Raw genomic sequence first — 114219 nt, forward strand, 5'->3', positions numbered from 1 at the left:
GTCCCTCTGTCTTCCGGAGAGAGTCGGCTCAGGTGGCCTCGTCGTCGAACGGGGGACGCTCCCCCGCGACGAAGGGTGTCGTCTCCGGCTTCTCCCGGGCGGCCAGAGCCGCCGCACCCGCCGCGCGCATCGTCGCGGTCGGGGTGTCGTCGAGCAGAGCCTCGCGGATGATGCGACGCGGGTCGTACTGACGCGGATCGAGCTTCTTCCAGTCAACGTCGTCGAACTCGGGGCCCATCTCATCGCGCATGCGCGACCGCGCGCCCTGCATGGTCTCTTTCGCGCGTTTGGTGAACTTCGCCAGCGCCTCGGCGTAGCGGGGCAGGCGCTCCGGTCCGATGAGGACCGCCGCGATCACGCCGATCAGCATGAGCTTCTCGATCGTGAGCCCGAAGAACATGCCTCCAGATTACCGGCCGCGCCTGGGGGTCCCGCACCGATCGGCCGTCTAGCCTGAACGAGGAGGTCCACGTGAGCGGTCAACAGGCGAACGAGCGGTTCGTGCAGGAGTCGACGGTCGAGCCCGAGCACATCGCTCGCGCACGGGCGCACGCTCTCGAACTGGGTGCTGCGCCCATCAGTGCGGCGGTCGGTGCGCAGGCGGCTGTCCTCGCGGCGGCATCCCGAGCCCTCAACATCGTCGAGGTCGGAACCGGCGGCGGTGTCTCCGGCCTCTGGCTGCTCCACGGTTCACCGCGCGCGACCCTCACGACGATCGACAACGAACCCGAGCATCTCGGGGCCGCGAGGTCCGCGTTCATCGACGCGCGCGTCCCCGCCGCTCGTGCGCGCTTCATCACCGGTCGGGCATCCGATGTCCTCCCGCGCATGAACGAGGCGTCTTACGACATCGTGTTCATCGACGCCGATCCCGAGGGTGTCATCGAATACGTCGAGCATGGGTTGCGACTGGTTCGCGCCGGCGGCACGGTCCTCATCCCCCGCGTGCTTGCGAACGGCGCGGTGGCCGACCCGGTGCGGCGCGACGCCGTGACGACGGCCTACCGCTCGCTCATCCAAGAGGTGCAGACCTCGCCGGCCGTCATCGGGGCCCTGTCGACCACCGGTGAGGGCCTCCTGCAGTTGACGACGCGCCCGACCGACGTCTGAGCGTCGGGGCGCGGCCTCGCGTTCGACGGATCCTTCACCGGTCTCGAGCCCATGCGACAGCCCCCGCGGTTCACCGGCATTCCCGCGCACGCGCGGACTCAACGACCCACGACGATCGGGTCAGTCGGAGCACGGATCGTCCGCCGAAACCGCGCAGCCCCTCGCCCCGGAAGACACGGAAGGCCGACCCCGAGGGGCCGGCCTTCACACGTTGACGGTCGTCAGGCGGTGACGACGCCCCCGAGGACGTCGTAAAGTTCTTTCGCCTCGGCATCGTTCACGGAGACGACGAGTCGTCCACCCCCCTCGAGCGGCACCCGCACGATGATCAACCGACCCTCCTTCACGGCCTCCATCGGTCCGTCACCGGTACGCGGCTTCATGGCTGCCATCGCGGCCCCCTTCTCATGATTGCTCTCCGACTAGTTTAGTCGGTCACCGGCGCAACCCGCCGTCAAAGGTCGTCACCGGACGTCGCGAGGTCACGGAATCTGCCAATACGTGTTCCCGAGGGCGTACATGTTGTAGATCCACCACCACTGTCCGACCAGGGCGAGGGCGAGCATTCCGAGACGCCACGGCAACGATCGCGGCACCGCAAGGGCACCGAAGAGGGGCGACGCCGGCACGAGCAACCGGAAGACGCTGGACTGCGGGAAGAACACCAGCAGGAGGTAGACGAGGTAACTCGCCGACCAGAGGCGCACCTCGATCCCGAGCTTCTTCACCTGCGGCAGCAGAAGCAGACCCGCCGCGAGAGCGACGACCAGCAGGAAGAGGAAGATGTAGCCCATCTCGGGGCCGAGACCCCACTGCGTGAACCAGAAGCCCGCGGCCTTGACCCACCCGTCGACCGGCACGAACCCGCTCTCACCGCCCAGCCAATTGCGCCGCCAGGCGAGCTCGGTGGCGAGGTAGGCACCCGGATCGCCGGTCACGACAGCGGCCACCCACTGCCAGGAGAACCCCACGAGGGTGGCCAGAGCGCCCAACGACACGATGTGCACCACGTCACGCGTGGGCAGCGCCTCGCTGCGTCGGCGGGCGAAACGATGGATGCCGTAGAGCCCGAGGAAGAGCGCGAAGGCCAGGATGCCGGGGCGGGTGAAGCCCATGGCCGGCACCAGGAGGTACAACCAGCCCCACCGTCGCCGCTGGACGCATCGGATCGACAGGAACAGCAAGAAGAGGAAGAGCGTCTCGGCGTACCCGACCTGGAACAGCGCGGCGAGCGGGCCGCACGAGAAGAGCACGACCGCCCACATCGCGGCATCCCCTCCGATGCGCTCCCGCAGCATTGCGTGCAGAACGACGCACGCCCCATAGCCCGCCACGAGCGAGACCACGACGGCGCCCGCGCCCCACGACCCGAGGAAGAATCCGAGACCGGCCGAGAGATAGGCGTACAGCGGCATGAACGCCCAGGCGTTCTCGGCGATGTGACCGGCTTCGGCGAGCGGCAGCTGTGACGGGTACCCCGATACCGCTACCGTCCAATACCACTGTGCATCCCAGCCGATGGCGAGATCCGACAGCGAGGGGGCGATCCCGAATCGGGATCCCTCGGTCGACAACGACGCCGCGAACAGGAAGAACGCCGTCGTGATCAGACGTGCGATCACGTAGACGATGGCGATCCGCGCCGCGACGGGAAGCCGCGTCCATGCGTTCGCGGTGGTGGTGATGGCGGCTGGAGCGGTCACGACGCGCTCAGCCAGGCGCGGAGCCCGCGTTCGACCGCGTCGATCTGCGCGACGGGGACGCGTTCCTCATCGTGGTGCGCGAGGTGCGGGTCGCCGGGACCGTAGTTCACCGCCGGGATGCCGAGCGCCGAGAATCGCGCCACGTCGGTCCAGCCGTACTTGGGTGTGGGCGTCGCGCCGACGGCATCCACGAATTCCTTCGCCAGGGGCGCGTCGAGCCCCGGGCGCGCTCCCTCGGCGATGTCGACGATGTCGACCTCGAAACCGGTGAACACATCTCGGACGACGCGTGCGGCGCCCTCGGCGTCGCGGCTGGGAGCGAAGCGGTAATTCACTTCGACCTCGCAGGCGTCGGGGATGACGTTGCCCGCGACACCGCCCGAGATGCGCACGGCATTGAGTCCTTCGCGGTAGACGAGTCCCTCGACCTCGATCTCGCGGGCCCGGTACTCGGCCAGGCGGGCGAGGATCGGGGCGGCCTTGTGGATCGCGTTCTCGCCGATCCAGGAACGGGCACTGTGCGCACGCACGCCGTCGGTACGGATGAGGGCGCGGAGCGTGCCGTTGCAGCCCCCCTCGACCTCGCCATTGCTGGGCTCGCCGAGGATCGCGAAGTCGCCCACGAACAGGTCGGGGCGGTTGCGCGACAGACGCCCGAGACCGTTGAGCGTGGAGTCGACCTCTTCGTGGTCGTACCACATCCACGTGATGTCGACCGCGGGGTCGGTGAGCTCCGCGGCGAGCTTGAGCTGCACCGCGACGCCGGCCTTCATGTCGACGGTGCCGCGCCCCCAGAGGAACGCCTGTCCGTCGATCTCCCGGTCTTCGACGGGCAGGTTGCGGTTGATCGGGACCGTGTCGATGTGCCCGGCGATGACCACGCGTCGGCTGCGGCCGAGCGAGGTGCGCGCAACGATCGTGTCGCCGTCGCGAATGACCTCGAGGTGGTCGTAGGCGGAGACGGCGGCCTCGATGGCATCCGCGAGAGGAGTCTCGTCATCGGACACGCTGGGGATGTCGCAGATCACCCGGGTCAGGTCGACGGACGAGGCGGTGAGGTCGAGCACGGGCATGCCCCCGATCATTTCACACGCGCCCGCGCCGGTAACCTGAGGGTGTGAGCAACGAACGACGCATCAGCGCTGCCGGCCTCTCCACGCGGACCCTCGACGGAACGGTGCTCGACGCCTGGTTCCCGCGGCCGGTCCTCGGCTCCTCCCCCGACCTGGATGCCGAGAAGGCGGCGCTCGAAGCCTCCGCCGGCCCCGACGAACGACGCGCTGTCGTCGTCGAGACGGTGGCGCTGACCATCGACGCGGATGCTGCGCCCGCCTCCACCGTCGACGCCTATCTGCGTCTGCACGCGCTGTCGCACCTACTCGTGCGTCCGAACGAGATCAACCTCGATGGCATCTTCGGCCACCTCCCCAACGTCGCGTGGACGAACGCCGGTCCTGTGCACCCCGACGATGCGGCGCGCCTCCTTCCGCTGCTGAAACGCCACAGCATCGAGGTGCAGGGTCTCGACAAGTTCCCCCGTCTGACCGACTATGTCCTGCCCGTGGGCGTACGCATCGCCGACGCGTCCCGCGTGCGCCTGGGCGCGCACCTCTCCCCCGGAACGACGGTGATGCACGAGGGCTTCGTCAACTTCAACGCCGGCACCCTCGGTTCCTCGATGGTCGAGGGCCGTGTGTCGCAGGGCGTCGTCATCGGCGACGGGACCGACATCGGCGGCGGCGCATCAATCATGGGCACGCTGTCGGGCGGCGGCACCCACCGTGTCTCGATCGGTGCGCGGACGCTCCTCGGCGCGAACGCGGGCATCGGTATCTCGCTCGGCGACGACTGCGTTGTAGAGGCGGGACTCTACGTCACCGCCGGCACCAAGGTGAAGATCGGTGACGACACGCTCAAGGCCGGTGAGCTGTCGGGCCGCGACGGCATCCTGTTCCGTCGCAACTCCCTGACCGGCGCCGTCGAGGCATCGGCGCGCGCCGGTGTCGGCGTCACGCTGAACGAGGCGCTGCACGCCTGACGGCGCCGCACCCCCTCCGAGAAACGCCTTCCGCGCGAAGAAACGCCCCGTCTCGGCGTTTCTTCGCGTGGGAGGCGTTTCTCGCGGACAACGTGCTGAGGTCAGTCGCGCAGGCGCACCGACAGGCAGGTGACGCAGCCCTCGAGCTTCTCGAACTCGCTGATGGCGACCGTGACGACCTCGAGCCCGCGGTCGCGATGCGACGCGGCCGTCAGCGGGGCATCCGCCGACATCAGCACCGTGCGCTCGTCGAGCACGACCACCGCGGTCCCGTGCTCCTCCGCAACCGCCGCGAAGACGGGGAACAGCGCGGGGTCGTCGACGAGCGACTCGAACCCGATCACGGTGCCGTCCGGCAGCGCGGTCACACCCGACTTCAGGTGCAGCACCTTGGTCACGGGGATCTCTCGCACCTCCCAGCCGCGCGGCTCGACGATCTCGCGCAATTGCGCGATGCCCGCGGCATTCGACCGCGACGAAGCGCCCACGTAGACCGTGCGACCGACCTTGAGCACGTCTCCGCCGTCGAGCGTCCCGGGCGCCACTATCTCGGCGGTCTCGATTCCGGATGCCACGACACCGGCGCGCACCGTCTCGGCCTCGCCGCGGCGCGAAGCGGCGCCGGCTCGGCACAGCACGGCGAGGTCGCCGAACATCACCACGGCATCCTCCACGAACACCCCGTCGGGCTGGTCGTCGGCGGGGGCCATCTCCACGACGTCCCAGCCGAGCCCACGGAAGGCGTCGACGTAGGCGTTCCACTGCGTGAGCGCGAGCTCGGCGTCGACGGGGACCCGATCGAGGTGGGTGAGCTCGCCGTCGGCGAGCAGCGGCGAGGGACGACGAACGAGCAAACGCGGCATGCCCCGACCCTACTGCGCCGCCTCCCCGGCATCGGCCCGGCTGCTCGGCATCCACCCGATCGACCGTTCCGAGCCGCGCGCAATCGCCCCTCTCCCTCGCATAAGCGCGATTCCTGCGCAGAAACGCGCCGGCGGAGTGTTCATGGTGCGGAATCGTGTTTACGCGCGACCCCGGTCCCGCCCACGACGCCAAGCCCCGCTCCTCGGGTGGAGGGACGCGAAACGCCCCGCCCCTCGCGTGGAGGGACGGGGCGTCGTGGCGCGGCGTGTCAGCCGATGCCGGGGTAGTTGCGCTCGGCGGCACCCGTGTACAACTGCTGCGGGCGGCCGATCTTGGTCTGCGGGTCGGTGATGGCCTCCCGCCACTGAGCGAGCCAGCCGGGGAGGCGACCGATGGCGAACAGCACCGTGAACATCCGCGTCGGGAAACCCATCGCCTTGTAGATCACGCCGGTGTAGAAGTCGACATTCGGGTACAGACGACGCTCCTTGAAGTAGTCGTCTTCGAGAGCGATCTGCTCGAGCTCCTTGGCGAGGTCGAGGAGCGGGTCACTGACGCCGAGGGCTTCGAGCACCTCGTCGGCGGCCTCTTTGACGAGCTTCGCGCGCGGGTCGTAGTTCTTGTATACGCGGTGACCGAAGCCCATGAGCTTGACGCCCGCTTCTTTGTTCTTCACGCGCTCGACGAAACGCTCGACGCTCTCGCCGGAGTCGCGCATACGGCCGAGCATCTGCAGCACGGCCTCGTTCGCGCCGCCGTGCAGGGGCCCCGAAAGGGCCTGGATGCCGGCGGAGATCGACGCGAACTGGTTGGCACCGGTCGAGCCCACCAGGCGGACGGTCGAGGTGGAGGCGTTCTGCTCGTGGTCCTCGTGCAGCATCAGCAGCAGATCGAGGGCCTTCGTCATGACGGGATTGATCTCGTACGGCTCGCTCATGACGCCGAAATTGAGTTTGAGGAAGTTGTCGACGAAGCCCATCGAGTTATCGGGGTAAAGGAACGCCTGCCCGATGCTCTTCTTGTGCGCGTACGCCGCGATCACCGGAAGCTTGGCGAGCATGCGGACGGTGTTGAGCTCGACGTGCTCGGGGTTGTGCGGGTCGGACTCCGACTCGTAGTACGTCGACAGAGCAGCCGTCGCCGCCGACAGCACCGACATGGGGTGCGCGGTCGGCGGGAGCGACGAGAACAAGCTCTTCAGGTCTTCGTGCAGCAGGGTGTGACGGCGGATGCGCTCGTCGAACGACGCGAGCTCGGACGCCGAAGGGAGCTCGCCGTAGATGAGCAGCCACGCCACCTCGAGGTAGGTGCTGTTCTTCGCGAGCTGCTCGATCGGGTAGCCGCGGTAACGCAGGATGCCCTGGTCGCCGTCGATGTAGGTGATGTCGGACTTCGTCGAGGCGGTGTTGACGAACCCGTAGTCGAGCGCCGTATGACCGGTCTGCTTGGTCAGCGACGCCATGTCGATGCTCGGTACCCCATCGGTACCTCGCAGGACCGGGAATTCGGCGGTGGTACCCCCCACCGTGAGGGTGGCCTTGTCGTGCTGCGTACCCGCGTCGCTCACCGCGCCTCCTTGCGATTTCTGGTCGCCCGTGTGGTCGATAGCGGGGTCCGAGGTTCCCGCGTCACGTCGACCAATGGATGCCACGGGTGTGTCATCCGGGTCGGCACGCGCACGGATGGTGACCCGGGCACAGTGCTTTTACAGCCTAGTAGTCACGCTGACGTACAGACGACACCGCCAAAGGATGCCCCCATCGAATGGAGGGATCCTCCTGCGCACGTCGCGCCGCGCGCGGGTGACTCCGCATCACCGGGACGCGCCGACGCGACGCCGCTACGCCCGGAGCCGCTCCGCCGCCGCGGCGATCCGCTCGTCGGTCGCCGTCAGCGAGAACCGCACGTGGTTCGGGTAGTGCTCGCCGTAGAAGTGTCCCGGACCGACCAGGATGCCGAGTTCAGCCAGGCGCTCCACGCTGTCCCACGCGTCGCGCCCCTCGGTCGCCCACAGGTACAGCCCACCCTCGCTGTGATCGATCGTGAAACCGGCTGCCTCGACCGCGGGCTTCAGCACCGCGCGGCGGCGGGCGTACAGCTCGCGCTGTGCGGCCACGTGCGCGTCGTCGCCGAGGGCGACGGTCATCGCCCGTTGCACGGGAGCCGGCGGCATGAGACCGAGGTGCTTCCGGCCGGTCAGCAGCCGCGCCACGAGCACCGGGTCTCCGGCGAGGAACGCCGCGCGATACCCGGCGAGATTGGACTGCTTGCTGAGCGAGTACACCGACAGCACATCGGTCAGATCGTCGCCCACGACGGCGGGGTCGAGCACGCTGGGCACGCGCTCGGTGTCCCACGGTGCGTCCCACCCGAGCTCGGCATAGCACTCGTCTGATGCCAGGACGGCGCCGATCGCGCGCGCCCGCGTCACGGCATCCTGAAGCTCATCGACCGAGAGCACCCGGCCGTCGGGATTGCCGGGCGAGTTGATCCACACGAGCTTGGTGTGAGCGGGCCACTCGGCCGGGTCATCGGATGCCACGGCCTCGGCACCCACGAGACGGGCACCGACCTCGTACGTCGGGTACGCGGCGCGGGGGTGCACGACGACGTCACCGGGACCGAGGTTCAGCAGGAGGGGCAGCAGCGCCACGAGCTCTTTGGAGCCGACCGTGGGGAGAACGTTCGCGGCCTCGAGACCGGGAACGCCGCGGCGACGGTGGTACCACTCGGCGATCGCCTCGCGAAGCGCCGGTGTACCGGCGGTCTGCGGGTACGAGTGCGCGTCGGTCGCGTCGGCCAGTGCCTCAGCGATGACGGCAGGAGTGGGATCGACGGGCGAGCCGATCGACAGGTCGACGATGCCGTCGAGGTGACGTCGAGCGCGCTCCGCGTAGGGGGCGACGGCGTCCCAGGGGTAGTCGGCGAGGTCGGCGACGCCCACGGCTCAGTGGCTCTGCGGGGGCAGCTGCGAGATGACGGGGTGATCCTTCGCGATCACGCCGACCTTGGCGGCTCCACCGGGCGAGCCGATGTCATCGAAGAACTCGACGTTGGCCTTGTAGTAGTCGGACCACTCTTCGGGCAGGTCGTCTTCGTAGTAGATCGCCTCGACGGGGCAGACCGGCTCGCATGCACCGCAGTCGACGCATTCGTCGGGGTGGATGTAGAGCGATCGTTCACCCTCGTAGATGCAGTCGACGGGGCACTCGTCGATGCAGGCGCGGTCCTTGACATCGACACACGGGAGGGCGATCACGTAAGTCACCCGCTCAGTCTAATCGCGCCGGGGAACCCGGCCCCGCAGCGAGGCCGGGTACCTAGGATTCGGCGGGGCGTTGAGCGGCGCGGAGCCGCGAGAAGTCGGGCCACATCGCCACGAGCACCATGAGTGCCGGACCCACGACCGTCCAGACCAGCGGAACCCACTCGGTTCCGGCCGTCGGAGCCGCGACGATCGCGGAGCCCCCGGGACCCACCTGAGAGAAGAGGTAGGTGGCCGCGGTGATCCCGAGGCCCCCCGCGAGGGCGTTGACCCGATCACCGGTGAGGGTGCGAAGCGCGACCAGCAGCGCGGCGCTTCCGACGGTCGCCAGGATCAGGCCGACCGGGACCGGCCCGACGAGGAACGCCTGGCCGACCGTTCCCGCCGTGCCGTAGAACGCGCCGATCAGGAAGGCGACGGCCCACCCGACGATCCGCAGAATGGATGAGCTCACCGCGTCAGTCTAGGAGCGGGCGTCGATGGTGAGGCTGGGAACAGCAATCATCCGGTGACGGCGTCCATCCACCGAGCAGCTGTCCGCGCGCTCATACCGCCCACCCCCACAGCCGCAGAAGCGCCGCCGTCACCGCCGCACCCGCGACGACGACGAGGAACGGCGCTCGCGCCCACAGCAGCAGCGCAGCCACCGCCACGGCGGGGAGTCGCGCATCCACGACGATCGCCGCACCCGCAGCGACGGTCTGCACCATCACGAGCGCGGCCAGCAGCGCCACGGTGAGCAGGTCGGCGATCCGGGCGGGACCTGGGGCGTCGAGCCACCGTGCGGGCAGCAGATACCCCACCGCCTTCAGCGCGACGCAGATGATGGATGCCACGAGCACCGCGGTCCACAGGGTCATGGCATCCCCTTCTCTTCCGGCGTCGCACCGGGGGGTGTCGACGGGCGACGCGGATCGAACAGTCCCACCGCCACGGCCACCCCGGCGGCGGCGATGACGGGGATGCCGGGCATGAGCCACGGCGTGAGGAGCGCGGCGACGACAGCGGCACCGGCGGCGACGGCCCAGGGTTGCCGCCCGCGCAGTCGCGGCCAGAGCAGCGCGAGGAACGCCGCCGCCGCGGCGGCGTCGAGGCCGTAGGTGCGCGGGTCGCCCAGCACATCGCCCAGCAGCGCGCCGATGAGCGTCGACACGTTCCACCCCAGCCAGATGGCGATGCCGGTGACCCAGAAGCCGGCTTGGCGAGCACGCGGGGTGTCCTGCGACAGTCCCACCGCGACCGACTCGTCGATGGTGAACTGCGTCGCGGCGGCCTTGCGCCAGAACCCGCCCGCGACGATGGGGGCCATGCGCATCGCGTAGGCGGCGTTGCGCACGCCGAGCAGGGCGGACGACGCGATCGCCGCCGGAGCCGCGGCGAGCCCACCGGCCGCGATGACGCCGACGAAGGCGAACTGCGACCCGCCGGTGAACATCAGCAGGCTCAGGACGCAGGTCTGCCAGACATCGAGCCCTGATGCCACCGACAGCGCGCCGAACGAGACGCCGTAGGCGCTGGTCGCGAGGGCGACGGCGAGGCCCTGTCGCGATGCCACACCCTCGGGTGTTCGGTGAAACGAACGCATGGACATCATCGTGAACGACGCTGGGTTGTTCGTCAAGTCGAACGAACGGCAAGCATAATGAACACATGACGGATCTCGGCGACCGTATCGCGACGACCCTTCGACGCGAGCGTGAGAGGCGCGACCTCAGCGTGTCGGAGCTCGCCCGACGCGCCGGCGTCGCGAAGGCGACGGTGTCCCAGCTCGAGAACGACGGTGGGAACCCCAGCGTCGAGACGCTGTGGGCTCTTGCCTCCGCTCTCGAGGTGCCGTTCGCGATCCTCGTCGACGAGGGGGTGCGCTCCCCCACCCTGATCCGCGCGGGTGAGGCGACCACGGCCGTGCCGTCGTCGGCATCCGACTATCTCGCCGTGCTGCTGTCGGCCAGCCCCCCGCACGCGCGGCGCGACATCTACCTGCTGAGCGCCGAACCGGGTTCACCACGTCTCTCGGACCCGCACCCCCGGGGCACGGTGGAGCACCTCGTGATGGTCACCGGCCGCGGCCGAGTGGGCCCCGTCGACGAGCCGTACGAACTCTCGCCGGGCGACTACCTGTCGTATCCGGGCGACGCCCCGCACGTCTTCGAGGCGCTCACACCCGGCATGAGCGCGGTGTGCGTGGTCGAGTCGCACTGACCCGCAATCCGCGCGCAATCCGCCGACCCCGCTGTCGAGTGTCCAAAACACTCCGCGTCGACGGGTCCGCACGCGGCGTTTCTCGGACACTGAGCGCTGCTCGGAGGCGGAACGGGTCGACGGGGGCGAGGAGGCGGGCTATCGTGCCGGGCATGTCCCGCATCTTCGGCGTCGCGTTCTCGGCCGTCTACCCGCTCTACATCACGAAGGTCGAGCGCAAGGGACGTACCAAAGACGAGTTGGATGCCGTGATCCGCTGGGTCACGGGCTTCGACGATGAGCAGCTCGCCCGTCACGCGGGCGGCACGACGACGTTCCGCGAGTTCTTCGACGAAGCGACGCTCAATCCCCGCGCCGACCTGATCACGGGTGTCATCTGCGGCATCCGGGTCGAGGAGATCGAGGATCCCCTGATGTACCGCATCCGGGTGCTCGACAAGCTCGTCGACGAACTGGCGAAGGGACGGCCGCTCGCGAAGGTGCTGCGCGCCGACGCGCACAGCGCCCACACCACCCGTTGAGTGTCTAGAACACGCCGCGTCGACGGCTGAGTCACGGCGTGTCGTGGACACTCAACTGTGGTGGGCGGCACGCGGAGACGGAACGGCCCCGCGCAGCGCGAGCTGAGCGGGGCCGTTCCAGAGGGAGCGACGCTTACGCGTTGGCATCCTGACGCTTCAGACGCGAGGCGGAGCGGCCGCGCTCGGTCGCGTCGAGCACGACCTTGCGGATACGAACGGCCTCGGGAGTGACCTCGACGCATTCGTCGTCGCGGGCGAACTCGAGGCTCTCTTCCAGCGTCAGCAGGCGCGGGGGCGTCATCGACTCGAAGGTGTCGGAGCTGGCCGCACGCATGTTCGTCAGCTTCTTCTCTTTGGTGATGTTGACGTCCATGTCGTCGGCGCGCGAGTTCTCGCCGATGACCATGCCTTCGTAGACCTCCTGCGTGGGCTGCACGAAGAAGCTCATACGCTCCTGCAGGGCGATCATCGCGAACGGGGTGACGACACCCATGCGGTCAGCGACGATCGAGCCGTTCTGACGGGTCGAGATGTGGCCCGCCCACGGCTCGTAGCCGTGCGAGATCGCGTTGGCGATACCGGTGCCGCGCGTGGTGGTGAGGAACTCGGTGCGGAAGCCGATGAGACCGCGCGAGGGCACGACGAATTCCATGCGCACCCAGCCGGTGCCGTGGTTCGTCATGTTCTCCATACGACCCTTGCGGCCGGCGAGCAGCTGCGTGATCGCGCCGAGGTACTCCTCGGGGGAATCGATGGTCAGGTGCTCGAACGGCTCGTAGGTCTTGCCGTCGACCTTCTTCGTGACCACCTGGGGCTTGCCCACGGTGAGCTCGAAGCCCTCACGCCGCATGTTCTCGACGAGGATGGCGAGGGCGAGCTCTCCGCGGCCCTGAACCTCCCACGCGTCGGGGCGTCCGATGTCGACGACCTTGAGCGAGACGTTACCGATGAGCTCGCGGTCGAGGCGGTCCTTGACCATGCGCGCGGTGAGCTTGTGGCCCTTGACCTTGCCCATGAGGGGCGAGGTGTTGGTACCGATGGTCATCGAGATGGCCGGATCGTCGACCGTGATGGCCTTGAGCGGACGCACGTCTTCGGGGTCGGCGATGGTCTCGCCGATCGTGATGTCGGGGAAGCCGGCGATGGCTACGATGTCGCCGGGGCCGGCGTCGTCGGCCGGGTAGCGCTCGAGCGCACGGGTCTTGAGCAGCTCGGTGATGCGGGCATTGCTGGTGGTGCCGTCGGCGCGCACCCAGGCCACCGTCTGACCCTTCTTCAGCGTGCCGTTGAACACGCGCAGCAACGCGAGGCGGCCGAGGAAGGGGCTCGAGTCGAGGTTGGTGACCCACGCCTGCAGCGGCGCTTCGTCGTCGTACGACGGTGCCGGGACATGCTCGAGGATCGCGCCGAAGAGCGGCTCGAGGTCGTCGTTGTCGGGCAGCGAGCCGTCGGCCGGACGGTTCAGCGACGCAGCTCCCGCGCGGCCGGACGCGTAGACCACGGGCACGTCGAGCAGGGCGTCGACGTCGAGGTCGGGCACGTCGTCGACGAGGTCGGACGCCAGGCCCAGCAGCAGGTCGTGCGCCTCTTCTTCGACCTCGGCGATACGCGCGTCGGGGCGATCGGTCTTGTTGACCAGCAGGATGACGGGGAGTTTGGCCTCGAGGGCCTTGCGCAGCACGAAGCGCGTCTGGGGCAGCGGGCCCTCGGACGCGTCGACCAGCAGCACGACACCGTCGACCATCGACAGGCCGCGCTCGACCTCGCCACCGAAGTCGGCGTGACCGGGGGTGTCGATGACGTTGATCGTCACGGGGACGTCGCTGTGAACGCCCTTGTAGGTGATCGCCGTGTTCTTGGCGAGGATCGTGATGCCTTTTTCACGCTCGAGGTCGTTCGAGTCCATCGCGCGCTCCTCGACGTGCGCGTGGTCACCGAACGAGCCGGTCTGGCGGAGCATGGCGTCGACGAGGGTCGTCTTGCCGTGGTCGACGTGCGCGACGATCGCGACGTTGCGGAGGTCAGGACGAAGGGCGTGCGCCATGGAGGGTCTCCAGGAAAATTCGGGGTGGCGCCCGGAATCGGGCCTGCCCAGTCTACCGGGCGCCCACGACACTCCCGGCAGGTGACGTTCAGGAATGGCCCGGGCACCCGGAAGGGCCGGAATCCCGCCCCCTCCACACGAGCCTGCGATCGCGAACGGGGAGGCGAATCCGCGCATCGCCCGAACGACCCGACGAACGAGAAGGGGCGGCGTCCGCGCGGGCGCCGCCCCTTCTCGGCACCGATCAGGATGCCGGAGTGTTCTTCAGCAGCTCGTGACGCAACTCGCGGCGGGCCGCCTGCACCTCGACGTCGGGAACGGGGATGGCCGCGATGAGACGCTGCGTGTACGGCTCCTTCGGCGCGCGCAGGATCTCGTCGCGGGTGCCCTGTTCAGCGATCTTCCCGCGGTTGAGCACGACGATGCGGTCGGCCATGGCATCCACCACGGCGAGGTCGTGACTGATGAACAGGCAGGCGAAGCGGTGTTCTTTCTGCAGCTCGCTCAGCAGTTCGAGCACGCGAGCCTGCACCGACACGTCGAGGGCGCTGGTCGGTTCGTCAGCCACGAGCAGACGCGGCTGCAGCGACAGGGCGCGGGCGATGCCGACGCGCTGCTTCTGACCACCCGAGAGCTCGTGCGGGTAGCGGTTGCGGTAGCTCCGCGGCAGGCGCACCTCGTCGAGGAGCTTCTCGACCCGGGCATCGAGCGCTGCGCCCTTGGCCTCGCCCGCCAGGAACAGCGGCTCGCCGATGGACTCCCCGATCGGCAGCCGAGGGTTGAGCGACGACGACGGGTCCTGGAACACGATGCCCACGCGGCGACGCAGCGACTTGATCAGCTTGCGCGATCCGCTCGAGATGTCGACGCCGTCGACGACGAGCCGGCCGTCGGCGATGGGCTGGAGGCCGATCGCGGCGCGCCCGATGGTCGACTTGCCCGAGCCCGACTCCCCCACGAGGCCGACGATCTCGCCCTCGGCGATCCCCAGCGTGACGTCGTCGACGGCGCGGAACGCGGCGACCCGGCCCTTCTTGCCGTACTCGATGGAGACGTTCTCGAGCTGCAACACGGGATGCGCGATCTCGGGGGCGGCGGCGGCCAGGGCGAGGGCCTCGGTGCGCGCCGGACCTTCGGCGACCGCCGTGGCCAGGGCCTCCACCAGGTCGACCGATGACTCGCCCTCCAGCGTCTCGCCCAGGCGCGGCACCGAGGCCAGCAGCTCCTTGGTGTAGGCGTCCTTCGGCGACCCGAGGACCTGAGCTGCCGGGCCCTGCTCGACGATGTCGCCCGCCTTCATCACGACGATCCAGTCGGCGAGGTCGGCCACCACTCCCATGTCGTGCGTGATGAGCAGCACGGCGGAATCGAGACGATCGCGGAGGTCGCGGATGAGGTCGAGGATCTCCGCCTGCACCGTGACATCGAGCGCGGTGGTCGGCTCATCGGCGATCAGCAGGGCGGGCTCCAGGCTGATCGACTGCGCGATCATCGCGCGCTGACGCTGTCCGCCGGAGAGCTGGTGCGGGTACGACGCGAACGCCTTCGCCGGGTCGGGCAGCCCCACCATCTCGAGCAGTTCGAGCGCTCGCGCCTTGGCCTGCGTCGGGGCGATGGTGGTGTGGGCGCGGAGCGCCTCGATGATCTGCGAACCGACGGTGAGCACCGGGTTCAGGGCCGTCATGGGCTCCTGGAAGATCGCCGCGACCTCGGGACCGCGCAGCTGCCGCATCTGCGCGGTCGACAGCCCGGTCACCTCGCGACCGTTCACCTTGATGCTGCCGGTGACGCGACTGTTGCGCGGCAGGAGGTCGAGCACGGCCATCGAGCTGACGCTCTTGCCCGAGCCGGACTCGCCCACCACCGCGACGACCTGGCCGCGGGCGATCGAGTAGGTCAGGTGCTTCGCCGCGGGGACCCACACGTCGTCGACGGCGAAGTCGACGCTGACATCGGCCATCTCCAGGGCGGGGATGCCGGACTTCTCGGTCGTGCTCATGAGATTGTCCTCTCGTTCCCGCCGAGCGGGAGGGAGTGATCGGGGAATGGAAGAATCGGGGGATGCCACGCCAGACGTTCCGTTCGACGTTCACCCGGGTCCTGTGCGGGATCGTGTGGGCGATCATCGCCGTCGTGGCGATCGGCCTGCTCGTGACCCCCGCCGCCACCGACGCCCCGGCTCTGGTCATCGTGGGCGCACTGGGGGCGGCGGCCCTGGTGGGCGGCATCCTGTGGTCGCCCTCGGTGTCGGTCGACGACGAGGGAGTCCAGGTCGACAACATCGCCCTGCGCTACCGCGTGCCGTGGTCTGCGCTCGTGCACGTCGACACCCGCTACGCGCTGCAGCTGCACACCCCGCACCGACGCATCAGCGTCACCGCCGCACCGTCGCCCGGCGCGGCCGGCTCGCTGCGCGCCGCGCGGGCCCATCGCCGGAGCGAGAGCGCGTCGACGCCGCAGGTACGTCCCGGCGATCTGCCGAACACCGATTCCGGCCGCGCGGCCGAAATGGTGCGCACCCGCTGGTACGCGCTCCGCGACGCCGGGCGCATCGAAGCGGGTAAGGCCGAACAGACCCCCGTCGCCGTCGCCGCACGCGTCGACAACGTGGTGCTGCTCCTCGTCGGCGCAGCCGGCGTCATCGCGGCGATCGCCCTCGCGTGAGGGCCACGCGGAGACGGTCGTCATGACGACGGTGTCTCCGGATGCACCCGGGCCTGCGTGCTCGCCGGAGCCGTGACGGACGAGCCGGCCTGCTCCTTGGTGCGACGCAGCGAGAAGCGCTTCTGACGAGGGTCGAACGCGTCGCGAAGGCCGTCGCCGACGAAGTTGACGAGCACGGCCAGCAGCACGATGAACACGGCCGGCCACCAGAACAGCCACGGACGAGTCGAGAACGCCGACTGGTTGTCGGAGATGATCAGACCCAGCGACACGTCGGGCGCACGCACACCGAGCTGCAGGTAGCTCAGCGCGGTCTCGAGGAGGATCGCGGATGCCGCGAGCAGCGTCGCCGCGACGATGACCACGCCGATGGCGTTGGGCAGGATGTGCTTGAAGATGATTCGGGCGTCGCTGGCTCCGGCCACGCGGGCCGCTTCGACGAACTCGCGCTCACGCAGCGAGAGGAACTCGGCTCGAACGAGGCGCGCGATCGTCGTCCACGAGATCATGGCGAGGAAGAACGCGAGCGGCACGACGCCCAGACCACCCGTCGCGCGACCGACGACGGCACCGATGACGATGATCGGGATGACGATGAAGACGTCGGTGATGCGCATGAGCACGGCATCCACCCACCCGCGGTAGTAGCCGGCGAGGGCGCCGATCACGGTACCGACGGTCGTACCTACGACGCTAATGACCAGCATGACCAGGATCGAGTTCTGGATGCCGCGCATCGTCATGGCGAAGTAGTCGATGCCGATGCGGTCCTGCCCGAACGGGTGGTCGCCCCACACGAAGGGGAACACCGACAGGGTGGGTGCCCCGCTGTTGCTCTGCGGGTTCAGCGTCGTGAAGTCGTACTTCCACCAACCGGGGATCGGACCGAGCCCGATCGCCGAGATGGAAACGGCCGCCAACAGGAGGAACAGGATGCCGGACACGACGGCGACCTTGTTTGCGAGGAAACGTCGCAGGACGAGTCGTCCCTGACTGACGCCGACGGTGTTGCGCTCGTCTGCGGGAGCCGGAGCATCCACGTTCGCGGGCTCGGGGAGCATCTGGGTCATGGGGAGACCTCCGGGAATCGGACGGCGGCGATCATGCGACGACTCGCACGCGGGGGTCGAGCGCCGCGTAGGCGAGATCGGCCAGGAAGTTGAACACGATGGCGGTGATGGCGATGACGATGAAGTAGCCCATCACCGGGTTGACGTCCACGCGCTGGATCGAGGTCACGAACAGCTGACCCATGCCGGGGATGGCGAACACCCTCTCCGTGATCACGGCACCACCCAGCAGAGCTCCCACGTCGGTGGCGATCAGCGTCACGATGGGGATCAGCATATTGCGGAGACCGTGACGCATGACCACGGTGCGCTCAGGCAGACCCTTCGCACGCGCCGTGCGGATGAAGTCCTGGTTCATCACCTCGAGCATGCCCGCACGGGCATACCGGGTGTAGCCCGCGAACGAGATCAGCAGCAGCGAGATCGTCGGCAGCAGCAGGTGTGTGAACGTGTCGATGCCGCTGATCCACATGTCGCCGCTGAACCCGGGAGTCGCCGCGCCGACCGTTGCGATCGGGCGACCGTTGATGCGGGGGTTGTTGACGTAGGCGGGCCACGACTGCATATAGCGGTCGAGCACGACGAGAGCGAACGAGAAGAAGGCGACGATCGCGCCGATGCGCGCCGTCATCCCGCGGTCGGGCGCACCGACGAGGTACCCGGTGATGAGACCCACCGCGACGGCCGCGACGATCAGGATGATGATCGTGGGGACCGTGGAGATGTCGAACAGTCCCTGCAGGACGTAGTAGGCGATGTAGGAGATCACACCGTTGCCGGCCGCGACGATCAACGCACGACGGTTCGACAGGCCCGAGATGAGGGCAGTGGTGATGACGACCACTCCACCGATCAGCAGGAGCAGACCCACCGGACCGAAGCCGGGGTTACGGAACCAGTCGGTGATGTTGAAGTAGACCAGCAGGGCGATCGTCGCGGCGGCGGCGGTGCCGGCGACGATCGCACGTCGGCGCGCCGAGCCGCCGATCATGGCCTGCCAGATCACCGCCGACACGACGGCGAGCAGCACGATCAGCCAGATCGGGATCGATGTCGCCGACTCGAGGAAGCTGTTGAACCCGAGGGCCAGGAACTCCTTCAGGAGGACCGCGACGAGGAACGACGGCAGAGAGAACAGGAAGAAGCTCAGCAGGGTGATGCCGAAGTCGAACCCGCTGTACTGGCGGAGGGCCGATACGACGCCGACGACAATTCCGAGCACGATGGCCAGCACGAACGACGCCGTCACGAGCTGGAGAGTGGAGCCCACCGCAGTGGGAAGGATGTCGAGCACGGGGGCGTTGCTGATCGTGAGACCGAGGTCGCACGTACCGGCGAACGGGATGAGGCAGCCGGCGGCACCGCCGAGCCACAGGAAGTAGCGCAAGGGGGCGGGGACGCTGAGGTCGAGCGCGGCGACGCGCGCGGCGATCAGCTGATCGCGGTTGGCGGCGGTGCTGTCGCGGAGGTCCTGGAGCGGGTCGCCGGAGTTGGCGGCGAGCACGTACATGATGAACGACGCGGCCAAGAGAACCAGGATCGAGACGGCGATGCGCCTGAGAATGAATCCGACCATCGCGGGAGGTCTTCTTTCGATCGGGTGACGGGCGCCGAAAAGGCGCCCTGGACAGAATAGTCGCGGGCATGGCGAAACGGCGCTGCACGCACGCGAAGTGAGGCGCCGGAGCCGAGCGACTCCGGCGCCTCACATGGACTCAACGGGTCATCAACCCGCCAGCGTCCACTCCTGCGCGTTCCACACGATGCCGGTCTGGCCGCCGAAGTAATCGACACCCGTCACCGAACCGTTGTCGGCGAACAGACCGGGCGACTGGAAGAGCGGAAGACCGTAGAAGTCCTTCGCCGTCGCCGTGTCGATCTGCACCTTGATGTCAGCGAGCTCGGTGGGGTCGACCGTCACCTGGCTCTCGTCGACGAGGGTGTCGACGGCGCTGTTGCTGTAGTTGTTGTAGTTTCCGCCGCCGGCGGTCTTGAAGATCTGCGGGAGTGCGGCGTTACCGGCACCGGGCGAGACCCACCCGAAGATCGAGGCGTCGTAGCTGCCGCTGCCCAGCAGCGAGCTCCAGTCGGGCGAGCCCGCGTCTTCGATCACGAAACCGGCCTGCTGCGCCGACTGCTGAATGGCGCGGAAGCTGTCGACACGGTTCGGGTTGTTGGTGTTGTAAAGGATGCGCACCGTCGGGGTCGCACCGTTCAGCAGAGCCGTGGCACCCGCGATGTCGGGCTCCGTGAAGGCGTCGTAGCCACTGGCCGCGACAGCGGTGGTGTACTGGTCGCCCTCGGTGGGGAGGAAGATCTGCGAGTTGAGAACCTCGGCGTCGGGGTTGACGGGCGTGACGATCGACTCGAGGATCTGCTGGCGCGGGATCGTCTTGAGGAAGGCCTCACGCACGTTCGCGTCGGCGAAGACCCCGCCGAAGCTCAGGTCGACGTGGTCGTAGGCGAGCTGGTTGCCCGAGTGGACCGTGGCGTTCGCGTTCTCGAGAGCCGTCAGCGTGTCGGCCGAGGCCTGCGGCTGGATCGCCTGCACCTCACCGTTCTGAAGAGCCGTGACCTGCGCGTTCGAGTCACCAATGAAGCGGATGATCAGCTGGTCGTACGAGGGCGACATCTCGCCCTTGTAGTTGGGGTTCTTGCCCAGCGTGATGCTCTGCTCGGGCGTGAAGTCGGTCACGATGAACGGACCGCTCGCAACGAGCAGGCTCTCATCGGTCGGCATGGCGGTGACGTCGTAGCCGGTGTTCCAGAAGTCCGCGGCGGCCTTGAGGGTCTCGTTCGGCGCGACGGGAGCAGCGGTGTCGCCCTTGGGGAGCGTGTTGAGCAACTCGATGAAGTCGGCTTCGGAGACGCCGGCCTTCTCGGCGAGCACATGGGCGGGCTTGCCGATGGGGTTGACGAGCTCGTAGTCGACGTAAGGGGTCGAGTAGGTCAGCGTCATCGACATGTTGTCGTCGCCGATCTCGGGGAACGCCGTGGTGTCGAGGCCCGCGGTGCTGCCGGCGAGGCTGAAGTACTGGGTGCCGCCGTTGGTGACGTCACCGGTCGCCGGGTCGAGGATCGCGTCGTTGTAGTAGCCCGAGTTGATGGCCCAGTTGACGAGCATGTCGTCGGCGTTGATGGGCTCGCCATCCGACCAGGTCAGTCCCTCGTTGATGGTGTACTTCACCGTCAGCGGGTCTTCGGAGAGCGTCTCGTAGGTGCCGAAGTCGGTGTTGTCGAGGACCGAGAAGTCCTTGTCGAGGCGCTGGAAGCCGCCGAGTCCGAGGCCGCCGCTCACTCCGGTGAGGTAGCCCACCATGCCGTTGGTGTCGAGGTTGGCCTCGGGGGTGTCTCCGTTGAACGAGGTGAACGCGTTCGTCGTGGCGATCGTGATCGTGCCACCCGTGTTCGTTTCGCCCTCGGGCGTGGCTGTGGTGGTGCATCCGGCGAGTGCCAGAGCCGCGACCGCGACTCCTGCTCCCGCCGTGAGGGCGCGTGCGCGCCGGGTCTTTTCAGACACTTTGCCTCCAGTGCAAGGTTGACGAGCACCCCACCGAGCAGACAGCCGGGGGGAGCCGTGGATACCGAAACGATAGGTACATGTCACCTGATGGTCAAAACATTTAGATGTTTCGTTACAGACCTTTAACCTCCGGCGTGCTCATCCGAGCATTTTGACAATCCCACGGGTCGTCGCTGCCCGCCCGCCCTTTCCCCGCAGGGGCGCTCATCGGCATCCCATAGGTGTGTCCCGATCGCGCGGTGTTGAATGTCTCCCATGTCCCGGAATCCCTCGGCCACGCGCCCCGGTACGGCTGACCTGTCGATGTCGACAGAGACGATCGGCCCCTTCCCCCCACCCATCGAGCGCTCCGACGCCTACGCGCGCACGAGGCTGGCGTGGGAGGTCGTCCTCGTCCTCCTGATCAGCGTCGGCCAGTCCGCGATCTACTCGGTGGTGTCTTTCGTGCGGGCGGCCACGCGCGCGCCCATCTCTCAGCAGCAGACGCAGCTGAATCCGTCGCGCAGTGCCGAGCCGCTGTGGGACGCGATCTATCAGTTCCTCGACATCTTCTTCTCGCTGGCCCTCGTCGCCGTCGCGATCTATCTGCTGTGGGAACCGGCCGGCAACGCCCTGCGGCGCATCGGTCTCGACTTCCGCCGGTTCGGGTCCGACGTGCTCCGCGGGCTCGCGCTCGTCCTGCTGATCGGCGTACCCGGTATCGGGGTCTACGCCATCGGCCGCGCGATCGGTCAGAGCATCGCGGTCGTCCCCGCGCCCCTCGACTCGTCGTGGTGGGTAATCGCGCTGCTCGTGCTCGCGGCGCTCCGCGCCGGCCTCACCGAGGAGGTCATCTTCCTCGGGTACCTCTTCGACCGGCTGCGCCGCCTGGGCTGGTCGTGGACGGGAGTGATCGTCTCGACCTCGCTGCTGCGAGGGAGCTACCACCTGTACCAGGGATGGCCGTCAGCGCTCGGAAACGTCGTCATGGGATTGGTGTTCGGCTGGTGCTACAAGCGATGGGGGCGGGTCATGCCGCTGGTCGTGGCGCACACCGTCATCGACATCATTGCCTTCGTCGGCTACCCGCTCGCGGCCGCCTGGTGGCCGGGGATCTTCGCCCCGCCTGCGACTCCGACACCCTGAACGCCTCCAGCCACTGTTTACTGCGGGGGCGCGGACCAGGTCCAGAACGCCGGCGGCACACCGTCGGGTTCGGAGGTGTAGTCCACTCCCCCAACTCCGGCGGCAGACACGACGGCACCCGTGCGCTCGAACAGCGGCACGCCGGCGAACGCGGCGAACAGCGAGCGGTCGATCTCCTTGGCCTCGGCGAGGATGTCCACCGGATCGGTGTGCACGGTCAGCTCGGCGAAGAGCTCGTCGGTGTTCGGGCCGTCCACGCCTTCGGCGATGCGATCACGCGCCGACCGGTAGAGGCTTTCGTCCTCGCCGACCCACGAGAGGGTGGCATCCGCGGTGTCGTCCGCCGTGGCGGCACGCACGGCGATGCCTGCCCGCGCCCCCATCGACACAAGCCGCGGGAAGACCTGCGACGACAGCTCGTCGGTCGCGTCGTAGGCCACGCGCAGGACGGCGGCGCGATCGCCGAGCGCATTGCGCGCGGCATCCGCATCACTGCCCGTACCGGGCGCGCCGTTGCCCGAGACGAGGTCGTTGTACAGCTGGCCGGTCGCCGACGACGACAGGAACGACTGCAGCGGCTGCGCGTCGGGACGCATCGGACCGAGCACGTCACGCACGATCGAGGAGCGGTCGATGGCCAGCGTCATCGCTTGACGCAGATCGGATGCCGTCTCTTCGGCGAACCGCAGGTGCAGGGTCTGGGTGGTGGGGCCGATCTGCACCTGGTAGCCCGCATCGGTGAGCGTCTCGCGCTCCGCCACGTCGATCTCGCCGACGTTGGCGATGTCGACGACCCCCGCTTCGAGCGCGGAGAGCTGCGCCGCCCGATCGGGGAAGAAGCGCACGCTGAGACTCTCAAGGCCGGGGAAGTGCGCACCCTGGTAGCTGTCGCGTCGGGCGAGGGTCAGCGTGTCGGCTGTCGACTCCGTCACCGTCCAGGGACCGGCGGAGACGACACTGGCCGGGTCGACCGCGGTGCCGGCGGGCACGTCGAAGCCGGTGTTCCAGGCCTGCGCCGCGGCCGCCAGCACCGGGTTCGGTGCGGCCGGAGCCTGCGGGTCGCCCTCGGGGACGGTGAGGATCGCCGTGAGCAGATCCTCTACGCTCACACCCGCGCGTTCGGCGACGACGTGTACCGGTCGGTCGAGCAGCCACTGCCGGTTCCAGTCCGCGAACGGTTCGTCGTACGTGAGGGTGAGCGTGTCGTCTGACCGGTCGATGCTGGGCCGCGCGGTCCGCGCGTTCGGGTCGGCGGGCATCGCGGTGTCGAAGTACCTCGTGCCCGAGACGATCTGACCGGCGTCGTCGTAGGTGGCGTCGTCAAAGAAGTGCGAGGTGACGGCCCAGCCGAACAAGAGGTCGTCGAGGCTGACGGGCGTGCCGTCGGACCAGACGCGATCGTCGAACAGTTCGTAGCTGACCTTCAGCGGGTCGCCCTGCACCCGGGTGATGCGGCCGAAACCGTCGTTGGGGACCACCTGCAGGTCGCCGTCGAGCGACCCGAGCTTCTCGTCGAGGAGGGATGCCACGGCCCGGTTGGCGGGGGTGTCTCCCGCGGCGCTGGCGGCGTTGAGGCTGGTGAGCGAGCCGACGACGCCCACCGTCAGGGTGGTGGGCGGTGTTTCCTGCTCGGTCTCGGGCGCGGGCTCCGGAGCCGAGCACCCGGCGAGGACGATCCCCACGGCGGCGAGGAGGGCGATCACGCGTCCCGGGCCACCGCGTCGTCGGGTCGGTCGAAGTTCCTCGTTCACGCCGTGATGCACACCGGGAACCTTACTAAATGCCCGCTGTGCGAATCCGGGGTGGGTGGGGGCGGACGTGGAGGACCTCCCCTCTCGGCTCCGCCGCACGGGTTCTCGGCGACCGCCCCGAGGAACGGTCGCCGAGAACCCCGCTGTCAGGCGAACGCCTCCGGCGGCGGGCACGAGCACACCAGGTTGCGGTCGCCGTACGCCTGGTCGATGCGTCGCACCGGCGGCCAGTATTTGCCGCGGATCAGCGAACGCACGGGATATACGGCCGTCTCGCGCGAGTACGGATGGTCCCACTCGCCCACCACGACCGTCTCGGCGGTGTGCGGGGCATTCACGAGCGGGTTATCCTCGGCGGGCCACTCCCCCGCGGCGACGGCGAGCGCCTCGTGCTTGATCGCGATCATGGCATCCACGAACCGATCGAGTTCGGCGAGGTCCTCGCTCTCGGTCGGCTCGACCATGAGGGTGCCGGCGACGGGGAACGACATCGTCGGAGCGTGGAATCCGTAGTCGATGAGGCGCTTGGCCACGTCGTCGACGGTGACGCCGGTCTGTTCCTTGAGCGGACGCAGGTCGAGGATGCACTCGTGCGCGACCAGCCCGCCCTCCCCCGCGTAGAGCACCGGGTAGTGCTCCCGCAGGCGGGTGGCGATGTAGTTCGCCGACAATACCGCGGCGGCCGTGGCCCGTCGGAGTCCCTCGGCGCCCATCATGCGCACGTACGCCCACGAGATCGGGAGGATGCCGGCGGAGCCGTGGGGCGCCGCCGACACGGGGCCGCCGTCGAACGTGCCCCCGGCGTGGTCGGCGCGCTGCGAGAAGGGGTGCGACGGGAGGTGGGGCGCGAGGTGCGCCTTCGCGGCGACCGGGCCGACGCCGGGTCCGCCGCCGCCGTGCGGGATTGCGAACGTCTTGTGGAGGTTCAGGTGCGACACGTCTCCGCCCAGGTCGCCGAAGCGGGCGAAGCCGAGAAGCGCGTTGAGGTTCGCCCCGTCGACGTAGACCTGACCGCCGGCGTCGTGGACGGCCTGCGTGATCTCCAGCACGTCGTGCTCGTACACCCCGTGCGTCGAGGGGTACGTGATCATCAGGGCCGACAGCTCGGCGGCGTGCTGTGCGATCTTGGCGCGCAGGTCGCCGAGGTCGACGTTGCCGGCCTCGTCGCAGGCGACGACGACGACCTTCATGCCGGCGAGGATCGCGGAAGCGGCGTTGGTGCCGTGCGCCGACGAGGGGATGAGGCACACCGCGCGCTCGGTGTCGCCGTTCGCGAGGTGATAGCCACGGATCGCGAGCAGACCCGCGAGCTCGCCCTGCGAGCCGGCGTTGGGCTGAAGCGACACAGCGTCGTAGCCGGTGACCTCGGCGAGCCACCGTTCGAGCTGGTCGATCATCTCGAGGTAGCCGTGCACGTCGGCCTCGGGGGCGAAGGGGTGCACGCGTGAGAACTCCGGCCACGACACAGCCGCCATCTCGGTGGCGGCGTTCAACTTCATCGTGCACGAGCCCAGCGGGATCATGCCGCGGTCGAGCGCGTAGTCGCGGTCGGCGAGCGACTTGAGGTAGCGCATCATCGCCGTCTCGCTGCGATGCGTGTGGAAGACGGGGTGGGTGAGGTACTCGTCGTCGCGGTGCAGCGAGTCGTCGACGCCGCGCAAGGCGATCCCCTCGGGCAGCTCCTCAGTCGCGAGGCCGAACGCATCGAGGACGGCCGAGATGTCGGCATCCGTCGTGGTCTCATCCACCGACACGCCCACGGTCGCGTCGTCGACCCACAGCAACTGGTATCCGCGCTCCCGGGCGCGGTCGACCACGTCTTGCGCGCGTCCGGGGACGTGCACGCGAACGGTGTCGAAGAACGCATCGGATGCCAGCGTCAGATCGTACGAGCGGAGGGCGGATGCCAGGGCGTCGGCCCTCCGCGCGACCCGCGTCGCGATGCTCTTGAGCCCCTGCGGGCCGTGGTAAACCGCGTACATCGCCGCCATGACAGCGAGCAGCACCTGGGCCGTGCAGATGTTCGAGGTCGCCTTCTCGCGCCGGATGTGCTGCTCGCGCGTCTGCAGCGACAGGCGGTAGGCGGGGGCGCCGACGGCATCCTGGGACACGCCCACGAGACGCCCCGGGAGCTGGCGCTCGAGACCGGCGCGCACGGCCATGTACCCGGCGTGCGGACCGCCGAAGCCGAGCGGCACACCGAAGCGTTGCGTGGTACCCACCGCGACGTCGGCGCCGAGAGCGCCGGGCGAGCGCAGCAGGGTCAGGGCCAGCAGATCGGCGGCGGCCACGACGAGACCGCCCGCGGCGTGGACGGCGTCGGCGACGGCCGAGAAGTCCCACACGCGCCCGGTGGCGCCGGGGTACTGCACGAAGGCTCCGAACGCCTCAGGGAGCTCGCCGTCGAACGAGGTCTCGTGGATGAGGATGCCGACGGCCGCGGCGCGGTGGTGCAGCAGCGCCTTCGTCTGCGGCAGGGCGTCGATGTCGACGAGGAAGACGCCGGTCTTGGCCTTCGACGCGCGCCGGGCGACGAGCATGCCCTCTACGACGGCGGTGGATTCGTCGAGCATGGACGCGTTGGCCGTGGCGAGCCCCGTCAGGTCGGTGACCATCGTCTGGAAGTTGATGAGCGCCTCGAGACGTCCCTGCGAGATCTCGGGCTGATACGGCGTATAAGCGGTGTACCACGAAGGGTTCTCGAGGACGTTCCGCGCGATCACCGACGGGGTGAAGGTGTCGTAGTAGCCCAGGCCGATCAGCGGGCGCGCCGAGCGATTCGCGTTCGCGAGTTCGCGGAGTTCCGCGAGGGCCTCGGCCTCGGTGGCCGCGGGCGGGATCGAACTGGTCGCGCGAGGTTGGACGTGGATGGATGCCGGGACGGCGGTCTCGACGAGCGCCTCGACGCTGTCATACCCGACGACCTCGAGCATGCGGGCCTCGGCGTCGGCGTCGATGCCGATGTGGCGATCGACGAACCCTTCGACACGCTCAGGGACCGTCTGAGGGACGGCATGCGTCCGGGGAGGAAGAAGGGTGCTCATGCGGTGAGGCCCTCGTAGGCGGCGCGGTCGAGGAGGTCGCCGGGCAGCTCGCCCTCGACGCGGATCTTGATGAGCCAGCCCCCGGCGAAGGGTTCGGCGTTCACGAGAGAGGGGTCGTCGACCACGGCGTCGTTCACCTCGACGACGGTGCCGGTCAGGGGTGCGTAGAGCTCGCCGACCGATTTGGTCGATTCGATCTCGCCGCAGACGTCGCCGGCCGAGACCGCGGATTCGGCGCCGGGCAGCTCGACGAAGACGACGTCGCCGAGCTTGTCGGCGGCGAAGTCGGTGATGCCGACGGTCGCGATGTCCCCCTCGAGGGAGATCCACTCGTGCTCGGACGTGTAGCTGAGGGCGGTGAGGTCGGTCATGCGTTTCTCCGATAGAAGGGAAGGGCGGTGACGATGGCGGGGATGCGGGTTCCGCGCACGTCGATGGTCAGTTCGGTTCCGGGTTCGGATGCCGCGGGGGCGACGAACGCCATCGCGACCGGGTGACCGAGGGTGGGGCTGAGGGCGCCGCTGGTGATCTCGCCGACGCTGTCGTCGCCACGCAGCACCGCGTAGCCGGCGCGACCGGCGCGACGACCTTCCGAGACCAGCCCCACCAGCACGGGCGCATCGGTGGGTCCGGATGAGAGGCCGTCTTTTCCGACGAACGCCTCCTTGTCGACGGCGACGACCCGACCGAGGCCGGCCTGGGCGGGAACGATGTCGCGGGAGAGCTCGTGTCCGTACAGCGGCATGCCCGCTTCGAGCCGAAGAGTGTCGCGCGCGGCGAGACCGCACGGCACGAGACCCTTCTCGGCGCCCGCGGCGAGCGCGGCGTCCCACAGGGCACCGGCCTGGGCGGTGGGGATGAGCAGCTCGTAGCCGTCCTCCCCGGTGTACCCGGTGCGGGCGACGAAGAGCGGCGCACCCTCGAACGTCCCGTCGGTCCACGCGTAGTAGCCGAGTTCGTCGAGCGCCGTACCGGTGATCTCGACCCCCGGCGTGGAGCTCAGGATGCCGCGCGCCTCGGGGCCCTGGAGGGCGACGAGGGCGAACTGGTCGGTGACGTCTTCGACCCGCGGGATAGCCCCACCGGATACAACGGCGTAGTCGGTTCCCTCGAGCGGGCCGTCGATGAATGCTTGCACCGCGGACCACGTGGCACGGGCGCCGTCTAACGCCGCGGCGACGGCATCCCGGTTTCCCGCATTCGCGATCACCAGGAAGTAGTCCTCGCCGGTGCGGTAGACGATCACGTCGTCGATGATTCCGCCGTCGTCGGCGAGCACGAAGGAGTACTTCGCTTTGCCGATACGCATCGTGGAGATCCGGCCCGCGAGCACGAAGTCGAGGAAGGCGGCAGCACGTTCGCCTTGCACCCAGAACTCTGCCATGTGCGAGATGTCGAACAGGCCGGCGGCCGTGCGGACGGCGTGGTGCTCGGCGAGGTCGGAGGTGTAGCGCACGGGCATGTTCCAGCCACCGAAGTCGGTGAACGAGGCGCCGAGGGCCTCGTGCCGATCGTGTAGCGGCGACGTGCGCGGTGGAGCGGGGGTGTTGATCATGAGTTCTGCCGTTCGCGATGACGGACAGACGCCGGTCAGCGCCTGAAGAACTCCCCCTCTGTCATGGGCCTGAGAGTTTCGCCCGCGGCGTCGTACGAGACGCGGGCTTTCACCGTCGGCGGATCCGGCGCAGTGCACCCGGATCACTTTCCAGAGTGGCCCGATCGACGCGGTACGCGTACCTGAGAGATTGGCGGGGAGGCTTGCTCCTTCGGTGCCCGGCTGCGTGCGCCGGAGCTCTCCCGCATCGATCATGGGGCCGGTGTGGACTTGTGGGGTCAGCTTATCGGAGTGGGGTGCGGGGTACAGCCCCGGTGATGTCCGGAAGTGAGTGAGGTCGTGCGCTCAATACGTGTCGCCACGCCAGATGTCCTCGGGGAGGCGGATACACGGAGAAAATGACGACACATGGACCTCTTCGCGACCAGGGTCGTATCGGACGATCCAAGACGAGAGATGGAGACCCGAGATCTCCACGATCGAGTCCCCGTCGCTGTCCCATCTGGCAATGGCCATGTCCTCTGCGTCCGTGTACCGCTGTTCTATGGGATCGAGTAGTCGCTGCGCCGAAGCGCCAGCCTGCACACGGACGGTGAGTCCGCCCGCCCACTGTTCGCCGCCGTCTCGCGAGCAGGCGAGGAAAGATCCCGTCTCGTTCTGATGAATGGCGACAACAAGATCGTCCGGTAGTGCTTCGGCGATATCACGCTCGACTGACTGAGTGCGAACTTTGGCTTCCGGCAATGCCAGATCCGGATCGATGTCGTTCCCTCCCAGAGCGCATCCGGAGAGAGTCGCCAGGAGAAACGCCACTACAGGAATGAACCGACTGACCTTCACTTCTTGTCCTCCAAAAGTGCATCGCGAATGTCGTCCAGCGCGAGACGGTTCTCTGGTCGGCTAGACACGATTAGCTGGTGGTTCTCGAACGGAGCGGAGGAGACCTTCAGGGATGGGCCGTCTGGATCCAAAAACGGAGCAAGCTCGCCGCCGAGGGGGATCGAGTAATCGCCCGGCCGGTCGTAGATGCGTATCTCGAAGCCAGGCACCACATCAGGATTCCGACCATCCCCCACCCACCCCAGATCTTGCGCCATCGACAGGAAGTCGGTGTAGCTCCAGTGGAAGTACGTCGTGTGCGGACGCGCACTCCACCCTTCCGGAACCCACGCCCCGGCGAAAGAGTGCACCGAGTCGTAGTGCGTACCGGCAAGCTCCGAACTCGTCACCGGAACGAGCCCCCAACTGTAGCCAGCCCCGATCTGGCGCGCGGCGGCGATATCGGAGTCGGTCCGCATCTCGGTCACGAATCGTGTGAGATCTTCGCCCGCCGGGAGAGCCCGAGCCTGATCGTTGGCCTCGTCTATCCCGACCGACTGGTCAGCAAGACCCGCACGCTCGTCGTCGCCGGGAAAGTCGGTGCCCTTCCAGACGAAAGCAACGACCCGCTCGTCCTGTTCGGTCATCCAGAGTGCGAGGTCCTGGGCCTCACCCCCATAGAAGCTCCGCACCGACGTGAACGTCCCCGGCACGTACGTCAGCACCCGCTGTGTTCCTGGACCCGGCGTCCCGATCATCTCGGCGATGCGGTTCTCCTCCGGTTGGTAGAGCACAAGCTGCACGTCTCCGGCCACGATGCGGTCCAGGTAGCCGCGTTCGGCGGTGAGGCGGTCGAGCGCACTCTGCCGCTCCGCTCGCAAGGTCGCCATCGCGCCCTCCTTCAAGAGCGATTCGTAATGCGCGATGTCCCTGTCGACGAGCACGATCCGATCACGCGCCACGACGCGGTTCGCCGCGACGCGGGCAAGCGGCGGCACGCCTCCGAGCGCCCCCATCGCCTCGGGAGCTCCATTGATCAGCGCCGTCTGCCGCCCGGGCGGCAGCGCGTCCCACCAGGCCTTCACCGTCTCCGGTGCGGGGGGACGCCGACGGAGCCGCTCCACCCAGTCGGGATGATCGGCGAGGATCTGCCTCATCCGTCCGGCTCCGCCTCGGGCGATCTCGACCAGCGGTGCGAGCATCGTCTCGACGGCTACCGCTTCGGTACGCATCTGCCGGGTGATCCGCGGTCCGATCGGCGGCGATCCCGCTCCGGTCGCCGCGAGGGGCAGCGGGGGCGGCTCGGCGATCCCGGCGAGGTCGCGGCACGTGTCGTCGATGACGGCGGCGACGTCGGACCGCAGGCGGGAGATGGCCGACTCGACGTCGGCGTGACCTGGCGCCGGGCCCCCCGTCGCCAGAGCGGTTGCAGCAGCTTCGTCGACGAGCAGAGAACGCCTCCATTCGAGAATCGCGAGCGCGTCGGCGAGTTCACCCAGCACCGCACCCACTCGCGCAAATGCCTCACTCGTCTGCCTCCCGCCCGCCGACAGGCTGTTCATCCTCTCCGTGAGCTCCGCGGCCTCGGGAGCGTCATAGAGCGCAGCCAGGTCACGCCACTCCGAGACGACCTCGTAGGCCGTCGATGCGACCGCGGCCGCGCGATCGCGCAGGCGATGGGCAGCATGCTCCAGCTCGTCGGAGCGAGCGGGTAGGGACGGTACGTCCACGCTCTGTTGACTCACGAGACCGTCCAGCGTCCGTGCCCGCGCGAATCAGCGGCGCGATCGGTGTCGACGGCCATTGCGGCATCCGCTCGGCAGTATTCGACGACAGCGCGCTCAGCAGCCCACAGAACCGCTCCCCCGTGCTCCGCCAGCGCCGTCGCGCGCTCCACCCAGGGGTCTACCGCTCTAGCGAAGGCGCGAGCAAGATCCGGCGCGAGAGCCACGGCATCCCGCATGTCGTCCGCGACGAACATCACGCCGAAAACAACCTCGGCGAGGGAGTCGAGACGCCGTGCCGTCCGCGCCGCCAGGTCGAGGAAGCCGTTCACGTCGATCGCGTATCGGTCAGCCATGCGGCGACCTTAGAGAAATGCGTCCGACGGCCTCGAAAGTTCTCCACAGGCTGCGCGGGGTGAACCCTCGTGCCGTCCGCGCCCCGGCCACGCGGCTCAGGCCCACATCGCTGAGCGCGCGGCGGCCGCGCTCAGTCCCCGCGGCTGTCCCCGCCGTCCGGTTCACCGGGCAGACCGGGCAGACGCACTCCCATTGCGGGGCGCTCGGCTGCCGGGTTCAGCCCCGCGTGCAGCTCCCGGATGCCACCGGCACCGTCAGCGCGTCGATCTGCGCCATGACCGGCCCGAGCTCGACCGGCGTCATGGCGTACCCGACGTTGTCGTCGGTGTCGGAGCGGGCGAACACGATCCCGCCGACCTCACCACCCGTGGTGAGAAGCGGTCCGCCGGAGTTGCCGGGGCGGACGATCGCGGCGAGCGCGTAGATGTCGCGCGGCGACGATGACCCGTCGTAGATGTCGGGGACGGGAACCGTTCCCTCCGATAGCACCTGGGCGCTGCCTGAGGTGAAGGGTCCTCCACCGGGGTATCCCTGCACCACGGCCGAAGAGCCGACGTCGAGCGTCGATACGACCGGGAGGGCCGCGGCATCCAGACCATCGACGGCGACCACGGCGATGTCGTCGATGGGGTCGAAGTACACGACGCGTCCTTCGCGGGCAGGGCGTCCGGGAAGCTCCACGACCGGGGTGTCGACACCGGCGACCACGTGGGCATTCGTCATCATGCGGTCGGCGGCCACGACGAACCCCGACCCGCTCGATGTCACACCGCACGCGTACGCGGTGCCCGAGATGCGGGCGACCGACTGCGCCGCCTGAGTCAGGGCCGGATCGTCGAGCGCGACCGCGGGGGCGCTCGGCACGGGGCCGATCTGGATGAGCTGCCCCAGGCGAGGGATGCCCTCGGCGAAGACGGTCCCGCGAAGCTCGGCGAGCGCGCCGCGTACCGGCGCCGGAGTCAGGTCGTCGATCGTTCGCACGACGGTCGAGGAACCGAGCGCTGCCGACACGACCGGCACCCCCACCGGCGTCAGCGACCCGGCGGCGAACGAGATGGCGAGCGCCGCGGCGGCGACGTTTACCACTCCACCGAGGAGACGTTCGGGCACCCGGAGCTTGATGCGATCGGCACCTCGACGGATGAAGCCGCCCACGGCGGTGCCGAGACCCGACCCGATGAGCAGGAGCAGGATGCCGGCGAGGATCATCGCCGGCCCGCGCCAGGACGGCGAGGTGACCCACTGCCCCACGAACGGCGTCGCCCAGTACGCGGCCACGGCGCCGACGGCGAGACCGGCGAAGAAGCCGATGGTCGCGAGGAATCCCCGTGCCAGGCCCGTGATGAGCGCGATCACCAGCAGGGCGATCAGAACGATGTCGATGATCGGCATCCGACCTCCCCAATCCGACTTCTACGCTAGGCCGCGCGTCTGAGAGAACCCTTTCGACGCGACCGGGGCTAGTGAAGTCCCCGACTCCGACGCCGCGTCGGGCTGACGCTCGGGCTTGGGGCGGGTTTGGCAAGTTGGGGCCGGGCGGATCGCGCCCCGAACGCGCGAATAGCGCCCCACACGCGGGGAAGCCCCCGCGTACCCCGCCGACCCCGCCCCGTCGAGGTCCGGGGCGCGATTCGTGCAGTGGGGCGGACGTCCCCCGCCCCGGTGCACATATCGTGCCCCGACCGCCCACCCCAGCTCGCAGGCCCTCCATCCCGCTGCAGTTCGGGGCACATTCTGGGTACGGGGGCGGACGCCACCCGCCCCAATGTGCAGGTCGCGCCCCACCCGCCCGCGCCACCCCACAACCCGCCCGCCCCGCTCAGACCGCCCAGGGCCCCACCCCCGACTCCCACGCTGCAACGCTGATTCGCCCTTCGGGTCGAGATGACACTAAGATCGGACGCGGAGATATGGTCACCATGACAAGAACCCCCGCCCCCGAGACCCGTGATGCCGACGTGCGCGTCGCGGTGTCGACCGTGATCTTCAGCGTGCGCCGCGACGAGCACGACGAACCGGTGCTCTCACTCCCCCTCGTCCGCCGCACCCGCGACCCCTTCGCCGGCAGGTGGGCGCTGCCCGGCGGCTGGCTCGACGCGGCCGAGGGGCTCGACGTCGCGGCATCCCGAACCCTTGCTGAGACCACCGGACTGACGCCGAGCTATCTCGAGCAGCTCTACGCCTTCGGAGCCGTCGACCGCTCTCCCACGCGCGTCGTGTCGATCGTCTACTGGGCGCTGCTGCGCTCAGACGAAGTCGACGCACAGGTCGCCGCTCACGCGCGGGGCGGAGACGCCCCCGAGAACGTCGAGTGGTTCGACGCCACCGACCTGCCGCCCCTGGCCTTCGACCACGACGACATCGTCGAGTACACGCTGTGGCGCCTGCGCAACAAGGTCGGCTACAGCCGCATCGCACACGGTCTGCTGCCCGACGAGTTCACGCTGGCCGACCTCCGCGAGGTCAACGAGACGATCCTCGGCAAGCGTCTCGACCCGGCGAACTTCCGCCGCCAGGTCGACACGTCCGACACCCTCATCCCCACCGAGCGCTTCCGCACCGGAAGCCACCGCCCCGCCCGTCTGTACCGCTACAACCGCGATGTGGAGCTCGCCGACCGCGGCCCGCTCCCCACCCGTCACTGATCGGAACGCCCATGGCCGCCACACACCTCACCCTGCAGCCCCGCCCCGCGATCGACCCGAGCGTCGATCACGCGATCCAGGCGATCGTCTCCGGCGCGTCGATCGACGCCACGTGCACCACCGACCTCGCCGTCGGCCCGTGGGACTTCGACACGCGCCCCGGGTACGGCCCCGGCTCGTCGATGGGCGACGTCATCCCCACGGGTGCGCCGCGCCAGGGAGAGCTGCCGCAGCGGTACCGCGACGCGTCCGACGACGAGCTCCATGCGCGGATCCGTGCGGCGAAACAGACGCTCGGCGACCGCGTCGTCGTGCTCGGGCACTTCTACCAGCGCGAAGAGGTGGTGCGGCACGCCGATTACGTCGGCGACTCGTTCCAGCTCGCCAATGCGGCACTCGAGCACCCCGAGGCCGAGGCGATCGTCTTCTGCGGCGTGCACTTCATGGCAGAGACCGCCGACCTGCTGTCGACATCCGAGCAGGCCGTCATCCTGCCGAACCTCGCCGCCGGGTGCTCGATGGCCGACATGGCCGACATCGATCAGGTGGAGGAGTGCTGGGAGCAGCTCGAAGACGTGCTCGGCGACCTCGACACCCCGGATGCCGACGGCCTCGTACCCGTCATCCCGGTGACGTACATGAACTCCTCCGCCGCCATCAAAGGCTTCGTGGGCCGACACGGCGGCATCGTCTGCACCTCCTCCAACGCCCGGACGGTGCTCGAGTGGGCGTTCGCGCGCGGGCGTCGCGTGCTGTTCTTCCCCGACCAGCACTTGGGCCGCAACACCGCCAAGGCGATGGGCGTGCCGCTCGAGCAGATGCCGATGTGGAACCCGCGAAAGGCCCTCGGCGGCTCGACCGCCGAGCAGGTGCAGGACAGCCGCGTCATCCTCTGGCACGGATTCTGCTCGGTGCACCGCCGGTTCACCGTCGACCAGATCGATAAGGCGCGTGCCGAGCACCCCGGCGTCCGCGTGATCGTGCACCCCGAGTGCCCCATGGACGTGGTGGATGCCGCTGACGAAGCGGGGTCCACCGACCTCATCCGCAAGGCGATCGCCTCAGCGATCGAACCCACGACCTTCGCGATCGGCACCGAGGTCAACCTCGTGCAGCGCCTGGCGGCCCAGTACCCGCAGCACGAGATCTTCTGCCTCGACCCCGTGGTCTGCCCCTGCTCGACGATGTACCGTATCCACCCCGGCTACCTCGCATGGGTCCTGGAGTCGCTCGTCGCGGGCGAGATCGTCAACCGCATCACGGTCCCGGGCGACGTCGCCGCCCCCGCCACGCTCGCCCTCGAACGCATGCTCGCGGCCAAGCCCAGCGGTGCGGTGAAATGACCGCCGTCGTCGTGGTGGGCAGCGGCATCGCCGGCCTCACGGCGGCGTTGCACGCGGCGGAGAACGGATGCCGCGTCACGATCGTGACGAAGGGCGAGCTGTCCGAGACGAACACGCGCTGGGCGCAGGGCGGCGTGGCCGCCGTCACCCACCCCGCCGACAGTGTCGCCTCGCACGCGGCCGACACGCGAACCGCCGGCGCGGGTCTGAACGATCCCGCCGCGGTGGACGTGCTGGTCGGTGAGGGCCCCGCGCTCATCGCCGAACTCGTGGCGCGCGGCGTCGACTTCGACCGCACGCCCGACGGCGACTTCGCCCGCGGGCTCGAGGCGGCGCACGCGATGCCGCGGGTGCTGCACGCCGGCGGTGACGCGACCGGGGCAGAGATCCAGGCGGCGCTCGGCGCCGCCGTACGTTCCGCCGGACTAGGTGTGCGCGAGCAGGCGCTGTTGCGCGACCTCGTGCTGCGCGGCGGGCGCGTCGTCGGCGTCGAGCTCGACGGCGGCGAGCGCATCGACGCCGACGCGGTGATCCTCGCGACGGGCGGCGCGGGCCAGCTCTACGCGCACACCACCAACCCTCTCGGCGCGACCGGCGACGGAATAGCGGCCGCCCTGCGCGCGGGGGCTGAGGTCGCCGACCTCGAGTTCGTGCAGTTCCACCCCACGGCCCTCGCCGCGGGCGCGCCCTTCCTCGTCTCCGAGGCCGTGCGCGGGGAGGGCGCGACCCTCATCGACGATGCCGGACGCCGCTTCTGCTTCGACGCCCACCCCGACGGCGAGCTCGCGCCGCGCGATGTCGTCGCCCGTGCGAACGCCCGCGCGATGGCCGCCCAGAACGGCCGCCCGGTGCGTCTGGATGCCACGGCGCTGGGAGCCGAGCGTCTCGCGCAGCGCTTCCCCACCATCGACGCCGCCGTGCGCGAGCGGGGTCTGGACTGGGCCGTGGATCCGATACCGGTCACCCCCGCGGCGCACTACCTGATGGGCGGCATCGTGACCGACCTCGACGGGCGCACGACGGTACCGGGGCTGTACGCGGTGGGCGAGGCGGCCCGCACGGGCGTGCACGGTGCGAACCGCCTGGCATCCAATTCGCTGCTCGAGGGGGCCGTTTTCGGTGCACGCGCGGGGGATGCCGTGGCTCGGGGCCTCGAGTGGCCGGCTCCTCCGCCAGCGGGGCCCGAAGCCGCCGGGCCGCCGCCGAAGCCGCGCCCGTCCGCGGGTGCCCCGCCCTTCTCGCGCACCGAGCTGCAGCGGGTGATGTGGGCAGAGGCCGGCCTCGTCCGCGCCGCCGCCGGTCTGGAACGTGCGGCCGGCATCCTCGCCGCGTGGAGCGCCGACCCCTCTCCGCGGTCGGTCGAAGACGCCAATCTGCTCCTCGTCGCCCGCCACGTCGTCGCCGCCGCCCGGGCGCGCACCGGATCGGTCGGGGCGCACTACCGGTCGGATGCCCCGGATGCCGGGATCCCGGTCCTCCTCGCCACGGGTGACACGACGATGAGGGAGGCAGCCCGCGCCGTGGGTGCGACCGGCGCGGCCGTCTCGACGCCCCACCGCGCCCGCTCGTCCGCCGCCGCGCGCGACGACGCGGCATCCGCTCCCCTCACCCAGGAGGTCCTCGCATGCTGACCCGTACCGCCATCGATCGCGTCGTCTCGGCCGCCCTCGAAGAAGATGCACCCTGGGGCGACCTCACCAGCGACACGCTCATCCCCGCCGATGCGACCGCGCGAGCAGCGCTCGTCGCGCGCGTCGACGGGGTCTTCTCCGGCGCCGCCGTGTTCGCTGCGGCCTTCACGCTCACCGATTCGTCCGTCGTGATCGAGCAGCGGGTCGCCGACGGGCAGCACTTCTCGTCGGGCGACACGCTCGCGGTGGTCACCGGTCCCGCGCGAGCGGTGCTGACCGCCGAGCGGATCGGTCTCAACTTCGTGCAGCGCATGTCGGGGATCGCAACGCTGACCAGCCGGTACGTGGCCGAGGTCGCGCACACGGGCGCCCGCATCGTCGACACCCGCAAGACCACTCCGGGCCTGCGTGCGATCGAGCGTCAGGCGGTACGCGACGGCGGCGGCCACAACCATCGCTTCTCACTCTCGGACGCCGTGATGGCGAAAGACAACCACCTCGCCGTGCTGACGGCGAACGGGATGTCGGTGACACAGGCTCTCGAGAGCGCGATCGCCCGGCTCCCGCACACCACGCACGTCGAGGTGGAGGTGGATCGTCTCGACCAGATCGACGCGGTGCTCGCCGCGGGCGTGGGCACGATCATGCTCGACAACTTCTCGCTCGACGACCTGCGGGTGGGGGTCGCCCGCATCGCCGGAGCCGCCCAGATCGAAGCCTCGGGCGGAGTGACCCTCGAAACCGTGCGCGCGATCGCCGAGACCGGGGTCGACGTCATCTCGGTCGGCGCCCTCACCCACTCGGCTCCGTCTCTGGATCTGGGTCTGGACATCCGCATCGAGACGGCGTGACGCTCTACCTCGACAACGCCGCGACCACCCCCGTGCGCCCGGAGGTGCTCGAGGCGATGGCTCCCTACCTCACGCGGTTCTTCGGCAACCCGTCGAGCCAGCACGAGGTGGGCGGGGCCGCGGCGTCCGCGCTCGACGATGCCCGCCGCCGCGTCGCCGCCGTGCTCGGCATGCGCGCCGGCGATGTCATGTTCACCTCCGGCGGCACCGAGTCGAACAACGCCGCGATCAAGGGCCTCGTTCTGGGATCCGGGCGCCGACACCTCGTCACGACCGCGATCGAGCACGAATCGGTGCTCGCCTCGGCCGATTACCTCGCGCGCCTGCACGGGGTCGAGGTCACCCACGCGCCGGTCGACGCGACGGGCATCCTCACGCCCGAGGTCCTGGACGCAGCGCTCCGCGATGATACGGCGTTGGTCAGCATCGGTTACGCCAACAACGAGGTCGGCACGATCCAGGATGCCGCCGCCCTCACGGCCGTCGCCCACGCCCGCGGCGTGCCGCTGCACCTCGACGCCGTCCAAGCCGCCGGGTGGCTGCCCCTCGCCGGGCTCGGAGCGGATGCCGTGACCGTGGCCGGTCACAAGATCGCGGCCCCCAAGGGCACCGGCATCCTGGCCGTCCGGGGCCGGCTGCCGTTCGAGCCGCTCCTGCACGGCGGCGGACAGGAGCGCGGGCGCCGCTCGGGCACTCCCGACGTCGCCGGAGCGGTGGCCATCGCCCGAGCGCTCGAACTCGCGGAGGCGGAGCGTCTCGACGAGGTCGCGAGGCTGTCGGCTCTCCGCGACGCCTTCATCGCCCGGGTGCTCGCCCTCGTTCCCGGCGCCCGGCTGACCGGACACCCCGCCCGGCGGTTGCCGGGTACGGCGAGTTTCGTCTTCCCGGGCACCAACGGCGAGACGGTGCTGCTCGAGCTCGAGCGCCGCGGGATCGTCTCCTCCAGCGGATCCGCGTGCGCCGCCGGCAGCGACGAGGCCTCGCACGTGCTCACGGCGCTCGGCGTTGCACACGACGACGCACGGACCGCCGTGCGCTTCACTCTGCCGCACGCGCTCACGACATCCTTGGAAGCGGTGGCCGATGCGGTCGCCGATGCTGTTTCGGCCATAGGATCGCGCGGGTGAGCTCCCGCGCCGTCACCGTCATCGTTCCCGGCTTCGACGTCGCCGCGTACGCCGCGGAGGCGCTCGACTCCCTGCGCGCGCAGACCCACGATCACTGGACCGCCGTCCTGGTCGACGATGCCTCCACCGACGACACGACCCGCATCTTCGCCGACGCCGCCGCCACCGACCCGCGGTTCCGTTTCGTCCGACACGACCGGCAGCGCGGCCTCGGCGCTGCGCGCAACACCGGACTCACCCTCGTCGACACCCCGTACACGGCATTCCTCGACGCTGACGACCGGATGCTGCCCGACGCGCTGACGCGCCTCACCGACACCCTCGAACGCACGGGCAGCGATTTCGTCGTGGGCGCATACGTTCGTCTGCGACCGGATGCCGAGGGCCACGGCTACACGGCCGGCGACGTGCAGCCGTGGGTCGCCGCGGCCACCGACCCGACGCGGGAGGGGACGACCCTCGCGGCCCATCCCGCGGCATCCGGGAACATCGTCGCGTGGTCGAAGGTCAGCCGCACGGTCTTCTGGCGCACGCACGACCTGCGTTTCCCCGAGGGGCGCTACTACGAGGATCAAGTGCTCGCGCAGCGCATGTACACGCTCGCCGAGACGTTCGACGTGATGCCCGATGTGGTCGTCGAGTGGCGGCAGCGCCGTGACGGCGGCTCGATCACCCAGCGCCTCGGCGAGCTCGACGTGCTGCGCGATTACCTCGACGCACTCGGCGAGGGCATCGCCCTGCTCCGGGCAGCCGGGGCCGACGCGGCGGTGCGGGAACGCGCGTCGCTCATCCGTACGCTCGACCTTCCCCCGCTGCTGCGCATCGGCGAGACGCACGCCGACCCGGCGTACCGGGTGGCGCTGGAGGCGTTCGTGGAGACGCTGCCGGCCTGAGCCGGCCCGGCAGGCGAGGCGGGAGAGCCCATCGGAGCCACTGTCATCCGCACGCCCAGACCCTCCACGGGCTCGGTGTCGTCGCTCTGCGCCAGGATGCTGCCGGCGCAAGCGAGGCGACCGAGCCCGACTCAGCCTCGTGCCCGTGCCAGTCGGGCGCTAGGCCGGCGGCTCATCGGCGCGGCGGGCGGGCAGCGCGGCGTGTGCGAGACCCGCTGCATCCTGCTGCTCCTCCGCGAGCACGAAAGAGGCGGCGAGTTGCTCGGCCGCGAGGCTCGCGTAGAGGCCGCCCGCGGCGAGCAACTCGCTGTGCGTGCCCGACTCGACGATGCGTCCGGCGTCGACGACGTGGATGCGGTCGGCACCGATCACCGTCGACAGTCGGTGCGCGATCGACAGCGTCGTGCGTCCGTGCGAGGCGGTCTCGAGAGCTTCCTGCACGATGCGTTCCGACACGGTGTCGAGGGCGCTCGTCGCCTCGTCGAGCAGGAGCACCGGCGGGTCCTTCAGCAGCACGCGCGCGATGGCGATGCGCTGCTTCTCGCCGCCCGACAGGCGGTACCCGCGCTCACCGACGACGGTGTCGTAGCCAGCCTCGAACGACGCGATCACGTGGTGGATGTTCGCGGCGCGGCAGGCGGCCACGATCTCGTCGTCGGTCGCATCCGGTCGCGCATAGCGCAGGTTCTCGCGCACGGTGGCGTGGAAGAGATATGTCTCTTGCGAAACGATGCCGATCTCGTCGACGATCGAAGCACGGTCGAGGGTACGCACGTCGGCGCCCGAGAACATCACCGCGCCGCCGGACGCCTCGTACATGCGCGGCGTCAGGTAGAGGATGGTCGTCTTACCCGCGCCCGACGGCCCGACGAACGCGACGTGCTGCCCGGGCTCGACCGTGAACGACACCGCGTCGAGCGTGGGACGCGTGTGCGCCGGAGCGTCGGGATAGCGGAACTCCACATCACGGAACTCGATGCGGCCCAGCGGTCCGGGTGCCGCCGACACGGGGGGCGCGTCGGGCACATCGACGATCGCCGGCTTCAGGTCGAGGTACTCGAAGATGCGGGCGAACAGCGCCGACGAAGTCTGCACGTCGAGCGCGACGCGCATGAGCCCCAAGAGCGGCATGAGCAGGCGCGCCTGCACCGTGGTGAAGGCGACGATCGTACCCGCAGTGATCGCCCCGGCACCCCCGCCGATGAGGTAGCCGGAGACAAGGTAGATGATCGCCGGCACGCTCGACATGATCACCTGGACGACGGCGAAGAAGCCCTGACCGCTCATCGCCCGACGCACCTGCAGATGCACCTGGTTGTCGTTCTCGGCATCGAAACGCGCCGATTCGGTCCGCTGGCGGTTGAAGGACTTCGACAGCAGGATTCCCGACACACTCAGCGTCTCTTGCGTGATGGCCGAGAGCTCCGACAGGCTCTCTTGCGTCTCGCCCGCGATGCGCGCCCGCACCTGGCCGACCCGCCGCTGCACGAAGATCAGGAACGGCATGAGGGCGACGGCGATCAAGGTCAGCCGCCAGTCGATCAGGATCATCGCGACCAGCGATGCGATCACGGTCACGGCGTTGCCCAGGATGCTGGTGACGGTGTTCGTGAGAACGCCCGAGACACCGCCGACGTCGTTCTGGAGACGCGATTGGATGACACCCGTCTTCGTGCGCGTGAAGAAGCCGAGCTCCATCGACTGGAGGTGGTCGAACAGACGCGTGCGCAGATCACCCGTGACGCGGTTGCCCACCGTGGCCGTGAGCCAGGTCTGCCCGACGTTCAGCCCGGCCGAGAGCAGGAAGAGCACGATCATCACGCTGACGAGCTCTGCCAGCAACCCGAGGTCGGGGCTCGATCCATCGACCGGGAACAGCGCGTCGTCGAAGATCCGCTGCACGAGCAGCGGCGGGATGACGGCCACAGCGGCGCCCACCACGACGAGAACGGCGGTGAAGGCGATCCGCCACCGGTAGGGCCGGAACAGCTCGACGACGCGGCGGCCCAGGTCGGCGACGCGCGGCGCCTGGGCGTTCCGACGGCGCTGCATGTCGGCGTCGACGCCGCGGAACATGCTTCCGCCCACACCACCCGGGTTCATGCGGGCCAGCCTACGTCCGACCGCCGACACCGGCTCCGCCTGACCGATGTCGGAGGTGCCCGCTAGACTCGGGCCTCGCCCTATGCGGCATCCCTCCCCCAGGTTTTTCTCTCGACGTCGGAATATCTCGGCGTCCGGCTCCGTTGTCGCTCATCGCAGTCACCCCCGTGGCGCCACGAAGCCCCCGTACGAATAGGACCTCGTCATGGCCGCCACCGGCACCGTATCCTCCGCTCCGCCTCAGACTTCCTCGGGCGTCACGGCCGAGCAGAGCCGCGTCATCTGGCTGCTGCTCACCGCCGCCTTCGTCGCGATCCTGAACGAGACGACGATGAACGTCGCGATTCCGTTCCTGATCCGCGACCTCGGCATCACCGCCGTCGCCGCCCAGTGGCTGACCACCGCGTTCATGCTGACTATGGCCGTCGTCATCCCGATCACCGGATTCCTTCTCCAGCGCTTCACCACGCGCCAAGTGTTCGTCACCGCGATGTCGCTGTTCTCGGCGGGCACCCTGGTCGCCTTCCTCGCCCCCGGATTCGAAGTGCTCGTCGTGGCCCGCGTCATCCAGGCATCCGGTACCGCGATCATGATGCCGCTGCTGATGACGACGATCATGACGATCGTGCCGCCCGCCCAGCGCGGCCGCATGATGGGTCGCGTCAGCATCGTCATGGCACTCGCGCCCGCCATCGGCCCGACCATGTCGGGACTCGTCCTCCAGTCGCTGGGCTGGCACTGGATCTTCGGCATCGTGCTGCCCATCGCCCTCGTGGCGCTCTTCGTCGGTGCGCGGTGGATCCACAATCTCGGCGAGACCCGCAACGCCCCCATCGACGTGACCAGCGTCATCCTCTCGGCGTTCGGCTTCGGTGGTCTCGTGTTCGGCCTCAGCCAGATCGGCGGCGGACACGGCGGTGACGCCGGAGCCGCCGATGCGTCGGTCATCACCCTGGTCGTGTCGCTGGCCATCGGCATCATCGGCCTCGCCTCGTTCGTCTGGCGACAGTTGCGTCTGCAGCGCACCGACTCGGCGCTGCTCGACCTGCGTGTCTTCCGCTCCCGCAACTTCACCCTGTCGGTGGCCCAGTTGGGCGTGATGTCACTGGCCTTCTTCGGCGCGATCACGCTGTTGCCGCTGTACCTGCAGACGGTTCTCGAGAAAACACCGCTCGAGACCGGACTCGCCGTGCTGCCGGGTTCGCTCGCGATGGGTCTCGCCGGCCCCGTGATCGGCCGTATCTACGACCGGTTCGGCACGCAGATCCTGCTGGTCCCCGGCGCGATCATCGTCAGCGCGACCCTGTGGTTCTACACGACCCTCGGAACCGACACGTCGTTCCCGCTCCTCATCGTCGTGCAGACGGTGATGATGCTCGGTCTCGCCCTGTCGTTCACGCCGCTGTTCACGGCGTCCCTCGGCTCGCTCGAGCCCCGGTTCTATTCGTACGGTTCGGCCATCGTCGGCACCGTGCAGCAGGTCGCAGGAGCTGCGGGCATCGCACTGCTCGTCACGATCATGTCGTCGGTGTCGGCCTCGACGGGCACGGGACTCGAAGCGGATGCCGCCGGCACGCGCATGGCGTTCCTGATCGCGGCGATCATCTCGCTGCCGCTCATCGTCGGCGCGTTCCTCATCCGCAAGCCCGCCGACCAGCTCGAGGGGGCAGCACCGCTGACGCACTGACGCGGGCGGCGCGGAAGCTCACCGCCGGCGCACTGACGCGTGCGACATGGGAGAACCATCGCCGGCGCTCTCACGCGGGCGGCACGGGGTCGTCCAGACGCGGCCGACGCGGCGTCATCGCAGCCTGACGTAACGCCTCGGGCCGGCCGGTCCCGTCCGCGGTTTCACGGTTCAGCGACCGCCTTCAGATCCGTCACGGCCCAGGCGACGCAACGGCAGCACCAAGCGTCCCCGAACCGCGAGTAGCGCGCGCAACGGTGATGTACTGGTGCAAGAGCAGACCCCGACCGGTCAGACCCGGATCAAGATGCCGCGAGCGAAAGGCTCAAAGCGAGCAGGAACCGCCGCCGCAGCACTGCGATGCGGGCCGCGCGGCGTCGTCCGCCTCCTCGGCGGGAGCGTTCAGCAGCGTGATCAGCGGCTTCTCAGCGGGCTTCGCGTCAGACATCGTGTCACCGGACATGCGCCCCATGCTACGCCCGTGCGCGAGCGACGGGGCCGCGTGCGCCGTCGGCGCATCTGGGCCGCGCACGACGGCGCCGCGTCGACCATCCGCACCTCGGACGCCGCCGCTCTGCTCGCGACGGCGCAGCGCCGACCATCCGCACCTCGGACGCGCCCCACCGCGCGCGACGGGTCGCCTTGGCGGGCTCACGTCTCAGACGCCCCCGGAGCGCGACGGGATTACCCTCCTCGCCCGGCATCCGCAACCCCCGCCTCGGGTGCGACGCCCATTCCTAGCGTGGCAACGACCCCCGATCGAGAAAGAGAGAGTCGAACCATGACCGATCTCAGCGGCAAGCGCATCGCCTTCCTGGCCACAGACGGATTCGAAGACAGCGAGCTCACCAGCCCGTGGGAGGCCGTGACCTCCGCCGGCGCCGAAGCCGTGCTGGTCTCGCCGAACGAGGGCAGCATCAGCGGCGAGAAGGGCCACGAGCAGAAGGTCGACCTCGCGGTGTCGGGCGCGTCGGCCGGCGACTTCGATGCCCTGGTCCTGCCCGGAGGCGTGCAGAACGCCGACGACATCCGCATCGTCAAGGATGCCGTGTCGTTCACCCGCGACTTCTTCGATCAGCACAAGCCCGTCGCGGTCATCTGCCACGGAGGGTGGATCCTGACCGAGGCCGACGTGCTCGAGGGCCGCACGCTCACGAGCTACCCGACACTGCAGACCGACCTGCGTAACGCCGGTGCGACGTGGGTCGATGAAGAGGTGCACGTCGATCAGGGGCTCGTGTCGAGCCGCAACCCCGATGACCTGCCCGCCTTCAACGCGAAGCTCGTCGAAGAGGTCGCCGAGGGTAAGCACTCCGGCCAGACGGCCTGATCAGGCGACAGACGAGGGGCTCCGGACCGCGGTCCGGAGCCCCTCGTCTGTAGGGATCAGTCGGTGCCCTGGCAGGACGGACACCACTGCCCGCCGCCCTTCGTGCCGGGGATGTCGTCGACGACGCCCCCGCAGTCCGGACACGGCTCACCGGTACGCCCGTGCACCCGCATCGCCGCGACCTTCGCCGCCTTCTGCTCGGCGATCGGCACGCCCCGGCGGGCGATCACCGCGGCGGTCATCGTGTCGTGCAACGCGCTCCACAGCCGTGTGATCTCGTCGTCCGTCAGGGCTGCCGCGTGAGCCGACGGCGACAGCCGTGCGGCGAAGAGGATTTCGTCTGAGTACGCATTGCCGATCCCGGCGAGCGTCTCCTGCTCCTGCAGCAGGGCCTTCAGCTGCTTGCGCCGACCGCCGAGCGCCTCGGCCAGCATCGCTCGAGAATAGGCGGGATCCGCGGCATCCGGACCGAGCTTGGCGACCGAGGGAACGTCGTCCGCGGCATCCACCACGTGGAGCTGCACCGACAGCCAGTCCCCCGCGTCTGTGACGCCCAGGACGGCGTCGTCGAACATCAGGCGAGCGATGACCGCCGCGACCGGCGCGTCGTCCGGCCGCTCCGCGACCGCCCCCTCGTCCCACGTCGCCCACCCCGCCCGCCCGAAGCCGAGGCCGAGGTGCACGCCCTCGAAGTCGATGTCGAGGTGCTTGCCGTGTCGGGTCACACCGCTGACGTCGCGACCGATCAGCTCGTCGAGCGGGCGCCCGCGGGTCTTCAGCGCCCGGCCCTCGACGAGTTCGACACCGGTCGTGGTGCGTCGGAGGAGGCGCTCGCGCAGGAACGACGCGAGCGCCTCGACCTCAGGAGCTTCGGGCACGGTGCGCGGCCCTCAGGCCCCCGGCTGGGGTGCGGTCGGCTCTGCCGGCGGCACGGTGGGTGCGGGGTACGTCTTCTCCGCGGACGCCGCGGGACGGCGCGTCGATTCTGCGAACGCGTCGGCCACCACGCGGCCCTGGATGATCTGCGTCAGGTCGATGCCGGTCGCCGCACGCACGGCCTCGAACGACGCCCGGAGGCCCGTGGCCGATTCGGTCGCCAGGTGCCCGCTGGCTCCCTCGCCGCCGAGGACGGTGATGTTGCCGACCCGGTCGTAGCCCTTCGCGAATTCGGTCATCATCGGCACCAGCGCCTCGAGCGCGCGCTGCGCCAGCAGGGCCTCCTGGTTATGCGACAGCGCCTCCGCCTCAGCGCGGATGGCTTCGGCGCGGGCCTCACCGGCCAGGCGCACGGCCTGCGCGTCGGCTTCGGCGCGCACGCGCACGGCAGCCGCTTCCTGCTCGGCGATCGCGGCGCGCGCCTGCGCCGCCTTGATCTGCGAGTACGACTCGGCGTCAGCATCTTTCTGACGCTGATACAGGTCGGCATCCGCGACGCGGGAGACCTCGGACTCCAGGCGGGCCTGCGTGTTCTGCGCCTCCTGCTGCAGGACGGCCTGCCGACGCTCGGCTCGTGTCAGCGCCTCCGCCTGCTCGGCCTCGGCGTTGGCGCGACCGACCTCGGCCTTGGCCGCAGCGCTGTTCTTGTCGAGCGCGGTCTGCTCGATGAGGTTGGCCTCGTCGGTCGCGATCTGTCGCGCGCGGATCTCACGCACGGCGTTGATGCGGGCGACCTCGGCCTCGCGCTTGACACGCTCGACCTCGGTCGCACCGAGCGCCGAGATGTAGCCGTTCAGGTCGGTGATGCCCTGGATCTGGAAAGAGTCGAGGATGAGGCCCTGCGAAGAGAGGTCCTGCTTGATGCCTTCGGCGATCTGGTCCGACAGGCGCTGGCGGTCGCGCATGAGTTCTTCGACGGTCAATGTCGCCACCACTCCGCGCAGCGCACCCTCGAGCTGCTCCGTGGTGAACTGCTCGATCGCCTTGTCTTGCGAGGCGAAGCGCTCCGCCGCACGGCGCACGGACTCGGGGTCCGAGCCGATCTTGACCAGGGCGACGCCACTGACGTTGACCGTGACGCCGGTGGACGACTGCGCGGTCGGCTCCATCTTGATCTGGCGGGCTCGCAGCGAGATCATCTCGCCGCGCTGCGTCAGCGGGTTGACGATCGCTCCGCCGCCCGTGATGACCGTGATGCGCGAGGAGTTGCCGTCGGAGCTCTTCTGCCGCTTACCGACGATGACCAGGGCCTCGTCGGCCTTCGCGACGCGATACCAGCCGCGGACGACCAGGGCGAGGACGGCCATGACGACCACCGCGACCACCACGACGATGGCCACGATGACTCCGACGGCTCCCAATGCGGCGAGTTCCATGCTTCTCCTTCGATGGGCGCTGCCGAGGCGGCGCGGGGAATTCCTTCCAACCTAACGGGGGCCTGTGCGGGCGTGTCCACCCTTTCCGCGCACGATCGCGTCGCACCGGGGTGGGGAGGAGCGTACCGTTGGGGGGAGGCGGCCCGAACCGCCGAAGAAGGGTCCCCACATGAAGATCGTCTCGTCGCAGGACTGGCGCGATGCCATCCGCTTCGACGCCCCCGTCCTGGTCGCCGACGTCGTTCCGGGCGAGGCCACTCGCTGCGTCGCCTGCGGCACCGATGGCCCGCTCTACGAGCGCACCGAACTCTGGGCGGTCAAGCACCGCCACCCCAAGCACCACGACGGGTTCGTCCGCTTCTACTGCGAAGCGCACAAGCCGGCCGCGCCCCCTCCGCCGCCGGTCGCCCCCGTCACCGCCGCCCGCACCCGGGCAGCCGCCGCCCCGCGCGCGGAGCGCCGGAGCGCGAGCCCGAGGCCGACGCTCATCACCGACCGCCCCACGCGTACTATGTGCCCCGATTGCTTCGTCGAGGTGTCCGTCGGAGGCGACTGCGGCATGTGCGGTGCACAGGTCGTCTGACGCCCCGCACGCATGACAGAACCGCCCCGGGATTCACCCGGGGCGGTTCTGTCGTCATCGAGCGTCAGCGAGCGGAGATGGTCCACCCCGCCTCGTGAGACGCGCCCGGATCGAGCGAGACGACGCCGGTGTCGAAGTCGTAGACGTCGTCGTTGAAGGCGTCGGGCGCGCAGGTCATCGGCTCCACCGCGAGGCCGGCGCGGTGTCCGGGCGTGCCGGGGCCGGCGGGCAGGTCGGCCGTGTGGATCTGAACCCAGGGGCATTCCCCGGCCCAGCTCATCGCCACGCCCGTGCCCGCGGGGTCCGTGACGACCACGGTCGTCCGGCCGTCGGCATCCCGGATCAGCCCCGTGTACGCGTGGTCGATCTCGACCGCACCGAGGACGCGGTCCTCGCGGAAGTCGAACCGGTCGGCGTCGACGGTCACGGATGCCAGGGCCACCGGCGACAGACGGTCCGGCGTCACCTCGAGCACGGTGTCGGCCGGGAGGGTGAGGTTCCATTCATCCAGGGTCGCGGGGCCGGCGACGAGGTACGGGTGCGGTCCGGTCCCCCACGGTGCGGGAGTGTCCGACAGGTTCGTCGCGCGGACCGTCTGCGTGAGGCCGGCGGCATCCAAGCGGTACGTCGTCGACACCACCAGCCACCACGGGTACCCCGCCTGCGCGGTGATCGTCGCGCTCAGTGTGACGGCGCTGTCCGAGGCGTCGGTGACGTTCCAGTCCGCCCACGACAGCAACCCGTGCAGGGCGTGAGCGCGGTCGGGCTCGGTGAGGGGGAGCTGGTGCTCGACACCGTCGAAATGATGGATGCCGTCGACCACGCGGTTGGGCCACGGCGCCAGCGTGGTTCCGCGGTAGGCGGGACGCAGCTCGTCGGCGTCGAACGGCACGACGAGGTCGCGACCCTCATGTGTCAATGAGCGGAGCGAGGCGCCGACGCTGGCAATGGCGGCTTCGTAGCCGTGAGCGCGGAGGACGACGGGGGTGCCCGAGACGAGCGTAGGGGTCTCGGTGGGAACGGCAGTGGTCATGTCGCCATTATCGTGGTCGCACCGTGGGAGCCACGGCATCCCGGGCCGTCACGTCGGTCGGGTCGGTCACGCAAGATCTTCCTGCCGCCATCACGGCATGCCGTGTCGTCAGCCGCGCGTGGTCGCGGCCGCACGGAGTCGCCGTGTCGTTCGTCCGGTGCGGAGTGCCCGAGAACGACGAATGCCCCGACCGTGACGATCGGGGCATTCGGGGAGGGCGCTTATTTGAAGGCGTCCTTGACGTTCTCGCCGGCCTTCTTGACGTTGGCCTTGCTCTGGTCGCCCTGACCCTCGGCTTCGAGACGCTCGTTGTCGGTCGCCTTGCCGAAAGCTTCTTTCGCCTTGCCGGCGATGTCTTCAGCGGCGTTCTTGATCTTGTCGTCGAGTCCCATGGCGGCTCCTCCCGTGTGGTCCTCGGGTATTTCCCGATGGCAATCACGGTAGGTCTCCTCTCTCCAAGCGGTGGGGGGCTTGAAATTCGTCTCGGCGTGAGGCAATGCCCCGGGTTAGATTCGAGAGGTGCGCGCCTGCCCATCCCGCTTCCTGCTCACCTCCGAGGCTGAGACGTGAGTACCCTCGCCGATTTCCACAGCCTCCTCGACGATGCCCCTCGCGAACCCCAGCGCAATGGCCGTGCCGGCCGCATCGCGCTGATCGTCTTCCTCGTCATCACCTTCGTGGTTCTCGGCGGTAGCGGCGGATACGTCTGGTGGGCTTCGTCGGCCGCTCTTCCCGCACCGACCGTCACGTCGCAGACGCCGATCGCGTCCGCGGGGCCGGCGGCATCCCTCGCCCTGCCCGCCGACGGCGAGATGCTGATGAGCGTCGAGGGAGGCGCAGAGTATCTGGGACCGGATGCCGCGGGGGCCTTCGCCTCGTCGGGCGGCAACGACGCGCGGCCCATTGCGAGCATCGCGAAGCTCGTCACCGCCCTCGTCGTACTCGACGCCCACCCGCTCGACGGGCCGGGCGATCCCGGTCCGACGATCGCGTTCACCGAGGCCGACACCGACCTCTACGACCAGTTCTACGTGCAGGATGCGGTCATCGCATCGATGCCCGACGGGCTGACGATGTCGCTGCACGACTCGCTCGCAACCATGCTGATTCCCTCGGCCGCGAACTACGCCGTCGCCACCGCCCGCTGGGCGTTCGGCTCCGAGGGGGCGTATGTGCAGGCGGCTCGGTCGTGGCTGAGCGCTAACGGCTTGAACGACACGCGGATCGTGGATTCCACCGGGATCGACGAGCGCAACACGAGCACGCCCAGCGACCTCGTGGCCCTCGGCCGCATCGCCGCGGCGAACCCCGTCGTCGCCGCGATCGTCCGAACGCCGTCGATCACCGTCCGTGGGCCCGGGACCGTCACCAACACCAACGACCTGCTCGGCACCCTCGGAGTCTCGGGCATGAAGACCGGCAATCTGGGCGACGGGACGTTCAATCTCCTTTTCACGTCCACCCTCGACGTCGGTATCGGCGCCCCCCTGAGCATCACGGGTGTGCGCATGAGCGGTGCGACCCACGACAGCACCGATGAAGACGTCGCGCTCTTGCTGCAGAGCCTGAAGTACGGGTTCCACGACCTGACCCTGGGGACCGCCGGCGACGACATCGGCACGATCTCCACGCCCTGGGGCTCTCGTGCGTCCCTCGTGCTCGCCGAGAACGCGGCGCTCCGCACCTGGTCGGACACACCCGTGACGGTGAACCTCGACACCAGAACGCCGCAGAATTACGCCTACGGCGAGGTCGTGGGAACCGTGACCTGGACGGCCGGCCCGCAGACGACGGCATCCGAGGTCGAGATCAAGGGCGCGATCGAGGAACCGACCCTGTGGTGGCGTCTGACCCACCCGACCGAACTGGGCTGACGCACCCCACGGTCAGAGGGTCACACCGCCGGCAGCTCCGCGTGAGCGACGACGGCGTCGCCCGTGTCGCGCAGTTCCATTCGCGCCGCGTCGCCGCGCAGGACCGCCGCGTTCATGCGGCAGACGATGGGGACGGCTGAACCGAGCACCTCCCCCGCGGTGAACTCGGTGCCGTCCTCGCCGACGAAGACGAGCTCGTACGTCGCTCCCACGTCGAGTCCCGACGCCTCCAGGTACGCTTCGGTGCCCCACGTGTGGGCGACGACCTCCGCCGAGACATCGATGCCGCCGACGTCGTCGCGCACCTCGATCTGCTCCACGGCGCCGAGGGTGCCCGGCGGGCCCGACGGCGCGGGTGCACGGAACGCGCCGGCACCGTTCGCACCGATCGCCAGACCTGCGGCGAGGCACGCCGCGCCCACGAGCGGCGCGACCCACCGGCGCGGACGCCGCGCGACGGCGACCACCGGCGCCGATCCGACCGCCGTTGTATCGCCGCGGTCGAGCGAGGTCCCGATCCGCTCGAACAGGTCGCCCGCATCGCGGGGGGTGGTCCATCCGAGATCGCCCTGGCGCAGCCGCCCGGCGACCTCTTCGAGCGCGGTGAACTCGTCGGCACGCGCCCGGTCGGAACGTCGGAGCCCCTCGAACTCCACCGACTCGGCGGGGGTCAGTTCTCCGGCCAGCGCGGCGGCCACCAATTCGGCCCAGCGGTCATCGGGAGTGCGCATCGGGCTCCTCCATCTCTTCGAGGTGCGCCCGGAGGGCGCGGAGTGCGTGAAAGGTTCGGGTGCGCCAGGTCGCAACGGGGACGCCCGTGGCATCGGACAGCTCCTGGTACGTGCGCCCGTGAAGGTGGATCGCCACGACGGCCGTGCGGTGCGCCTCCGTGAGCACCGACAGCGCCTCGAGCATCCGCAGCCGTTCGAGAGGATCGATGGCCTCCGCAGCCCGACTCTCGAGCTCCGCGTGGTCGCCGATCAGGGGCAGGCGGGCGCGGGCGCGGAGGGCGTCCACGATCACGTTCCGGGCGATCGAGAACAGCCAGGTGCGCTCGGAGGCCTCTCGTGGATCGAATCGCTCCCTGGCTCGCCACGCCCGCAGGAACGTCTCCTGCACGCAGTCCTCTGCGAGAGGACGGTCGCGGAGCGCGTTCACGGCGTACCCGAGCAGCGCGCTGCCGTTGTCGTCGAACGCGCGGCGGAGATCGAATCCCGCCCCCGCCTTGCGTCGTCGAGACGCGTCCATGCGCCTCTCCCTGCTCCGTTCGGCGGACTCCGTCATGCGCGCCGTCCTCTCCGAGGCTAACGGTCGCCCCGACGGCGACCTGCGAGGTATACGTCGCCGACGGACTCTGCGTTCATCGCGGAGCAATTCGCCGCGGCGATGAACGTTCGGCCGCTTCCTCTCGTACACGCCCTCAACCGGACGCTCCGCGTCCCGATCGAAAGGCACGACGATGACGAAGAAGACGTACGCCCGCCCGTTGACGATCGGCGCCCTGGCCGGTGTCGCCCTGCTGGCCGTGGGATCCCCCGCCTTCGCCGACACCGAGGTCGACGAACCGTCGCAGTTCACGAGCGCATTCACCGTGATGGCGACGCCGGACCAGGTGATCAACAACGACGGGGTGGCGACACCGGGGCAGAGCGGTGCGACCGGCACGTTCACGTTCCGCATCAACTCCGACCAGGAGATCATCTGCTACGACATCCGCCTCGAGGGGGTCAGCGGCGACTACCAGAGCCCGGCGAAGACGGCGACGCACATCCATGAGGCCGCCGTCGGCAAGCCCGGCCCGCCGCGCATCGCCTTCCCCAACCCCGCACCCGTCGGCGACGGCCCGCGCACCTCGGCGGGATGCCTGCAGGGGCCCTTCACCACCGGCGTCGTCGCCAACGGTGCCGACACCGGGACGAACTTCTCGCTCAAGCAGATCGAGGCGAACCCCGCCGGCTTCACCGGCGACTCCCACACCGTCGACTTCGCGGCCGGAGTAATCCGCGGCCAGCTGACGTCCATCCCCGTCGGCGGGGTCGACACCGGCGCCGGTGGAGCGGCGACGAGTGAGTTCTCCGGCTGGGGACTCGCCGCCACGGCCGGCGGGCTCGGCCTCGTCGCCGCCACCGCCTTGATCGTCCAACGCCGCCGCGCGGCCGCGGCCGAGTGATCGACGCGCGGCGCGGTGCGCGTCGGCAGGCCCCGCTGGGGTGGCCGGCGCGCACCGCGTGCGTGCTCGCGCTGGTCGCCGTGCTGAGCTGCGCGGGGTGCAGCGCGGCGCCGCAGTCGGCCTCCCCCACACCTCTCCCGTCGGCTCCGACGTCCGTCGCGTCCCCGACCACGCCGATCACGCCGCCCGACGTGGACGCGCCGGCCACGCCCGCACCCGTCGCCCCCGCACGTGTCGTCATCCCGACCCTCGCGCTCGACGAGCCACTGATCGAACTGGGGATCGCCGACGACGGGGGCATGGAGGTTCCGGTCGACTACGAGGAGGTCGGATGGTTCTCCGGCGGCGGGCGCCCCGGCGGAAACGGACCCACCGTCATCGCCGCCCACGTCGATTCGCCCACAGGCCCCGCGGTGTTCCAGAATCTGGAGGACCTCGCGGTGGGAGACGTGGTCGAGGTGTACGGCGCCGACGGCGTGGTGCACGTCTACCGCGTCACCGAGACCGCCGACTATCCGAAGTCGGCCTTTCCCACCGCCCGTGTCTTCGGAGCCACCGCCCGTGACGAGTTGCGGCTCATTACCTGCGGCGGCGTCTTCGACCGGGATGCCGGTTCGTACGTCGACAACCGGGTGGTCTACGCCGTGCCGGCGTGATCACCCAGCGCGGGAACCCGGTGTCGGGGTAGCCTCCTCGACATGTCGCAGCACGAGCCCAGAAGATCTCCCGCCGGCCATGCGATGTTCCTCGTCATCTTCGCCGCGCTGTTCGCGGGTGGGCTCGTCGTGACGTTCCTCGCCGCGCCGCTGCTCGCCCTCACCCCGCTGCAATGGGTCGTCGCGCTCGTTCTCACGGTCGTTACGGGAGCCGCGACCGCGTGGGAGGTTCGATGCCTGGTCGCGGCGCTCAGGCATTCGAAACGCTCTCGCCCGAGCTGAACGGAGTGCCGACGACCGCTCGATCACGGAGCATCGACGAAGCACTCTGCCGTTCCCGCCCGCCCCGTCTGGGATGAACCACCGCACGCAGCCGGGTGCGACGCTGTCGCTCCTCAAGGCGTGGTCGACGAGCCGCCGACGGACGAAGGCCGTCCACGTGAGCCCCCGAGCCCGCTCGTCCCAACGATGGCGTCCGTCAGTTGTTGAAGCGGAACTCCACCACGTCGCCGTCCTGCATGACGTACTCCTTGCCCTCGAGGCGGGCCTTGCCCTTCGATCGGGCCTCGGCGACCGAGCCGAGCTCGACGAGGTCGGCGAACGAGATGACCTCGGCTTTGATGAAGCCCTTCTCGAAGTCCGTGTGGATGACACCGGCCGCCTGCGGAGCCTTCGCGCCCTGCGGGATCGTCCACGCGCGCGCTTCCTTCGGTCCCGCGGTGAGGTAGGTCTGCAGGCCGAGCGTGTCGAAGCCGATGCGGGCGAGCTGGTCGAGGCCGGACTCGTCCTGACCGGTGGATGCCAGCAGCTCAGCGGCATCCTCGGGGTCGAGGTCGATCAGTTCGGACTCGATCTTGGCATCCAGGAAGACGGCCTTCGCGGGCGCGACGAGCGCCGACAGTTCGTCTTTGCGAGCGGGGTCGGTGAGCACGGCCTCGTCGACGTTGAAGACGAAGATGAAGGGCTTCGCGGTCAGCAGACCCAGCTCGCGGATCGGCGAGAGGTCGATTTTGGATGCCGAGAGCAGCACGCCGCGCTGGAGGGCGTCCTGCGCGGCCTTGGCTGCGTCGAGCACCGAGGGGTCGAGTTTCTTGCCCTTGACCTCTTTCTCGTACCGCGTGATCGCCTTCTCGAGCGTCTGCAGGTCGGCGAGCTGGAGCTCGGCGTTGATGGTCTCCATGTCGCCGGCGGGGTTGACCTTGCCGTCGACATGGACCACGTCGTCGTCGGCGAATCCGCGGACGACCTGGGCGATGGCATCCGCCTCACGGATGTTCGCGAGGAACTGGTTGCCGAGGCCCTCACCTTCGCTGGCTCCGCGCACGATGCCGGCGATGTCGACGAACGACACCGCGGCCGGCACGAGACGCTCGCTGCTGAACACGTCGGCGAGCTTCTGCAGCCGCGCATCGGGAAGGTTCACGACCCCGACGTTGGGCTCGATCGTGGCGAACGGGTAGTTCGCGGCGAGCACCGAGTTCTTGGTCAGGGCGTTGAAGAGGGTCGACTTGCCGACGTTGGGAAGGCCGACGATTCCGATGGTAAGAGCCACGGGAGTCCAGGTTACCCGGCCGCCGCCCGCTCAACGTCCTTGGCTCCTCTCGCCGACGCGTTGAGCACCGGGACGCAACGTCGCCGACGCGATCAGTGTCGTCGCGCGCGGAACGCGTGCGTGACGTTCGGCAATGCGACCGCCCCTCCGTCGGCCAGGTCGGGGAGGGATGCCACAACCACCTCGACCGCCGCGTCGACGCATGCGCGCGTCTCGGGGTCGGCTCGTCCGCGCTCCCCCGCACCCGACCGCACCTCGGATGCCGCCGACCCCGGCGCGCCTCACCCCTTCGACGCGGCGGCGGGTCAGGGTGGATCCGTGGCATTGGACTTCACCGCGATCGACTTCGAAACGGCGAACTCCAGCGGCGCGTCCGCGTGCGCGGTCGGCCTCGCCCGAGTGCGGGGCGGCCGGGTGGTCGCGACCGCCGCCTGGTTGATCAAGCCCCCGGCCGGACACGACGACTTCGCCCCCATCAACGTTGGCATCCACGGCATCCAGCCCGCCCACGTGGTGAACGCGCCGTCGTGGAGCGATCAGCTCGCACGCCTCACCGCCTTCGCCGGCGCCGACGTCCTGGTTGCGCACAACGCCGGCTTCGACATGTCGGTGCTGCGTCGGGCCTGCGCCGCGACGGGCGACGAGTGCCCGCCCTACCGCTACCTCTGCAGCGTGCAGATGTCACGCAAGACGTACGCGCTCGCCTCGTATCGCCTTCCGCTCGTCGCCGCCGAGGCCGGATGCTCCCCCTTCGCGCACCATGACGCGCTCGCCGACGCCGTCGCCTGCGCCGAGATCACCATCGACTGCGCGCGCCGCGCGGGCGTCGACGACGTGCACGCCCTGGCCGCGCACCTCGGCGTGCGGGTCTCGCAGATCACGGTCGAAGCGGTCGAACGCGCCGTCGCCTGAGCACCACCGGCGGCGTCTCTCCGGCGATGTCGGAGGTCTGGTGCATGCTCGGAACATGGATGCCAGCGCCCTCCTCTTCGTGATCCTCGCCCTCGCCCTCGGCGTCGCCGCCGGGTGGTTCGTGGGGTCGTCGCGGGCCTCCGCGCGGGCCGCGATCGAACAGCAGGCGTTGGGCTCGCGGGCCGCCGCCGCCGAGACGGCACGTGTGGGTGTACAGGCCCAACTCGACCATCAGGTCGCGTTGTACCGAGAGCTGGTCGGGCAATCCCGCGCCGACCAAGCCGCACGAGAGGAACGCGAGCGTCGCGAACAGACAGTCCTGCGTGCGCTCGACCCGGTGCGCGACACGCTCGACGCGATGCAGCGCAAGGTCGACGGCCTCGAGCGCGACCGAGTCGAGCAGTACTCCGCGCTCGGCGAGCAGCTGCGGCTCTCGCGCGAGGCCGACGAAGCACTCCGCGCCACCACCGAGTCCCTCGCCTCCGCGATGCGTTCCGGCACGACCCGCGGCGTCTGGGGCGAGACGCAGTTGCGGCGGGTCGTCGAGGCGGCCGGTCTCACCCGTTACGTCGACTTCGACCTGCAGGCGACGATCTCCAGCGACGCCGGCGCGGGTCGCCCCGACATGGTGGTGCGCCTCCCGGGTGGCAAGGCCCTCGCGGTGGATGCGAAGGTCCCCCTCGACGCGTACCTGCAGGCGAGCGCCATCGCCGTCACGGCCGCCGGTGACGAAGGAGCGCGGCGCGCGGCTCTCCTGACGAAGCACGCACGCGCCGTGCGCGCCCACGTCGACGCGCTCGCCCGGAAGGCCTACTGGGCCGGGCTGACGACGAGCCCCGAATTCGTCGTCTGCTTCCTACCGAGCGAGTCGTTGCTGGCGTCCGCGCTCGACGAAGATCCCGCCCTGCTCGACTACGCCTTCGCGCGTCGGGTGGCCCTCGCCTCTCCCGTCAACCTCTGGGCGGTGCTGAAGACCGTCGCCTTCACGTGGACGCAGCAAGACGTCTCAGACGAGGCGCGCACCCTCTTCGCCCTCGGCACCGAGTTGTACGACCGGGTGGGCGTCCTCGCGAGCCACGCGAGCGACCTCCGCCGCGCCATCGAGCGCACGGTCGATAGCTACAACAAGTTCGCAGGGTCGCTCGAGACACGGGTGCTGGTCACCGCACGCAAGTTCCCCGGTATCGATGAGACCAAGCTCGACGTGGTCGCGGCTCCCGGCGCCGTCGACTCCGTGCCCAGACGGTGGACGGCACCCGAGATGCTCGACCTGGAGTCCGATCCACGACAGTCGTCCATCGCGCGGACGGATGAAGACGCTTCATCGCCGCGGCTCTCGGGAGCCGACCTCGGTGATGTGCGCGAGAGGGCGGGGCTGGCCGCCGATGACGCCTGAACGGTGTGTCGGTGAGCCCGCGGCTCAGGCGCCGCCGGGCACCCAACTGAGCAGGCTGATGACGGCGGCGGAGACGCCGACGAAGGCGCCGACCATCCACCAGGCGCTCACTTCGTGGCCCTCGGCGCGGCGCACGCGCAGCAGTACGTCGGGTCGGCGTGCCGGGTCGACGGCGCTGGCGATGACCGCCTGGGCACCTGTCTGAGGTGCGGTCTGGTTCGTCGGAGCTGTAGTCACGGACGATCCCCCTTCGGGTCTCGGAAGAACACAGCGTCACCGTTGACACCTCTACCGATTGTGCCAGAGTCCTCCTGAGAGACCGGTCACGCTTGCGTCACGACACGCCCGACTGCACCTGCGCGGACCATCTGCGCGCCGCACGGCTGCCCCCTGCACGTCGAAACGGCACCCCGCCGACGAGACGGTTGCAGCATGCAGCCGTCATGTCAGCGAGATGCCGTCTCGCGAGATGCACCACTCAGCCCAGGAGGGCCGGCGTCACAGCCACTTTGACGTCAGGTGTTCCGACGTGATGCGGCGCAGGGTCCCCGACGCCCCACGCAGAACGACGCTTTCGGTGTAAAGGAAGTCGCCCTCGCGGCGCACGCCCGCAACGAGCTGACCATCGGTCACGCCAGTGGCGACGAAGATCGTGTTCTTGCCCTTCACCAGACCGTCGGCCTCGTACACCTCGCCGTCGATCAAAAGTCCGGCATCCCGGCCCTTCTCCTTCTCGTCGTCGGTGCGAGGTGCGAGCACTCCCTGGATGTGACCGCCGAGCGCCTTGATCGCGCAGGCGGTCACGATCCCCTCGGGGCTGCCGCCGATGCCGACGCACATGTCGGTGCGGGCGTTGTGACGGGCCGCGTTGATGCCGCCGGCCACGTCGCCGTCGCTCATCAGACGGGTGCCGGCGCCGGCCTCGCGGATGTCGGCGATGAGCTGCTCGTGCCGCGGGCGGTTCAGCACCGAGACGACGAGCTCGTCGACGGGCTTGCCGAGGGCCTTCGCGAGAAGGCGGATGTTCTCACCGATCGGCAGGCGGATGTCGACGACACCCACTCCCGCGGGACCGGTCACGAGCTTGTCCATGTAGAAGACGCTCGAAGCCTCCAGCATGGTGCCCTGGTCGGACACCGCGATCACCGAGAGGGCGTTCTGGCGACCGGCGGCGGTCAGCGAGGTACCGTCGATCGGATCCACGGCCACGTCGCACTGGGGGCCGCGGCCGCTGCCCACGCGCTCCCCGTTGTAGAGCATGGGCGCGTTGTCCTTCTCGCCCTCGCCGATGACGATCGTGCCGTCGAAGTTGACGGTGCTGAAGAAGGCGCGCATCGCGTCGACCGCGGCACCGTCAGCGGCTTCCTTGTCGCCCCGCCCGATGAAGGGGACGGCGCGGATGGATGCCGCTTCCGTCGCCCTCACCAACTCCAGAGCCAGGTTGCGGTCGGGGTGCAAAGGGCTCATGTCGGCAGTCAGGCTCACCATGGGGCCACTGTATCCAGCAAAGCGATGACAATCGCGGGATTTCACCAGTCCCGAGGCGAAGGAATGGCGCTTCTTAACGATTCCGCAGAAGTGGCCGGTTCCTGTCGCGTGCGCCATGTCACGATCCGACGCCTTCGCTAGGCTGACGGTGTCCCGACAACACCAAGGAGCACCTCCATGCCCGTCGCTACCCCTGAGCAGTACGCCGACATGCTCGACCGCGCCAAGGCCGGCAGCTTCGCGTACCCCGCGATCAACGTCTCGAGCTCGCAGACCATCAACTCGGTGCTTCAGGGCCTGACCGAGGCCGGCTCCGACGGCATCCTCCAGGTCACCACCGGTGGCGCCGATTACTTCGCCGGCCACACCGTCAAGGCCCGCGCCACCGGCGCCCTGGCCTTCGCCCGGTACGTCACCGAGGTCGCCAAGAACTACCCGATCACCGTGGCGCTGCACACCGATCACTGCCCCAAAGACGCCCTGCCCGGCTTCGTCCTCCCCCTTCTCGAGGCCTCTGAAGAAGAGGTGAAGGCCGGCCGCAACCCGATCTTCCAGTCGCACATGTGGGACGGCTCGGCCGTTCCCCTCGACGAGAACATCGACATCGCGGCCGACCTCCTCCCCCGCATGAAGAACATCAACGCCATCCTCGAGATCGAGGTCGGCGTCGTCGGCGGCGAAGAAGACGGCGTTCAGCACGAGGGTTCGAACGACGCCCTGTACACCACGGTCGCCGACGTCACCAAGGCCGTCGAGCGCCTCGGCCTCGGCGAGAACGGCCGCTACATCTCGGCCCTCACCTTCGGCAACGTGCACGGCGTGTACAAGCCCGGCGGTGTGAAGCTCCGCCCCGAGCTGCTCGGCGAGATCCAGGAAGGCATCGCCGCGCACTTCGGCACCGGACCCAAGCCCCTCGACCTCGTGTTCCACGGCGGCAGCGGCTCGACCGATGACGAGATCGCCCTCGCCGTCGCCAACGGCGTCGTCAAGATGAACATCGACACCGACACCCAGTACGCCTTCACGCGCTCGATCGCCGGTTACATGTTCTCGAACTACGAGGGCGTGCTGAAGCTCGACGGCGAGGTCGGCAACAAGAAGCAGTACGACCCCCGCGCCTGGGGCAAGGTCGCCGAGTCCGCGATGGCCGTGCGCGTGGTCGAGGCCACCAAGCAGCTCGGCTCGTACGGCCAGTCGAAGAGCTGACACACCCGCTCGAGCGAACGCCCCGGTCTCCGTACCGGGGCGTTCGTCGTTTTCGGATGCCGCGGCCCGAGCCTGAGCCGCGACACGCGCCCGCCGTGCGCAACGGCGGGTCGGCTCGGCGACACGCTGATGACACGCCACCGCGAACGGCGTGTCACCGAAATTCCCCGCCGTTGTGCGCGCAACCCGCCCCGGGCGACCGGATCACGCCACAGTGAACGGCGTGTCATCGAGACACCGGCCGACGTGCAGGCACCCCGCCTCGAGCCACCGGATGCCGAGACCCGGCGTCTCAGCTCCGGTACACCTCGATCACCGTCGGCGCGCCCTCGGGTACCGACAGCACCTCGATGGCATCCCCCGCCCGGACGTCGCCTGCCCGGCGCACGCGCAGGTACGCGCCGAGTCGCCCCTCGTCGGAGAAGCGCTTCACCCACCCGCGCGCCGCGGAGCCGCCGACCCACCGCGCGAACGTCGCGCACGGGGTGCGGGGCATCGTCACCTCCACCTCGACGGTGTCGCCGATGCGCCAGATCTCGCCGATGCGGGCGCCGTTGACGTCGAGCCCCTCGACGCGGAGGTTCTCTCCGAACCACCCGGAGGGGAGATCTCGGTCGAGCTCTCGCTCCCAGAACTCCGCGTCCTCGTGGGCGTAGGCGTACACCGCCTTGTCGGGACCGCCGTGATGCTTCCGGCTCGCCTGCACGTCGGCGCGGACGCCCAGCTTTCCGACGCGAACGTCGCCCTCGATCGGGCGCTTGTCGATGGCGGTGACGCCGACGGATCCGGCATCCGGATGCAGGGTGTGGACGGCGCAGACGGCGACGAGACGGGGCATGCGACGATGCTAGAACGTCGCCGCAGCGCTTCCCGACTGCGCGGCGGAGCGCCGCGGGCCTCGTCGGCGCCGCGCCGATTCGCCTCGAGCGTCCACGCGATGGCCGATCCCGCTCCGCGGGCCCGACTCACGGCGTGTCGAACGTCCGCCGCATCACGACGCGGTCGCCGTCGACCGTGCGGATCTCGACCGCGTCGATGTCCGCTGCGGCGAGGTCGGTGCCGGCGCTCAGCTCAGTCGTCGATCCCGGGCCGGCGCGCCACGTCGACAGCACACTCGTCGACCCCGCATCGTCGGTGATCGCGAGGGCGTAGGGCCAGCCGCCGGGCGGGGCGTCGAGCACCTGCCCGGTGTACTGGCACACGAGGTCGATGCGCGTGCCCCAGGGCACAGAGGTGAGCTTGACCGACGCTTCGAGGGGCGCTCCCCCGATGTCGTCGAGCGCGTAGACCGCCCCCGACGGTTGCACTGCACCGGTCACCGCGATGACGCTCGGCACGGCGATCGCGACCAGCGCGACGGATGCCGCCAGCGTCCACGCCGTGATGCGGCGGGCGCGCCGACGACGCGCCGTTCGCACGAAGCGGCCCCGCAACGACGGATGGGGCTCCGAGATCGGCACCGGGCCGGTCGACTCGCCCACGGCGCGCGCCCGCTCGACGGACAGCCGCGACAGCAGCCCGGCGGTCGGCGCGAGTTCGGCGACGGCCGCCCTGCACTCGGCGCACGCAGCGAGGTGCGCTTCGAACTCAGCTCGATCGGCGGCGCTCAGGGCTCCAAGGACGTAGGCGCCGTCCGAGGCGGACAGGCGCTCGTGATCGGCGGTCATCGGGTCACCCCTCTTTCCTGCAGCGCGAGCCGCAGCGCCCGCACGGCGTAGTGCAGACGCGACTTCACGGTTCCGGCGGGTATGCCGAGCTCCTCGGCCGCCTGGGCGACGCTGCGCCCGCCGTAATAGGCGCTGACGATGACGGCGCGGTGGTCGGGAGTGAGGGTGGCCAGTGCCTCCTCGACGAGCAGGGCGTCGAACATGGCATCCGTATCGTCGTCACGCACCCGTTCGGGCAGTTCGTCGACGGGCAGTTCATGACGGCGCCGGGCGCTGCGCGCCTCGTCGATGACGATGTTGCGGGCGACGGTATACATCCACGACCGCAACGACGAGGGGTCGTCGGTCATCACCCGCGGCGTGCGCCATGCGCGCAGAAGGGTCTCCTGCACCACGTCGTCGGCGCCGGAGTGATCGCCGGTCAGGCTGACGACGTACCGCCACACGGGGACGGCGTGCGCGTCGTACAGCGCCGTCAGCTGCGCGTGCTCGTCCCGCACCACGGCATCCCCTCTCCCCGTCTCGAGAAACCCTCTCGAGTGAACACGGGATGCCGGCTCACGCGGTTCAGTTCGGGACGCTGCCGATGATGGCGGTCATGAACTGCTGATCGCCGACCAGGGCGAGGGTGACGCACACACCGGCGATCAGTGCGGTGGCGACGAAGCCCGCGATGGGGATCCAGAACGCGATGCGACCTCGCCTCAACCGGCGCCAGGTGAGCAGGGCGGTGAGCAGCCATCCGATGCCGTAGACGAGGGCTGCGGCCGCGCCCCAGACGTATCCCGCCTGCAGGTTCGTGTAGGCGGCGTCGACGCCGAGCACGGCGGCGGCCGACTCGGCGTAGCGCGGGAAGTCGAGCAGCTGCACGATGGTCGACACCGTGGAGACGAGCCCGTAGGCCAGCAGACCACCCGTGATGACGCGGTCCCAGAGCGGTCCGCGCAGAGCGCCCGGTCGTGGGCCGGCCGCGGGTGCGGGCGTCGGCGCGGGCTGCTCGGGCTGCGGGGCCACACCGGCGTCGAGCGCCTCGGTCACCTCGGGTCGCTGAATGCGCGCGCGCTGCTCTTCGGGGGTGGCGTACTCGCCGTACTGCGGGCGCGGCCGGACCTCGGGGTTCTCCGACGACCCGTCGCTCACGCGCTGCTCCGACCGCCGAGCGCGCGGCTGTCGCGCTGGCCGTTGGCATCCTGACGCAGCTCTTTGGGGAGGGAGAAGATGAGGTCTTCCTCGGCGGTGCGCACCTCTTCAACGTCGCGGTACCCCGCACCGGCGAGTTCTTCGAGCACCTCGGTGACGAGCACCTCGGGAACCGAGGCGCCGCTGGTGACGCCGACGGTCTGGACGCCCTCGAGCCACTCCTGCTTGACCTCGTCGACGTAGTCGACGCGGTAAGCCGCCTTCGCGCCGTACTCGAGCGCGACCTCGACGAGGCGGACGCTGTTGGAGGAGTTCGCGGAGCCCACCACGATCACGAGATCCGCACCGACGGCGACCTTCTTGATCGCGACCTGGCGGTTCTGCGTGGCGTAGCAGATGTCGTCGGAGGGCGGATCCTGCAGCTGCGGGAAGCGCTCGCGCAGGCGACGAACGGTCTCCATCGTCTCGTCGACCGACAGGGTGGTCTGCGACAGCCACACGACCTTCGACGGATCGCGCACCTCGATCTCGTCGGCGTGCTCGGGCGAGTTCACGACGGTGACGTGCTCGGGGGCCTCGCCGGCCGTCCCCTCGACCTCTTCGTGGCCCTCGTGGCCGATCAGCAGGATCTCGAAATCGTCGCGCGCGAAGCGCACCGCCTCGCGGTGCACCTTCGTCACGAGCGGGCACGTGGCGTCGATCGCCTGGAGTCCGCGCTCGGATGCCGCCGACACGACGGCGGGCGACACACCGTGGGCGCTGAAGACGACGTGCGAGCCTGCGGGCACCTCGTCGACCTCCTCGACGAAGACGGCGCCCTTCTTCTCGAGCTCGGTGACGACGTGGATGTTGTGCACGATCTGCTTGCGCACATAGACCGGGGCGCCGTATCGCTCGAGCGCCTTCTCGACGGCGATGACCGCGCGATCGACGCCCGCGCAGTATCCACGGGGTGCGGCGAGCAGCACCTTCTTCTGTCCGACGACGGGGATATCCTGGAGCCGCCCGCGTCGACCCGGGATGCGGGGAACGGGCAGGTGCACGGCAGGTGAGCTCACCCCGCGATTCTACCGGGGTGCCCCTGGACGCCGGCCGAACCTCCCCACCGCGACCCGCATGGATACGATGAGCCCTTCCCCGTCCGAGACCCTCCCGCCTCCTGCGCCTCCTGCCGCCGGCCCGCATCCGAGCGAGTGACATGACCTCCTTCCACCCCGAGACCGTCGCAGGGCAGGCGCCGCCCCCCGACAGCGTGCACCCGCGCGACTCCCGCACCGACGCCCCCACCTCGGTCTCCCGCCTGAACGACACGATCCGCGGCTTCATCGAGCGCTGGGGGTCGGTATGGGTCGAGGGCGAGATCACCTCCTTCAACCGCCGCGGTGGCAACGTGTTCGGGCGCATGAAAGACCTGGGAACCGAATCGACCGTCGCGTTCCGCATCTGGTCGAGCACGCTGAACCGTCTGCCCAAAGACCTCAAGGTGGGCGACCACGTCGTCGCGTGCGTCAAGGCCGACTACTTCCCCCGCACCGGCGACTTCTCGTTCTCGATCTCGGCGATGCGTCACGTGGGCCTCGGCGAGCAGCTCGAGCGCCTCGAGGCCCTTCGTGTGCAGTTGCGGTCGGAGGGCCTGTTCGACCCGGTCCGCAAGAAGAAGCTGCCCTTTCTCCCCCACTGCATCGGCCTCATCACGGGCGAGAACTCGGATGCCGAGAAAGACGTTCACCGCAACGCCGAGCTGCGCTGGCCGCGGGTGCGCTTCCGCACGAAGCACGCGGCCGTCCAGGGTGAGCGATGCGTACCCGAGACGATCGCGGCGCTCAAGGCACTGGATGCCGACCCCGACGTCGACGTGATCGTGATCGCGCGCGGCGGCGGCGATCCTCAGACGCTGCTCGGCTTCAGCGACGAGCGGCTGATTCGCGCGGTGGCCTCGGCATCCACTCCGATCGTCAGCGCCATCGGCCACGAGAACGACCGCCCCCTGCTCGACGACGTCGCCGACGTCCGCGCCTCGACGCCCACCGACGCCGCCAAGCGGGTCGTCCCCGACGTCAGCGAGCAGCGGGCGCTGGTGGCGCAACTGCGCGCACGGCTGACGGGACGCCTCACGCAGCGTGTGCTGCACGACATCGCCCAGCTCGAGCAGATCCGCTCGCGCCCGGCGCTGCGCGCGCCCCACTCGATGCTCACCTCGCGGGCCCAGGAGCTGTGGATGCTGTCGAATCGCGGTCGCGACATCGTCGACCGCCGCATCGAGGGCGAACGGCGTCGCACGAACGAGCTCGGCGCGGGGCTCCGCGCGCTCTCGCCCCTCGCGACGCTGGCCCGCGGGTACGCGATCGCGCAACTCCCCGACGGTTCGGTGCTGCGTGACGCGGCCGACGCGCCGGTCGGGACCGCTCTGCGCGTGACGGTCGAACAGGGCAGCGTCGCCGCCCGATCGGAGGGGACCGTCCCCGACGCCGTCGCGCACGACGCGGCGAGCGCGGATGGATCCGACGAGCCGCAGACGGACGCCGCGGATCGCGCCGATTCCCCGGCGACCGCGGATCGACCCCTCGATGCCGAGGCAACCGGCGACGGGGTGTCGCTGGGTCCCGCCTAGAATGGATGCCATGACCGCGACGACCCCCGGCTCCGCCGCCGACGTCGCGTCCCTCTCGTTCGAGCAGGCTCGCGACGAGCTCGTGCGCGTCGTCGCCGAGCTCGAGCAGGGCGCACCGACACTCGAAGAGTCGTTGGCCCTCTGGGAGCGCGGCGAGAAGCTGTACGCCCGGTGCGAAGAGTGGCTGCTCGGGGCGAAACGCCGACTCGACGCCGCCCGCGGCGAAGGAGACGAGTGATGGCCCGCGTCGTCGCGCACCTCGGTCGCCCCGAGACCCCGCAAGAGACAGCCGACCGCAAGGCGGAGTCCTCGCGTCGGTACCGCTCGAGCAAGACGTTTCGCAATCTCATCGCGGCGCTGCTCGTCATCATCGCGGTCGTCGTCGTCGTCGTCGCCGCGGTCCCCCGGGGCGAGCCGGCGCCGCGGCCCGCGCCCGACGTGCCGGCCCTGGCCGCTGATCTCGAAGCCGAGCGCGGGCGCCCCGTGCTGTCGCCCTCGCTGGGTGAGGGGTGGCGTGTGAACCAGGCCACCGTCGAGGGCGTCGGGGGAACCGAGGCGTGGACCATGGTCTACGTCCGCTCCGGCGAGACGGGCTTCCTCCGTGTCGCTCAGGGGTTCGACGCCGACGAGGCGTGGGTCGGACAGGTGCTCGACGGCACCCGCAGCACCGAGACCACCGAGATCGACGGCATCACCTGGAACGTCTACCGGCCCGCCAACCCGTCGGGCACGGGGAACATCGATTACGCCCTGGCCACACCGGCCGGCCCCGACCACGTGCTCGTCTACGGCGACGCAGCCCCGGAGACGGCGGCTCTGGCGGCCGCATCCGTCACCGAGCAGGTCGAGAAGTTGAGAGAGGTTCCGTGAGCGAGCGCATGACCCCCCATCAGGTGTGGCAGCAGATGGTGGAGGGAAACCAGCGATTCATCGCGGGCGCCCCCGCCCACCCCCGGCAAGACGTGGAGCGTCGCACCGAGCTCGCCAGCTCGCAGCACCCGACCGCGGCGCTGTTCGGCTGCTCCGACTCGCGTCTGGCCGCCGAGATCATCTTCGACGAGGGGCTCGGCGATCTGTTCGTCGTGCGCAACGCCGGCCAGGTCATCTCGGATTCGGTCATCGGCAGCCTCGAGTACGCCGTCGGGGTGCTCGAGGTGCCGCTCATCGTCGTCCTCGCGCACGACGCCTGTGGCGCCGTGGGGGCCGCGATCGACAGCACCGGCCTCGATGCCCCGACCCTGCCGGCCTACATCTGGCGTCAGATCGCCCCCATCGTGCCGGCGGTTCGCCGCGTGCAGCGCGCGAGTGCGGTTGACGGACGCCTTCCCGAGCACGTCGACCCCGAGCAGGTCGGCCGCGAGCACCTGCGCCACACCGTGGCCGAGTTGCTGCGCGCATCCGAACTCATCAGCGAGGCGGTGGCCGAGGGCCGTACCGCCGTCGTGGGCGCCAACTACCGTCTCGACGAGGGAGAAGCGTTCCCCGTCGTCATCGTGGGCGATGTGGTCGACGAGCGCGTCGAAGCCGCCCGCAGCTGAGAACTACCGAACACCGATCTGGAGGAACGACGACGTGACCGACATCGAGTACCGCATCGAACACGACACCATGGGTGAAGTGCGGGTGCCCAAGGACGCCCTCTACGCCGCGCAGACGCAGCGCGCCGTCGAGAACTTCCCCATCTCCGGGTCCGGGCTCGAATCGACGCAGATCGCCGCCCTCGCGCGCATCAAGAAGGCCGCCGCGCTCGCCAACAAAGAGCTCGGCACCCTCGACGGGCGGATCGCGGATGCCATCGCCCAGGCCGCCGACGAGGTCGTCACCGGTCGCCACGACGCGCAGTTCCCCGTCGACACCTACCAGACCGGCAGCGGCACCTCGTCGAACATGAACATGAACGAGGTGCTCGCGACACTGGCGACCGGCATCCTCGGTTCGACCGTTCACCCCAATGACCACGTGAACGCCTCGCAGTCCTCCAACGACGTGTTCCCCACCTCGGTGCACATCGCCGTCACCCAGGCCCTCATCACCGATCTCATCCCCGCTCTCGAGCACCTCTCGGTGGCGCTCGAGACCAAGGCCCAGGCGTGGAAGGGCATCGTGAAGTCGGGTCGCACCCACCTCATGGACGCCACCCCCGTCACCCTCGGCCAGGAGTTCGGCGGCTACGCCCGCCAGATGCGCCTGGGTGCCGAGCGCGTGCAGGCGGTGCTCCCCCGCGTCGGCGAGGTGCCCCTCGGCGGCACCGCGGTCGGCACCGGCATCAACACGCCCCTCGGCTTTCCGCAGAAGGTCATCGAGCTGCTCGCGGCCGAGACCGGGTTGCCCATCACCGAGGCGAAGGACCACTTCGAAGCGCAGGCCAACCGCGACGGTCTGGTCGAAGCGTCCGGCGCACTCCGCACCATCGCCGTGTCGCTGACCAAGATCAACAACGACATCCGCTGGATGGGATCGGGACCGAACACCGGCCTCGGCGAGTTGCACATCCCCGACCTGCAGCCCGGATCCTCGATCATGCCCGGCAAGGTCAACCCGGTCGTGCCCGAGGCCACCCTCATGGTCTGCGCGCGGGTCATCGGCAACGACGCGACCGTCGCGTGGGCCGGCGCCTCGGGCTCGTTCGAGCTCAACGTCGCCATCCCCGTCATGGGCACGGCGCTGCTGGAGTCGATCCGCCTGCTCTCGAACGCCATGCGCGTGCTCGCCGACAAGACCATCGACGGCCTCGAGGCCAACGTGGCCCGCGCCGAGGCCTTCGCCGGTATGTCGCCCTCGATCGTCACGCCGCTGAACAAGGTCATCGGTTACGAGGCCGCTGCCAAGATCGCCAAGCATTCCGTCGCCAAGGGCATCACCGTTCGTGAGGCCGTCGTCGATCTCGGCTACGTCGAACGGGGCGAGATCACCGAAGAGGTGCTCGACGCCAAACTCGACCTGCTGTCGATGACGCACCCCGGCTGAGCATCCCACGCACGTCCACGACGCCGAGGCGCGCCATAATCGGAGGATGAGCCCCGCGACGAGACCCGTCTCGACGCGTGTGCGACTTCTCGGCGCGATCCTCGGCGTCGTGCTGCTCGGCATGATCCTCGCCGGTGGCGTCACGTTCCTCGTGCAGAGCGATCGCGTGATCGCCAACGCCGAGCGTCAGCTCGACGGGTTCGTCTCGACGGTGTCGACGAGCGGTCAGGATGCCGCCGACCTCGTCGCCGCGGCCATTCCGGGCCGCACCGATGGCACGCTCGCCCTCGCCGACGCGCAGGTGCTCGCCGCGACGCCTTCACCCCCGGGCCTGCGTCTGGCCGACGACGCCGAGCTCGTGGCATCCATCGCCGGGGTCGTGGCCGAGGGGCGCCTCACGGGACGCCTCGACAGCAATCAGGGCCCCCTCCTCTACGCCGCGGTGCCCGCACGCGGCGGCACCGTCGTGCAGGTCATCTCGATCGATCAGCGGATGGAGCTCGTCACCCTCTCCACCACCACCTACGGCATCACGGCGCTGGCGGTGCTGATCCTCATCGGCATCGCGGGGTACTTCGTCACCGGCCGCCTGTTCTCGCCGTTGCGGCGTCTGCGTGCGACCGCCGACGCGATCACGATCGACGACCTGGGCACGCGCCTGCGCGCGCGCGGCAACGACGAGATCTCCGATCTCACCACCTCGGTCAACTCCATGCTCGACCGCCTCGCGATGTCGGTCGATGCGCAGCGCCAACTGCTCGACGACGTGCGGCACGAGCTCAAGACGCCCATCACCATCGTCCGCGGCCACCTCGAGATGATGGATCCCGCCGACCCGCACGACGTCACCGAGACACGCGACCTCGGCATCGCCGAGCTCGACCGCCTTTCTCGCCTCGTCGACGACATCGACGCCCTCGCCGACATCGAGACCGGTGCTCTCTCGGATGCCGTCATCGACGTCGGAGCGCTCACCGACCGCGTCGCGGAACTCGCGGGAGCGATCGCGGGACACACCTGGAGCGTCGAGCGGCGCGCCCGCGCCCGCATCCGCGGCGACGCCGACCGTCTGGTGCAGGCCTGGCTCCAGCTCGCCGACAACGCGGCGAAGTACACCCCCGAGGGCAGTCCCATCGAGATCGGCAGTTCCGTCGATGACAGCACCGCCCACCTGTGGGTGCGCGACCACGGTCCCGGCATCCCCCCGGCCGCCCGCCATCGCGTGTTCCGCCGCTTCGACCGCCTGTCCACCCGGCGGGGTGTCGAAGGTTCGGGCCTCGGCCTCTCGATCGTGGATGCCATCGCCAAGGCGCACGACGGACACTGCGCCGTCGTCGACACCCCCGGCGGCGGCGCCACGGTCGTGCTCCACATCCCCGTAGCCGGTGCGCAGTCGCCGGCCGATCTTCCCACGCCCGTACGCGCGGGCGACGTCGTCATGCAGAGAGAGGCCACCGGATGACCCGCATCCTCATCGCGGAAGACGAGGAGCGCATCTCCTCCTTCGTGGCGAAGGGGCTGGAGTCCGCGGGCTACCAGACGCTGATCGTCGACGACGGCGCTGATGCGCTCGACACCGCGCTCGCCGGTGAGGTCGACCTGGTGCTGCTCGATGTGGGGCTGCCCTCGCTCGACGGTTTCGAGGTGCTGCGGAGCCTCCGCGGCCAGGGATCGACGATCCCGGTCATCATGCTCACCGCGCGCACCAGCACGCGCGACACGGTCGACGGTCTCGACGCCGGGGCGAATGACTACGTCGCGAAACCCTTCAAGTTCGACGAGCTGCTCGCCCGCGTGCGCTCGCGCTTGCGCGAGCCGGTCACGGTGGGCTCGATGACGATCGGCCACGGCGACGTCTCGCTCGACATCCTCGCCCGGCGCGCGACGGTCGCCGGTCGCGAGATCGACCTCAGTGCGCGCGAGTTCGCCCTCGCCGAGGAGTTCCTCCGCCACGCCGGGCAGGTGCTCAGCCGCGAGCAACTGCTCAGCCGCGTCTGGGGGATGGACTTCGACCCGTCATCCAACGTGGTCGACGTCTACGTGCGCTATCTGCGCGCGAAGGTCGGGTCGGGTCATATCGTCACGGTGCGAGGAGCCGGTTACCGCTGGGAGTGAGTCGCGGTGCGGCAGCGCCGTCAACCCCGAAAACCCCCGGCGGGGGGCACCGGGGGTTCTGGAGAGACGCGTCCGGTGGTCTTCCGGCTCACCCGAAGAGCGGTGACCTGCGCGTGACGTGTTCTCTTGTTTCCATGGGGGAACCGCCGAAGCGGTGACGAAGTCTCCTTCGTCGACGTGTTCTACTCTGGCCGGTTTTCGTGAGAGAGGGGGGAGCCGAAGATGAGAAAGCTCTCATCTGCGTGGATCGCCGCCTTCTCGGCGAGGGGCCGGGATGCCATGGCATCCCGGCCCCTCGCTACATCCGGTCCTACGACAGCTCGCCGGCCTCCAGCAGCTCGGTCACCAGAGCCGCGATCGCGGAGCGCTCGGACCGCGTCAGGGTGACGTGGCCGAAGAGGCCGTGACCCTTCAGCGTCTCGATGACCGATGCGACACCGTCATGACGCCCGACGCGCAGGTTGTCGCGCTGACCGACGTCGTGGGTCAGCACCACGCGGGAGTTCTGCCCGATGCGGCTCAGCACGGTCAACAGCACGTTGCGTTCGAGCGACTGCGCCTCGTCGACGATGACGAAGGCGTCGTGCAGCGACCGACCACGGATGTGCGTCAGCGGCAGCACCTCGAGCATGCCCCTCGCGAGCACCTCCTCGAGCACGTTGCCCGAGACGACCGAACCGAGCGTGTCGAAGACCGCCTGGCCCCACGGCCCCATCTTCTCGGCCTGGTCGCCCGGGAGGTAGCCGAGCTCCTGTCCACCGACCGCGAAGAGGGGGCGGAAGACGATGATCTTCTTCTGCTGCTGCCGCTCCAGCACGGCTTCCAGCGCCGCACACAGGGCCAGCGCCGACTTACCGGTGCCGGCTCGTCCGCCGAGCGAGACGATGCCCACCTCGGGGTCGAGCAACAGGTCGAGCGCGATGCGCTGCTCAGCCGACCGGCCGTGCAGTCCGAACGCTTCGCGGTCGCCGCGGACGAGACGGTACTCGCCCTTGCCGGTGACGCGACCGAGGGCGGAGCCGCGCTCGGAGTGGATGACGAGACCGGTGTTGACCGGCATCCCCTTCACCGCGTCGCTGACGGCGACCTCGGTCTCGTAGAGGTCGGCGAGGTCGTCGCCCGACACGTCGATGGAGGAGATGCCCGTCCACCCGGAGTCCATCGCCTGCTCGGCGAGGTATTCCTCGGTGTTCAGGCCGAGGGATGCCGCCTTGACGCGCATCGGCAGGTCCTTCGACACCACGGTCACCTCGGCGCCGTCCTTGGCGATGTTCATCGCCACGGCGAGGATGCGGCTGTCGTTGCCACCCGTGCGCATGCCGGAGGGCAGCACGCTGGGGTCGGTGTTGTTCAGCTCGACGCGGAGCGAGCCGTTGTCGCCGACGGCGACCGGGAAGTCGAGACGGCCGTGCTCGACGCGGAGCTCGTCGAGGTGGCGCAGCGCCTGGCGGGCGAAGTACCCGATCTCGGGGTCGTGACGTTTGCCCTCGAGTTCCATGATCACGACGACGGGGATCACCACCGCGTTCTCGGCGAAGCGGAAGAACGCCCGCGGGTCACTCAGAAGGACGGAGGTGTCCAGGACGTACGTGCGAAGCGCCTGATCGGCCCCCGCTTCGGACTTTGCGCTCTCGACGACGTGACGCTGGTCGTACGGTGCTCGTGTAGCCACAACCCACTCCCGACCCGGGTGTTTCACCCGGTTTTCACGAGTCGACCTGTGGGTCACGAGTCGCAATCCGAAGGCCGACTCGATCGGACTCCGTGTCCGATGCTTCACCGTACGACGCTCCGAGAGTCGCGAGGGTCGTTAACACGCCGCGAATATGACGAGTTCATGAACACCTTGTTCGCGCGGCTCATCGTCCGGAAAGTAGTTCGGCGGATGCCGCTCGTTCCGCCCGCGTGAAGGGCAGACCCTTCGACGTGCCCGGCCTCCGCTGCGCCCTCGCGCCGGTGCCCGTCCACTGGCCACGGGGGGGTGAATGCGTCTCGGCCGTCGGGCCTACTGCCCGAAACGACGATCGCGCGCGCCGAAATCGCGGATGGCTCGCAGGAAGTCGACCTCGCGCAGGTCGGGCCCGAGAGCCTCGACGAAGTAGAACTCCGAGTGCGCGGACTGCCACAAGAGGAAGTCGCTGAGACGTTGTTCTCCGGAGGTGCGGATGACCAGGTCGGGATCGGCCTGACCGCCCGTGTACAGATGCTCGCCGATCTGCTCGGGAGTGAGACTCGCGGCGAGCTCCTCCAACGAGCCACCCGACTCGTCGTGCTTGGCGATGATGGAGCGCACGGCATCCACGATCTCACTGCGGCCCCCGTAGCCGACCGCCAGGTTCACGTGCAGGCCCTTGTGACCGCGCGTGCGTTCGGTGACCTCGTTCAGCACCTCGGCGAGTTCGGGCGGCAGTCCGTGCGCGCGTCCCACGTGCTTCACCCGCCAGTTCGGCTCGTGCGACAGCTCTCGGGCGAGTTCGGCGATGATCTCGAGCAGGTCCTGCAGCTCTTTGCTCTCCCGCTTGACGAGGTTGTCGTTCGACAGCAGGTACAGCGACACCACCTCGATGCCGAGGTCGTCGCACCATCGCAGGAACTCGTGCATCTTCGCTGCGCCGGCGCGGTGGCCGTGGGCGGCACTGTCGTACCCGAGCTGACGCGCCCAGCGACGGTTGCCGTCGATCATCATCGCGACGTGGTGCGGCACGGTCGCCGGCATGCGGCGGCGGAGGCGCGAGATGTACAGACGATAGAGGGGGCCTCGCCCCTCGTTCTTCCACACGCGCGCCACCCGCATACGCTACCGCGTCCGACGGCCGCCACACGGCGGGCTCGGGGTGGCGTCGCCCGGGTGACGGGTGAGCGCCGGCGCCATGTTCCCCCCGGAGCATGGGAGCGGACGTAGTGTCGAGGTGTGACACGTCCGACGCCCGCAGACGGCCCCGAGATGCCCCAGCTCCCCCTCATCGAGGCAGGATCGGTGGGCGCCGCGGTCGAGCTCAAGCCGACGTGGCGCGGGTGGATCCACGCGGGTACGTTCCCCGTCGCTATCGCCGCGGGGATCGTCCTGATCGCGCTCGCGCAGGGCGCCCCCGCCAAGTGGGCATCGGCGGTGTTCATGGCGACCTCCATGCTGCTCTTCGGCAATTCCGCGCTGTACCACCGCTTCCACTGGAAGCCGAAGACTCTGGCGGTGCTCAAGCGCATCGACCACGCGAACATCCTGCTGCTCATCGCGGGCACGTACACGCCGATCGCGGTGCTGGCGCTGCCGACGCCGAAGACCGTGCTGCTGCTGTCGATCGTGTGGGGCGGTGCCGTTCTCGGCATCCTGTTCCGTGTGTTCTGGATCAACGCGCCGCGCTGGCTCTACGTGGCGCTGTACCTGGCACTCGGGTGGGCCGCGGTGATGTACCTCGGCGACCTGCTGGCGGCGAATGTCGCGATGATGCTCCTCGTCGTCGTCGGCGGGCTGCTGTACACCGCCGGCGCGATCATCTACGCGGTGAAGAAGCCCAACCCGTGGCCGGGGCACTTCGGGTTCCACGAGATCTTCCACGTGTGCACGGTGCTGGCGTTCCTCTGCCACTGGACGGCGTGCCTGCTCATCGCACTCCAGCCCGCCTACCACGGCGGCTGAGCGGAAGATCTCCCGCGGCGACCGGAGGACGTGCCTCGCGAGCCGAGGCCGCCGGATGCAACAGACTCGCAGGGTGTGCCACTGATTCGGATGCCGGCGGCATCCTGATCCGAATCCGTTGCCGCGACCCGGATGCGGTGAACGGGCGGTCGCGCCTCCGCGGAGCCCGGTGCGAGTGAGGCCCGCTGCCGGCGCCCCCGAGGTCACGCCTCAGCCACGCCCGGCGGGATCAGCGACGCGGCGGAGCAGGATCGATGTCTTCGTCGTCGGTCTCGCTGGCCGCGGCGGCTGAGCGCGCCTGCTCCTCGGCATCCAACTCGGCGTTCACCTCTTCGCGGTAGCGACCGCGACGGATGCGGCGCAGCATGTCCCAGACGAGGAGGAATACCGCGATCGCGATGAAGGCGATCGCGGCGAAACCGAGCGGGCCGGGTGTGACGATCGACTCATCGGGGGTCACCACCGGTGAGGGCGTGGTCGCGAGGGCGACGATCACGGGGAGCATGGAGTCCTTCGGTGCGGGAGCGCGTAGCCTGGAACTCCAGCCTAAAGCCCGGGGAGACCATGACGACGCAAGACCTGCTCGACGACCGTTACGGGCGCACGCGCTCCCCGCGGCGCCGCCTCCTCGGCTGGTCGATCGTCGCCGTGCTGGCCCTCGGTGCGATCGGCTACCTCGGGTGGACGACCGTGGCCAGCAGCGCCGGGTCGGTCACCGCGACCGACACCGGGTTCTCGGTCACCGACGACCGGTCCGTCTCCGCCACGTTCCAGATCACGGCGCCCATCGGCCAGCCGGTCGCGTGCGCTCTCGAAGCCCGCGACGAAGAGCACGGCACCGTCGGGTGGCGGGTCGTGCAGTACCCGGCATCCGAAGAGCATTCCCGGGCTTTCAGCGAGACGATTCCCACGCTCTCGCTGGCCACGACAGGTTTTGTCAACGCCTGCTGGGTGCCGTAAACTCGCGGAATCACGACGCGCCCCGGCTCGATGCCGGGGCGTTCGACATATGCCCGGCGGTTCCGTGCGACCGCCGCTCGCCTCTCGAAGAAGGAGTACTCGTGTCCAACGACGCTCAGGTGACGTTCCTCACGCAAGACGCCTACGACCGTCTCCACAATGAGCTGGAGCACCTCTCGACCACGGGTCGCGAGGAGATCGCCAAGCGCATCGAGTCGGCGCGCGAAGAGGGCGACCTGAAGGAGAACGGCGGCTACCACGCCGCGAAAGACGAGCAGGGCAAGCAGGAGGCGCGCATCCGCACCCTCCAGCAGCTGTTGAAGGACGCGAAGGTCGGCGAGGCCCCCGAGAGCCACGGTGTCGTGGAGTCGGGCACCGTCGTGACCGCCGTGATCGCCGGCGGTGAAGAGAAGTTCCTGCTCGGCAACCGCGAGATCGCCGCCGACTCCGAGCTCGACGTGTACAGCGAGGCGTCTCCGCTGGGCGCCGCCATCCTCGGCCTCAAAGAGGGCGATAAGGGTTCGTACACCGCGCCGAACGGCAAAGAGATCTCGGTCGAGATCGTCAAGGTCGAGACCTACTCGGGCCAGTAAGCCCCTTTCGCTCGCGAGCCGCTCCCCCGGATGGGTGGGCGGCTCGCGGCGTTCAGAAGTATGGATGCCTCGACGCCGCTTCGGCCCTGCCGCGCCGAGGGCGGCGTTCCGCCGTGCAGCGGCGGCGTCGCCGAGCCACGCGCCGGGGCATCCGATGTGCACCGGGGTGCGCGCCGGCCGCCCCGCTGCACGAAACGCGCCCCGCAGGGCCGACCCCCGCGGCGCGACGACCACGACGCGCCGAGAGATCAGTCGGGGACGACGGTCGCGACGAACCCGGCCTCTTCCAGCGTCGAGATGACGAGCGCACGGTGCTCAGCGCCGCGCGTCTCGACGCTCAGCTGCAGGATGACCTCGCTGATCTGTAGGCCCTGTCCGTGGCGGGTGTGGAGCACCTCGATGACGTTCGCACCGACCCCGGCCAGCAGCTCCGACACTCGCGCGAGCTGCCCGGGACGATCGGGCAGCGGGATGCGCAGCGACATGTACCGCCCGGATGCCGAGAGCCCGTGCGCCACGACGCGCTGGAGCAGCAGCGGGTCGATGTTGCCGCCCGAGAGGATAGTGACCGTCGGGCCGTGCGCCGTGATCTTCCCCGCAAGGATGGCGGCCACACCGACGGCGCCGGCCGGCTCGACGACCTGCTTCGCGCGTTCGAGGAGGACGAGGAGCGCTCGCGCGATGTCGTCCTCCGTGACGGTGACGACCTCGTCGACGTACTGACGGATCAGTTCGAACGGGAGGTCGCCGGGACGGGCGACCGCGATGCCGTCGGCGATGGTCGGGGTGGTCGCGACCTGCATCGGATAGCCCGCGGCCAGCGACGACGGATAGGCGGCGGAGTTGTGCGCCTGCACCCCGATGATGCGCACCTCGCGCCCCTCGGCGGCCGCGCGGGCCTTCACCGCGGCCGCGACACCGGCCGCCAGCCCTCCCCCGCCGATGCCGACGATCACGGTCTCGAGGTCGGGCATGTCTTCGACGAGTTCGAGGCCGAGCGTGCCCTGACCCACGATGATGTCGCGGTGGTCGAAGGGGTGGATCAGCACGGCACCGGTACGCTCGGCGAACTCGGCGGCGAGGCGCAGAGGGGTCTCCACGGTGGCCCCCTCGAGGATCACCTCGGCGCCGTAGCCCTTGGTAGCGAGCAGTTTGGGCACGGGAACGCCCAGCGGCATGAAGATCGTCGCGGCGATGCCGAGCTGCTGCGCGGCCAACGCGACACCCTGGGCGTGATTGCCGGCGGAGGCGGCGACGACGCCGCGGGCGCGCTCCTCCGCCGTGAGGCGGGAGAGACGATAGGTCGCGCCGCGGATCTTGAACGAGCCGGTGCGCTGAAGGTTTTCGAGCTTGAGGTTGACGGGCACGCCGAGCAGCTCGCTGAGGTGCAGTGACTCGTCGAGCGGCGTGCGCGTGATGATGCCGCGCAGAGCCTGCGCGGCATCCTCGAACTCGGCAAGGGTGGGGGTGTCGTTCATGGTCTCCTTGCGCGTTCGCGCGGGACGGTCTGCCAGATGAGATCTCGGGATGCCAGGGCTTCGCCCTCGTGCTGCCAGGCCTTCGACGCGAGGTAGACGGCGACGACGTTGACGAACGCCGCCAGCGGCACGGCGAAGAGGGCACCGGCGATGCCGCCGATCATGGCACCGCCGGCGACGACGAGTACGACGGCCAGCGGGTGCACCTTGACGGCGGAGCCCATGAGGATCGGCTGCAGGATGTGGCTTTCGACCTGCTGCACACCCAGGACGACGATCAGCATGAACAGGGCGATGAGCGGGCCGTTGTAGACCAACGCGATGAACACCGCGAGAGCGCCGGTCGCGACCGCCCCGACGAACGGGATGAACGCGCCGAGGAAGACGAGCACGCCGATCGGGATGGAGAGCGGAACGCCGAGCAGGAAAGCGCCGAGACCGATGCCGACCGCGTCGATGGTCGCGACCAGCAGTTGCGTGCGGGCATAGCTCTTGACCGTGCGCCAGCCGGCACGACCGGCGCCGTCGACGGCGGGGCGGGCGACACGGGGGAAGAGCCGTGTCGTCCAGCGCCAGATGCCGCCGCCGTCGGCGAGCAGGCAGAGCAGGATGAACAGCGTCAGCAGCACCCCCGTGGCAACGTGGCCGAGGGTCGTACCGATGGCGAGGGCGCCGGTCCACAACACCTCCGCCTGCTGCTGGAGGAAGGTGGCGGCCTGCCGCAGACCATCGTCGATCTGCTGAGCGCTGAGGTGGAGCGGCCCGTCGATGAGGTACAGGCGGAATTGCTCGACCGCCTGCGTGGTGCGCTCGCGCACCGACCCGAACTCGCGGGTGATCTGCCATACGGCGAGCCACACGAGTCCCGAGATGATGGCGATCGTCCCCAGCACCGCCACGATGATCGCGAGCCACTTCGGCCAGCGATGGCGCAGCAAGAACGAGAAGCCCGGCCACACCAGCGCCGTCACGAGGATGGCCACGAGAAGCGGGATGACGAGGAGCTTCAGCTGGATGACGAGGAAGACGACGACGGCGAGAGCCGCCGCGATGACGAGCAGGCGCCACGCATAGGCGGTGGCCTGACGCAGCCCGGGCGGGACCGGGGGCTGGAGGTCGCTCGAGACGGTGCGACGCTTGAGGGCGTCGAGGAACGATCCACGCGGTTCGGGATCGGTTCCACTCATTCCGCCAGCCTACCGCCGCCCTCCCGCATCGCTCGCGGGCGATGTCGGTGGTCGGGGATACCGTGAGGGGCATGACGACGACCCTCCGTCGCGCCGACGCGCGTCGCATCGCTCTGGCCGCTCAGGGCTTCGCCCGTCCGCGTCCCACGGCCGTCGGCACGCGCCAGATCACCGCCGCGCTGCGCCGCCTGCTCATCCTGCAGATCGACTCCGTCAACGTCTTCGCCCGCTCGCACTACATGCCGCTGTTCGCCCGTCTCGGCTCGTACGACACCGCGCTGCTCGACAAACTGGCGTTCTCGCGACGGCCGACCTGGGTCGAGTCGTGGGCGCATGTGGCATCCCTCGTCTCGGTCGACGATTGGCCGCTGCTGCAGTTCCGACGCGATGACATGCGCCGCAAATACGGCCACGACGCCTGGGCGGAGGCGAATCAGCCGCTCCTGCAGTGGCTCCGCGACGAGCTGGCCGAGCGCGGGCCGCTGCGGCCGGCCGAGATCGATCACGATGCCCGCAGAGGCACCCGCGGCGCGTGGTGGGGCTGGGACGACGCCAAGAACGGTCTCGAGCGGCTGTGGTTGTTCGGCGATGTGGCGATCGCCGGACGACGCGGGTTCGAACGACGCTACGCCCTGGCATCCGACGTGTTGCCCGCTTCCGCGCTCGAGACGACGGTGCCACGGGCCGAGGCGATCACCGAGCTCGTGCGCCGCGCCGCCGTCGCCTACGGCGTCGCGACGGCGTCCGACCTGGCCGACTATTGGCGTATCCGCGATCGGCCCGCCGTGCTGGCCGGCATTCGCGATCTCGTCGACGCCGGTGAACTGATACCGGTCGAAGTGGAGGGGTGGCGGATCGCGGGTCGTCCCGCCAAGGCATGGTTGCACCGAGACGCCGCCCGCCCGCGAAAGGTCGACGCCGCGGCGATCCTTACGCCCTTCGACCCGGTGGTGTGGTTCCGCGACCGGGCGGAGCGACTGTTCGACTTCGACTACCGCATCGAGATCTACACCCCGGCGCCGCAGCGCCGGTTCGGCTACTACTCGCTGCCGGTGCTCGTCGGCGACGACGTCGTGGGCCGACTCGACCTCAAGGCCGACCGCGCCTCCAGCGCCCTGCGCGTGCAGTCGGCGTGGTGGGAGGCCGGAGCGCCCCCCGATGCCGCCGAGCGCATCGCCGCAGAACTCCTCACGGCCGCGCGCTGGCAGGGTCTCGAGACGGTGACCGTGTCGCGGTGGGGCGACGCAGCAGACGCCGTCGCCGGGGCGCTCGCGGCGGAGCGGCACGAACACCCCGACGGCCGGTCGAACTGAAACGCCCCCTCCGCCGGAGCGGAGGGGGCGTGTTCGGTCAGAACTGCACGCGGGGAGGTTCCGCGATCGCGGCACCGTCGATGACTTCGAAGAACTCGCGTTCGTGGAAGCCGAGCTGGCGTGCGAACAGGTTGTTGGGGAACACCTTGATCTTCGTGTTCAGTTCGCGGACGCCGCCGTTGTAGAACCGGCGCGACGCCTGGATCTTGTCTTCGGTATCGACGATCGAGTGCTGCAGCTGCAGGAAGTTCTGGCTCGCCTGCAGCTGCGGGTACGCCTCGGCCACGGCGAACAGCGACTTCAGCGCCTGCTGCATGTGTCCCTCGGCGATACCGGCCTCGGCGGGGCTCTGCGCCGACAGCGTCTCAGCGCGGGCACGCGTGACGTTCTCGAACACGGCCTTCTCGTGCGCCGCGTACCCCTTCACCGTCTCGATGAGGTTGGGCAACAGGTCGGCGCGCCGCTTGAGCTGCACCGTGATGTCACTCCACGCCTCGTCGACGCGCACGTTCAGCGCGACCAGGGCGTTGTAGGTGGCCCAGAGGTAGATGCCCGCGATCACCAGGATGCCGACGATCACAATGACCGGTACGAGCCACTCCCACATAAGTCCCCACACTTCCGTTCGAGAGATTGCTCTTCAGTGTAACTACGGGGTGGGGCGGGGGCCGGGCGGTGCTGAGGACTCCCAGGGGATCTGGATCGAGTCGACCGCGATGCCGGCGGGCCGGATCGTCGCGTACCCCCGGTGGGACTCGAACCCACACTGAAGCGATTTTAAGTCGCCTGCCTCTGCCATTGGGCTACGGGGGCCCTCTTCCACCGTATCGTGGGGCGGCCTCGCGCCCACCGTCCTGCGGACCGCAACCCCGACACGCCGACCCCGGGTGCCAACACCCGGCGCGTTGCCCACGGCATCCGCTCGACGGCTCGAGCACGTCAGCCCGCGGCATCCGGAAACGACGAGACCCCCGCACCGGAAGGGCGCGGGGGTCTCGGAACGTGAGGTGTTACTTCGCCGCGACGGGCTCGGCCTTCTTCTCGGCCGGAGCGGGCGCGTCTGCGGCGGGAGCTGCCGGACGCGGGCGCGCGGCGAACTCCTCGAACGCGGCGCGGGGCTGCTGGACGGCCTCGAGGTTCACGACCTCACGACCGTGCAGGAAGTTCTGCATCCAGTCGCCGACCACGCGGAACTTGCGCTCCCACGTGGGCATGGCCAGGCCGTGGTAGCCGCGGTGGGCGAACCAGGCGATCAGGCCGGTCAGGGCGATGTTGCCCGACTGGAATGCGCCGTTGTACAGGCCGAGACCCGCAACGGCACCGAGGTTCTTGTGGAAGTACTGCTTGGGCTCCTCGCCCCGCAGGACCGCCACGATGTTCTTCGCCATGAGTTTGCCCTGGCGCACCGCGTGCTGGGCGTTGGGGACGCAGAAGCCACCGACGCCGCCACCCGACAGGTCGGGAACGGCCGAAACGTCACCGGCGGCCCAGGCGCCCTCGACGATGTCTTCGTCGGTGCCGACGCGCAGGTCGGGACGGGTGCGGATGCGGCCGCGCTCCTCGACGGGCAGGTCGCTGCCGCGGACGACCGTGGGGTTGGCCATGACGCCGGCGGTCCAGATGATGAGGTCGGTCGGCAGGTTCTCGCCGGTCGACAGCTCGACGACGCCGTCGACGGCACCCTTGACCTGGGTGTCGAGATGCACGAAGGCACCCTTCTTCGCCAGATCGGCGAGAACCCACTCGCTCGTCTTCTGCGAGACCTCGGGCATGATGCGGCCCATCGCCTCGATGAGGTGGAAGTGCGTGTCGTCGAAAGTCAGAGTCGGGTACTGCTTCAGCAGCGACGAGGCGTAGGCGCGCAGTTCGGCGAACACCTCGATGCCGGCGAAGCCGCCGCCGACGACCACGACGGTCAGCAGACGGTCGCGCTCGGGTCCGGCGGGGAGCACGGACGCCTTGTCGAAGTTCGAGGTGAGGCGGTCACGGATGGCGACGGCCTCCTCGATGGTCTTGAGGCCGATGGCGTTGTCGGCGATGCCGGGGATCGGGAAGGTCCGCGAGACGGCACCGGCGGTCACGACGATCTGGTCGTAGGCCTGCTCGAAGGACTCGTCGCCCGCGATCGGAGTGATCGTGGCGGTCTTGGTCGCGTGCGAGATGCCCGTGATCTTGCCGGCGATGACCGTGGTGCGCTTGAGGTGGCGACGAAGGCCCACCACGACGTGACGAGGCTCGATCTCGCCGGCGGCGACCTCGGGCAGGAACGGCTGGTACGTCATGTACGGCAGCGGGTCGACGAGCGTGACTTCGGCTTCGCCTCGACCGAGGAGCTTCTCGAGCTTCCACGCGGTGTAGAAACCTGCGTAGCCCCCACCGACGATGAGGATTCTGGGCACGGTAGTGGTCACGATGGGAGGGACTCCTCGTTAGTGATGCGGCTCGGCTCGCGGGAGGTGCGTGCCTGTCGGGATCGCCGGGCAGCAGCACTGACGCCGAGCGCAATCATTATAGCGGCCAGCGTGGCAGCGCCGAGCGGCAACGACCCGTAGAGCACGCTATCGCGCGACGGCAGCAGAGGCGAACTCGCCTGCGGCGCCGATTGGACCGGCGGGAGCGGCGGGATGGTGACCGGGCTCGCGCTGGGCTCGGGTGCAGGCTCGGCGTCCGCTCGGCGGTAGAGGCGGATCCATTCCGTGAGGCTTCCCAGCGGGTTCTCGCTCACGGTCGCGACCGGGCTGGACGACACCGCGCCGGCGGCATCCACCAGGCCGTAGCCGTACAGCTTGTCGGGCTTGGTCGACGCACCCGCGGCAGGCTTCGCCGTCTGAATGAGGCGGTTGAGGACGTTGTCGGCGTCGAGTTCGGGGTGCGCGGCGCGCACCAGCGCGGCGATGCCAGCGACGATGGGGGCCGCGCCGCTCGTGCCGTTCCACTGCACCAGGCTGCCGTCGGCGGAGACGCCGATCAGACGCTCACTGGGCGCGGAGAGGCCGATCGTGATGCCCTGCGTCGACGCGCTGTTGCTCGCAGCGCCGCTCGGGTCGACACCGCCCACGGCCAGGACGCCGGGGATCGTGGCGGGCGCGCCCACGCGGTCGGTGCCGCTCCCCCGGTTGCCGGCCGCCACGACGACGACGACGTTCTTGTCGAAGGCGTACTCGAACGCCTCGTCCCAGCTGCGGTCCCAGTCGAGGGTGTTCGTCGTGAGCGAGAGGTTGATGACGGTGGCGCCGTTGTCGACGGCCCATTTCATGGCCTCGGCGATCTGCTCGGTGAACGGCTTCGACGTCGTCGCGCCGAATCCGACCGAGATCGACAACAGCTCGGCCTCGGGAGCGACGCCGATCATGCCGCGGCCATTGCCGGTGCCGCGGGCGGCGGCGAGCGAAGCGACCCAGCTGCCGTGGTTGGCGTCCACCGCGCCGACGGGCGTGCGTCCGTCGCTCGATCCGACGCCCGAGACGTCGACGCCGCCGATGACAGCACCACTGAACTCCGTCGGGCCGCGGCCGATGCCGGTGTCGATGATGGCGATCTTCTGCCCGGCTCCGCGCGTGGTCTTCCACGCCTCGCGGACGCCGTACTGGTCGAGCCAGTACTCTGCCGCGCGCACCGAGTCCGTCGGGTCCTCGGCGACCGGGCCCGCCGGCAGCTGCGGGGCCGCCGTGGACGTCGGCGGGACGGGTGTCGCCGTCGCGCCCGTGAGCACCGCCACAAGGATGACGGATGCCACGGCGGCGGCGACGCGCTTCATCCGCCGGTCCCGGGGCTCTCGCACTGGCAGCGTTCGGGCGACCACGTACCGCGCTCGAGGGCTCGGTCGCCGATGGGGTTCACTCCCGGACCAGCCGCAAGAGCGTGCCCCGCGAGCGCGTGCAGGCACTTCACACGCGTGGGCATGCCGCCGGCCGAGATCCCGGCGATCTCCTCGGGCTCCCCGTAGGCGGCCCGGTCACGGAGATAGGACCGGTGCGCCGCCTCGTACTGCTGCTGCAGCTCTTCGCTCTCGGCGAGCTCGTCGGAGAACTCCTTCATGACGTGCCCGGCTTCGAGTACCGACATCGCGGCGGTCGCGGCCGGGTGGGTGAGGTAGTAGAACGTGGGGAAAGGGCTGCCGTCGTCGAGACGGGGAGAGGTCGCCACCACCGTCGGGTTCCCGCACGCGCATCGAGCGGCGATCCCGATGACTCCGCGGGGAACGCGTCCGAGCTGCGCCTTGAGCACAGCCAGGTCGGCGTCGGATGCGGGAGGAAGAGTCGCGGTAGTCATCGCTCCCAGGGTACCCGGCCCCTCCGGCGCGTGTCGGAAGGCGGGACGGATGCGGTCAGGGTGCGGGAGCGTCGGGCGCGGGCGTCGGATCGGGCACGCCGATCGTGGGCACGGCCACTTGCGCCGCGCCGGACGCGGTGACCGAGCGCACCAGTTGCGCCATCCAGTCGGTACGCGTCTGACCCACGTCTCCGCTGACGTCGTCCTGCTCCTGCGGCGTCGCCGACGCGGGCAGGTCGTTGTCGATGAGGTAGACGACCTCGCCCGGGAAGGTATAGCCGAGGCGCTCACGCGCCTGCGTACGGATGTATGCGGGGTCCGACCATCGGTCGCGCTGCATCTGCAGATCCTCGACCTCGGACTGGCCGATCTTCACCGCGCTCTCGAGCGCCTGGATCTGCTGACGCTGGTCCATGTACGTCCCCACCGTGGGCACGAGCACGAAGGTGCCCAGCACGACCAGACCGAGCATGATGACGACGAAACCCGAGACGCGCACTCGGCCGAGCCAGTCGCGCACGTCCACGCGGCGTTCGGGCGCCGACGGTCGCGGCGGACGATCGGGCCGGGCGCTGGGCGCACGCTTCGGTGTCTTCTTCGCCTTCGGGGCCTCGGATGCCACGGGACGGCGGGGAGGCAGGGTCGGTCGTTCCACGCCCCTCCCTTCGTTTCATGGACTGTCGATCAGGCCGCAGGCGAGTCTACGTCGCCACTTCGAGGCGCTCCGGGGACGCGCCGGGGGCTCGGCATCCGCTCAGACGGGTGACCATGATCGGCCGGGACGCCGGGATCTCGACCGCCGGGTAGCGCCCTCGCGGACCCCGGGAAACAAGAAGGGAGGGGGAGCCCCGCGGCTCCCCCTCCCTCGGATCGAACGATCAGCCCTTGAAACGGGGGAACGCCGAACGGCCCGCGAAGACCGCGGCGTCGCCGAGGTCTTCCTCGATGCGGAGCAGCTGGTTGTACTTCGCGACGCGCTCGCTGCGCGCGGGGGCGCCGGTCTTGATCTGTCCGGCGTTGACCGCGACGGCGAGGTCGGCGATGGTGGTGTCCTCGGTCTCGCCCGAGCGGTGCGACAGCATCGAGGTGTAGCCCGAGCGGGTGGCCAGGTTGATGGCATCCAGGGTCTCGCTCAGCGTGCCGATCTGGTTGACCTTCACGAGCAGCGAGTTGGCGATGCCGAGGTCGATGCCCTTCTGCAGACGCTGGGGGTTGGTGACGAACAGGTCGTCGCCGACGAGCTGCACCTTGGAGCCGATGGCCTCCGTCAGCTTCTTCCATCCGTCCCAGTCGTCCTCTGCGAGCGCGTCCTCGATCGTGACGATCGGGAAGTTCGCGACGAGGTCGGCGAAGTAGTCGACGAGCGTGTCGACGCTCCACTCCTTGCCCTCGACGGTGTACACGCCGTCCTTGAAGAACTCGGTGGCGGCGACGTCGAGGCCGACGGCGATGTCCTGACCCGGGGTGAAGCCGGCCTTCTCGATCGCGCGGATGAGGAAGTCGAGGCCCTCGCGGTTGCTGGGCAGGTCGGGGGCGAAGCCGCCCTCGTCGCCGAGACCCGTGTTGTACCCCGCGGACTTCAGCTCGCCCTTGAGGACGTGGTAGACCTCGGTGCCCCAGCGCAGGGACTCGCTGTAGGTGTCGGCGCCGATGGGCGCGAGGAAGAACTCCTGGAAGTCGATGCCGTTGTCGGCGTGCTCGCCTCCGTTGATGACGTTGAACAGCGGCACGGGCAGCAGGTGCGCGTTGGGGCCGCCGAGGTAGCGGAACAGGGGCAGGTCGGCGCTGTCGGCGGCGGCCTTGGCGACGGCGAGCGAGACGCCGAGGATGGCGTTGGCGCCGGTGCGCGACTTGTTCTCGGTGCCGTCGGTCTCGATCAGGATCTCGTCGATGATGCGCTGCTCGCTGGCTTCGACGCCCTCGATGGCGGGACCGAGCTCGTCGACGACGGCGGCGACGGCCTTCAGCACACCCTTGCCGCTGTAGCGGCTCTTGTCGCCGTCGCGCAGCTCGTAGGCCTCGAACGCGCCGGTGGACGCGCCGGAGGGGACGGCCGCCCGCTGGACGATTCCGTCGTCGAGGAGCACCTCCACCTCGACGGTCGGGTTACCGCGCGAATCCAGGATCTCGCGCGCGTTGACAGCCTCGATAAGTGCCACGAAGGACTCCTCGTTGGTTCTGGGGAAAGAGGGCGGAGCGTCGTCGGTCCGTCGTCGAGTCTAGTGACACGGGGTGACGGCCGTGGGGACGGATGCCGGTCAGCCGTGGATCCGCGGACGCGAGGTGGCGGAACCCGTCGGTTGCGGGCAGGTCCTTCGACCGGCACGGACCTCGCGACCGGGTCAGGGAGCGGCGGTGTCGACGATGATCGCCAGCGCGATGCCGTCCCACCCTTTGCGGTCGAGGGTCTGCAAGGCGGTGGCGTCGAAGCGGGGGTCGGTGCCGAGCATCTCGACGCCGCGGCGCGCGCCCCGGACCTTCGTGTCGGCAGTGTCGGCGTCGGCGACCTCTCCCGCGCGCACGACGTTGTCGAGCACGACGACGGTGCCGCGCCGACCCAGGCGCGCCGCCCAGTCGAGATACAGGGTGTTGGACTCCTTGTCGGCGTCGATGAAGACGAGGTCGAACGGGACGCCGCCCGCAAGGGTCGGCAGCACGTCGGCCCCGCGTCCGATCCGCACCTCGACGCGGTCGGCGACTCCGGCGCGCGCGAGGTTGGCGCGGGCGATCTGCGCGTTGTCCGGTTCGGCCTCGATCGTCACGACGCGGCCGGCGGGGCCGACGGCGCGGGCGAACCAGATCGTGGAGTACCCGCCGAGGGTGCCGATCTCGAGCACCCTCCGCGCCCCGGCGATCCGGGCGAGCAGATGCAGGAACTTCCCGTTGACGGGGGCCACCTCGATCGCCGGGAGACCGGCGTCGTGCTGCGCCCGCAGCGCGGCATCCAGCATCGGATCGTCACCGACGAGGGTGGCCGTGAGGAAGGCGTCGACGTCGTCGTGGGTAGGCACCATCCCACCCTGTCGACGCGGGCAGCGCGGGTCAACGCCCGGGAGGCCCGTGCTGGGCCGAGCGCGCACGGGACGGACCTGGGCAACGTGTCAGCGGGCGTCGGACCTCGCGGCCGCCTCGAGCGCAGCGAGCACCGCCGGCAGCAGCGCCTCGGCCGTGCGTCGGTAACCCAGGGCACTCGGATGGAAGCGGTCGACGCTGAACATCTCGTCGGGGCGCTCGGCGAACACCGGACCCACCGCCCGCGAGAGGGCGACGACGCGACCGCCGGCGCGATGGACGGCGGTGGCCTGCGCGGCAGCCAACTGCCGCGACGACCGCGCAGCGAGCGCCCGAAGAGGCTGCGGGATCGCACGGAGCGTCCCGAGGTCCGGACACGTTCCCACGACCACCGGGATGCCGTCGTCGCGCAGCGCTCGCACGACGTCCTCGAGCTGCTCGGCGGATCGGGATGCCGGGATGCGGTGCGTCACATCGTTGCCGCCGACGACGATCACGGCGGCATCCGCTCGGTACTCCGCCGGAAGAGCGGCGATCTGCCCCGCAAGGGCTGACGTCTCCGACCCCACGACGGCGACGGTGCGCAACCGGACCGGGCGACCGGCCTGCCGCGCGATGCCCTTCGCCAGGCGCGCGCCGAGCGTGTCGCGCCGGTGCCCTGCGCCGAGACCCGCAGCGATGGAGTCCCCGAGCAGCAGGAGCTCGACAGGCTCCCCCGGATGCTTCTTGCGGCGCCAGATCCGGTCGGCATCCAGAGCCTCTTCGCCGAGGGGCTTGCCGATGCGGCGCCGTGCGATCGCCGCCTGTCGGGTGAGCAGGGCGCGGAGCCCCACCGCCGCCGCACTCAGCACGGCGATCGACGACGCGGCCGTCACGGCGAGGGGCCGACGCGGAGACATGCTCCGATGACACTCGCCCGGGGTGAACGCCCGGTGGACGACGCGTGACGCTGCGGCGACGGTGGCCTCCCGGCATCCCGTGGATTCTCGAGCAGTCTCGGGATGCCGGAATCTCGTACGCCCCGCTCAGACCGCGGCGCGTGCGCCTCGTGCGCGCAGCACGACGGCCAGCACGAGCACGGCGACGGCGAGCACGAGGTCGAGGGCGAGCCCCGCGAGGAGCTCCTCTCGGCCGGCCACCCCGCTGAAGCTCACCACCCCGCCGATCACGATCACCCCGAACGACAGCGCGATCTGCTGTGCAGTGCTGAACATGCCTCCGGAGAGCCCGGCCGCCTCCACCGGCACCTCGCGCACGACGAGCTGGGTGAGGGGCGAGAAGATCAGCGCCTGTCCCGCTCCGAGCACCAGCAGGGCCGGCTGCAGCCAGAGGCCGATTCCGCTCCCCCACGCCGCGACGAGGATCGCGGCCATCGCCACGAGCGCGACGATCTGAAGCGCGACCCCGAGCACGAGCGTCGAGTCGCCGAGACGGCTCTGGATGCGGGCCACCGCGAGCGAGACTCCGGCGAAGACCACGGCGAAGGGCAGCAGTGCCATCCCCGCCTCGAAGGAAGTGAGACCCCCGGCCTCGACGGCTCGCGGGAAGACGTACAGCAGCGCGGAGTATCCCGCGAAGAAGAGCCCCGCTGCGATCAGCCCGAGTTGCAGGGGCCGCAGGCGCAGGACGCTGGGCGGCAGCAGGGGGACGCGGCCAGAGCGCTCGACGGCATCCTGGTGCTTCCACATCGACCACAGCGCGCCTGCGGCGACGACGAGCGCTACGGCCACCGGCCATGACCAGTTCCACACGGGTCCGAAGGTCAGCGCGACGGAGGCGGCGAGGATTCCGAGGGCGAGCGCCACGGTCCCGATCAGGTCGATGGCAACGACCTCATGAGCCCGGGAGCTCGGGGCCAGAGGCGCCAGGGCGATCGCCGCGCCGGCGACGAACGCCACCACCACGAACACCGCTCGCCATCCCTCGACGGGGCCGAATGAGAGGGCGGCGAGGGCGCCGCCGGCGACCTGACCGACCGCGGCGCCGATTCCTCCGCTCGCGCCGAACGCGGCGATCGCGCGGGTACGGGCCGGTCCCCGCGAGGTGGCCTGGATGGTCGCGAGCACCTGAGGGGTGCAGAGGGCTGCGCCCACGCCCTGGATCACGCGCGCGACGATGAGGGTGTCGATCGAAGGAGCGAGGGCGCACGCGATGGCCGAGACGAGGAACAGCCCCATCCCGAGGGTGTAGAGGCGGTGGCGGCCGAACCGGTCGCCGAGTCGCCCGCCGAGGATCAGCAGCACGGCGAACGGGATGCCGTAGCCGGCGATGACCAGTTCGAGCGAGATGTCGTCGGCGCCGAAGCGCTCGCGGAGCGTCGGGAGGATCACCGTCACCGCATTGAAGGCGAACGTTCCCACGCCCGGTCCGAGGAGGAATCCCAGATAGCGCCACGTCGGTACGCCTTCGGCGAGGTCGGGGCGGATCGGCACCGGCGCGCTCCCGGTGGCGGGGTGGGCGGAAGTCGTCATGGTGCCAGCATGGAGACCGCGGCATCCTGGTACCAGGAGTGCGCTCATCCTGGTAGTGGGAGCACTCCCCTCAGGCCGCACGCACGCCGAGCCGGCGATCTACGATCGCCGCGAGAGAGAGGGACGCCATGACGCGATCCGATGACGCCCGCGTGGAGTTCGCCGCGTTCCTGCGCAGCCGCCGCGCCCGCCTCCGCCCCGCCGACGTCGGCCTCCCCGAGGGTACGCGTCGCCGCGTGACGGGCCTCCGCCGCGAAGAAGTCGCACAACTCGCCGGCGTCGGACTCACGTGGTACACCTGGCTCGAGCAGGGTCGCCCCATCGCCGCGTCCGCCCAGGTCGTCACCGCCATCGCGCGAGCCCTGCGATTGAGCGATGACGAGCGCGACCACCTCTTCGCCCTCGCCGACCTCCCGGTCCCCGACCGCGAAGCGCGACTCTGCGTCGGGGCGACCCATCTCGACCTGCTCGAGAAGCTCCTGCCGTACCCGGCCGCGGTACAGACCGCGCGCTTCGACATCCGTGCCTACAACCGCGCCTACCGTTACCTCTTCGACGACCTCGACGACATCGCCGCCGAGCGCCGGAACTGCGCCGTGCTGCTGTTCACCGATTCCGATTGGCAGCGGTCGCATGCCGACCTCGATCACGCGCAGCGGCGCATCGCCGCGCGTCTGCGATCGGCGTACGGGCGCCACCATGAAGAACCCGCGTGGCAGCGGTTCATCGCCGATCTCGAAGAGGAGTCCCCGCGGTTCCGGGAGCTGTGGCGCCTCGGCGACGTCGGCGGGGAGCGGAACGCCACCAAGCACCTCGTGCACGCCCGCGTCGGCGAGTTGCACCTCGAGATGTCGAGCCTGTGGATCGACGACGGCCTCGGCTCACGCGTCGTGTGGTTCTCGCCCCGGGATGCCGCGACCGCGGGGCGTCTGGAGCGTCTCACCGCCGAGAGCCCCGAGGAGGCGTTGATCAGCGCGGTGGCGTGAGGGGACCCGTGTCGAGGCTCCGCTCCCTTCGCCGAGCGAGCGGCGGCCTGGCGGATATCGGCCCTCGGATGCTGCCACGCGGGGAGTCGGTGTCGCCGTGAGACGGGCGCACCTCCGCGCGGATCAGGCGAGCGACTTGAACTCGAGCGTGTCGGCGGTCGTCTCGGTGTCGACGGAGGCGAACGACGTGTAGCCGTCGGCCGCGGACCGCTCGAGCAGCGCCTTCATGTTCTTCACCCGCTGCTCGATGCGCACGCGTGCGCCCTCGGCGACGAGGTGCGCCTTCATCGCGAGCAGCGGGGCGAGGGCGACGTCGCGATCGTGCACGAGCACGACCGAGCGCTCTCCCTCGGCGTCGGTGTCGGGCAGCAGGTCGACGATGCGTTCGAAGCCGATCGAGAACCCCACGGCCGGGACCTGCTGGCCGAGGAAGCGACCGATCATGCCGTCGTAGCGTCCTCCGCCGCCGAGCGAGTAGTCGACGCTCGGGTGCGCCAGTTCGAAGATGGTGCCGGTGTAGTAACCCATCCCGCGCACGAGGAACGGGTCGAAAACCAGCGGCGCATCGGCACCTCGGGCGGCGGCGACGGTGTCGCCCAGGGCCACGAGGTGGGTGATGACCTCGTCGGGGATACCGTCGGGAAGGGCCGCACGAATCCCGACCTCGTCGAACGTCGGAGATGCCGCCGGCCGGTCGAGGTAGGCGGAGAGAGCATCGACGGCGCCCTCGTCGGCTCCCCGTCCGCGGAGCTCGGCGACGACGCCCGAGGGCCCGACCTTGTCGAGCTTGTCGATCGTGATCAGAACGCCGGGACGCTCCTCGGGGGCGAAACCGAACACGTCGAGCATCGCGTCGAGCACGCGGCGGTCGTTCACGCGGATCGAGCCGCCCGTGAGCCCCAGAGCGTCGAGCACGTCGAGACTCGCGATCATGAGCTCGGCCTCGGCGCGGGCGGTGGCGTCGCCGATGACGTCGATGTCGCACTGGAGGAACTGGCGGTAGCGCCCCTTCTGCGGACGCTCGGCGCGCCACACCGGCGCCATCTGGATCGCGCGGAACACCGTCGGCAGCTGCGCGCGGTTCGTCGCGTAGAAGCGGGCGAGCGGAACGGTGAGGTCGTAGCGCAGGCCCAGGTCGGCGAGGGCAGCCGGGTCGTCTGCCGCGGCGCGGATGCCCTCGGCATCCATCCCGCGCTTCAGGATGCTGAACGACAGTTTCTCGTTGTCGCCGCCGATACCGGCGTGGAGGCGGTCGTAGTCCTCCATGACGGGGGTCTCGATCTCGTCGAACCCGTGCGCGCGGTACCGCTCGCGGATGACGGCGAGCACGCGCTCGCGACGGGCCTTGTCAGCGGGGAGGAAGTCGCGCATGCCGCGCGGCGGGTTCACAGATGCCACAGTCCCATTGTTCCAGGCCCGGGCGGCAGGTCCGGATGCGGGGGCGGCTGACGCTTGCCTGGCTCGAGGTCGACGGCTGATCGCCCGTCACGCATGCTCGTCGTGCGCCCCCGCGCCGAGGGAGTGATCTCGCGTGAGGACCCGCTCAGCCCGCCGGTGTTCCGGGGTACCGCTCTGCGGTCTGCACCTCGGTGCGCAGCGTGCGGAGGCGCTCGCGCAGGGCGCGTTCGGCATCCCACCCGCGGGTGCGTCCCAGGTGCACCAGCATCAGCAGCGCGTCGCCCAGCTCCGTCTCGGTCTCGGGATCCGCGAGCCGATGCGACGGGGCGGGCACCCCGGTCTGCGCCGCCTTGCCCAGCATCTTCTGCGCCAGCGCCAGCGAGGGCATGTGGTCGCTGACCCCGTCCAGGACGCTCGTGCGCGCACGCTTCTCAGCGGCCTTCGCCGCGTCCCAGTGCACGAGGACCTCTTCGGGAGTGGATGCCACGGCATCCGCGAACACGTGGGGATGACGCCGCACCATCTTCTCGGTGAGGCCACGCGCCACATCGTCGATGTCGAACGGATCGTCGGGATCGCCCGCGGCGATCTCGGCGTGGAACAGCACCTGCCAGAGCAGGTCGCCCAGCTCTTCGCGCAGGTCGGCGCGGGTGCCCGCCTCCACCGCGTCGATCACCTCGGCGCTCTCCTCGACGAGGTAGGGCACGAGGTCGCGATGGTCGATCTGCTGCGTCCACACGCACCGCTCGCGCACGGCGTGCATCGTCTCGGCGGCCTCGCGCAGGGCGTCGACGCTCACGGGATCTCCTTCCGCGACCCGTGGCGCCCGGCATCCACCGGTTCCGCGGGAAACGCTCCCCTGAGTATGCCCCGCCCGCCGCTCCTCCGGTCGAGCCGAGACGGATCCCACGGATCCCCGGACACCGGGGCCTTCCCGCGCGGGACGTCGCGGTGCCCGCGGGCGCAACGTTCCGAGCGGATCTCCGCTGGGCGGCTCGCGGGTTTCTCCCGCTCGACAAGTCTTCGTGCGTCTCGACGCCGACGGGCGCACCCACCCCCGGGCGCAGGAAAAGTTCGCACGACGCTCCGCGCGCGACCTCACATCGGCCATGATGCTGCCCCCAGGCCGGAGAATCTCCGTCACGTGGCGCGCCGCCGAGTCGTCGCGACGGCTTCTCCACACGCTGTCGACCGGTACCACCGCGTCGACGTGTCATCTGCGCGCAACGCGACGCAGATAATCTTGGCCGTGTGCGTGATCTGACCCCGACCGAGGCCATCGACCTCGTGGGCCGCTTCGAAGCCGGCCAAGAGCTCCCCGAACAGATGCGTGCCGACGTGCGCCTGCTCGGATCGTTGCTGGGCCGTGTCCTTCGGGAGAGCGGCTCCCCCGGACTGTACGACGACGTCGAACGACTTCGTACAGCGACGATCCAGGCCTACACCGACGAGACGTCCGCCGCGTTCGAGCGAGCCGCGGCCATCGCCGACGACTTCTCCATCGAGCGGGCCGACGAAGTCGCCCGTGCCTTCACGGCGTACTTCCACCTCGTCAACCTCGTCGAAGAGCATCAGCGCGTGCGCGTCCTGCGCGAGCGCGGTGATCAGCCGTCGCGCAGCGGCATCCCCGACACGATCGCCAGCGCCTTCGAGAGGCTGTCGAGCGAGGTCGGCGAAGAGACCGCCCTCGCGCGACTCCAGGCCCTGCGCTTCCACCCCGTCTTCACGGCGCACCCCACCGAGGCCCGGCGCCGAGCGATCTCGACGAGCATCCGTCGTTTGTCGGAACTCCTCGGCGAACGCGACGCCGCGGGTGAGAACGCGGCCGAGACGCGTCGCACCGAGCGCCGCATGCTGGAGGAGATCGACACGCTCTGGCGCACCGCTCCCCTCCGCCGCGAGAAGCCGTCTCCCGTCGACGAGGTGCGCTCGGTCATGGCCGTGTTCGACGAGACGTTGTACACCGCTGTGCCGCACGTCTATCGCCGAATCGACGACATCCTCCAGGGCGAGAACGCGGGATCCCGCGCGCCTATCGTGAAGCCGTTCGTCCGCGTCGGTTCCTGGGTCGGTGGAGACCGTGACGGCAACCCGTTCGTCACGGCGTCCGTGACCCGCAAGGCCGCCTCGATCGCGAGCGAACACGTGCTCCTCGGCCTGGAGCGCACCGCGCTCCGCGTGGGGCGAGGTCTGACTCTGGATGCCGGCACCACCCCGCCCAGCGACGCCCTCGTCGCTCTGTGGCACCGCCTGCGTGCCGCCGACGAAGATGCTGCGACGGAGATCGCCGAGCGCTCCCCCGAGGAGCCGCACCGCCGGATCCTGCTGCTGCTGGCTCGGAAGATCGCCGCGACCCGCACCCGCAACGCCGACCTGGCGTACCGCGACCCCGAGCACCTGCTCGCCGATCTGCGAACCGTGCAAGAGTCGCTCGTCACCGCCGGCGCCGCGCGGCAGGCCTACGGTGCGCTGCAGAGACTGGTGTGGCAGGTCGAGACGTACGGCTTCCACCTCACCGAGCTCGAGGTCCGCCAGCACTCGGCGGTACACCGCAAGGTGCTCGAAGAGCTTCGCGTCGGCGGTCAGCGCAGCGAATTGACCGACGAGGTGCTTGAGGTCTTCCGCTCCATCGCTTACGTACAAGAGCGCTTCGGACCCCGCGCCTCCGGCCGCTACATCGTCTCGTTCACGCAGTCCGCCGAAGACCTCGCGAACGTGCACGAACTCGCCTCGAACGCGATGGGCCCGGGCGAGGCGCTCCCCGTGCTCGACGTCATCCCGTTGTTCGAGACGTTCGCCGACCTGCAGGCGGCTCCCGGCATCCTCGCCGAGATCGTGACGCACCCCTCGTTCGTCAGCCGACTGGATGCCACCGGCCGTCGCCTCGAGGTCATGCTCGGCTACTCCGACTCGTCGAAAGACGTCGGCCCCGTCGCTGCGAACCTCGCTCTCTACGAGGCTCAGGCGCAGATCTCGACCTGGGCTGCAGCCGAGGGCATCGAGTTGACGCTCTTCCACGGCCGCGGTGGCGCGCTCGGTCGAGGCGGCGGACCCGCCAACTCGGCCATCCTGGCCCAGCCGCCCCACTCGGTCGATGGTCGGTTCAAGCTCACCGAACAGGGCGAGGTGATCTTCGCTCGCTACGGCGACCCCGACATCGCAATGCGCCACATCGACCAGGTCGCGGCTGCGGTGCTCACGGCATCCTCTCCCTCGATCGAGCGGCGCAACCGGGGAGCGGCCGATGCCTTCGCCGACGTCGCTCGCATCATGGACATCGCCTCGCGCGAGCGTTTCTTCGCCCTGGTGAAGGCGCCCGGCTTTGCGCCGTGGTTCGCCACGGTCACTCCGATGGAGGAGCTCGGCCACCTCGCCCTCGGCTCGCGCCCCGCACGCCGAGGTCTGTCAGTGGAGTCGCTCGAAGACCTCCGAGCGATCCCGTGGGTGTTCTCGTGGACGCAGGCGCGCATCAACCTCGCGGGATGGTTCGGTCTCGGCACGGCACTCGACGCCGTCGACGATGAGCAGCGTCTCCGTGAGGCCTACGAGCAGTGGCCGCTGTTCCGCACGATGATCGACAACGTCGCAATGAGCCTGGCGAAGGCCGACGAGCGCATCGCCCGCCGCTACCTCGCGCTCGGCGACCGCGACGACCTCGCTCAGCTCGTCATGGACGAGATGCTGCTCACCCGCTCTTGGGTCGAGCGCATCACCGGCGGCGATCTGCTCGGAAACAAGCCCGTTCTGCAGCGCGCCGTGAAGATGCGCAGCCCCTACGTCGACGCCCTGTCACTGCTGCAGCTGCGGGCGCTCCGCGCCCTGCGCGATGCCTCGCCCGAGTCGGAGATCCCGGATGCCGAGCAGCAGCGCCTCCTGCTGTTGTCGGTGAGTGGCGTGGCTGCGGGTCTGCAGAACACCGGCTGAGCCCAACCCGATCCCGTGACGCGCCGGCGCCCCCAGAACGGGTGACGGCGCGCCACCGTTCCCGCGCGGCGAGGGGCACGACCGTCGGGTCGACGTCTCAGTCCAGTCGGACGTCTGAGGCGTGGCGGGAGAGGCTCCGGCCGTAGCGCTCGGTGAGCTGCACCATCAGGTCAGGCGTCTCGCGGTCGAGCCCGAAGACATAACCCGGGAAGTCGAGCTCCTTCTGCGCAGCCCAGATCTCCTCGTGACGGTCGGGTGGGAGGATGAGCAGCGGATCGCCGACTGCGACCCAGGAGATCGGGACGATGGTCTCGGCGGGCAACACGGTGCGTAGGTGGACGACCGCATTGATGCGGACCTCGCTGCGATCTCCGATCTCGGCTCCGTTGAAGATACGGGTGCCAGTGGCGAGGAAGACCTCGGCGCCGACGTCGGCGCCCGCGACGCTTGCCATCGGACCGATCAGGGTGTGCGGCCCGATGTGCACGGCGTGGGTGGCGCTGGCCCGGATCAGAGCATTCTCCATCACGATGGTGTTCTCCCCCAGCACCACCGGGCTGCCCTCGGCGGTGAGAACAGCGCCGTGCAGGACCTGGCACCCGGCCCCGATGGTCACGTCGCCGCTGATGACGGCTGTGGGCGCCACAACGGCATCCGGATGAATGCGGGGATCGGCCCCGAGGTGACTGAATCGCATGGCCGCGTCCTTCCCATCGATGCGGTCAGCGTAGCGCCGACCCTTCCGTCCGAGCGACCGCGACGTGCACCGGGTACGACGAAGCGCTGGTGCGTGGTCCCCGGTTGGGGGATCACGTACCAGCGCGTGGTGGTGCGTGGGTGGTGAAATGCGAAATGGCCACCCAGCGTTGGGTGGCCATTTCGGCTTAAAGGAAGTCCGGCGGTGTCCTACTCTCCCACAGGGTCCCCCCTGCAGTACCATCGGCGCTGAGAGGCTTAGCTTCCGGGTTCGGAATGTGACCGGGCGTTTCCCTCTCGCTATGGCCGCCGAAACACTATTGATGTTCCGTAAACCAACAACGATATTTCATTGTTGTTGTTCTCGACCGTACATCGAGAACCACTCAGTGGACGCAAGCACCAAAAACGGTGTGTTATCAAGTCATCGGCTTATTAGTACCGGTCAGCTTCACGTATTACTACGCTTCCACATCCGGCCTATCAACCCAGTAGTCTGGCTGGGAGCCTCTCACCCCTAAGGGTATGGAAGTCTCATCTTGAGGCCGGCTTCCCGCTTAGATGCTTTCAGCGGTTATCCATCCCGAACGTAGCTAATCAGCGGTGCTCCTGGCGGAACAACTGACACACCAGAGGTTCGTCCAACCCGGTCCTCTCGTACTAGGGTCAGATCCTCTCAAACTTCCTACGCGCGCAGCGGATAGGGACCGAACTGTCTCACGACGTTCTAAACCCAGCTCGCGTACCGCTTTAATGGGCGAACAGCCCAACCCTTGGGACCTACTCCAGCCCCAGGATGCGACGAGCCGACATCGAGGTGCCAAACCATGCCGTCGATATGGACTCTTGGGCAAGATCAGCCTGTTATCCCCGAGGTACCTTTTATCCGTTGAGCGACAGCGCTTCCACAAGCCACTGCCGGATCACTAGTCCCGACTTTCGTCCCTGCTCGACCTGTCAGTCTCACAGTCAAGCTCCCTTGTGCACTTACACTCGCCACCTGATTGCCAACCAGGTTGAGGGAACCTTTGGGCGCCTCCGTTACATTTTGGGAGGCAACCGCCCCAGTTAAACTACCCACCAGGCACTGTCCCTGAACCGGATCACGGTCCTAAGTTAGATATCCAGAGTGACCAGAGTGGTATTTCAACAATGACTCCACACTCACTGGCGTGAATGCTTCACCGTCTCCCACCTATCCTACACAAGCCACACCGAACACCAATACCAAGCTGTAGTAAAGGTCACGGGGTCTTTCCGTCCTGCTGCGCGTAACGAGCATCTTTACTCGTAATGCAATTTCGCCGAGTTCGCGGTTGAGACAGTTGGGAAGTCGTTACGCCATTCGTGCAGGTCGGAACTTACCCGACAAGGAATTTCGCTACCTTAGGATGGTTATAGTTACCACCGCCGTTTACTGGGGCTTAAATTCTCAGCTTCGCCTTGCGGCTAACCGGTCCTCTTAACCTTCCAGCACCGGGCAGGCGTCAGTCCGTATACATCGTCTTGCGACTTGGCACGGACCTGTGTTTTTAGTAAACAGTCGCTACCCACTAGTCTCTGCGGCCACCACACCCTTTCGGAGCAAGTCCTAATAAGTGGATGGCCCCCCTTCTCCCGAAGTTACGGGGGCATTTTGCCGAGTTCCTTAACCACGATTCTCTCGATCTCCTTGGTATTCTCTACCTGACCACCTGAGTCGGTTTGGGGTACGGGCGGCTTGAACCTCGCGTCGATGCTTTTCTCGGCAGCATAGGATCACCCACTTTTTATCCGCATCGTGTCTCAGCCTTCATGACTCCCGGATTTGCCTAAGAGTCGGCCTACGCACTTGCACCAGGACTACCATCGCCTGGCTTGGGCTACCTTCCTGCGTCACACCTGTTAATACGCTAACCGCACCAGCATGGGGTCGAGCGTTCGCCAAGACGGCTTCACCCCGAAGGGATCCATCCATTCCTGGTTAGGACTCTTAGCACCACTGGATTAGCTTGGGCGGTTCTTCGCCGGTACGGGAATATCAACCCGTTGTCCATCGACTACGCCTGTCGGCCTCGCCTTAGGTCCCGACTTACCCAGGGAAGATTAGCTTGACCCTGGAACCCTTGGTCTTTCGGAGGACGTGTTTCTCACACGTCTTTCGCTACTCATGCCTGCATTCTCACTCGTGTAGCGTCCACGGCTGGGTCACCCCGCCGCTTCACTCGCCACACGACGCTCTCCTACCCATCAACACGGCTGGACCACGAAGGCCTACCAAAAATGTCAATGCCACAACTTCGGTGGCGTGCTTGAGCCCCGTTACATTGTCGGCGCGGAATCACTTGACCAGTGAGCTATTACGCACTCTTTCAAGGGTGGCTGCTTCTAAGCCAACCTCCTGGTTGTCAAAGCAACTCCACATCCTTTCCCACTTAGCACGCGCTTAGGGACCTTAGTTGGTGGTCTGGGTTGTTTCCCTCTCGACTATGAAGCTTATCCCCCACAGTCTCACTGCTGCGCTCTCACTTACCGGCATTCGGAGTTTGGCTGACGTCAGTAACCTTGTAGGGCCCATCGGCCATCCAGTAGCTCTACCTCCGGCAAGAAACACGCAACGCTGCACCTAAATGCATTTCGGAGAGAACCAGCTATCACGAAGTTTGATTGGCCTTTCACCCCTATCCACAGCTCATCCCCTCAGTTTTCAACCTAAGTGGGTTCGGTCCTCCACGACGTCTTACCGTCGCTTCAACCTGGCCATGGATAGATCACTTCGCTTCGGGTCTAGGACACGCGACTGAATCGCCCTATTCAGACTCGCTTTCGCTACGGCTACCCCACTCGGGTTAACCTCGCCACGTATCGCTAACTCGCAGGCTCATTCTTCAAAAGGCACGCTGTCACCCCTACTAAGGAGGCTCCAACGGTTTGTAAGCAAACGGTTTCAGGTACTATTTCACTCCCCTCCCGGGGTACTTTTCACCTTTCCCTCACGGTACTTGTCCGCTATCGGTCATCTGGGAGTATTTAGGCTTATCAGGTGGTCCTGACAGATTCACACGGGATTTCTCGGGCCCCGTGCTACTTGGGATACTTTTCACGCCAAGAACAGGCATTTCGACTACGGGGTTCGCACCCTCTATGACCGGCCGTTCAAAACCGTTCGTCTATACCCTCTTGTCACGTCGACTGCTCGGCAGAACAATCAGAAAAGTCCCACAACCCCCAACGTGCAACACCTGCCGGCTATCACACACGCTAGGTTTAGCCTCTTCCGGTTTCGCTCGCCACTACTCACGGAATCGCTTTTGCTTTCTCTTCCTGTGGGTACTGAGATGTTTCACTTCCCCACGTTCCCTCTACCCGCCCTATATATTCAGGCGGGAGTCACCAGGCACGCACGCGCCCTGGCGGGGTTTCCCCATTCGGACACCCTCGGATCAAAACTCGCTTATCAGTTCCCCGAGGCTTATCGCAGATTGCTACGTCCTTCTTCGGCTCCAGATGCCAAGGCATCCACCGTTTGCTCTTAAAGACTTGAAATCACATGAGTTGAATCGTCAAAAAATTGACTAATGATCTTTAAGATCATCTTCACGACACCATCCCGAAGGATCATGTCGAAGATGCTCGCGTCCACTGTGTAGTTCTCAAAGTACGGGCGGAACCCCCTCCCACCCCACCAACCGGTGAAGCCAAAGAAGGCCCAGAGGAACAGCCACCAACCACCCAGCCCAAAGACTGACGCGATCAGCGCCCGGCCCCTCAGGACCCAACAGCGTGCATGTACCCACCCCTCCGACCCCGAACCGTTCCCACAGCAAGCTGCGTACTAGATCCAAAACCATCAAAATGAGCACCAAGTCAAATGTTCCACCCATGAGCTACCGGCAGACACGAACGGTCTGATCCGGCGCCTGGACACCACCAAGCCGAAGCCCGCTGATGCCAGATGCTCCTTAGAAAGGAGGTGATCCAGCCGCACCTTCCGGTACGGCTACCTTGTTACGACTTAGTCCTAATTACCGATCCCACCTTCGACGGCTCCCTCCACAAGGGTTGGGCCACCGGCTTCAGGTGTTACCGACTTTCATGACTTGACGGGCGGTGTGTACAAGACCCGGGAACGTATTCACCGCAGCGTTGCTGATCTGCGATTACTAGCGACTCCGACTTCATGAGGTCGAGTTGCAGACCTCAATCCGAACTGGGACCGGCTTTTTGGGATTCGCTCCACCTCACGGTATTGCAGCCCTTTGTACCGGCCATTGTAGCATGCGTGAAGCCCAAGACATAAGGGGCATGATGATTTGACGTCATCCCCACCTTCCTCCGAGTTGACCCCGGCAGTATCCCATGAGTTCCCACCATTACGTGCTGGCAACATAGAACGAGGGTTGCGCTCGTTGCGGGACTTAACCCAACATCTCACGACACGAGCTGACGACAACCATGCACCACCTGTTCACCAGTGTCCAAAGAGTCCCGTATTTCTACGGTGTTCTGGTGTATGTCAAGCCTTGGTAAGGTTCTTCGCGTTGCATCGAATTAATCCGCATGCTCCGCCGCTTGTGCGGGTCCCCGTCAATTCCTTTGAGTTTTAGCCTTGCGGCCGTACTCCCCAGGCGGGGAACTTAATGCGTTAGCTGCGTCACGGAAACCGTGGAATGGTCCCCACAACTAGTTCCCAACGTTTACGGGGTGGACTACCAGGGTATCTAAGCCTGTTTGCTCCCCACCCTTTCGCTCCTCAGCGTCAGTTACGGCCCAGAGATCTGCCTTCGCCATCGGTGTTCCTCCTGATATCTGCGCATTCCACCGCTACACCAGGAATTCCAATCTCCCCTACCGCACTCTAGTCTGCCCGTACCCACTGCAGACCCGAGGTTGAGCCTCGGGATTTCACAGCAGACGCGACAAACCGCCTACGAGCTCTTTACGCCCAATAATTCCGGATAACGCTTGCGCCCTACGTATTACCGCGGCTGCTGGCACGTAGTTAGCCGGCGCTTTTTCTGCAGGTACCGTCACTTTCGCTTCTTCCCTGCTAAAAGAGGTTTACAACCCGAAGGCCGTCATCCCTCACGCGGCGTTGCTGCATCAGGCTTCCGCCCATTGTGCAATATTCCCCACTGCTGCCTCCCGTAGGAGTCTGGGCCGTGTCTCAGTCCCAGTGTGGCCGGTCACCCTCTCAGGCCGGCTACCCGTCGACGCCTTGGTGAGCCATTACCTCACCAACAAGCTGATAGGCCGCGAGCCCATCCCAGACCAAAAAATCTTTCCAACCCCCACCATGCGATAGAGGCTCATATCCAGTATTAGACACCGTTTCCAGCGCTTATCCCAGAGTCCAGGGCAGGTTGCTCACGTGTTACTCACCCGTTCGCCACTGATCCACCAAGCAAGCTTGGCTTCACCGTTCGACTTGCATGTGTTAAGCACGCCGCCAGCGTTCATCCTGAGCCAGGATCAAACTCTCCGTAAAAGAAAAAAACCACAACACCGGGAAAACGATGCCGCAGCGAGTTCGAAACTGACCAAAGAGAAAACATCATTACTGACGAATCCATAATGCCAACCCCCGGAAGGGCTGGTCTTTGATCCAAAGGAATTCTCACCAGTCCGAAGACCGACGAGGAATAAAATTGGCATTTGACAAGTGCACGCTGTTGAGTTCTCAAGGAACGGACGCACCCACAGAAACAGTCTTCCGACCAACCCATGAGGCAGTTCACATCAATTGACCAGCCACTCAGCACACAGTTCCGCAGTGGGACCTCACGAAGAGATCGACCTCGGGAACCGGCCGAACGACCAGAACCAAAACCATACACCATTCGGTGAGATCTTGGGCGGTTCACCACGTGAGAGGAAACAGGGGCCCTTCGGCCGCTCCGCTCTCCCCTGTGGGGCGAACAAGGAATAATTTACGCGTGAACCACCACTCCGTCGAATCCACGCCCTCCCCGGGCGTGTCGCGGACCGCGCTGCCGGAATGACGCCGAAGAAAGCGAGCGGGCCCGACCGACACGGAGGTCGATCGGGCCCGCGGAGCGACCGTCCTCCGGGAGGACTCGAGCTCAGGCGTTCGCCGCTTCCGCGGACTTCTCCACGGGCAACGGCCACAGGGCATCCAGGATCTGACGCACCCACGCAATCAGGTTCGCGTCGTCGGCGTCTTGCGGGAGCGGCACCACCATGGCATCCCCGCCCGCGACGAGCTTCGCCTTCGGGTACAGGCGCTGCAGGCGCACGCGCATGGACTCGGCGAGGTGAGCGGGGGCGATGCGCAGGTTCGATCCCATCGCCACCACGTCGGCGAGTCCCGCTTGCGCAGCTCGGCGGCGCAGACGCGCGACCGCGATGAGTCCCTCGACCTCGGCAGGTGGTTCGCCGTATCGGTCTCGGAGCTCCTCGATCACGAGGTCGATGGCGTCGTCCTTCGCGCCAGCCGATGCCGCCGCCGAGAGCTTCTGGTAGGCCTCGAGGCGCAGGCGCTCGCTGTCGATATAGAACTCGGGCAGGCGTGCGTCGACGGGCAACTCCAGCCGCAGTTCGCTGGGGCCGTCGACGTCTTCGCCACGGAAGGTCGACACGGCCTCACCGATCATGCGCAGATACAGGTCGAAACCGACGCCGGCGATGTGCCCGGCCTGCTCTGCGCCCAGCAGGTTGCCGGCCCCGCGCAGCTCGAGGTCTTTCAGCGCCACCTGCATACCGCTGCCGAGTTCGTTGTTGACGGCGATCGTTTCGAGGCGGTCGGCCGCCGTTTCGGAGAGGGGCTTCATCTCGTCGTACAGGAAGTACGCGTAGGCCCTGTCGCGCCCGCGGCCCACGCGACCGCGCAGCTGATGCAGCTGCGACAGGCCGTACTTGTCGGCGCGGTCGATGATGATCGTGTTCGAGTTGGAGATGTCGAGGCCCGTCTCGATGATGGTCGTCGACACGAGCACATCCGCTCGACGCTCCCAGAAGTCGTCGACGACTCGCTCGAGGGCGTGCTCGCCCATCTGTCCGTGAGCGACCACGATCCGCGCCTCGGGGACCAGCTCAGCGAGGTGCGCAGCGACGCGCTGGATCGACGAGACGCGGTTGTGCACGTAGAACACCTGGCCCTCGCGCAGCAGCTCGCGCCGGATCGCCGCGGCGATCTGCTTGTCATTGCGGGGTCCGACGTACGAGAGGATCGGATGCCGATCCTCAGGCGGAGTCGCCAGCGTCGACATCTCACGGATGCCGGTGACCGCCATCTCGAGCGTGCGCGGGATGGGAGTCGCGCTCATCGCGAGGATGTCGACATTCGTCTTGAGCTTCTTCAATGCGTCCTTGTGCTCGACGCCGAAACGCTGCTCCTCGTCGATGATCATCAGCCCGAGGTCTTTGAAGATCACCTTCTCGGTGAGGATGCGGTGAGTACCGATGACCATGTCGACGGTGCCGTCGGTGAGGCCCGCCAGGGTCGCCTTCGCCTCTTTGTCGGACTGGAAGCGCGAGAGCGGACGCACCGTGACGGGGAAACCCGCATACCGCTCGGCGAACGTCTCGAGGTGCTGTTTGACCAACAGTGTCGTCGGCACCAGCATGGCGACCTGCTTGCCCTCCTGGATGGCCTTGAACGCGGCGCGCACGGCGACCTCGGTCTTGCCGAAACCGACGTCTCCCGAGAGGAGCCGATCCATCGGGATCGGCTTCTCCATGTCGGCCTTGACCTCGTCGATCGTCTGCAGCTGATCGAGGGTCTCTGCGAAGGGGAAGGCCTCTTCGAGTTCCCGCTGCCAGGGGGTGTCGGGCCCGAAGGCGTAGCCCTTCGACGCCATGCGCGCCGAATACAGTTTCACCAGCTCGACCGCGATGTCGCGGACCGCCTTGCGCGCGCGGCCCTTGGCCGCCGCCCAGTCGCTCCCGCCCATCTTCGACAGGGTGGGCGCTTCTCCGCCGACGTACTTCGACAGCAGGTCGAGCTGGTCGGTGGGCACGTAGAGCTTGTCGCCCGGGTACCCGCGTTTCGCGGGGGCGTATTCGAGGACCAGGTACTCCTTCGTGGTCTTGACCGCGTTTCGTCCGCCGCTGGAGACCTCGCGCTGCGTGAGCTCGAGGAACTTGCCGATGCCGTGCGTGGCGTGAACGACGACGTCGCCGGGCTTGAGCTGCATCGGATCGACGACGTTGCGCCGCCGCGATGCGAGCTTCTTGACCCCCCGGTTGTCACCGCTGACCGACCGACCGTAGAACTCGGTCTCGGTGATGACGGCGAACTTGGCCTCGGTGAGCTGGAACCCGCGTTCCAACGGTGCACACACCACGTGCGCGACACCGGGCTCGGGGGCCGCGTGGACGTCGTCGACGCGGCGCGCCGCGATGCCGCGCTCGGCGAGCACGTCGCGGGCTCGATCGACCATTCCGGGTCCGGATGCCGTGACCACCACCGACCAGCCGTCGGCGAGCAACTGACCGACGTGCGCCGTGGCTCCCTCGACGTTGCCCTGGAAGGACGGCACCGCGTCGGCCTTGACGCGGTGCGCCGAATCGTCGCCGACGACAAGACCTTCGTCTTCGGCATCCGCGGCGCCCGAGTCGAAGGCGCTGAGCTCCCACCAGACGCCCCCGCGTCCCGTGGCCCTTTCGTGCAGATCGTCGAGCGTCACGAAATCACCGGAGTCGAGGTCGACCGGGGTGTCGGCTCCCGCGGTCGCCGCCGACCACGCGGCCTCGAGGAACTCGCGGTTCGTGTCGCCGAGCGTCGTCGCCCGCGCGAGCGAGCGCTCGGGGTCGACGAGCGCGACGGCGCTGCCCCCGGGCAGGTAGTCGACAAGGGTGATGAGGTCGTCGATCAGCACGGGGATGAGCGACTCCATGCCCTCAGCGGGGATTCCTTCGGCCATCTTCTCGAGCAGTTGCCGAAGACCCGGATAGGCGTCGCGCAGCTCGGCGGCACGGGCGCGCACCTCGGTGCTGAGCAGCAGTTCACGGCTGGGCACAAGCGTGACGTCGGTGACCTCGCCCGGGAGGGATCGCTGATCGGCGACGGAGAACGCACGGATCTGGTCGACCTCATCGCCGAAGAACTCCACGCGGTACGGATGATCGGCCACGGGCGGGAAGACATCGAGGATGCCGCCGCGGACGGCGAACTCGCCGCGCCGCGACACCATGTCGACGCGGTGATAGGCCAGCTCGACCAGCCGCGTCGTCACGGCCTCGAGCTGGTGACCGCGACCGCCGACGACGAGCTGCACCGGCTCGACGTCGCCGAGACCGGGGGCGAGCGGCTGCAGGGCGCTGCGGACGGATGCGGTGACGACCAACGGCACCTCTCCGTCCCACGCAGCGATTCGGCGCAGCACGTCGAGGCGACGGCCGACCGTCTCGGGGCTCGGGCTGAGGCGCTCGTGCGGCAGGGTCTCCCACGCGGGGAAGTGGAGCACGTGGGCGCCGGGGAGGACGGCATCCAATGCCGGACCCAACGACTCGGCACGACGCCCGGTCGGGGCGATCACCAACACCGCGCCGGGCCCGCCCGCCGCACGGCGACGCTCGATCAACCCCGCGATCACGGGTGCGTCGAGGCCGTCGACAAGGGAGAGAGACAAGTCGGCGGATGCCGAGGAAGCGGCCTCACGGTAGGACTCAGCCTGCTCGAGGGCGCGAACGATCCCGGGAACTGTCACTCGAAAGAGTCTACGCGGGGGGTCCGACATCGGGCCGTGTGTGCCCACGACCTTGACCGACGACGTCTCGTAGAGTGACGGCATGAGCAGCCCCGGCGTCCCGAACGGTCCGGTCTTCGCCGCGCCGCACGTCGCTCCGCCGGTCGGGACCCTCCTCGCTCCCCCACCGCCGCGTCGCCGCGCCCGACCCCTTGGCATCTGGGCGCTGCTGGCGTCGATCGTCGCCATCGTCCTGGCATCTGCCGTCGGAGGCTTCGCCGCATTCCGCACCGCCCGGGGTGCGGGGCCGGGGCTCGAGACGCTCACGTCGTCGACCCTCGATTGGCGTGTGCTGTCGCCGGTGCGCGACGTGGTGCTCGTCGGAGAGATCTCGTTCTGGGCGGGGACCGTCGTGGGGGTGACCGCGCTCGTGCTCGGCATCGTCGCCACCACGGTCGGATCGGGACGCGGGGCGGGCATCACGGCCATCGTCCTCTCGGTGCTGGGACCCCTGGTGTTCGGGGGCCTCGTCGCCGTCGGCCTCGTGGCGGGGATCGCGACGATGGCGAGCGGGCTCACCCCGGTGTGACCGGCGTCCTCGGGTGCGATACCGCGCCGAGAAGGGGCGCGTCCAGCCCTTCGGGTCCCCGCCCGGGGCTCGCCTACACTCGCGGCAACGGGCGTCGTGTCCGTCATCCGCCGAGCAGGCGTGTCCTGCCCGTCGACGACCAAGGGAGCAACTCGTGAGCACCACACCGCCGCCGCCGGAGCCGTACAACCCGCCCCCCACGCGCAGCGAGCCGCACGCCGCGCCGGGTGGCTACGCCGCTCCCGCCTATGCGCCCGAGCACCGGGCGCCGGTGTCGAAGAAGCTCGGCATCATCGCATTCGTCGCCTCTGTCCTCGCAGTCCTCGTGGGTGCGATCCTCGCCTTCGTGGCGGGCGTGCAGACCGGGGGCCTCGGTCAGTACGTCGACTCCTCGACCGGTCAGGTCGACCCGGAATCGCTGCCGCCCGGCGCCGAGCAGTCGGCGATCGCGGTGGCCGCGCTGTCTGTCGCGGCATTCGTCGTCTACGGCATCCTGGGTCTCTGGGGCTTCATCCAGGGCATCATCGCCGCGGTGAAGAACCGCGGCCGCGGGTGGGGAATCGCTGCGATCGTCATCGCCGTGCTCGGCGGTATCGTCGTCATCACGGCCCTCGGCGTCGGTGCCGCGGTGGGCGTCGGCTCCATGATGTGACATCGGACCACGTGAAGACCCCGGCCTTTCGAGGCCGGGGTCTTTTCTTCGTGTCGCCGCCAGGGGCGCGCAGAAGGGTGGACCGACGGTGCCGATGCACTGGGTGATGCGTGCCACCCGTCGCGCGGACACCGGTCCCCTCGACGGGCTCAGGGACCCCCATCGCGAGAAAGGTTCGGGCTCGGCTCCCTCGACGGGCGCCGGGGTCTCCGGTCTACCGGGGGCGACGTCAGGCGCGGGGAGCGTGGAATCGCTGCTGCGCCGAGACCAAGCCCTCATCGACGAGCAACTCGACGGCATCCGCGGCATCCGACACGAGGATCGGCAACGTCTGGCGCTCGGTCGAGCCGAAGGGGTCGAGCACCCAGTCGGCGGGATCCTGACGGCCCACGGGGCGACCGATACCCACCCGCACGCGCGGGAAGTCCGCGGTGCCGAGCGCCTTGGCGATGTCGCGCACGCCATTGTGGCCGCCGTGACCGCCGCCGATCTTGAGCTTGATCGTGTCGTAGGGGATATCGAGCTCGTCGTGGACGACGACGACGTGATCCGCCTCGACGCCGTAGAAGCGGGCGAGCCCCGCGACCGGGCCGCCGGAGACGTTCATGAAGCAGTTGAGCTTGGCGAGGACGAGCTTCGCGGACCCCGGCCGGAGCCAGGTTTCGACGACGCGTGCGTTGGCCTTGTGCGCGCGGAACGCCTCGCGCCGGCGGCCGGCGAGCTCGTCCATCACCATCTGTCCGACGTTGTGCCGGGTCGCCTCGTACCGCGGGCCGGGGTTGCCGAGACCGACGATGAGCCAGGTGTCTGCCATGGCATCCATCCTTCCCGAAACGCGAACCGGGTCCGCACGCCATGAGCCGGGCCGCGAGAGCCGCGGAAAAAGAACGAGGGGGCGCGAGTCGCGCCCCCTCGTGATCGGCGGGCCGGAGCCCGCCCGGGATTACTTGTCGTCGCCCTCGGCCTCTTCGGACTGCTCCTCGGCGATCTCTGCGTCGGCCTCGGCGATCTCCTCGTCGGCGGCGAGCGTGTCGAGCGGGACCGAGACGCCCACGATGAGGGTCTCGGGCTCGGTCACGAGCGTGGCGCCCGCGGGCAGCGTCAGGTCGGCAGCGGTGATCTGCGTGCCGTCCTCGGCGCCCTCGACCGAGACCTCGACGTTCTGCGGGATGTGGGTGGCCTCGACTTCGAGCGACACGGTCGTGTTCTCGAGGTTCGCGATGGTACCGGGGAAGGGCTCACCGATGACCGTGACGGGCACGTCGACCTGGACCTTCTCGCCCTTGCGCACCACGATGAGGTCGATGTGCTCGATGATCTGACGCACGGGGTCCTTCTGCACGTCCTTCACGAGCACCAGCTGGCCCTTGCCGGCGATGTCGAGGTCGAGCAGCGCGTTGGCGCGACGAATGAGCAGCGCGACCTGGTGGCCGGGCAGCGCGACGTGCTGGGGCTCGGTGCCGTGACCGTAGATCACGGCCGGGATCTTGCCCGCGGCGCGAAGGCGACGGGCGAAGCCCTTGCCGAAGTTCTCGCGCAATTCCGCGACGACCTTGTTGTCTTCCGACATGATGTTCTCCTCGCGGGCACGCGGCCCGCAGCTTGTGCGCGGACATGGCCCGCACCTGTGTGGTCTGGATTCGACTCGAACGCGAGCGCGTGAGGAAAGCCGGGGAGCCTGCATCACTGCGTCGATCACGGATGCCACGTGCACCGGGCGGTGCGCGGCAATCCCTCGCCGAAGTTCCCCGGAAGTCTACCAGCGCTCGCGCGTCCCTCCGACCCGCGTGCCCAGGCCCCCTCACCGGACTCGTCGGCGTCGGACACCCGAGCGACGTGCCAGCGTCGGACGTCCGCGCAGCGTGACGCGACGCAGGTGCCGGCGAGGCGGCGACCATCCCTGACCGCCCCGGCGCTGCAGGGGCACGGACCTCGCGACGGTAGGATCGATGTGCCACACCGACCCGGAGGATCATCATGGACAGCGGCTTCTTCTCTCACGTCGTGCTCTGGGTCATCGGCGGTATCGCCACGATCGGCCTCGTCGGCACGGTCGGCGCCCTCTTCTCGATGGGGCGCAACGCGGGCTACAAGAAGCACTGACCCTCGGCGCCCCGCCGCGGGGCTCCACGGATCGGCGCCCCTCGACAGGGCGGAACGTTCCTCTTTCGGCGCACGTCTCCTCATCGCGCTGACCGTCGACGGAGCGCTGCCCCGCGGCTCGACCGTCAGCCGAACGAGAGCGCGACCTTCGACGACGCGGACGAATCGGCGGCGGTCGCGAAGGCCGACAGGGCGTCCGCGACCGGGACGACGTGCGTGATGATGCCGTCGACGTCGAGCGAGCCGTCGGCGAGCGCCGCGATCACCTCGGCGAACTCGTCGCCGAAGCGGAACGACCCGGTCAGGGTGAGTTCGCGCGTGATGGCGGTCGCGAGCGGGGCCATCACTGACCCGGCGGCCTGCAGGCCCAGCAGGACGACGGTGCCACCGCGACGGGCGGCGGCGATGGCGGATGCCAGGCCGGGCACCGTCCCGCTGGATTCGATCACGACGTCGGCGTGCAGCTGAGCGATCGCCTCGTCGTCGCGCGCATCAAGCGCCCGAGCGCCGCGCGCCTCCGCGAGCGAACGCGGAAGCTCGTGGAGATCGGTGGATATCACCTCGGCTGCGCCGCGGTGGCGCGCGACCGCGACGGCGAGTTGACCGATGGGCCCCGCGCCGATCACCGCGACCCGGCGTCCCGCGACGGCTCCGGCCTGGCTCACCGCGTGCCACGCGACCGCGGCGGGTTCCGCCAGGACGGCCGCGCGCAGGTCGAGGCCCGAAGGGAGAGGGAACAGCATCCGCGAGGGCAGGGCCACGCGCTCGGCGAAGCCGCCCTGGGTGTGCGGCAGGTGCATGGCGGAGCCGAGGTAGGTCGAGGCCGGCGCGAGCTGGGGCCGATCCTCCGGCCAGGGCGTCACCCCGTCACCCCGGGGGGTGAGCGGGTGCACGGCCACCGGGGTTCCGACGGCCGGCCCGCTGCCGTCGGCCGCGGCACGTACGACCGTGCCGGACAATTCGTGCCCGAGCACGAGCGGCCCGCGGAGGATCGACGCGCCGGCCGCTCCGTGACGCCAGTAGTGCAGGTCGGACCCGCAGACGCCGCCGTAGGCGACGGCGACGACGGCCTCGTCGGCATCCGGGATCGGTTCGTCGATGTCTTCGACGCGGAGGTCGTCGGCGGCATGGGCCACCACGGCGAGGTTGGTCATCGTCGCTCCTCAGGACGTTGGGGTCGACAGGCGCAGGTCGCCGATGACGATCTCGACAGTCTCACCGGCGTGGACGGGGGCCTGCGAGTGCGGGGCGCCCATCATCACGACATCGCCCGGGCCGAGGGTCGTCCACCCCGCGACGTAGGCGAGGCACTCCCGGGGCGTCATCGGCAGGCGACCGGCCGACGTCTCGGCCCGGGCGACGCCATCGGCGAGCAGTGCCATGGGCAGGTCGGCGTCGAGCGAGAGGGCGGTGTCGATCCACGGCCCGAGCGGGGTGTACCCCTCCCCCGACTTCGACTCGAAGTTGCGCGGATCCACCACTGCCCGGTCGGGGCTGGACAGATCGTTCACCGCGGTGATCCCGAGCACGTACTCATGGGCGTTCTCGGCCGTGAGTCCGGTCGTATCCCGCCCGATCACCACGGCTACTTCGGCCTCGGCCACGGTCTGGCCGGCATCGCGGCGCAGTCGCACGGTGACCCCGGGGCCCGTGACGGTTCGCGGACTCTTCAGCCACGCCTGCACCGGCGACGCGTGGCCCGGCCCGTTCTGCGCGATGCCCACGACGACCGTCGGGGTGCACGGAGGAGCGAGATCGCCCTGGACGGGCTCGGCGGCATCCTGCGGCTCTTTCCCTCCCGCGAACGCGGCGTAGGGGTCGTCGACGGGGATGAACGACCCATCGTCGTCGACGCGCACGGTCGTGACGCCACCTGACGTGATCACTCGAGCGATACGCATCAGACCACCGCCGTCATTCCGCCGTCGACGAAGATCGTCTGACCGTTGACGTAGTCGCTCGCGGAGCTGGAGAGGAACACCAGCGTCCCCACCAAATCACTGGTGTCCCCCCATCGTCCCGCCGGGGTGCGCGTGCGCACCCACGCCGAGAACGTCTCGTCGTCGACGAGAGCCTGCGTGAGCTCGGTCGCGAAGTACCCCGGCGCGATGGCGTTCGCCTGGATGCCGTGGGGTGCCAGGTCGGCGCACAGCCCCTTCGTCAGCATGGCGATGGCCCCCTTCGTCGCGCCGTACGGGGCGATCGAGGGGCGGGCGAGTTGCGACTGCACGCTGCCGATCTGCACGAGCTTGCCCGAACCGCGTTCGATCATGCCCCGGGCCACCCGCCGCGAGACGTAGAAGGCGCTGGAGAGGTTGGTGCGCACCAGGTCGTCCCAGTCGGCGTCGGCGAACTCCGCGATGGGCGCGCGACGCTGGACGCCGGCGTTGTTCACGACGATGTCCGGGATGCCGTGGCCCTCTCCGATCCGGTCGATGCCGGCGTCGACGGCGGCCGAGTCGCCGACATCGAACGTCGAGACGTACGCGGTCACGCCGGTCGCCGCGGTGATCTCGTCGGCGGCGCGGCCGGCGGTCACGGCATCCCTCCCGTGCACGATCACCGTGGCGCCGGCCTCGGCGAGCCCCTGGGCGAGGGTGCGGCCGATGCCGCGGCTGGAACCGGTGACGAGGGCGAGCCGGCCGGCGAGATCGAACGCGCCGCTCATCGGATCGTCCGGACGGTGACGGTCGTGGCATCCACGCCCTCGCCGGCCTCTTCACGCGACACCTTGATGGCGTCGTCGGTGCGCGTGAGGTCGCGACGCAGGGTCTCAGGGACGAGGAATGTCGAGGCGGTCGTGATCAACGCCAGGGTCGCCATGTAGATCGCCAGCAACAACCAGTTCGCATCGCTGACGGCGATGATGTAGGCGCCGAGGACGCCCGCGAGGCCACCGGCGAGAACGGCCGAGAGCTCGCGCGCCATGGCCACGCCGAGGTAGCGGTGACGGTTGCCGAACAGCTCGGGGAGCATCGCGCACTGCGGTCCGAGCATCGAATTGACCGCGATGCCGATGCCGATCGCGACGACGGCGATGGTGATCGGGTAGCTGCCGAGCGACATGAGCCACCAGGCCGGGAAGGTGAAGACGAGCATGAACAGCGCACCCGCACGGTAGACGGTCCGCCTTCCCATCCGGTCCGACAGCGCACCTGTCAGCGGCACCGAGAAGATACCGATGAGGGAGCCGAGCGTGACACCCCACGTCAGCAGGCTGCGGTCTGCCTGGCCCCCGACGGTGGCGACGAAGAACGTCAGCGCGAGGGTGTTGAACATGTAGGAGCCGCCGTTCTCGGCCATGCGCAGGCCGATGCCGACGATGACGCCCGGCAGGCCCCGGGTGAAGATGTCGCGGACGGGACGCTCGGCGATCTGCTCGCTCTTCTCGAGCTCGATGAAGGTCGGCGTCTCACGCAGACGCATGCGGATGAACAGTGCGAGCAGGATGAGCACGAACGAGGCGAGGAACGGCACGCGCCAGCCCCAGCTGAGCAGCTGATCCTCGGGCAGCAGCGAGATCAGGCTGAAGACGACGGCCGCGAGCAGGGTGCCCGCCTGGATGCCGATGAAGGGTAGCGCCGAGAAGAAGCCGCGGCGCTTCACGGGCGCGTACTCGGCCATGAGCACCGTGGCACCGGCCTGCTCGGCGCCGGCGCCGAAGCCCTGGAGCAGTCGCATGATCACGAGCAGGATCGGCGCGAGGATGCCGACGGCCTCGTAGGTGGGAAGGAGACCGATAGCGGTGGAGGCTCCACCCATCAGCAGGATCGTGATGACGAGCACCCACTTGCGGCCCAGCTTGTCCCCGAGGACGCCGAAGAAGAGCCCGCCGAAGGGCCGGGCGAGGAAGCCGACACCGTAGGTCGCGAACGCGGCCACCGTGGCGAGGGCGGGGTCGTCCTGTGAGAAGAACAGGACGTTGAAGATCAGCGCCGTCGAGAGGCCGTACAGCGCGAAGTCGAAGTACTCCAGCGCGCTGCCGATGCTCGAGGCGAGGGTGGCGCGGCGCAGGTTCGCGGCGTATTCGGGATCATCCGTCGGCTGCGGCGTCGGTGTGGATGCAGTGGTCACGGCCATCTCCTTCGATCGGCTGGTGTCTTGCGACGAGCCGACTGTACCAACGGAGTGAACGCAGTTCAACATGTTGGACAGAATTCGCGAAGGGTTGCGGTCGGTGTCCATCGATTCGGGGCGGGATCGGCCGTTCGGGGCGCGGCGGACGCGCCCCGAAGGGCGCGGGAGGCGCCCCGAACCCGCGCCCCGCGACGCCCGACGCAGGGCGCGAGAGACGCGTCGAATCCGAGCCGTGGGCCGCGACGCGCGTCAGGTGGCGCGGGAAGCGCTGAACGGGTTCGTCAGTGCCCGCGCCGCCTCACGAAGCGCAGCGCCGACGCGCGAGATCCGCTCCGGTGCGGCATCCGCCACGGGGATGCCGACCCCCAGCGCCAACTGCGGATCGCCCGGCGCCCAGCCCTCGAGGGGCACGGCGACGCCGACGATGCCGCGGAACGACTCCTCCTCGTCGACCGACCACCCGCGCTCACGGGCGGCGGCGATCTTGGCGAGGACGGCATCGACGTCGATCGTGCTGTGCGAGGTGAGCCGGGGCAGCGGACGCCCCCGCGAGAGCATCTCCCGAACGTCG

General features: G+C 69.0%; 103 protein-coding genes, 1 tRNA gene, 3 rRNA genes and 2 riboswitches (1 of these 109 running past the window's edge). Of the genes, 38 read left to right on the top strand and 69 right to left on the bottom strand.

Annotated features, from left to right (window positions below):
- Positions 1-28: 28 nt before the first annotated feature.
- On the bottom strand, positions 29-400 hold the full coding sequence (locus ACXKZF_RS09750) for a twin-arginine translocase TatA/TatE family subunit (RefSeq protein ID WP_055953679.1): 372 nt from the start codon (positions 398-400) through the stop codon (positions 29-31).
- A gap of 71 nt (positions 401-471) precedes the next feature.
- Between ACXKZF_RS09750 and ACXKZF_RS09755 the strand changes: the two genes are divergently transcribed.
- Positions 472-1110 carry an O-methyltransferase gene (locus tag ACXKZF_RS09755; RefSeq protein WP_055953676.1) on the top strand — a complete coding sequence of 213 codons (639 nt, stop codon included), beginning with the start codon at positions 472-474 and terminating at the stop codon, positions 1108-1110.
- Positions 1111-1331: 221 nt separating this feature from the next.
- Here the strand turns inward: ACXKZF_RS09755 and ACXKZF_RS09760 are convergent, their stop codons facing one another.
- The 3 genes from ACXKZF_RS09760 to dapE form a co-directional block, all read right to left on the bottom strand.
- Positions 1332-1502 carry a DUF3117 domain-containing protein gene (locus ACXKZF_RS09760; RefSeq protein ID WP_074615842.1) on the bottom strand — a complete coding sequence of 57 codons (171 nt, stop codon included), beginning with the start codon at positions 1500-1502 and terminating at the stop codon, positions 1332-1334.
- A gap of 90 nt (positions 1503-1592) precedes the next feature.
- Complete coding sequence (locus ACXKZF_RS09765; protein WP_488984079.1) at positions 1593-2813, bottom strand: hypothetical protein; 1221 nt, start codon at positions 2811-2813, stop codon at positions 1593-1595.
- Positions 2810-3886 (bottom strand): succinyl-diaminopimelate desuccinylase, encoded by a 1077-nt coding sequence (gene dapE / locus ACXKZF_RS09770; RefSeq protein ID WP_488984080.1) that lies wholly within the window; start codon positions 3884-3886, stop codon positions 2810-2812. Before dapE ends, ACXKZF_RS09765 begins: the two co-directional genes overlap by 4 nt.
- A gap of 44 nt (positions 3887-3930) precedes the next feature.
- Between dapE and dapD the strand changes: the two genes are divergently transcribed.
- Positions 3931-4851 (top strand): 2,3,4,5-tetrahydropyridine-2,6-dicarboxylate N-succinyltransferase, encoded by a 921-nt coding sequence (gene dapD / locus ACXKZF_RS09775; protein ID WP_488984081.1) that lies wholly within the window; start codon positions 3931-3933, stop codon positions 4849-4851.
- Positions 4852-4952: 101 nt separating this feature from the next.
- Here the strand turns inward: dapD and ddaH are convergent, their stop codons facing one another.
- The 7 genes from ddaH to ACXKZF_RS09810 all read right to left on the bottom strand — a co-directional run bounded on the left by ddaH (position 4953) and on the right by ACXKZF_RS09810 (position 10565).
- Positions 4953-5714: a dimethylargininase gene (ddaH, locus tag ACXKZF_RS09780; RefSeq protein ID WP_488984082.1), complete on the bottom strand. Its 762-nt coding sequence runs from the start codon at positions 5712-5714 to the stop codon at positions 4953-4955.
- 269 nt (positions 5715-5983) lie between these two features.
- Positions 5984-7282, bottom strand: coding sequence for a citrate synthase (locus ACXKZF_RS09785; protein WP_488984083.1), 1299 nt, complete (start codon positions 7280-7282; stop codon positions 5984-5986).
- A gap of 273 nt (positions 7283-7555) precedes the next feature.
- Complete coding sequence (dapC, locus tag ACXKZF_RS09790; RefSeq protein ID WP_055953662.1) at positions 7556-8659, bottom strand: succinyldiaminopimelate transaminase; 1104 nt, start codon at positions 8657-8659, stop codon at positions 7556-7558.
- 3 nt (positions 8660-8662) lie between these two features.
- Positions 8663-8983, bottom strand: a complete 321-nt coding sequence (gene fdxA, locus ACXKZF_RS09795) for a ferredoxin (protein ID WP_055953658.1) — start codon at positions 8981-8983, stop codon at positions 8663-8665.
- A gap of 52 nt (positions 8984-9035) precedes the next feature.
- Positions 9036-9434, bottom strand: a complete 399-nt coding sequence (locus ACXKZF_RS09800; RefSeq protein WP_488984084.1) for a histidinol dehydrogenase — start codon at positions 9432-9434, stop codon at positions 9036-9038.
- Between the two features lie 91 nt (positions 9435-9525).
- Complete coding sequence (locus ACXKZF_RS09805) at positions 9526-9840, bottom strand: AzlD domain-containing protein (RefSeq protein ID WP_488984085.1); 315 nt, start codon at positions 9838-9840, stop codon at positions 9526-9528.
- Positions 9837-10565 carry an AzlC family ABC transporter permease gene (locus ACXKZF_RS09810; RefSeq protein ID WP_243223256.1) on the bottom strand — a complete coding sequence of 243 codons (729 nt, stop codon included), beginning with the start codon at positions 10563-10565 and terminating at the stop codon, positions 9837-9839. The genes ACXKZF_RS09805 and ACXKZF_RS09810 overlap by 4 nt, the downstream gene beginning before the upstream one ends.
- A gap of 65 nt (positions 10566-10630) precedes the next feature.
- Here ACXKZF_RS09810 and ACXKZF_RS09815 point away from each other — a divergent pair, with 65 nt between their 5' ends.
- The gene (locus tag ACXKZF_RS09815; RefSeq protein WP_488984086.1) at positions 10631-11182 is read left to right on the top strand and encodes a helix-turn-helix domain-containing protein; all 552 of its coding nucleotides are present in this window, start codon (positions 10631-10633) and stop codon (positions 11180-11182) included.
- A 152-nt stretch (positions 11183-11334) separates the two neighbouring features.
- Positions 11335-11703 (top strand): DUF2200 domain-containing protein, encoded by a 369-nt coding sequence (locus tag ACXKZF_RS09820; protein ID WP_488984087.1) that lies wholly within the window; start codon positions 11335-11337, stop codon positions 11701-11703.
- A 133-nt stretch (positions 11704-11836) separates the two neighbouring features.
- Here ACXKZF_RS09820 and typA read toward each other — a convergent pair whose 3' ends face one another.
- Together typA and ACXKZF_RS09830 are read right to left on the bottom strand one after the other, a co-directional pair.
- Entirely contained in the window at positions 11837-13747 is a 1911-nt protein-coding gene (gene typA, locus ACXKZF_RS09825; RefSeq protein ID WP_055953643.1) for a translational GTPase TypA, read from the bottom strand.
- 244 nt (positions 13748-13991) lie between these two features.
- On the bottom strand, positions 13992-15746 hold the full coding sequence (locus ACXKZF_RS09830; RefSeq protein ID WP_488984088.1) for a dipeptide ABC transporter ATP-binding protein: 1755 nt from the start codon (positions 15744-15746) through the stop codon (positions 13992-13994).
- Positions 15747-15808: 62 nt separating this feature from the next.
- Here ACXKZF_RS09830 and ACXKZF_RS09835 point away from each other — a divergent pair, with 62 nt between their 5' ends.
- A complete protein-coding gene (locus tag ACXKZF_RS09835) occupies positions 15809-16411 on the top strand; it encodes a PH domain-containing protein (RefSeq protein WP_488984089.1) in 603 nt (200 codons plus the stop codon).
- 20 nt (positions 16412-16431) lie between these two features.
- Here the strand turns inward: ACXKZF_RS09835 and ACXKZF_RS09840 are convergent, their stop codons facing one another.
- The 3 genes from ACXKZF_RS09840 to ACXKZF_RS09850 all read right to left on the bottom strand — a co-directional run bounded on the left by ACXKZF_RS09840 (position 16432) and on the right by ACXKZF_RS09850 (position 21001).
- Positions 16432-17481 carry an ABC transporter permease gene (locus ACXKZF_RS09840; protein ID WP_488984090.1) on the bottom strand — a complete coding sequence of 350 codons (1050 nt, stop codon included), beginning with the start codon at positions 17479-17481 and terminating at the stop codon, positions 16432-16434.
- A 31-nt stretch (positions 17482-17512) separates the two neighbouring features.
- Positions 17513-19057 (bottom strand): ABC transporter permease, encoded by a 1545-nt coding sequence (locus ACXKZF_RS09845; RefSeq protein ID WP_488984091.1) that lies wholly within the window; start codon positions 19055-19057, stop codon positions 17513-17515.
- A gap of 150 nt (positions 19058-19207) precedes the next feature.
- Complete coding sequence (locus ACXKZF_RS09850; protein WP_055953627.1) at positions 19208-21001, bottom strand: ABC transporter family substrate-binding protein; 1794 nt, start codon at positions 20999-21001, stop codon at positions 19208-19210.
- A 306-nt stretch (positions 21002-21307) separates the two neighbouring features.
- Between ACXKZF_RS09850 and ACXKZF_RS09855 the strand changes: the two genes are divergently transcribed.
- The gene (locus ACXKZF_RS09855) at positions 21308-22129 is read left to right on the top strand and encodes a CPBP family intramembrane glutamic endopeptidase (RefSeq protein WP_488985986.1); all 822 of its coding nucleotides are present in this window, start codon (positions 21308-21310) and stop codon (positions 22127-22129) included.
- A 17-nt stretch (positions 22130-22146) separates the two neighbouring features.
- Here the strand turns inward: ACXKZF_RS09855 and ACXKZF_RS09860 are convergent, their stop codons facing one another.
- The 8 genes from ACXKZF_RS09860 to ACXKZF_RS09895 form a co-directional block, all read right to left on the bottom strand.
- Positions 22147-23880 carry an ABC transporter substrate-binding protein gene (locus ACXKZF_RS09860; protein ID WP_488984092.1) on the bottom strand — a complete coding sequence of 578 codons (1734 nt, stop codon included), beginning with the start codon at positions 23878-23880 and terminating at the stop codon, positions 22147-22149.
- 146 nt (positions 23881-24026) lie between these two features.
- The gene (gene gcvP / locus ACXKZF_RS09865; protein WP_488985987.1) at positions 24027-26813 is read right to left on the bottom strand and encodes an aminomethyl-transferring glycine dehydrogenase; all 2787 of its coding nucleotides are present in this window, start codon (positions 26811-26813) and stop codon (positions 24027-24029) included.
- 107 nt (positions 26814-26920) lie between these two features.
- Positions 26921-27295: a glycine cleavage system protein GcvH gene (gene gcvH / locus ACXKZF_RS09870; RefSeq protein WP_488984093.1), complete on the bottom strand. Its 375-nt coding sequence runs from the start codon at positions 27293-27295 to the stop codon at positions 26921-26923.
- On the bottom strand, positions 27292-28479 hold the full coding sequence (locus tag ACXKZF_RS09875) for an aminomethyl transferase family protein (protein WP_488984094.1): 1188 nt from the start codon (positions 28477-28479) through the stop codon (positions 27292-27294). Before ACXKZF_RS09875 ends, gcvH begins: the two co-directional genes overlap by 4 nt.
- A gap of 48 nt (positions 28480-28527) precedes the next feature.
- A riboswitch (glycine riboswitch) is annotated at positions 28528-28639 on the bottom strand.
- Positions 28640-28734: riboswitch (glycine riboswitch) on the bottom strand.
- 90 nt (positions 28735-28824) lie between these two features.
- Entirely contained in the window at positions 28825-29292 is a 468-nt protein-coding gene (locus ACXKZF_RS09880) for a hypothetical protein (RefSeq protein WP_488984095.1), read from the bottom strand.
- Between the two features lie 23 nt (positions 29293-29315).
- Complete coding sequence (locus ACXKZF_RS09885) at positions 29316-31028, bottom strand: hypothetical protein (protein ID WP_488984096.1); 1713 nt, start codon at positions 31026-31028, stop codon at positions 29316-29318.
- A gap of 11 nt (positions 31029-31039) precedes the next feature.
- Positions 31040-31378 carry a hypothetical protein gene (locus ACXKZF_RS09890; protein WP_488984097.1) on the bottom strand — a complete coding sequence of 113 codons (339 nt, stop codon included), beginning with the start codon at positions 31376-31378 and terminating at the stop codon, positions 31040-31042.
- Positions 31379-31595: 217 nt separating this feature from the next.
- A complete protein-coding gene (locus ACXKZF_RS09895; protein WP_488984098.1) occupies positions 31596-32771 on the bottom strand; it encodes a MarP family serine protease in 1176 nt (391 codons plus the stop codon).
- A 527-nt stretch (positions 32772-33298) separates the two neighbouring features.
- Here ACXKZF_RS09895 and ACXKZF_RS09900 point away from each other — a divergent pair.
- From ACXKZF_RS09900 to ACXKZF_RS09925, 6 genes are read left to right on the top strand one after another with little or no spacing between them, the layout of a single operon-like run.
- A complete protein-coding gene (locus tag ACXKZF_RS09900) occupies positions 33299-34024 on the top strand; it encodes an NUDIX hydrolase (RefSeq protein WP_243223238.1) in 726 nt (241 codons plus the stop codon).
- 11 nt (positions 34025-34035) lie between these two features.
- Positions 34036-35367 carry a quinolinate synthase NadA gene (gene nadA / locus ACXKZF_RS09905; protein WP_488984099.1) on the top strand — a complete coding sequence of 444 codons (1332 nt, stop codon included), beginning with the start codon at positions 34036-34038 and terminating at the stop codon, positions 35365-35367.
- Positions 35364-36998 carry an L-aspartate oxidase gene (nadB, locus tag ACXKZF_RS09910; protein ID WP_488984100.1) on the top strand — a complete coding sequence of 545 codons (1635 nt, stop codon included), beginning with the start codon at positions 35364-35366 and terminating at the stop codon, positions 36996-36998. The genes nadA and nadB overlap by 4 nt, the downstream gene beginning before the upstream one ends.
- The gene (gene nadC / locus ACXKZF_RS09915; protein ID WP_488984101.1) at positions 36992-37849 is read left to right on the top strand and encodes a carboxylating nicotinate-nucleotide diphosphorylase; all 858 of its coding nucleotides are present in this window, start codon (positions 36992-36994) and stop codon (positions 37847-37849) included. The genes nadB and nadC overlap by 7 nt, the downstream gene beginning before the upstream one ends.
- Positions 37846-38976, top strand: coding sequence for a cysteine desulfurase family protein (locus ACXKZF_RS09920; protein WP_488984102.1), 1131 nt, complete (start codon positions 37846-37848; stop codon positions 38974-38976). Before nadC ends, ACXKZF_RS09920 begins: the two co-directional genes overlap by 4 nt.
- Positions 38973-39869 carry a glycosyltransferase family 2 protein gene (locus ACXKZF_RS09925; protein ID WP_488984103.1) on the top strand — a complete coding sequence of 299 codons (897 nt, stop codon included), beginning with the start codon at positions 38973-38975 and terminating at the stop codon, positions 39867-39869. The genes ACXKZF_RS09920 and ACXKZF_RS09925 overlap by 4 nt, the downstream gene beginning before the upstream one ends.
- Before the next feature lie 159 nt (positions 39870-40028).
- Here the strand turns inward: ACXKZF_RS09925 and ACXKZF_RS09930 are convergent, their stop codons facing one another.
- Entirely contained in the window at positions 40029-41972 is a 1944-nt protein-coding gene (locus tag ACXKZF_RS09930; protein ID WP_488984104.1) for an ABC transporter ATP-binding protein, read from the bottom strand.
- Between the two features lie 205 nt (positions 41973-42177).
- Between ACXKZF_RS09930 and ACXKZF_RS09935 the strand changes: the two genes are divergently transcribed.
- Positions 42178-43659 (top strand): MDR family MFS transporter, encoded by a 1482-nt coding sequence (locus ACXKZF_RS09935; protein WP_488984105.1) that lies wholly within the window; start codon positions 42178-42180, stop codon positions 43657-43659.
- Between the two features lie 325 nt (positions 43660-43984).
- Here ACXKZF_RS09935 and ACXKZF_RS09940 read toward each other — a convergent pair whose 3' ends face one another.
- Positions 43985-44122 carry a hypothetical protein gene (locus ACXKZF_RS09940; RefSeq protein WP_156459144.1) on the bottom strand — a complete coding sequence of 46 codons (138 nt, stop codon included), beginning with the start codon at positions 44120-44122 and terminating at the stop codon, positions 43985-43987.
- A gap of 318 nt (positions 44123-44440) precedes the next feature.
- Between ACXKZF_RS09940 and ACXKZF_RS09945 the strand changes: the two genes are divergently transcribed.
- Complete coding sequence (locus ACXKZF_RS09945; protein WP_243223231.1) at positions 44441-44989, top strand: type 1 glutamine amidotransferase domain-containing protein; 549 nt, start codon at positions 44441-44443, stop codon at positions 44987-44989.
- 56 nt (positions 44990-45045) lie between these two features.
- Here the strand turns inward: ACXKZF_RS09945 and ACXKZF_RS09950 are convergent, their stop codons facing one another.
- Both ACXKZF_RS09950 and ACXKZF_RS09955 read right to left on the bottom strand, forming a co-directional pair.
- Entirely contained in the window at positions 45046-45867 is an 822-nt protein-coding gene (locus ACXKZF_RS09950; RefSeq protein WP_488984106.1) for a DNA-formamidopyrimidine glycosylase family protein, read from the bottom strand.
- A 12-nt stretch (positions 45868-45879) separates the two neighbouring features.
- Complete coding sequence (locus tag ACXKZF_RS09955; RefSeq protein WP_488984107.1) at positions 45880-47301, bottom strand: flotillin family protein; 1422 nt, start codon at positions 47299-47301, stop codon at positions 45880-45882.
- Between the two features lie 169 nt (positions 47302-47470).
- On the opposite strand from ACXKZF_RS09955, the gene ACXKZF_RS09960 reads away from it, so the two are divergent.
- A complete protein-coding gene (locus ACXKZF_RS09960) occupies positions 47471-47884 on the top strand; it encodes a hypothetical protein (RefSeq protein ID WP_055953579.1) in 414 nt (137 codons plus the stop codon).
- Between the two features lie 64 nt (positions 47885-47948).
- Here the strand turns inward: ACXKZF_RS09960 and ACXKZF_RS09965 are convergent, their stop codons facing one another.
- Entirely contained in the window at positions 47949-48917 is a 969-nt protein-coding gene (locus tag ACXKZF_RS09965) for an aldose 1-epimerase family protein (protein WP_488984108.1), read from the bottom strand.
- Between the two features lie 221 nt (positions 48918-49138).
- Positions 49139-49309 carry a CsbD family protein gene (locus ACXKZF_RS09970; RefSeq protein WP_082484862.1) on the bottom strand — a complete coding sequence of 57 codons (171 nt, stop codon included), beginning with the start codon at positions 49307-49309 and terminating at the stop codon, positions 49139-49141.
- Between the two features lie 174 nt (positions 49310-49483).
- On the opposite strand from ACXKZF_RS09970, the gene ACXKZF_RS09975 reads away from it, so the two are divergent.
- Positions 49484-50791, top strand: coding sequence for a D-alanyl-D-alanine carboxypeptidase family protein (locus tag ACXKZF_RS09975; RefSeq protein ID WP_488984109.1), 1308 nt, complete (start codon positions 49484-49486; stop codon positions 50789-50791).
- A gap of 20 nt (positions 50792-50811) precedes the next feature.
- Here the strand turns inward: ACXKZF_RS09975 and ACXKZF_RS09980 are convergent, their stop codons facing one another.
- Complete coding sequence (locus ACXKZF_RS09980) at positions 50812-51522, bottom strand: hypothetical protein (RefSeq protein ID WP_488984110.1); 711 nt, start codon at positions 51520-51522, stop codon at positions 50812-50814.
- Positions 51506-52039: a sigma-70 family RNA polymerase sigma factor gene (locus ACXKZF_RS09985; protein ID WP_488984111.1), complete on the bottom strand. Its 534-nt coding sequence runs from the start codon at positions 52037-52039 to the stop codon at positions 51506-51508. The genes ACXKZF_RS09980 and ACXKZF_RS09985 overlap by 17 nt, the downstream gene beginning before the upstream one ends.
- Positions 52040-52250: 211 nt before the next feature.
- Here ACXKZF_RS09985 and ACXKZF_RS09990 point away from each other — a divergent pair, with 211 nt between their 5' ends.
- The 3 genes from ACXKZF_RS09990 to ACXKZF_RS10000 all read left to right on the top strand — a co-directional run bounded on the left by ACXKZF_RS09990 (position 52251) and on the right by ACXKZF_RS10000 (position 53899).
- Positions 52251-52961 carry a CHRD domain-containing protein gene (locus ACXKZF_RS09990; protein WP_488984112.1) on the top strand — a complete coding sequence of 237 codons (711 nt, stop codon included), beginning with the start codon at positions 52251-52253 and terminating at the stop codon, positions 52959-52961.
- A 191-nt stretch (positions 52962-53152) separates the two neighbouring features.
- Entirely contained in the window at positions 53153-53617 is a 465-nt protein-coding gene (locus ACXKZF_RS09995) for a class F sortase (RefSeq protein WP_488984113.1), read from the top strand.
- A gap of 42 nt (positions 53618-53659) precedes the next feature.
- Complete coding sequence (locus tag ACXKZF_RS10000; RefSeq protein ID WP_488984114.1) at positions 53660-53899, top strand: hypothetical protein; 240 nt, start codon at positions 53660-53662, stop codon at positions 53897-53899.
- A gap of 196 nt (positions 53900-54095) precedes the next feature.
- Here ACXKZF_RS10000 and ychF read toward each other — a convergent pair whose 3' ends face one another.
- Entirely contained in the window at positions 54096-55169 is a 1074-nt protein-coding gene (gene ychF, locus ACXKZF_RS10005; RefSeq protein WP_488984115.1) for a redox-regulated ATPase YchF, read from the bottom strand.
- Between the two features lie 318 nt (positions 55170-55487).
- Here ychF and ACXKZF_RS10010 point away from each other — a divergent pair, with 318 nt between their 5' ends.
- Both ACXKZF_RS10010 and ACXKZF_RS10015 read left to right on the top strand, forming a co-directional pair.
- Entirely contained in the window at positions 55488-56081 is a 594-nt protein-coding gene (locus ACXKZF_RS10010) for a 3'-5' exonuclease (protein WP_488985988.1), read from the top strand.
- 55 nt (positions 56082-56136) lie between these two features.
- Positions 56137-57477, top strand: coding sequence for a DNA recombination protein RmuC (locus tag ACXKZF_RS10015; RefSeq protein ID WP_488984116.1), 1341 nt, complete (start codon positions 56137-56139; stop codon positions 57475-57477).
- 24 nt (positions 57478-57501) lie between these two features.
- Here ACXKZF_RS10015 and ACXKZF_RS10020 read toward each other — a convergent pair whose 3' ends face one another.
- Together ACXKZF_RS10020 and glpX are read right to left on the bottom strand one after the other, a co-directional pair.
- Positions 57502-57714 (bottom strand): hypothetical protein, encoded by a 213-nt coding sequence (locus ACXKZF_RS10020; protein ID WP_055953550.1) that lies wholly within the window; start codon positions 57712-57714, stop codon positions 57502-57504.
- A gap of 261 nt (positions 57715-57975) precedes the next feature.
- Positions 57976-58965 (bottom strand): class II fructose-bisphosphatase, encoded by a 990-nt coding sequence (gene glpX, locus ACXKZF_RS10025; RefSeq protein ID WP_055953548.1) that lies wholly within the window; start codon positions 58963-58965, stop codon positions 57976-57978.
- A gap of 177 nt (positions 58966-59142) precedes the next feature.
- Here glpX and fbaA point away from each other — a divergent pair, with 177 nt between their 5' ends.
- Entirely contained in the window at positions 59143-60171 is a 1029-nt protein-coding gene (gene fbaA / locus ACXKZF_RS10030; protein ID WP_055953545.1) for a class II fructose-bisphosphate aldolase, read from the top strand.
- A 292-nt stretch (positions 60172-60463) separates the two neighbouring features.
- On the opposite strand, the gene ACXKZF_RS10035 is transcribed toward fbaA, so the two are convergent.
- The 5 genes from ACXKZF_RS10035 to ACXKZF_RS10055 all read right to left on the bottom strand — a co-directional run bounded on the left by ACXKZF_RS10035 (position 60464) and on the right by ACXKZF_RS10055 (position 64036).
- Positions 60464-61009, bottom strand: coding sequence for an MOSC domain-containing protein (locus tag ACXKZF_RS10035; protein WP_055953543.1), 546 nt, complete (start codon positions 61007-61009; stop codon positions 60464-60466).
- 127 nt (positions 61010-61136) lie between these two features.
- On the bottom strand, positions 61137-61838 hold the full coding sequence (locus ACXKZF_RS10040) for a zf-HC2 domain-containing protein (protein ID WP_488984117.1): 702 nt from the start codon (positions 61836-61838) through the stop codon (positions 61137-61139).
- On the bottom strand, positions 61835-62341 hold the full coding sequence (locus ACXKZF_RS10045; RefSeq protein ID WP_082484860.1) for a sigma-70 family RNA polymerase sigma factor: 507 nt from the start codon (positions 62339-62341) through the stop codon (positions 61835-61837). The genes ACXKZF_RS10040 and ACXKZF_RS10045 overlap by 4 nt, the downstream gene beginning before the upstream one ends.
- A gap of 64 nt (positions 62342-62405) precedes the next feature.
- Positions 62406-62978 carry a DUF6264 family protein gene (locus tag ACXKZF_RS10050; protein WP_488984118.1) on the bottom strand — a complete coding sequence of 191 codons (573 nt, stop codon included), beginning with the start codon at positions 62976-62978 and terminating at the stop codon, positions 62406-62408.
- Positions 62975-64036, bottom strand: coding sequence for a 4-hydroxy-3-methylbut-2-enyl diphosphate reductase (locus ACXKZF_RS10055; protein ID WP_488984119.1), 1062 nt, complete (start codon positions 64034-64036; stop codon positions 62975-62977). Before ACXKZF_RS10055 ends, ACXKZF_RS10050 begins: the two co-directional genes overlap by 4 nt.
- A 140-nt stretch (positions 64037-64176) precedes the next feature.
- Here ACXKZF_RS10055 and xseA point away from each other — a divergent pair, with 140 nt between their 5' ends.
- The 7 genes from xseA to ACXKZF_RS10090 are packed head-to-tail and all read left to right on the top strand — an operon-like array spanning position 64177 to position 70671.
- The gene (xseA, locus tag ACXKZF_RS10060) at positions 64177-65589 is read left to right on the top strand and encodes an exodeoxyribonuclease VII large subunit (protein WP_488984120.1); all 1413 of its coding nucleotides are present in this window, start codon (positions 64177-64179) and stop codon (positions 65587-65589) included.
- A gap of 10 nt (positions 65590-65599) precedes the next feature.
- Positions 65600-65827 carry an exodeoxyribonuclease VII small subunit gene (locus tag ACXKZF_RS10065; RefSeq protein ID WP_183420116.1) on the top strand — a complete coding sequence of 76 codons (228 nt, stop codon included), beginning with the start codon at positions 65600-65602 and terminating at the stop codon, positions 65825-65827.
- Positions 65827-66459, top strand: coding sequence for a DUF4245 family protein (locus ACXKZF_RS10070; protein ID WP_488984121.1), 633 nt, complete (start codon positions 65827-65829; stop codon positions 66457-66459). The genes ACXKZF_RS10065 and ACXKZF_RS10070 overlap by 1 nt, the downstream gene beginning before the upstream one ends.
- Complete coding sequence (locus ACXKZF_RS10075; RefSeq protein WP_488984122.1) at positions 66456-67127, top strand: carbonic anhydrase; 672 nt, start codon at positions 66456-66458, stop codon at positions 67125-67127. Before ACXKZF_RS10070 ends, ACXKZF_RS10075 begins: the two co-directional genes overlap by 4 nt.
- A gap of 34 nt (positions 67128-67161) precedes the next feature.
- Positions 67162-68556 carry a class II fumarate hydratase gene (locus ACXKZF_RS10080; protein ID WP_488984123.1) on the top strand — a complete coding sequence of 465 codons (1395 nt, stop codon included), beginning with the start codon at positions 67162-67164 and terminating at the stop codon, positions 68554-68556.
- A 46-nt stretch (positions 68557-68602) separates the two neighbouring features.
- Positions 68603-70018, top strand: coding sequence for a sensor histidine kinase (locus tag ACXKZF_RS10085; RefSeq protein ID WP_488984124.1), 1416 nt, complete (start codon positions 68603-68605; stop codon positions 70016-70018).
- The gene (locus ACXKZF_RS10090; protein WP_055953529.1) at positions 70015-70671 is read left to right on the top strand and encodes a response regulator transcription factor; all 657 of its coding nucleotides are present in this window, start codon (positions 70015-70017) and stop codon (positions 70669-70671) included. Before ACXKZF_RS10085 ends, ACXKZF_RS10090 begins: the two co-directional genes overlap by 4 nt.
- Positions 70672-70981: 310 nt before the next feature.
- On the opposite strand, the gene phoH2 is transcribed toward ACXKZF_RS10090, so the two are convergent.
- Complete coding sequence (phoH2, locus tag ACXKZF_RS10095) at positions 70982-72343, bottom strand: RNA 5'-3' helicase PhoH2 (protein WP_055953526.1); 1362 nt, start codon at positions 72341-72343, stop codon at positions 70982-70984.
- A 333-nt stretch (positions 72344-72676) separates the two neighbouring features.
- Entirely contained in the window at positions 72677-73465 is a 789-nt protein-coding gene (locus ACXKZF_RS10100) for an isoprenyl transferase (protein WP_055953523.1), read from the bottom strand.
- A gap of 150 nt (positions 73466-73615) precedes the next feature.
- On the opposite strand from ACXKZF_RS10100, the gene trhA reads away from it, so the two are divergent.
- On the top strand, positions 73616-74308 hold the full coding sequence (gene trhA / locus ACXKZF_RS10105) for a PAQR family membrane homeostasis protein TrhA (protein WP_243223312.1): 693 nt from the start codon (positions 73616-73618) through the stop codon (positions 74306-74308).
- Between the two features lie 229 nt (positions 74309-74537).
- Here the strand turns inward: trhA and ACXKZF_RS10110 are convergent, their stop codons facing one another.
- Complete coding sequence (locus ACXKZF_RS10110; RefSeq protein ID WP_055953520.1) at positions 74538-74813, bottom strand: hypothetical protein; 276 nt, start codon at positions 74811-74813, stop codon at positions 74538-74540.
- A 59-nt stretch (positions 74814-74872) separates the two neighbouring features.
- Between ACXKZF_RS10110 and ACXKZF_RS10115 the strand changes: the two genes are divergently transcribed.
- Complete coding sequence (locus ACXKZF_RS10115) at positions 74873-75268, top strand: DUF4307 domain-containing protein (protein WP_055953517.1); 396 nt, start codon at positions 74873-74875, stop codon at positions 75266-75268.
- A gap of 101 nt (positions 75269-75369) precedes the next feature.
- Positions 75370-75861 carry a transcription elongation factor GreA gene (greA, locus tag ACXKZF_RS10120; RefSeq protein ID WP_349850570.1) on the top strand — a complete coding sequence of 164 codons (492 nt, stop codon included), beginning with the start codon at positions 75370-75372 and terminating at the stop codon, positions 75859-75861.
- 248 nt (positions 75862-76109) lie between these two features.
- On the opposite strand, the gene ilvA is transcribed toward greA, so the two are convergent.
- Positions 76110-77339, bottom strand: coding sequence for a threonine ammonia-lyase (gene ilvA / locus ACXKZF_RS10125; protein ID WP_055953510.1), 1230 nt, complete (start codon positions 77337-77339; stop codon positions 76110-76112).
- A complete protein-coding gene (locus ACXKZF_RS10130; protein ID WP_055953507.1) occupies positions 77336-78526 on the bottom strand; it encodes an AI-2E family transporter in 1191 nt (396 codons plus the stop codon). The genes ilvA and ACXKZF_RS10130 overlap by 4 nt, the downstream gene beginning before the upstream one ends.
- A gap of 71 nt (positions 78527-78597) precedes the next feature.
- Here ACXKZF_RS10130 and ACXKZF_RS10135 point away from each other — a divergent pair, with 71 nt between their 5' ends.
- Positions 78598-79839 carry a winged helix-turn-helix domain-containing protein gene (locus ACXKZF_RS10135; RefSeq protein ID WP_488984125.1) on the top strand — a complete coding sequence of 414 codons (1242 nt, stop codon included), beginning with the start codon at positions 78598-78600 and terminating at the stop codon, positions 79837-79839.
- 37 nt (positions 79840-79876) lie between these two features.
- Here ACXKZF_RS10135 and ACXKZF_RS10140 read toward each other — a convergent pair whose 3' ends face one another.
- The 10 genes from ACXKZF_RS10140 to ACXKZF_RS10185 all read right to left on the bottom strand — a co-directional run bounded on the left by ACXKZF_RS10140 (position 79877) and on the right by ACXKZF_RS10185 (position 89594).
- On the bottom strand, positions 79877-80446 hold the full coding sequence (locus ACXKZF_RS10140) for a LemA family protein (RefSeq protein ID WP_055953501.1): 570 nt from the start codon (positions 80444-80446) through the stop codon (positions 79877-79879).
- A gap of 133 nt (positions 80447-80579) precedes the next feature.
- A tRNA-Leu gene (locus tag ACXKZF_RS10145) sits at positions 80580-80652 on the bottom strand.
- A gap of 197 nt (positions 80653-80849) precedes the next feature.
- Complete coding sequence (locus tag ACXKZF_RS10150) at positions 80850-82238, bottom strand: NAD(P)/FAD-dependent oxidoreductase (RefSeq protein WP_243223209.1); 1389 nt, start codon at positions 82236-82238, stop codon at positions 80850-80852.
- 8 nt (positions 82239-82246) lie between these two features.
- Positions 82247-83596: a S8 family serine peptidase gene (locus tag ACXKZF_RS10155; protein WP_243223208.1), complete on the bottom strand. Its 1350-nt coding sequence runs from the start codon at positions 83594-83596 to the stop codon at positions 82247-82249.
- On the bottom strand, positions 83593-84111 hold the full coding sequence (locus tag ACXKZF_RS10160; RefSeq protein ID WP_243223207.1) for a DUF501 domain-containing protein: 519 nt from the start codon (positions 84109-84111) through the stop codon (positions 83593-83595). Before ACXKZF_RS10160 ends, ACXKZF_RS10155 begins: the two co-directional genes overlap by 4 nt.
- 55 nt (positions 84112-84166) lie before the next feature.
- Complete coding sequence (locus tag ACXKZF_RS10165; RefSeq protein WP_488984126.1) at positions 84167-84766, bottom strand: FtsB family cell division protein; 600 nt, start codon at positions 84764-84766, stop codon at positions 84167-84169.
- 223 nt (positions 84767-84989) lie between these two features.
- Complete coding sequence (eno, locus tag ACXKZF_RS10170; protein ID WP_243223205.1) at positions 84990-86270, bottom strand: phosphopyruvate hydratase; 1281 nt, start codon at positions 86268-86270, stop codon at positions 84990-84992.
- Positions 86271-86453: 183 nt separating this feature from the next.
- Positions 86454-87062 (bottom strand): O-methyltransferase, encoded by a 609-nt coding sequence (locus ACXKZF_RS10175; RefSeq protein WP_235561252.1) that lies wholly within the window; start codon positions 87060-87062, stop codon positions 86454-86456.
- A 150-nt stretch (positions 87063-87212) separates the two neighbouring features.
- Complete coding sequence (locus ACXKZF_RS10180; protein ID WP_055953487.1) at positions 87213-88022, bottom strand: SGNH/GDSL hydrolase family protein; 810 nt, start codon at positions 88020-88022, stop codon at positions 87213-87215.
- Positions 88023-88148: 126 nt separating this feature from the next.
- A complete protein-coding gene (locus tag ACXKZF_RS10185) occupies positions 88149-89594 on the bottom strand; it encodes an MFS transporter (RefSeq protein ID WP_488984127.1) in 1446 nt (481 codons plus the stop codon).
- A gap of 128 nt (positions 89595-89722) precedes the next feature.
- Here ACXKZF_RS10185 and ACXKZF_RS10190 point away from each other — a divergent pair, with 128 nt between their 5' ends.
- Entirely contained in the window at positions 89723-90580 is an 858-nt protein-coding gene (locus ACXKZF_RS10190; RefSeq protein WP_488984128.1) for a helix-turn-helix transcriptional regulator, read from the top strand.
- 123 nt (positions 90581-90703) lie between these two features.
- Here the strand turns inward: ACXKZF_RS10190 and hisS are convergent, their stop codons facing one another.
- Complete coding sequence (gene hisS / locus ACXKZF_RS10195) at positions 90704-91951, bottom strand: histidine--tRNA ligase (RefSeq protein ID WP_488985989.1); 1248 nt, start codon at positions 91949-91951, stop codon at positions 90704-90706.
- Between the two features lie 172 nt (positions 91952-92123).
- Positions 92124-92741, bottom strand: a complete 618-nt coding sequence (locus ACXKZF_RS10200) for a MazG nucleotide pyrophosphohydrolase domain-containing protein (protein ID WP_488985990.1) — start codon at positions 92739-92741, stop codon at positions 92124-92126.
- A gap of 488 nt (positions 92742-93229) precedes the next feature.
- Between ACXKZF_RS10200 and ACXKZF_RS10205 the strand changes: the two genes are divergently transcribed.
- Entirely contained in the window at positions 93230-95902 is a 2673-nt protein-coding gene (locus tag ACXKZF_RS10205) for a phosphoenolpyruvate carboxylase (RefSeq protein WP_488984129.1), read from the top strand.
- A 97-nt stretch (positions 95903-95999) separates the two neighbouring features.
- Here ACXKZF_RS10205 and ACXKZF_RS10210 read toward each other — a convergent pair whose 3' ends face one another.
- The 5 genes from ACXKZF_RS10210 to mfd all read right to left on the bottom strand — a co-directional run bounded on the left by ACXKZF_RS10210 (position 96000) and on the right by mfd (position 106248).
- Complete coding sequence (locus tag ACXKZF_RS10210; RefSeq protein WP_488984130.1) at positions 96000-96599, bottom strand: gamma carbonic anhydrase family protein; 600 nt, start codon at positions 96597-96599, stop codon at positions 96000-96002.
- Between the two features lie 196 nt (positions 96600-96795).
- Positions 96796-96912: ribosomal RNA gene (rrf, locus tag ACXKZF_RS10215) — 5S ribosomal RNA — on the bottom strand.
- Positions 96913-97013: 101 nt separating this feature from the next.
- Positions 97014-100123, bottom strand: a 23S ribosomal RNA gene (locus ACXKZF_RS10220).
- Between the two features lie 420 nt (positions 100124-100543).
- A 16S ribosomal RNA gene (locus ACXKZF_RS10225) occupies positions 100544-102065 on the bottom strand.
- The 16S, 23S and 5S rRNA genes sit together here, the layout of an rRNA operon.
- A gap of 595 nt (positions 102066-102660) precedes the next feature.
- A complete protein-coding gene (gene mfd / locus ACXKZF_RS10230) occupies positions 102661-106248 on the bottom strand; it encodes a transcription-repair coupling factor (RefSeq protein ID WP_055957097.1) in 3588 nt (1195 codons plus the stop codon).
- Between the two features lie 82 nt (positions 106249-106330).
- Between mfd and ACXKZF_RS10235 the strand changes: the two genes are divergently transcribed.
- Together ACXKZF_RS10235 and ACXKZF_RS10240 are read left to right on the top strand one after the other, a co-directional pair.
- Complete coding sequence (locus tag ACXKZF_RS10235) at positions 106331-106816, top strand: hypothetical protein (protein WP_488984131.1); 486 nt, start codon at positions 106331-106333, stop codon at positions 106814-106816.
- Between the two features lie 154 nt (positions 106817-106970).
- The gene (locus ACXKZF_RS10240; protein ID WP_243222343.1) at positions 106971-107468 is read left to right on the top strand and encodes a hypothetical protein; all 498 of its coding nucleotides are present in this window, start codon (positions 106971-106973) and stop codon (positions 107466-107468) included.
- A 229-nt stretch (positions 107469-107697) separates the two neighbouring features.
- Here ACXKZF_RS10240 and pth read toward each other — a convergent pair whose 3' ends face one another.
- Entirely contained in the window at positions 107698-108282 is a 585-nt protein-coding gene (gene pth, locus ACXKZF_RS10245; protein ID WP_055957091.1) for an aminoacyl-tRNA hydrolase, read from the bottom strand.
- A 129-nt stretch (positions 108283-108411) separates the two neighbouring features.
- The gene (locus ACXKZF_RS10250) at positions 108412-109038 is read right to left on the bottom strand and encodes a 50S ribosomal protein L25/general stress protein Ctc (protein ID WP_055957089.1); all 627 of its coding nucleotides are present in this window, start codon (positions 109036-109038) and stop codon (positions 108412-108414) included.
- Between the two features lie 407 nt (positions 109039-109445).
- Between ACXKZF_RS10250 and ACXKZF_RS10255 the strand changes: the two genes are divergently transcribed.
- Positions 109446-109571 (top strand): hypothetical protein, encoded by a 126-nt coding sequence (locus tag ACXKZF_RS10255; protein WP_261742869.1) that lies wholly within the window; start codon positions 109446-109448, stop codon positions 109569-109571.
- 125 nt (positions 109572-109696) lie between these two features.
- On the opposite strand, the gene ACXKZF_RS10260 is transcribed toward ACXKZF_RS10255, so the two are convergent.
- The 5 genes from ACXKZF_RS10260 to ACXKZF_RS10280 form a co-directional block, all read right to left on the bottom strand.
- Positions 109697-110725, bottom strand: coding sequence for a zinc-binding dehydrogenase (locus ACXKZF_RS10260; protein ID WP_488984132.1), 1029 nt, complete (start codon positions 110723-110725; stop codon positions 109697-109699).
- A gap of 9 nt (positions 110726-110734) precedes the next feature.
- Positions 110735-111472 (bottom strand): fumarylacetoacetate hydrolase family protein, encoded by a 738-nt coding sequence (locus ACXKZF_RS10265; RefSeq protein ID WP_488984133.1) that lies wholly within the window; start codon positions 111470-111472, stop codon positions 110735-110737.
- Positions 111472-112239, bottom strand: coding sequence for an SDR family oxidoreductase (locus ACXKZF_RS10270; RefSeq protein WP_488984134.1), 768 nt, complete (start codon positions 112237-112239; stop codon positions 111472-111474). The genes ACXKZF_RS10265 and ACXKZF_RS10270 overlap by 1 nt, the downstream gene beginning before the upstream one ends.
- Positions 112236-113651, bottom strand: coding sequence for an MFS transporter (locus tag ACXKZF_RS10275; protein ID WP_055957081.1), 1416 nt, complete (start codon positions 113649-113651; stop codon positions 112236-112238). The genes ACXKZF_RS10270 and ACXKZF_RS10275 overlap by 4 nt, the downstream gene beginning before the upstream one ends.
- A 246-nt stretch (positions 113652-113897) precedes the next feature.
- A protein-coding gene (locus ACXKZF_RS10280; RefSeq protein WP_055957079.1) for an IclR family transcriptional regulator crosses the window boundary here: on the bottom strand, positions 113898-114219 show its 3' end. The gene runs 473 nt beyond the window's last position; the window shows 322 of its 795 coding nt (coding positions 474-795); its start codon lies beyond the right edge, outside the window — the gene reads right to left on this strand; it ends in the stop codon at positions 113898-113900.

It is taken from the genome of Microbacterium sp. ABR10 (assembly GCF_057812175.1).

Coding starts and splice junctions, on each gene's coding strand:
- ACXKZF_RS10275 (WP_055957081.1), bottom strand. CDS start 113,651: ATGGCCGTGACCACTGCATCCACACCGACGCCGCAGCCGACGGATGAT.
- ACXKZF_RS10255 (WP_261742869.1), top strand. CDS start 109,446: ATGGACAGCGGCTTCTTCTCTCACGTCGTGCTCTGGGTCATCGGCGGT.
- dapE (WP_488984080.1), bottom strand. CDS start 3,886: ATGCCCGTGCTCGACCTCACCGCCTCGTCCGTCGACCTGACCCGGGTG.
- ACXKZF_RS10235 (WP_488984131.1), top strand. CDS start 106,331: ATGAGCAGCCCCGGCGTCCCGAACGGTCCGGTCTTCGCCGCGCCGCAC.
- ddaH (WP_488984082.1), bottom strand. CDS start 5,714: ATGCCGCGTTTGCTCGTTCGTCGTCCCTCGCCGCTGCTCGCCGACGGC.
- hisS (WP_488985989.1), bottom strand. CDS start 91,951: ATGCGCGACTTCCTCCCCGCTGACAAGGCCCGTCGCGAGCGCGTGCTC.
- ACXKZF_RS10130 (WP_055953507.1), bottom strand. CDS start 78,526: ATGAGTGGAACCGATCCCGAACCGCGTGGATCGTTCCTCGACGCCCTC.
- ACXKZF_RS10260 (WP_488984132.1), bottom strand. CDS start 110,725: ATGACCAACCTCGCCGTGGTGGCCCATGCCGCCGACGACCTCCGCGTC.
- ACXKZF_RS10200 (WP_488985990.1), bottom strand. CDS start 92,741: ATGCACGCCGTGCGCGAGCGGTGCGTGTGGACGCAGCAGATCGACCAT.
- ACXKZF_RS09935 (WP_488984105.1), top strand. CDS start 42,178: ATGGCCGCCACCGGCACCGTATCCTCCGCTCCGCCTCAGACTTCCTCG.
- ACXKZF_RS09840 (WP_488984090.1), bottom strand. CDS start 17,481: ATGACCCAGATGCTCCCCGAGCCCGCGAACGTGGATGCTCCGGCTCCC.
- ACXKZF_RS10040 (WP_488984117.1), bottom strand. CDS start 61,838: ATGACCGCCGATCACGAGCGCCTGTCCGCCTCGGACGGCGCCTACGTC.
- ACXKZF_RS09810 (WP_243223256.1), bottom strand. CDS start 10,565: ATGCGTTCGTTTCACCGAACACCCGAGGGTGTGGCATCGCGACAGGGC.
- ACXKZF_RS10185 (WP_488984127.1), bottom strand. CDS start 89,594: ATGACGACTTCCGCCCACCCCGCCACCGGGAGCGCGCCGGTGCCGATC.
- ACXKZF_RS10180 (WP_055953487.1), bottom strand. CDS start 88,022: ATGTCTCCGCGTCGGCCCCTCGCCGTGACGGCCGCGTCGTCGATCGCC.
- gcvP (WP_488985987.1), bottom strand. CDS start 26,813: ATGCTCGAGGTCGTCGGGTATGACAGCGTCGAGGCGCTCGTCGAGACC.
- ACXKZF_RS09955 (WP_488984107.1), bottom strand. CDS start 47,301: ATGGAACTCGCCGCATTGGGAGCCGTCGGAGTCATCGTGGCCATCGTC.
- ACXKZF_RS09750 (WP_055953679.1), bottom strand. CDS start 400: ATGTTCTTCGGGCTCACGATCGAGAAGCTCATGCTGATCGGCGTGATC.
- gcvH (WP_488984093.1), bottom strand. CDS start 27,295: ATGACCGACCTCACCGCCCTCAGCTACACGTCCGAGCACGAGTGGATC.
- ACXKZF_RS09930 (WP_488984104.1), bottom strand. CDS start 41,972: ATGAACCCGGGTGGTGTGGGCGGAAGCATGTTCCGCGGCGTCGACGCC.
- ACXKZF_RS10270 (WP_488984134.1), bottom strand. CDS start 112,239: ATGAGCGGCGCGTTCGATCTCGCCGGCCGGCTCGCCCTCGTCACCGGT.
- ACXKZF_RS09940 (WP_156459144.1), bottom strand. CDS start 44,122: ATGTCCGGTGACACGATGTCTGACGCGAAGCCCGCTGAGAAGCCGCTG.
- ACXKZF_RS10110 (WP_055953520.1), bottom strand. CDS start 74,813: ATGCTCCCCGTGATCGTCGCCCTCGCGACCACGCCCTCACCGGTGGTG.
- ACXKZF_RS09970 (WP_082484862.1), bottom strand. CDS start 49,309: ATGGGACTCGACGACAAGATCAAGAACGCCGCTGAAGACATCGCCGGC.
- ACXKZF_RS09875 (WP_488984094.1), bottom strand. CDS start 28,479: ATGATCAACACCCCCGCTCCACCGCGCACGTCGCCGCTACACGATCGG.
- ACXKZF_RS10065 (WP_183420116.1), top strand. CDS start 65,600: ATGACCGCGACGACCCCCGGCTCCGCCGCCGACGTCGCGTCCCTCTCG.
- glpX (WP_055953548.1), bottom strand. CDS start 58,965: ATGGTGAGCCTGACTGCCGACATGAGCCCTTTGCACCCCGACCGCAAC.
- ACXKZF_RS10265 (WP_488984133.1), bottom strand. CDS start 111,472: ATGCGTATCGCTCGAGTGATCACGTCAGGTGGCGTCACGACCGTGCGC.
- ACXKZF_RS09760 (WP_074615842.1), bottom strand. CDS start 1,502: ATGGCAGCCATGAAGCCGCGTACCGGTGACGGACCGATGGAGGCCGTG.
- ACXKZF_RS10115 (WP_055953517.1), top strand. CDS start 74,873: ATGACGACGCAAGACCTGCTCGACGACCGTTACGGGCGCACGCGCTCC.
- ACXKZF_RS10155 (WP_243223208.1), bottom strand. CDS start 83,596: ATGAAGCGCGTCGCCGCCGCCGTGGCATCCGTCATCCTTGTGGCGGTG.
- trhA (WP_243223312.1), top strand. CDS start 73,616: ATGCCCCAGCTCCCCCTCATCGAGGCAGGATCGGTGGGCGCCGCGGTC.
- ACXKZF_RS09820 (WP_488984087.1), top strand. CDS start 11,335: ATGTCCCGCATCTTCGGCGTCGCGTTCTCGGCCGTCTACCCGCTCTAC.
- nadC (WP_488984101.1), top strand. CDS start 36,992: ATGCTGACCCGTACCGCCATCGATCGCGTCGTCTCGGCCGCCCTCGAA.
- ACXKZF_RS10250 (WP_055957089.1), bottom strand. CDS start 109,038: ATGTCGGAAGACAACAAGGTCGTCGCGGAATTGCGCGAGAACTTCGGC.
- ACXKZF_RS09900 (WP_243223238.1), top strand. CDS start 33,299: ATGACAAGAACCCCCGCCCCCGAGACCCGTGATGCCGACGTGCGCGTC.
- ACXKZF_RS10015 (WP_488984116.1), top strand. CDS start 56,137: ATGGATGCCAGCGCCCTCCTCTTCGTGATCCTCGCCCTCGCCCTCGGC.
- ACXKZF_RS10070 (WP_488984121.1), top strand. CDS start 65,827: ATGGCCCGCGTCGTCGCGCACCTCGGTCGCCCCGAGACCCCGCAAGAG.
- nadA (WP_488984099.1), top strand. CDS start 34,036: ATGGCCGCCACACACCTCACCCTGCAGCCCCGCCCCGCGATCGACCCG.
- ACXKZF_RS09815 (WP_488984086.1), top strand. CDS start 10,631: ATGACGGATCTCGGCGACCGTATCGCGACGACCCTTCGACGCGAGCGT.
- fbaA (WP_055953545.1), top strand. CDS start 59,143: ATGCCCGTCGCTACCCCTGAGCAGTACGCCGACATGCTCGACCGCGCC.
- ilvA (WP_055953510.1), bottom strand. CDS start 77,339: ATGAACGACACCCCCACCCTTGCCGAGTTCGAGGATGCCGCGCAGGCT.
- xseA (WP_488984120.1), top strand. CDS start 64,177: ATGACCTCCTTCCACCCCGAGACCGTCGCAGGGCAGGCGCCGCCCCCC.
- ACXKZF_RS09980 (WP_488984110.1), bottom strand. CDS start 51,522: ATGCGCACTCCCGATGACCGCTGGGCCGAATTGGTGGCCGCCGCGCTG.
- ACXKZF_RS09945 (WP_243223231.1), top strand. CDS start 44,441: ATGACCGATCTCAGCGGCAAGCGCATCGCCTTCCTGGCCACAGACGGA.
- pth (WP_055957091.1), bottom strand. CDS start 108,282: ATGGCAGACACCTGGCTCATCGTCGGTCTCGGCAACCCCGGCCCGCGG.
- ACXKZF_RS09835 (WP_488984089.1), top strand. CDS start 15,809: ATGCCACGCCAGACGTTCCGTTCGACGTTCACCCGGGTCCTGTGCGGG.
- ACXKZF_RS10100 (WP_055953523.1), bottom strand. CDS start 73,465: ATGCGGGTGGCGCGCGTGTGGAAGAACGAGGGGCGAGGCCCCCTCTAT.
- ACXKZF_RS09845 (WP_488984091.1), bottom strand. CDS start 19,057: ATGGTCGGATTCATTCTCAGGCGCATCGCCGTCTCGATCCTGGTTCTC.
- ACXKZF_RS09965 (WP_488984108.1), bottom strand. CDS start 48,917: ATGACCACTGCCGTTCCCACCGAGACCCCTACGCTCGTCTCGGGCACC.
- ACXKZF_RS10140 (WP_055953501.1), bottom strand. CDS start 80,446: ATGTGGGAGTGGCTCGTACCGGTCATTGTGATCGTCGGCATCCTGGTG.
- ACXKZF_RS10000 (WP_488984114.1), top strand. CDS start 53,660: ATGTCGCAGCACGAGCCCAGAAGATCTCCCGCCGGCCATGCGATGTTC.
- ACXKZF_RS10160 (WP_243223207.1), bottom strand. CDS start 84,111: ATGACTACCGCGACTCTTCCTCCCGCATCCGACGCCGACCTGGCTGTG.
- nadB (WP_488984100.1), top strand. CDS start 35,364: ATGACCGCCGTCGTCGTGGTGGGCAGCGGCATCGCCGGCCTCACGGCG.
- ACXKZF_RS10210 (WP_488984130.1), bottom strand. CDS start 96,599: ATGCGATTCAGTCACCTCGGGGCCGATCCCCGCATTCATCCGGATGCC.
- ACXKZF_RS09855 (WP_488985986.1), top strand. CDS start 21,308: ATGTCGACAGAGACGATCGGCCCCTTCCCCCCACCCATCGAGCGCTCC.
- ACXKZF_RS09890 (WP_488984097.1), bottom strand. CDS start 31,378: ATGGCTGACCGATACGCGATCGACGTGAACGGCTTCCTCGACCTGGCG.
- ACXKZF_RS09805 (WP_488984085.1), bottom strand. CDS start 9,840: ATGACCCTGTGGACCGCGGTGCTCGTGGCATCCATCATCTGCGTCGCG.
- ACXKZF_RS10085 (WP_488984124.1), top strand. CDS start 68,603: ATGAGCCCCGCGACGAGACCCGTCTCGACGCGTGTGCGACTTCTCGGC.
- typA (WP_055953643.1), bottom strand. CDS start 13,747: ATGGCGCACGCCCTTCGTCCTGACCTCCGCAACGTCGCGATCGTCGCG.
- ACXKZF_RS10035 (WP_055953543.1), bottom strand. CDS start 61,009: ATGCCCCGTCTCGTCGCCGTCTGCGCCGTCCACACCCTGCATCCGGAT.
- ACXKZF_RS10190 (WP_488984128.1), top strand. CDS start 89,723: ATGACGCGATCCGATGACGCCCGCGTGGAGTTCGCCGCGTTCCTGCGC.
- ACXKZF_RS10135 (WP_488984125.1), top strand. CDS start 78,598: ATGACGACGACCCTCCGTCGCGCCGACGCGCGTCGCATCGCTCTGGCC.
- ACXKZF_RS09985 (WP_488984111.1), bottom strand. CDS start 52,039: ATGGACGCGTCTCGACGACGCAAGGCGGGGGCGGGATTCGATCTCCGC.
- ACXKZF_RS09960 (WP_055953579.1), top strand. CDS start 47,471: ATGAAGATCGTCTCGTCGCAGGACTGGCGCGATGCCATCCGCTTCGAC.
- ACXKZF_RS09990 (WP_488984112.1), top strand. CDS start 52,251: ATGACGAAGAAGACGTACGCCCGCCCGTTGACGATCGGCGCCCTGGCC.
- ACXKZF_RS10175 (WP_235561252.1), bottom strand. CDS start 87,062: ATGCTGGATGCCGCGCTGCGGGCGCAGCACGACGCCGGTCTCCCGGCG.
- ACXKZF_RS09895 (WP_488984098.1), bottom strand. CDS start 32,771: ATGCCGATCATCGACATCGTTCTGATCGCCCTGCTGGTGATCGCGCTC.
- ACXKZF_RS09830 (WP_488984088.1), bottom strand. CDS start 15,746: ATGAGCACGACCGAGAAGTCCGGCATCCCCGCCCTGGAGATGGCCGAT.
- ACXKZF_RS10090 (WP_055953529.1), top strand. CDS start 70,015: ATGACCCGCATCCTCATCGCGGAAGACGAGGAGCGCATCTCCTCCTTC.